General features: G+C 39.5%; 110 protein-coding genes. 58 read left to right on the forward strand and 52 right to left on the reverse strand.

Features of this window, described 5'->3' with window-relative positions; all coding sequences use genetic code 11:
* Nucleotides 1-2851, reverse strand: a 2851-nt coding sequence (locus tag AAFN64_RS04340) for a M60 family metallopeptidase (RefSeq protein ID WP_347759394.1), incomplete at its 3' end; no start/stop codon positions are given.
* A 372-nt stretch (nucleotides 2852-3223) separates the two neighbouring features.
* Between AAFN64_RS04340 and rocD the strand changes: the two genes are divergently transcribed.
* The 3 genes from rocD (at nucleotide 3224) to AAFN64_RS04355 (ending at nucleotide 5343) form a co-directional block, all read left to right on the forward strand.
* Complete coding sequence (gene rocD, locus AAFN64_RS04345; RefSeq protein WP_347759395.1) at nucleotides 3224-4468, forward strand: ornithine--oxo-acid transaminase; 1245 nt, start codon at nucleotides 3224-3226, stop codon at nucleotides 4466-4468.
* 64 nt (nucleotides 4469-4532) lie between these two features.
* Nucleotides 4533-4796 carry a hypothetical protein gene (locus AAFN64_RS04350; protein WP_300487382.1) on the forward strand — a complete coding sequence of 88 codons (264 nt, stop codon included), beginning with the start codon at nucleotides 4533-4535 and terminating at the stop codon, nucleotides 4794-4796.
* Nucleotides 4789-5343, forward strand: a complete 555-nt coding sequence (locus AAFN64_RS04355) for a Smr/MutS family protein (protein ID WP_300487385.1) — start codon at nucleotides 4789-4791, stop codon at nucleotides 5341-5343. The genes AAFN64_RS04350 and AAFN64_RS04355 overlap by 8 nt, the downstream gene beginning before the upstream one ends.
* Nucleotides 5344-5403: 60 nt before the next feature.
* Here the strand turns inward: AAFN64_RS04355 and AAFN64_RS04360 are convergent, their stop codons facing one another.
* On the reverse strand, nucleotides 5404-6366 hold the full coding sequence (locus tag AAFN64_RS04360) for a hypothetical protein (RefSeq protein WP_347759396.1): 963 nt from the start codon (nucleotides 6364-6366) through the stop codon (nucleotides 5404-5406).
* Nucleotides 6367-6488: 122 nt separating this feature from the next.
* Here AAFN64_RS04360 and AAFN64_RS04365 point away from each other — a divergent pair, with 122 nt between their 5' ends.
* From AAFN64_RS04365 to AAFN64_RS04380, 4 genes are all read left to right on the forward strand, one after another.
* Nucleotides 6489-8249, forward strand: coding sequence for an MFS transporter (locus AAFN64_RS04365; RefSeq protein ID WP_347759397.1), 1761 nt, complete (start codon nucleotides 6489-6491; stop codon nucleotides 8247-8249).
* A 73-nt stretch (nucleotides 8250-8322) separates the two neighbouring features.
* Nucleotides 8323-9225 carry an EamA family transporter gene (locus AAFN64_RS04370; RefSeq protein WP_300487394.1) on the forward strand — a complete coding sequence of 301 codons (903 nt, stop codon included), beginning with the start codon at nucleotides 8323-8325 and terminating at the stop codon, nucleotides 9223-9225.
* A 2-nt stretch (nucleotides 9226-9227) separates the two neighbouring features.
* Nucleotides 9228-10352 (forward strand): cysteine desulfurase family protein, encoded by a 1125-nt coding sequence (locus tag AAFN64_RS04375; RefSeq protein WP_347759398.1) that lies wholly within the window; start codon nucleotides 9228-9230, stop codon nucleotides 10350-10352.
* A gap of 140 nt (nucleotides 10353-10492) precedes the next feature.
* Entirely contained in the window at nucleotides 10493-11119 is a 627-nt protein-coding gene (locus AAFN64_RS04380) for a porin family protein (RefSeq protein WP_347759399.1), read from the forward strand.
* Nucleotides 11120-11140: 21 nt separating this feature from the next.
* Here the strand turns inward: AAFN64_RS04380 and AAFN64_RS04385 are convergent, their stop codons facing one another.
* The gene (locus AAFN64_RS04385; protein ID WP_347759400.1) at nucleotides 11141-11590 is read right to left on the reverse strand and encodes a GNAT family N-acetyltransferase; all 450 of its coding nucleotides are present in this window, start codon (nucleotides 11588-11590) and stop codon (nucleotides 11141-11143) included.
* A 251-nt stretch (nucleotides 11591-11841) separates the two neighbouring features.
* On the opposite strand from AAFN64_RS04385, the gene nadC reads away from it, so the two are divergent.
* The 4 genes from nadC (at nucleotide 11842) to priA (ending at nucleotide 16662) form a co-directional block, all read left to right on the forward strand.
* On the forward strand, nucleotides 11842-12699 hold the full coding sequence (nadC, locus tag AAFN64_RS04390) for a carboxylating nicotinate-nucleotide diphosphorylase (protein WP_347759401.1): 858 nt from the start codon (nucleotides 11842-11844) through the stop codon (nucleotides 12697-12699).
* A gap of 47 nt (nucleotides 12700-12746) precedes the next feature.
* Nucleotides 12747-13670 (forward strand): YihY/virulence factor BrkB family protein, encoded by a 924-nt coding sequence (locus AAFN64_RS04395; protein ID WP_300487405.1) that lies wholly within the window; start codon nucleotides 12747-12749, stop codon nucleotides 13668-13670.
* A gap of 21 nt (nucleotides 13671-13691) precedes the next feature.
* Nucleotides 13692-14123, forward strand: coding sequence for a DUF2147 domain-containing protein (locus AAFN64_RS04400; protein WP_300487407.1), 432 nt, complete (start codon nucleotides 13692-13694; stop codon nucleotides 14121-14123).
* Between the two features lie 88 nt (nucleotides 14124-14211).
* Nucleotides 14212-16662: a primosomal protein N' gene (priA, locus tag AAFN64_RS04405; RefSeq protein ID WP_347759402.1), complete on the forward strand. Its 2451-nt coding sequence runs from the start codon at nucleotides 14212-14214 to the stop codon at nucleotides 16660-16662.
* Here priA and AAFN64_RS04410 read toward each other — a convergent pair.
* The gene (locus tag AAFN64_RS04410; protein WP_136402524.1) at nucleotides 16659-17354 is read right to left on the reverse strand and encodes a LytTR family DNA-binding domain-containing protein; all 696 of its coding nucleotides are present in this window, start codon (nucleotides 17352-17354) and stop codon (nucleotides 16659-16661) included. The genes priA and AAFN64_RS04410 overlap by 4 nt on opposite strands.
* 178 nt (nucleotides 17355-17532) lie before the next feature.
* Here AAFN64_RS04410 and rpsF point away from each other — a divergent pair, with 178 nt between their 5' ends.
* The 6 genes from rpsF (at nucleotide 17533) to AAFN64_RS04440 (ending at nucleotide 22154) form a co-directional block, all read left to right on the forward strand.
* Nucleotides 17533-17874, forward strand: coding sequence for a 30S ribosomal protein S6 (rpsF, locus tag AAFN64_RS04415; protein ID WP_300488419.1), 342 nt, complete (start codon nucleotides 17533-17535; stop codon nucleotides 17872-17874).
* A gap of 5 nt (nucleotides 17875-17879) precedes the next feature.
* Nucleotides 17880-18176, forward strand: a complete 297-nt coding sequence (gene rpsR / locus AAFN64_RS04420; protein WP_136402526.1) for a 30S ribosomal protein S18 — start codon at nucleotides 17880-17882, stop codon at nucleotides 18174-18176.
* A 15-nt stretch (nucleotides 18177-18191) separates the two neighbouring features.
* A complete protein-coding gene (gene rplI / locus AAFN64_RS04425; protein WP_347759403.1) occupies nucleotides 18192-18635 on the forward strand; it encodes a 50S ribosomal protein L9 in 444 nt (147 codons plus the stop codon).
* Nucleotides 18636-18742: 107 nt separating this feature from the next.
* Nucleotides 18743-19213: a DUF6495 family protein gene (locus tag AAFN64_RS04430; protein WP_300488427.1), complete on the forward strand. Its 471-nt coding sequence runs from the start codon at nucleotides 18743-18745 to the stop codon at nucleotides 19211-19213.
* Nucleotides 19214-19297: 84 nt separating this feature from the next.
* Nucleotides 19298-21295, forward strand: coding sequence for an NAD-dependent DNA ligase LigA (gene ligA, locus AAFN64_RS04435; protein ID WP_347759404.1), 1998 nt, complete (start codon nucleotides 19298-19300; stop codon nucleotides 21293-21295).
* Between the two features lie 154 nt (nucleotides 21296-21449).
* Entirely contained in the window at nucleotides 21450-22154 is a 705-nt protein-coding gene (locus AAFN64_RS04440) for a lysoplasmalogenase family protein (RefSeq protein ID WP_300488433.1), read from the forward strand.
* Here the strand turns inward: AAFN64_RS04440 and AAFN64_RS04445 are convergent.
* Both AAFN64_RS04445 and AAFN64_RS04450 read right to left on the reverse strand, forming a co-directional pair.
* Nucleotides 22125-23042 carry a metallophosphoesterase gene (locus AAFN64_RS04445; RefSeq protein ID WP_300488435.1) on the reverse strand — a complete coding sequence of 306 codons (918 nt, stop codon included), beginning with the start codon at nucleotides 23040-23042 and terminating at the stop codon, nucleotides 22125-22127. The genes AAFN64_RS04440 and AAFN64_RS04445 overlap by 30 nt on opposite strands.
* A 12-nt stretch (nucleotides 23043-23054) precedes the next feature.
* Complete coding sequence (locus AAFN64_RS04450) at nucleotides 23055-23837, reverse strand: 5'-nucleotidase (RefSeq protein ID WP_300488437.1); 783 nt, start codon at nucleotides 23835-23837, stop codon at nucleotides 23055-23057.
* A 48-nt stretch (nucleotides 23838-23885) separates the two neighbouring features.
* Between AAFN64_RS04450 and AAFN64_RS04455 the strand changes: the two genes are divergently transcribed.
* The 14 genes from AAFN64_RS04455 to AAFN64_RS04520 all read left to right on the forward strand — a co-directional run bounded on the left by AAFN64_RS04455 (nucleotide 23886) and on the right by AAFN64_RS04520 (nucleotide 36358).
* Entirely contained in the window at nucleotides 23886-24404 is a 519-nt protein-coding gene (locus AAFN64_RS04455) for a hypothetical protein (RefSeq protein WP_347759405.1), read from the forward strand.
* 9 nt (nucleotides 24405-24413) lie between these two features.
* On the forward strand, nucleotides 24414-25295 hold the full coding sequence (dapA, locus tag AAFN64_RS04460) for a 4-hydroxy-tetrahydrodipicolinate synthase (protein WP_347759406.1): 882 nt from the start codon (nucleotides 24414-24416) through the stop codon (nucleotides 25293-25295).
* 24 nt (nucleotides 25296-25319) lie between these two features.
* Nucleotides 25320-25832 (forward strand): ferritin, encoded by a 513-nt coding sequence (locus AAFN64_RS04465; RefSeq protein ID WP_300488445.1) that lies wholly within the window; start codon nucleotides 25320-25322, stop codon nucleotides 25830-25832.
* Between the two features lie 163 nt (nucleotides 25833-25995).
* The gene (bamD, locus tag AAFN64_RS04470) at nucleotides 25996-26802 is read left to right on the forward strand and encodes an outer membrane protein assembly factor BamD (RefSeq protein WP_347759407.1); all 807 of its coding nucleotides are present in this window, start codon (nucleotides 25996-25998) and stop codon (nucleotides 26800-26802) included.
* A gap of 11 nt (nucleotides 26803-26813) precedes the next feature.
* Nucleotides 26814-27131, forward strand: a complete 318-nt coding sequence (locus AAFN64_RS04475) for a DNA-directed RNA polymerase subunit omega (RefSeq protein ID WP_136402537.1) — start codon at nucleotides 26814-26816, stop codon at nucleotides 27129-27131.
* A gap of 5 nt (nucleotides 27132-27136) precedes the next feature.
* Nucleotides 27137-28345, forward strand: a complete 1209-nt coding sequence (coaBC, locus tag AAFN64_RS04480; protein ID WP_347759408.1) for a bifunctional phosphopantothenoylcysteine decarboxylase/phosphopantothenate--cysteine ligase CoaBC — start codon at nucleotides 27137-27139, stop codon at nucleotides 28343-28345.
* Entirely contained in the window at nucleotides 28338-29225 is an 888-nt protein-coding gene (locus AAFN64_RS04485; RefSeq protein ID WP_300488456.1) for a DUF4835 family protein, read from the forward strand. The genes coaBC and AAFN64_RS04485 overlap by 8 nt, the downstream gene beginning before the upstream one ends.
* A gap of 31 nt (nucleotides 29226-29256) precedes the next feature.
* Entirely contained in the window at nucleotides 29257-30912 is a 1656-nt protein-coding gene (gene recN, locus AAFN64_RS04490; protein ID WP_347759409.1) for a DNA repair protein RecN, read from the forward strand.
* A gap of 12 nt (nucleotides 30913-30924) precedes the next feature.
* Nucleotides 30925-31449 (forward strand): hypothetical protein, encoded by a 525-nt coding sequence (locus tag AAFN64_RS04495; RefSeq protein WP_300490347.1) that lies wholly within the window; start codon nucleotides 30925-30927, stop codon nucleotides 31447-31449.
* 10 nt (nucleotides 31450-31459) lie between these two features.
* A complete protein-coding gene (locus AAFN64_RS04500) occupies nucleotides 31460-32290 on the forward strand; it encodes an SDR family oxidoreductase (RefSeq protein WP_300490349.1) in 831 nt (276 codons plus the stop codon).
* 102 nt (nucleotides 32291-32392) lie between these two features.
* Nucleotides 32393-33391 (forward strand): glycosyltransferase, encoded by a 999-nt coding sequence (locus AAFN64_RS04505; protein ID WP_347759410.1) that lies wholly within the window; start codon nucleotides 32393-32395, stop codon nucleotides 33389-33391.
* A 3-nt stretch (nucleotides 33392-33394) separates the two neighbouring features.
* A complete protein-coding gene (gene coaE, locus AAFN64_RS04510; RefSeq protein WP_347759411.1) occupies nucleotides 33395-33979 on the forward strand; it encodes a dephospho-CoA kinase in 585 nt (194 codons plus the stop codon).
* Nucleotides 33980-34050: 71 nt separating this feature from the next.
* Entirely contained in the window at nucleotides 34051-35637 is a 1587-nt protein-coding gene (locus AAFN64_RS04515) for a HAMP domain-containing sensor histidine kinase (RefSeq protein WP_300490357.1), read from the forward strand.
* Nucleotides 35638-35641: 4 nt separating this feature from the next.
* Nucleotides 35642-36358 carry a response regulator transcription factor gene (locus AAFN64_RS04520; RefSeq protein ID WP_136402546.1) on the forward strand — a complete coding sequence of 239 codons (717 nt, stop codon included), beginning with the start codon at nucleotides 35642-35644 and terminating at the stop codon, nucleotides 36356-36358.
* Nucleotides 36359-36510: 152 nt separating this feature from the next.
* On the opposite strand, the gene AAFN64_RS04525 is transcribed toward AAFN64_RS04520, so the two are convergent.
* The 9 genes from AAFN64_RS04525 to AAFN64_RS04565 all read right to left on the reverse strand — a co-directional run bounded on the left by AAFN64_RS04525 (nucleotide 36511) and on the right by AAFN64_RS04565 (nucleotide 44763).
* Nucleotides 36511-37254, reverse strand: a complete 744-nt coding sequence (locus AAFN64_RS04525; protein WP_347759412.1) for an acyl-ACP thioesterase domain-containing protein — start codon at nucleotides 37252-37254, stop codon at nucleotides 36511-36513.
* 2 nt (nucleotides 37255-37256) lie between these two features.
* Entirely contained in the window at nucleotides 37257-38186 is a 930-nt protein-coding gene (miaA, locus tag AAFN64_RS04530; RefSeq protein ID WP_347759413.1) for a tRNA (adenosine(37)-N6)-dimethylallyltransferase MiaA, read from the reverse strand.
* Entirely contained in the window at nucleotides 38179-39018 is an 840-nt protein-coding gene (locus AAFN64_RS04535) for an ion transporter (protein ID WP_300490367.1), read from the reverse strand. The genes miaA and AAFN64_RS04535 overlap by 8 nt, the downstream gene beginning before the upstream one ends.
* A 12-nt stretch (nucleotides 39019-39030) precedes the next feature.
* Nucleotides 39031-40392 carry an exonuclease domain-containing protein gene (locus AAFN64_RS04540; RefSeq protein WP_347759414.1) on the reverse strand — a complete coding sequence of 454 codons (1362 nt, stop codon included), beginning with the start codon at nucleotides 40390-40392 and terminating at the stop codon, nucleotides 39031-39033.
* 28 nt (nucleotides 40393-40420) lie between these two features.
* Entirely contained in the window at nucleotides 40421-41080 is a 660-nt protein-coding gene (locus AAFN64_RS04545; protein ID WP_347759415.1) for a YggS family pyridoxal phosphate-dependent enzyme, read from the reverse strand.
* A 25-nt stretch (nucleotides 41081-41105) separates the two neighbouring features.
* A complete protein-coding gene (locus AAFN64_RS04550; protein ID WP_347759416.1) occupies nucleotides 41106-42326 on the reverse strand; it encodes a DUF1015 domain-containing protein in 1221 nt (406 codons plus the stop codon).
* 66 nt (nucleotides 42327-42392) lie between these two features.
* Entirely contained in the window at nucleotides 42393-43280 is an 888-nt protein-coding gene (locus AAFN64_RS04555) for a 3-hydroxybutyryl-CoA dehydrogenase (protein WP_300490378.1), read from the reverse strand.
* A gap of 2 nt (nucleotides 43281-43282) precedes the next feature.
* Nucleotides 43283-43795 carry a mechanosensitive ion channel domain-containing protein gene (locus AAFN64_RS04560; protein WP_300490381.1) on the reverse strand — a complete coding sequence of 171 codons (513 nt, stop codon included), beginning with the start codon at nucleotides 43793-43795 and terminating at the stop codon, nucleotides 43283-43285.
* Nucleotides 43796-43797: 2 nt separating this feature from the next.
* Nucleotides 43798-44763, reverse strand: coding sequence for a Gfo/Idh/MocA family oxidoreductase (locus tag AAFN64_RS04565; protein WP_300490384.1), 966 nt, complete (start codon nucleotides 44761-44763; stop codon nucleotides 43798-43800).
* A 168-nt stretch (nucleotides 44764-44931) separates the two neighbouring features.
* Between AAFN64_RS04565 and AAFN64_RS04570 the strand changes: the two genes are divergently transcribed.
* Entirely contained in the window at nucleotides 44932-45573 is a 642-nt protein-coding gene (locus tag AAFN64_RS04570; protein ID WP_347759417.1) for a protein-L-isoaspartate(D-aspartate) O-methyltransferase, read from the forward strand.
* A 33-nt stretch (nucleotides 45574-45606) separates the two neighbouring features.
* Here AAFN64_RS04570 and AAFN64_RS04575 read toward each other — a convergent pair whose 3' ends face one another.
* Both AAFN64_RS04575 and smpB read right to left on the reverse strand, forming a co-directional pair.
* Complete coding sequence (locus tag AAFN64_RS04575; RefSeq protein ID WP_347759418.1) at nucleotides 45607-46659, reverse strand: Fic family protein; 1053 nt, start codon at nucleotides 46657-46659, stop codon at nucleotides 45607-45609.
* Between the two features lie 66 nt (nucleotides 46660-46725).
* Nucleotides 46726-47178, reverse strand: a complete 453-nt coding sequence (gene smpB / locus AAFN64_RS04580) for an SsrA-binding protein SmpB (protein WP_300490393.1) — start codon at nucleotides 47176-47178, stop codon at nucleotides 46726-46728.
* A 149-nt stretch (nucleotides 47179-47327) separates the two neighbouring features.
* Here smpB and AAFN64_RS04585 point away from each other — a divergent pair, with 149 nt between their 5' ends.
* Nucleotides 47328-48023 carry an OmpW family outer membrane protein gene (locus AAFN64_RS04585; protein WP_347759419.1) on the forward strand — a complete coding sequence of 232 codons (696 nt, stop codon included), beginning with the start codon at nucleotides 47328-47330 and terminating at the stop codon, nucleotides 48021-48023.
* 58 nt (nucleotides 48024-48081) lie between these two features.
* Here AAFN64_RS04585 and AAFN64_RS04590 read toward each other — a convergent pair whose 3' ends face one another.
* Nucleotides 48082-48564 (reverse strand): phosphoglycerate mutase family protein, encoded by a 483-nt coding sequence (locus AAFN64_RS04590; protein WP_347759420.1) that lies wholly within the window; start codon nucleotides 48562-48564, stop codon nucleotides 48082-48084.
* 167 nt (nucleotides 48565-48731) lie between these two features.
* On the opposite strand from AAFN64_RS04590, the gene AAFN64_RS04595 reads away from it, so the two are divergent.
* Nucleotides 48732-50255 carry a S8/S53 family peptidase gene (locus AAFN64_RS04595; RefSeq protein ID WP_347759421.1) on the forward strand — a complete coding sequence of 508 codons (1524 nt, stop codon included), beginning with the start codon at nucleotides 48732-48734 and terminating at the stop codon, nucleotides 50253-50255.
* Nucleotides 50256-50356: 101 nt separating this feature from the next.
* On the opposite strand, the gene AAFN64_RS04600 is transcribed toward AAFN64_RS04595, so the two are convergent.
* From AAFN64_RS04600 to AAFN64_RS04660, 13 genes are all read right to left on the reverse strand, one after another.
* Complete coding sequence (locus tag AAFN64_RS04600; RefSeq protein ID WP_347759422.1) at nucleotides 50357-50908, reverse strand: GNAT family N-acetyltransferase; 552 nt, start codon at nucleotides 50906-50908, stop codon at nucleotides 50357-50359.
* A 59-nt stretch (nucleotides 50909-50967) separates the two neighbouring features.
* Entirely contained in the window at nucleotides 50968-53247 is a 2280-nt protein-coding gene (locus AAFN64_RS04605; protein WP_347759423.1) for a choice-of-anchor L domain-containing protein, read from the reverse strand.
* A 16-nt stretch (nucleotides 53248-53263) separates the two neighbouring features.
* A complete protein-coding gene (locus AAFN64_RS04610; RefSeq protein ID WP_300490409.1) occupies nucleotides 53264-54103 on the reverse strand; it encodes an ABC transporter permease in 840 nt (279 codons plus the stop codon).
* A gap of 25 nt (nucleotides 54104-54128) precedes the next feature.
* On the reverse strand, nucleotides 54129-55025 hold the full coding sequence (locus AAFN64_RS04615) for an ATP-binding cassette domain-containing protein (protein ID WP_347759424.1): 897 nt from the start codon (nucleotides 55023-55025) through the stop codon (nucleotides 54129-54131).
* Nucleotides 55026-55092: 67 nt separating this feature from the next.
* Nucleotides 55093-56949 (reverse strand): hypothetical protein, encoded by a 1857-nt coding sequence (locus AAFN64_RS04620; protein WP_347759425.1) that lies wholly within the window; start codon nucleotides 56947-56949, stop codon nucleotides 55093-55095.
* A 234-nt stretch (nucleotides 56950-57183) separates the two neighbouring features.
* Nucleotides 57184-58242, reverse strand: coding sequence for a nucleoid-associated protein (locus AAFN64_RS04625; protein ID WP_300490418.1), 1059 nt, complete (start codon nucleotides 58240-58242; stop codon nucleotides 57184-57186).
* Nucleotides 58243-58340: 98 nt separating this feature from the next.
* Nucleotides 58341-58886 (reverse strand): hypothetical protein, encoded by a 546-nt coding sequence (locus AAFN64_RS04630; RefSeq protein WP_300490420.1) that lies wholly within the window; start codon nucleotides 58884-58886, stop codon nucleotides 58341-58343.
* Between the two features lie 148 nt (nucleotides 58887-59034).
* Nucleotides 59035-59424, reverse strand: a complete 390-nt coding sequence (locus tag AAFN64_RS04635) for a VOC family protein (protein ID WP_347759426.1) — start codon at nucleotides 59422-59424, stop codon at nucleotides 59035-59037.
* A 46-nt stretch (nucleotides 59425-59470) separates the two neighbouring features.
* Entirely contained in the window at nucleotides 59471-59905 is a 435-nt protein-coding gene (locus tag AAFN64_RS04640; RefSeq protein WP_300490427.1) for a hypothetical protein, read from the reverse strand.
* Between the two features lie 129 nt (nucleotides 59906-60034).
* Nucleotides 60035-60631: an HPP family protein gene (locus tag AAFN64_RS04645; protein ID WP_347759427.1), complete on the reverse strand. Its 597-nt coding sequence runs from the start codon at nucleotides 60629-60631 to the stop codon at nucleotides 60035-60037.
* Nucleotide 60632: 1 nt separating this feature from the next.
* A complete protein-coding gene (locus AAFN64_RS04650) occupies nucleotides 60633-61904 on the reverse strand; it encodes a chloride channel protein (RefSeq protein WP_300490433.1) in 1272 nt (423 codons plus the stop codon).
* 81 nt (nucleotides 61905-61985) lie between these two features.
* On the reverse strand, nucleotides 61986-62357 hold the full coding sequence (locus tag AAFN64_RS04655) for a VOC family protein (protein WP_300490436.1): 372 nt from the start codon (nucleotides 62355-62357) through the stop codon (nucleotides 61986-61988).
* Between the two features lie 19 nt (nucleotides 62358-62376).
* Complete coding sequence (locus AAFN64_RS04660; RefSeq protein WP_300490439.1) at nucleotides 62377-62718, reverse strand: MmcQ/YjbR family DNA-binding protein; 342 nt, start codon at nucleotides 62716-62718, stop codon at nucleotides 62377-62379.
* A 165-nt stretch (nucleotides 62719-62883) separates the two neighbouring features.
* Between AAFN64_RS04660 and AAFN64_RS04665 the strand changes: the two genes are divergently transcribed.
* From AAFN64_RS04665 to AAFN64_RS04690, 6 genes are all read left to right on the forward strand, one after another.
* On the forward strand, nucleotides 62884-65034 hold the full coding sequence (locus AAFN64_RS04665) for a carboxypeptidase-like regulatory domain-containing protein (RefSeq protein ID WP_347759898.1): 2151 nt from the start codon (nucleotides 62884-62886) through the stop codon (nucleotides 65032-65034).
* A 138-nt stretch (nucleotides 65035-65172) separates the two neighbouring features.
* On the forward strand, nucleotides 65173-65799 hold the full coding sequence (locus AAFN64_RS04670; protein ID WP_347759428.1) for a hypothetical protein: 627 nt from the start codon (nucleotides 65173-65175) through the stop codon (nucleotides 65797-65799).
* Between the two features lie 41 nt (nucleotides 65800-65840).
* Complete coding sequence (locus AAFN64_RS04675; RefSeq protein ID WP_300490443.1) at nucleotides 65841-67181, forward strand: histidine kinase; 1341 nt, start codon at nucleotides 65841-65843, stop codon at nucleotides 67179-67181.
* A 15-nt stretch (nucleotides 67182-67196) separates the two neighbouring features.
* Nucleotides 67197-67505: a 2TM domain-containing protein gene (locus tag AAFN64_RS04680; RefSeq protein WP_300490446.1), complete on the forward strand. Its 309-nt coding sequence runs from the start codon at nucleotides 67197-67199 to the stop codon at nucleotides 67503-67505.
* Between the two features lies 1 nt (nucleotide 67506).
* Nucleotides 67507-67842, forward strand: coding sequence for a 2TM domain-containing protein (locus AAFN64_RS04685; protein WP_300490449.1), 336 nt, complete (start codon nucleotides 67507-67509; stop codon nucleotides 67840-67842).
* A gap of 24 nt (nucleotides 67843-67866) precedes the next feature.
* Entirely contained in the window at nucleotides 67867-68622 is a 756-nt protein-coding gene (locus tag AAFN64_RS04690) for a LytTR family DNA-binding domain-containing protein (protein WP_347759429.1), read from the forward strand.
* Between the two features lie 10 nt (nucleotides 68623-68632).
* Here the strand turns inward: AAFN64_RS04690 and AAFN64_RS04695 are convergent, their stop codons facing one another.
* The 9 genes from AAFN64_RS04695 to AAFN64_RS04735 form a co-directional block, all read right to left on the reverse strand.
* On the reverse strand, nucleotides 68633-69652 hold the full coding sequence (locus AAFN64_RS04695) for a COX15/CtaA family protein (protein ID WP_347759430.1): 1020 nt from the start codon (nucleotides 69650-69652) through the stop codon (nucleotides 68633-68635).
* A 31-nt stretch (nucleotides 69653-69683) separates the two neighbouring features.
* Nucleotides 69684-71117, reverse strand: a complete 1434-nt coding sequence (locus tag AAFN64_RS04700; RefSeq protein WP_300490458.1) for an HD domain-containing protein — start codon at nucleotides 71115-71117, stop codon at nucleotides 69684-69686.
* A gap of 33 nt (nucleotides 71118-71150) precedes the next feature.
* Entirely contained in the window at nucleotides 71151-71714 is a 564-nt protein-coding gene (locus tag AAFN64_RS04705) for an L-threonylcarbamoyladenylate synthase (RefSeq protein WP_300490461.1), read from the reverse strand.
* Nucleotides 71715-71779: 65 nt separating this feature from the next.
* The gene (locus AAFN64_RS04710; RefSeq protein WP_347759431.1) at nucleotides 71780-72775 is read right to left on the reverse strand and encodes a hypothetical protein; all 996 of its coding nucleotides are present in this window, start codon (nucleotides 72773-72775) and stop codon (nucleotides 71780-71782) included.
* Nucleotides 72762-73871 (reverse strand): UDP-galactopyranose mutase, encoded by a 1110-nt coding sequence (gene glf, locus AAFN64_RS04715; RefSeq protein ID WP_347759432.1) that lies wholly within the window; start codon nucleotides 73869-73871, stop codon nucleotides 72762-72764. Before glf ends, AAFN64_RS04710 begins: the two co-directional genes overlap by 14 nt.
* A 13-nt stretch (nucleotides 73872-73884) precedes the next feature.
* Nucleotides 73885-75003, reverse strand: a complete 1119-nt coding sequence (locus tag AAFN64_RS04720; RefSeq protein ID WP_347759433.1) for a glycosyltransferase — start codon at nucleotides 75001-75003, stop codon at nucleotides 73885-73887.
* Nucleotides 75000-75974 (reverse strand): lipopolysaccharide core biosynthesis protein rfaS, encoded by a 975-nt coding sequence (locus tag AAFN64_RS04725; RefSeq protein ID WP_347759434.1) that lies wholly within the window; start codon nucleotides 75972-75974, stop codon nucleotides 75000-75002. Before AAFN64_RS04725 ends, AAFN64_RS04720 begins: the two co-directional genes overlap by 4 nt.
* A 202-nt stretch (nucleotides 75975-76176) precedes the next feature.
* Nucleotides 76177-76824 (reverse strand): acetyltransferase, encoded by a 648-nt coding sequence (locus tag AAFN64_RS04730; protein ID WP_300490476.1) that lies wholly within the window; start codon nucleotides 76822-76824, stop codon nucleotides 76177-76179.
* Entirely contained in the window at nucleotides 76818-77900 is a 1083-nt protein-coding gene (locus AAFN64_RS04735; protein WP_347759435.1) for a DegT/DnrJ/EryC1/StrS family aminotransferase, read from the reverse strand. Before AAFN64_RS04735 ends, AAFN64_RS04730 begins: the two co-directional genes overlap by 7 nt.
* A 156-nt stretch (nucleotides 77901-78056) precedes the next feature.
* Here AAFN64_RS04735 and AAFN64_RS04740 point away from each other — a divergent pair, with 156 nt between their 5' ends.
* On the forward strand, nucleotides 78057-79052 hold the full coding sequence (locus tag AAFN64_RS04740; protein WP_300490482.1) for a glycosyltransferase: 996 nt from the start codon (nucleotides 78057-78059) through the stop codon (nucleotides 79050-79052).
* A gap of 98 nt (nucleotides 79053-79150) precedes the next feature.
* On the opposite strand, the gene AAFN64_RS04745 is transcribed toward AAFN64_RS04740, so the two are convergent.
* From AAFN64_RS04745 to AAFN64_RS04775, 7 genes are read right to left on the reverse strand one after another with little or no spacing between them, the layout of a single operon-like run.
* A complete protein-coding gene (locus tag AAFN64_RS04745; protein WP_347759436.1) occupies nucleotides 79151-80161 on the reverse strand; it encodes a glycosyltransferase family 2 protein in 1011 nt (336 codons plus the stop codon).
* Between the two features lie 20 nt (nucleotides 80162-80181).
* Nucleotides 80182-81369 carry a glycosyltransferase family 4 protein gene (locus tag AAFN64_RS04750; RefSeq protein ID WP_347759437.1) on the reverse strand — a complete coding sequence of 396 codons (1188 nt, stop codon included), beginning with the start codon at nucleotides 81367-81369 and terminating at the stop codon, nucleotides 80182-80184.
* Between the two features lie 4 nt (nucleotides 81370-81373).
* Entirely contained in the window at nucleotides 81374-82372 is a 999-nt protein-coding gene (locus AAFN64_RS04755) for a hypothetical protein (RefSeq protein WP_347759438.1), read from the reverse strand.
* A 56-nt stretch (nucleotides 82373-82428) separates the two neighbouring features.
* Nucleotides 82429-83205: a glycosyltransferase family 2 protein gene (locus AAFN64_RS04760; RefSeq protein ID WP_347759439.1), complete on the reverse strand. Its 777-nt coding sequence runs from the start codon at nucleotides 83203-83205 to the stop codon at nucleotides 82429-82431.
* Nucleotides 83206-83211: 6 nt separating this feature from the next.
* Nucleotides 83212-84099, reverse strand: a complete 888-nt coding sequence (locus AAFN64_RS04765; RefSeq protein WP_347759440.1) for a glycosyltransferase family 2 protein — start codon at nucleotides 84097-84099, stop codon at nucleotides 83212-83214.
* 51 nt (nucleotides 84100-84150) lie between these two features.
* Nucleotides 84151-86043 carry a glycosyltransferase gene (locus AAFN64_RS04770; RefSeq protein ID WP_347759441.1) on the reverse strand — a complete coding sequence of 631 codons (1893 nt, stop codon included), beginning with the start codon at nucleotides 86041-86043 and terminating at the stop codon, nucleotides 84151-84153.
* Nucleotides 86044-86052: 9 nt separating this feature from the next.
* The gene (locus tag AAFN64_RS04775; RefSeq protein WP_300490517.1) at nucleotides 86053-86868 is read right to left on the reverse strand and encodes a 2,3,4,5-tetrahydropyridine-2,6-dicarboxylate N-succinyltransferase; all 816 of its coding nucleotides are present in this window, start codon (nucleotides 86866-86868) and stop codon (nucleotides 86053-86055) included.
* 132 nt (nucleotides 86869-87000) lie between these two features.
* Here AAFN64_RS04775 and AAFN64_RS04780 point away from each other — a divergent pair, with 132 nt between their 5' ends.
* The 16 genes from AAFN64_RS04780 to guaB all read left to right on the forward strand — a co-directional run bounded on the left by AAFN64_RS04780 (nucleotide 87001) and on the right by guaB (nucleotide 108624).
* Complete coding sequence (locus AAFN64_RS04780) at nucleotides 87001-88020, forward strand: quinone-dependent dihydroorotate dehydrogenase (protein WP_347759442.1); 1020 nt, start codon at nucleotides 87001-87003, stop codon at nucleotides 88018-88020.
* A gap of 184 nt (nucleotides 88021-88204) precedes the next feature.
* Nucleotides 88205-89068, forward strand: a complete 864-nt coding sequence (locus AAFN64_RS04785; protein ID WP_347759443.1) for a hydroxymethylglutaryl-CoA lyase — start codon at nucleotides 88205-88207, stop codon at nucleotides 89066-89068.
* Nucleotides 89069-89579: 511 nt separating this feature from the next.
* Complete coding sequence (locus tag AAFN64_RS04790; RefSeq protein ID WP_347759444.1) at nucleotides 89580-90530, forward strand: hypothetical protein; 951 nt, start codon at nucleotides 89580-89582, stop codon at nucleotides 90528-90530.
* A gap of 263 nt (nucleotides 90531-90793) precedes the next feature.
* Nucleotides 90794-91750 (forward strand): hypothetical protein, encoded by a 957-nt coding sequence (locus AAFN64_RS04795; protein WP_347759445.1) that lies wholly within the window; start codon nucleotides 90794-90796, stop codon nucleotides 91748-91750.
* A 258-nt stretch (nucleotides 91751-92008) separates the two neighbouring features.
* Nucleotides 92009-92932: a hypothetical protein gene (locus tag AAFN64_RS04800; protein WP_347759446.1), complete on the forward strand. Its 924-nt coding sequence runs from the start codon at nucleotides 92009-92011 to the stop codon at nucleotides 92930-92932.
* 494 nt (nucleotides 92933-93426) lie between these two features.
* Nucleotides 93427-94377, forward strand: coding sequence for a hypothetical protein (locus tag AAFN64_RS04805; RefSeq protein ID WP_347759447.1), 951 nt, complete (start codon nucleotides 93427-93429; stop codon nucleotides 94375-94377).
* 215 nt (nucleotides 94378-94592) lie between these two features.
* Entirely contained in the window at nucleotides 94593-95537 is a 945-nt protein-coding gene (locus tag AAFN64_RS04810; protein WP_347759448.1) for a hypothetical protein, read from the forward strand.
* Between the two features lie 256 nt (nucleotides 95538-95793).
* Nucleotides 95794-96723: a hypothetical protein gene (locus tag AAFN64_RS04815; RefSeq protein WP_347759449.1), complete on the forward strand. Its 930-nt coding sequence runs from the start codon at nucleotides 95794-95796 to the stop codon at nucleotides 96721-96723.
* Between the two features lie 516 nt (nucleotides 96724-97239).
* Nucleotides 97240-98160: a hypothetical protein gene (locus AAFN64_RS04820; RefSeq protein ID WP_347759450.1), complete on the forward strand. Its 921-nt coding sequence runs from the start codon at nucleotides 97240-97242 to the stop codon at nucleotides 98158-98160.
* Nucleotides 98161-98440: 280 nt separating this feature from the next.
* Complete coding sequence (locus tag AAFN64_RS04825) at nucleotides 98441-99379, forward strand: hypothetical protein (protein ID WP_347759451.1); 939 nt, start codon at nucleotides 98441-98443, stop codon at nucleotides 99377-99379.
* A gap of 263 nt (nucleotides 99380-99642) precedes the next feature.
* On the forward strand, nucleotides 99643-100569 hold the full coding sequence (locus AAFN64_RS04830; protein WP_347759452.1) for a hypothetical protein: 927 nt from the start codon (nucleotides 99643-99645) through the stop codon (nucleotides 100567-100569).
* 297 nt (nucleotides 100570-100866) lie between these two features.
* Nucleotides 100867-101940: a DUF4856 domain-containing protein gene (locus tag AAFN64_RS04835; RefSeq protein ID WP_347759453.1), complete on the forward strand. Its 1074-nt coding sequence runs from the start codon at nucleotides 100867-100869 to the stop codon at nucleotides 101938-101940.
* A gap of 68 nt (nucleotides 101941-102008) precedes the next feature.
* Entirely contained in the window at nucleotides 102009-103136 is a 1128-nt protein-coding gene (locus AAFN64_RS04840) for an imelysin family protein (RefSeq protein ID WP_347759454.1), read from the forward strand.
* 12 nt (nucleotides 103137-103148) lie between these two features.
* Nucleotides 103149-104513 carry an HTTM domain-containing protein gene (locus tag AAFN64_RS04845; RefSeq protein ID WP_347759455.1) on the forward strand — a complete coding sequence of 455 codons (1365 nt, stop codon included), beginning with the start codon at nucleotides 103149-103151 and terminating at the stop codon, nucleotides 104511-104513.
* Complete coding sequence (locus tag AAFN64_RS04850) at nucleotides 104494-106944, forward strand: TonB-dependent receptor (RefSeq protein WP_347759456.1); 2451 nt, start codon at nucleotides 104494-104496, stop codon at nucleotides 106942-106944. Before AAFN64_RS04845 ends, AAFN64_RS04850 begins: the two co-directional genes overlap by 20 nt.
* Nucleotides 106945-107151: 207 nt before the next feature.
* The gene (guaB, locus tag AAFN64_RS04855; RefSeq protein ID WP_300485566.1) at nucleotides 107152-108624 is read left to right on the forward strand and encodes an IMP dehydrogenase; all 1473 of its coding nucleotides are present in this window, start codon (nucleotides 107152-107154) and stop codon (nucleotides 108622-108624) included.
* A 123-nt stretch (nucleotides 108625-108747) separates the two neighbouring features.
* Here guaB and AAFN64_RS04860 read toward each other — a convergent pair whose 3' ends face one another.
* The 5 genes from AAFN64_RS04860 to AAFN64_RS04880 all read right to left on the reverse strand — a co-directional run bounded on the left by AAFN64_RS04860 (nucleotide 108748) and on the right by AAFN64_RS04880 (nucleotide 114600).
* Nucleotides 108748-110997, reverse strand: a complete 2250-nt coding sequence (locus AAFN64_RS04860) for a cation:proton antiporter (RefSeq protein ID WP_347759457.1) — start codon at nucleotides 110995-110997, stop codon at nucleotides 108748-108750.
* A 164-nt stretch (nucleotides 110998-111161) separates the two neighbouring features.
* A complete protein-coding gene (purB, locus tag AAFN64_RS04865; RefSeq protein WP_300485571.1) occupies nucleotides 111162-112505 on the reverse strand; it encodes an adenylosuccinate lyase in 1344 nt (447 codons plus the stop codon).
* Between the two features lie 67 nt (nucleotides 112506-112572).
* On the reverse strand, nucleotides 112573-113280 hold the full coding sequence (locus tag AAFN64_RS04870) for an NAD-dependent deacylase (protein ID WP_347759458.1): 708 nt from the start codon (nucleotides 113278-113280) through the stop codon (nucleotides 112573-112575).
* Between the two features lie 4 nt (nucleotides 113281-113284).
* Complete coding sequence (locus AAFN64_RS04875; RefSeq protein ID WP_347759459.1) at nucleotides 113285-114070, reverse strand: anti-sigma factor; 786 nt, start codon at nucleotides 114068-114070, stop codon at nucleotides 113285-113287.
* Nucleotides 114070-114600: a sigma-70 family RNA polymerase sigma factor gene (locus tag AAFN64_RS04880; protein ID WP_300485580.1), complete on the reverse strand. Its 531-nt coding sequence runs from the start codon at nucleotides 114598-114600 to the stop codon at nucleotides 114070-114072. Before AAFN64_RS04880 ends, AAFN64_RS04875 begins: the two co-directional genes overlap by 1 nt.
* 59 nt (nucleotides 114601-114659) lie before the next feature.
* Between AAFN64_RS04880 and AAFN64_RS04885 the strand changes: the two genes are divergently transcribed.
* Nucleotides 114660-115340 (forward strand): RNA methyltransferase, encoded by a 681-nt coding sequence (locus AAFN64_RS04885; RefSeq protein WP_347759460.1) that lies wholly within the window; start codon nucleotides 114660-114662, stop codon nucleotides 115338-115340.
* The last annotated feature ends 3 nt before the right edge of the window (nucleotides 115341-115343 follow it).

Here is a 115343-nt window from a genome sequence, read left to right on the forward strand (position 1 = left end):
CAACAGGTGTTGTAGGATCGGTTATGACTACAGGATCATCAGGATGTGTAGGCCCGGTTGGTTCTTCAGCCTCGATAACGGTATCCGAAAGTATTGCTATTCTTTTTCCATTGGCTCCTACAGCATAGATGTCGACAGCATTTTCGGGGAAAAGAACCATCGTTGTGTTGGCTTTAGTATCGCCTGTAGCATAAGTTGTGATAAAAAGTACTTCATTGCTAGCATCAATGGTCTCGAAAGCTACTGCGTTTTTCCAGATGTTATGGGCTATTTTATAATAGGTTTTTCCGGGAACTGTGGTGTTGTCAATTATAAAACCGGTGTTAGGAATGCCTTCCACAGCCAGGTTATTTTTGTACATATGCAGGTTTCTGGCGGTAATATAGTGTATTACCGGTGATTGTGGTTTGGGGTAATTTTTACTGGCGACATAGGCTTTTGTAGCATCAATGTCGGCTTGTGTAATGGTGATTCTGGCGGAAGTATAATCGCCAACAATTTCGTCAATTGGAACAAGGAATCCGGTTTTTGTAAAAAAGACGGTTAAATCCTGTTGTACGGCATCGCTTACGAATTTAACGAAATTCATTATTTGTTCGCCGTTATTGTAATTGGTAGTGGTATTACGGATTGTTTGTGCTGTAATCCCGAGCCAATTTGCATAGTCGGTATTGCCCGTTATATCGCTATCGGCCATTACCTGTTCCAGAGTTGGCGCATTCACACCAGCACCGGCAATAGCATAATAAAGTTGTAATTGCCAAAAAGGTATTAATCTTGAAAAAACATTGTGAGAATCGGGACTACTCATGATGTTTTGATGTTTTCGGCCGAGTTCGTTATAACAAATATTGTACAGATTGCCGGAAAGTGAAACACCCCTATAGGAATTATTTTGTATTTCCAGTCGGGTTAGTTTCGTATGTCCCAGCATATAAGCAGCGTAAGCCGAGTAAATATTGTTGGTAACCTCGGTAGTTCCAGTCCATCTTAATCCGTTTAGCATTTGATTTTGATGTCCGAATTCATGAGAAATTCCCCATAGTTCCAAATTTTTGATAGATGTCAGGGATTTATCACCCCAGCTAAGATCAAAATGAGCGCCAACACCACCGGCATACCACCCTCCTTTAGATTCTACCCAGCCAAACATTTTATTGCGCGGAACAAGATCGTATTTTACGAGCCCCATTTGATAAAATTGCAGGTTTATAATGGAATTCCATGTATGAAGTAGTTCTTTTATGGTAAAAAGAGCATTGTTTTGCAAGGGGACTTTGCTTATGTTTACAGTAAAATACTCGCCAACCAGGTCTATTTTTGGATATATTGAGTTGGATATTATTTCTATCCAGTCACTAAATGAATCGTTATAAGAATAAAAACCGTTTACAGCCCCGGTGACAATATTAATTTTTACACCAGGTAAACTGGAATCGTTACTATAATATTGGATATAGGAGAGTCCTTTTTTCTTAATTGTAAATTTGTTTATTCCGGGTTTGAGAGGATAGCTATGTTGTTCACCTGTATTTTCATTTGCAAAGTCTCGTACGATTAAAGAAATCTGTCCCTTGTTACTATCATAATCAGCAACGAATATAACAGCAGTACTATTCGTTTCAAATACAATACCTGTAGGGTTTTGAAAGGCACTATATGCAAAAGCATTTTTTATAATAGATCTTGTATTCCAAGGAGCCGGTATTGCTTTGTATTGCTGTACTCTGAATTTTAGCCAGTAGGAACCATTGAATAAACGTTGTGCCAGTGTTTTAAAAAAGGGGTTGGAGATGGAGTCAATATCGCTTTCTGTGACGCCGGGCTGCAAGTTGGAACACAGCGAATCTGTGAAAATATGCGGATAGCTGCTTCCATCTTCTCTTTTATGGTAGAATTCAATTTCTGCAGCACTTGCAAAATTGTTAAATGCATTCAATACGGTTATTCGCACTTGTGCCGGATTGTGGAAGCTATCTGGGAATACGATTTTAGATGCTGTGCTTTTGAAGCCACAGTCATATTCTTCTAACAGCGTCTGGTAATCGCCGGTTGCGGTTCGGGCTTCTACTTTGATACGCCCGAATACGCCATTTTTATTTCCTTTTCTGGGATGATATATCATATAATCTATTTGATCAATATCTGTAAAATTATATTCGAGTGTAATAGGGAAAGTCTTGTTACTATAGTTGGAATGGTATAAAGTAGTATAATCTCCGTCAAAAGATTTCTCGATGTTTTCGCCGGGTTGATAATTTGAGGCACTTCCATGATGAACAGGTAGTTTAATATCGCCAAGGTGGCTTAGCATAGCGGGATCTATAGTAAAGTTGTCCGGAATACTTTCTGTTTGCGGTTGATCGGAATAAAAATTCATTTCGGCCACACTGGAAAAATTATTATAAGCCGATTTTACGACAAATCGTATGACGTTAGGGGTGTTGATGCCATTTCCGGGTAGTTTTAGTGTTTTAATGTCTTTGGTTTGCTGCCAATCTACTGTGGTAAGCAATTGAAAAGTAAAAGGAAAATCATTTGAGCCCCATATTTCGACTTCGCCCCATTGACCATCTTGCGATTCGTCCTGCCTTGGAGTGTATACAATCGTGTCAATATTTGGAGTATGGGTAAAGTAAAAATCCAAGGTGTCAGACATAGTAGTTGTGTATTGTACGGTATGGTATAAAGTGTTGATACGATTGTCGCAACTTCTGTAATGCTCCATTTTTTTTAAGGTTGGTGTCTTGGATCTGGTCGTGTAGGGTTTGATGGGAAATGACTGTGCGTTTGAAGAGTTTATTGTCAGTAAGGCTATGGTAACGAAAAGTGTAAAGTATAACTTTTTCATTGTATAGATAATTTAGATTACTTACAAAGATTAGACATTGAGTAGTGTTATTGTTTGTGGCTTATAGATAATGACTTGACAATGGCTGTCTTTGTCTATTCATTTGGATAAAAAAAGTCAAATCAGCAGATTTTGGGAATGACAAGTCGAATATCCGGGAAGTAGTGAAATGAATATTTACAACACATTGTGATAAAATCAATAATTACTATTAAAACATTGAAATGATTGCTTTTTTGTTAGAAAAAACAGTTAAAGATTTGTTTTACTGTTATAATTTTAAATGGAATTAGTAAATTGCACGGCATATACAGGATGATTTCTCTCCTCACAAGAAGGAATATCAGATCACTAAACCAACACTATTTTACCATGTCAGTTTTAGAAAAAATCAATTCTGCTGAAGCAATTGCTCTGGAAGATAAACACGGAGCACATAATTATCATCCGCTTCCGGTAGTATTAAGCAAAGGAGAAGGTGTTTTTGTCTGGGATGTGGAAGGTAAGAAGTATTATGACTTTTTATCGGCCTACTCAGCCGTAAACCAGGGACATTGCCATCCGAAAATCGTTAACGCGATGATCGAACAGGCGCAAACATTAGCATTGACTTCAAGAGCGTTTTACAACGATAAATTGGGAGCTTATGAAAAATTTGTAACCGGTTATTTCGGATTCGATAAAGTATTACCCATGAATACCGGAGCCGAAGCCGTGGAAACCGCTTTAAAATTATGCCGTAAATGGGCTTATGAAAAAAGAGGAATTCCGGAAAATCAGGCGCAGATTATCGTTTGCGAAAATAATTTCCACGGAAGAACCACAACCATTATCTCTTTTTCCAACGACGAAAATGCCCGCAAGAATTTCGGGCCGTATACGGAAGGATTTATCCGTATACCTTATGATGACATCGCTGCGCTGGAAAACGCGCTTAAATCGAATAAAAACATAGCAGGTTTCCTTGTTGAACCTATTCAGGGGGAAGCGGGAGTATATGTGCCGGCCGAAGGCTATCTTGCCAAAGCAAAAGAATTGTGTGAAGCACACAATGCTCTTTTTATTGCCGATGAGGTACAGACGGGTATTGCACGTACCGGAAAATTACTGGCGGTACAACATGAAAACGTACAACCGGACATCCTGATTCTTGGGAAAGCATTGTCGGGTGGTGCCTATCCGGTTTCGGCTGTATTGGCAAATGATGCGATCATGAATGTGATCAAACCGGGACAACACGGATCTACTTTCGGAGGAAATCCGGTGGCGGCTGCGGTTGCAATTGCAGCGTTGACCGTAGTGGAAGAAGAGCAACTGGCTGCCAATGCCGAAAAATTAGGAACGCTGTTCCGCGCTCAAATGAACGAATATATTGCCGGAAGTTCGATCTGTACATTAGTGCGTGGAAAAGGACTTTTAAATGCTATAGTGATCAACGATACGGAAGAAAGTGATACCGCCTGGAACATCTGTATGGCACTACGCGATAACGGTCTTTTGGCAAAACCAACACATGGAAATATCATTCGTTTTGCACCGCCTTTGGTGATGACTGAAGAGCAGTTGTTGGACTGTGTTCGTATCATAACAACCACATTGAAACAATTCGAAAAGTAAAAAATAACTTAGAATATTGTTTACGTTTTAAAAGCAGCTTTCGGGCTGCTTTTTTATTGGGGTTATGGCAGCGAATAAGTTGGTGGTGTGGAAAAGGAGAGGAATGCGAAAGTTTACTATTTTTGAAGGAAATAAATTAAGTGATATGAAAACGATTTATATACTGTTGTTTTTCGGGATGGGTGCCTGGGCATTGTACGAACAAACACAACCCAATCCGAACATCTGGGTGCAGATAATAGCGGTGGTGATTTTCTTTTACGGGATGATGAAACTGATGGAGAAAGTGCCGGGCAAAAATCAGGAAGAGGAGGAAGGAGATGTTTGAAATAGGAGATCATGTTGCGGCACTGGATGAGGATATCAGTGGCGTGGTAAAAGAAGTGAAAAAGGATCAGGTTTTAGTGGAAACTAGCGATGGATTCTTGATGACATTTTTTGTCAACGAACTTATTAAAATGGATAAATCCAGTAAGTTAGACGTGTTTAGCTCAGGTATGACTTTAGATTCCGTTTTAAAAGAAAAAGAGCTGCCCAAAAAGCGTTCTTTTGTAAAGGAAAAGCGTTCCCGTAAGGATGATTTCGTGTTGGAAATCGACTTGCATATCGAAAAATTAGTGCCGTCAAAACGGGGAATGTCGAACTATGATATTCTGACTTTACAGATGCAAACGGCGCAGCGACAAATCGAATTTGCGATAAAAAACAGGATACCAAGAATCGTTTTTATTCATGGTGTGGGCGAAGGTGTTTTAAAAGCCGAGCTGGATTTTTTACTCGGTCGCTACGACAATATTGTCTTTCAGGATGCCGATTATCAGAAGTACGGATTGGGGGCGACAGCGGTTTATTTTAAACAAAACGCGAGTCGGTAATGACATAAAAAAAGACCGGGTATAGCCCGGTCTTTTTTTTATTTTTAGAATAGTGTTGTATTAGTTTGTGGTGTAATCTCCGAAAGTATATTGCGGATGTGTGAAGGATTGCGTGCCTTTTTGGTAAACAATATTCTGGAATGTCAGGTTGTGTTTGTAGCCGATAACCGTCGTATTCGACGCGTCAAAAATCTCGGTTGTAACGATCGTAACGGTACCCTGAGTGGCGATCCATTCTTCGCTTAAAACGACCGGTGCGGTAGGGGTACTTCCGGCGCAGGCAACAACGGCGGAATAGTCAGGATTCGATCCGGCAACCGAAGTGGAATACATTCTGGAAATCACTTTTGCAGTGTCTCCCAAACTGATGGTTTGTGTTCCGGCTACACTCGGATACGAACCGGCTGGTAAATCTACTAATAAAAATTCGCCCCCGTTTTTAAGGTAAATTTTGTTGTCCGAACAATTTTGTGGAACCGCTCCCGGAAACGAAAAACTTAAGGTGTTATTGGCCGACGTATACGTTCCGAAAAGATATTCCGGAAACGAAATAGTCGAAGTATTGTTTGTAAACTGAACGTTTTTAAATTTAATCAAATGACTATAGCTGATTCGGGTCGATAAGGAGGTGGCATCAACAGTTGGAATCATGGAAGTGGTTACTTCAACGGTTCCTCCGGGTCTTACGTTGTACTCATCCACTACCGATGGGCTGGATGGCGGTATGGTCGCGCAGATAGAAGAAGAGGTTACACTACCCGAATACGAACGATAGATAATATCGGTCGGATAAAGCAGTGTGTAGGCTCTTGGCGTATTGAGAGGAGTCTCTTCATTTTTAAAAAACGTAGGACTGATGTTTAAAAGCATTAACTGATTACCGCTGGTTTTCAATAAAATATCATTGTTGGAGCATTTTTGAACGGCAACACTGCCAAAATCAAAGGTTTCCACGACAATATCACCGTCGTCACAGCTATTCAGAAGGAATAAGCATACAAATGCGCTAAAAACTTTTTTCATTTGATTATAGAATTTGCAACAAAAGTAACTTTTTTTGTATTTACTATGGACGGATCGGATGAAATTCAACTTAATTGCTATATTTGAAACTCATAACTAACCTAAATCAAGTTCTTGTACTTATGGAAGTATCGCCAACAAAGACCAACTACCCGGCGCTGTATACCCTGATTAACGTGTTTTTTTTCTGGGGTTTTATCGCTGCGGGAAACAGTATTTTTATCCCCTTTTGTAAACATTATTTTTCACTCGACCAATTCCAGTCCCAGCTAATCGATTTTGCCTTTTATACGGCCTATTATATGGGAGCCTTGTTGTTGTTTATCTTCGGAACCTTCAAGGGGAGAGATGTCGTTGGAAACTGGGGATATAAAAAGAGTATTGTCTACGGACTTTTGTTTTCGGCCTTAGGAGCCGGGGCGATGATTGTAGCGGTGGAAAGCAATATATACCTCGGAATGTTGGTAGGTCTTTTTATCGTGGCACTTGGTTTTTCATTGCAACAAACAGCGGCAAATCCGTTTGCCATTTCGCTTGGTGATCCTAAAACGGGAGCCAGTAGGGTGAATCTCGGAGGCGGGATCAATTCGTTCGGAACTACTATCGGGCCGATCATTGTAGGGCTTGCTTTATTCGGAACGACCGCATCGGTAACTGACGAACAGATCAAACACCTCGAACTGGACAAAGTGATACTATTGTACATCTGCGTGGGATTGTTGTTTCTGGGTGCGGCTGCCATGTTCTATTTCTCGAAAAAAGTACCGGCCGGAATCTCAAACGAGCCGATGGAGAAAGCAGGTAAAGCGATGCGCTTTCTGATTGTAATGACGGTATTACTGGTGTTTATTTTTGTACCGGTTTTTAATAGCTATAAAAGCGAAGAAGCACGGAAAATAGAAGTACTCAAAAAAGAAATCAAAGCAATAAAAGCTACTATTTCGGTGGATGACGATCATGTTCAGGCCGATCATGTCGTAAAAAAGATAGAAGCGGAGATAGCGGTGCTTAAAGGGCCGCTTGAAAAAAAGAGAATGTTCTGGTTGTCCGGCGGCTTGTTGGTAATTATCGGCGGCTTGTTATTTGTGAAACAAAGTGCCGTGAAAAAAAGCGAAGGCTGGGGTGCGATGCAATATCCGCAATTGGTTTTGGGGATGTTGGCCATCTTTACCTATGTAGGCGTGGAAGTAGCTATTGGAAGTAACCTTGGCGAACTACTCGGACTTAAGGAATTCGGAGGGTATAAATCGTCCGAAATAGCGCCTTATGTTTCCATGTACTGGGGAAGTTTGATGATTGGACGTTGGGCCGGAGCGATCAGCGTGTTTAATTTAAGTCAGACAAAAAAACTAATCGCGTTAATCGCAGTACCATTAATCGCATTTGTGATTGTTATACGACTCAATATTCTGGTAGGTCAGGATGTGGAACCGCTGTATTATTATGTGATTTGCGTAGTGGCGCAGATCGGTGCTTTCTTCCTGAGTAAAGACAAACCGGCAAGAACCCTGATGGTTTTTGGATGTATGGGACTTATTGCTATGGTAACCGGACTTATGACGGAAGGTATTGTTGCAATTTACGCCTTCCTGGCGGGTGGTTTGGCCTGTAGTATCATGTGGCCGGCTATTTTTAGCCTTTCCATTATGGGATTGGGAAAATACACGGCACAAGGATCGGCTTTTTTGGTGATGATGATTTTAGGAGGTGGTATTATTCCGCCTATTCAGGGGAAATTGGCCGATATTATCGGAATTCATAATTCGTATGTGATTCCGGTGATTTGTTTTGCTTACCTGACTTTCTTTGCGATCATCGTAAAATCGATACTGGCCAGACAAAATATAGATGTGGATTCGACAGAAGTGAAAGCCGCACATTAATAGATTAAGAAAAAGCTAAATTCAGATTCGGAGCAGGGGAAATCGTTACCTTTGCTCCGAATTTTATTTTCTGATGAAAGCAACAAAATACTACCTGGCTGCTTTTGTAGCCTTTTTGATCTGGGGATTTTTTAGCCTCGGATTAAAACCAATCCATGATTATCCCTCACTGGATATTTTGTTTTACCGCGTCTTTTTAGGGGTGGTATTAATGTCGTTGATCAATATAGTATTTCGCAGAAGTATCATCAAAAAAGACTGGGCTAATTTTAAAAATATGCTACCCAATCATAAACGACAGATCTTGTTTCTGACGTTGGGAGGTTCCGTTTTGTTAATGGCAAACTGGTTCTTTTTTATCTTTGTGATGAACCATGTGAGTGTCAAGGCGGCTTCATTTGCCTATCTGGTATGTCCTATTCTGACAACCGTTTTCGCCTATTTTATACTTCGCGAAAAGCTGAGTAACGCGCAATGGACAGCCGTAGGAATTAGTGTTTTTAGTTGTGTATTGTTATCGTACAATCACTTTATGGATATTTTTTACAGCCTGATTGTAGCGGCGACCTATGCGTTGTATCTCGTGAGCCAGCGAAAAAATAGTGAAATGGATAAATTCCTGCTGTTAAACATACAGCTGTTGGTAGCCGGAATTTGTATGTTGCCGTTTTATCCGGTTTATAGTGGCGCTTTGCCAACAGAAGGTTTGTTTTATGGTTATTTGTTGATCATTGTTGTAGTGTTCACGATAATACCATTGTTTTTAAATTTGTATGCGTTAAAAGGAGTTAGCTCGGCAACGGTGGGAATCATGATTTATATCAATCCGATTATCAATTTCCTGTTGGCGGTTTTCTATTTTAAAGAACCGGTAAGTGTACAACAATTGTCGGCCTATTCATTGATTTTGGTTTCGATTGTGGTTTTTAATGAAAAGTTACTCTTCAGACGGCATAAAAAACAGTTAGAAGTATAATTATGAAAAAAGTATATCTGGATAATGCATCCACCACGGCGATCCGATCGGAAGTGATTCAGGAAATGGTAAGTGTTTTAACGGAAGACTACGGAAATCCGTCATCGACACATAGTTTTGGTCGAAGTGCCAAAGTATTACTGGAAACGGCTCGAAAGTCGATTGCCAAACAGCTAAATGCGAATGCGCAGGAAATTATCTTTACGTCTTGTGGTACGGAAGCTGATAACTGGGTATTACGTTCGGCGGTTAAAGATTTAGGCGTACGGCGTATCATCACCTCTAAAATAGAGCATCATGCCGTGTTACATACGGTGGAAGTGTTGCAATATGAATATTCCATTTCGGTCGATTATGTAAACGTATTGCCAAATGGCGGAATCGATTTCGCACATCTGAGCGAATTGCTGGGACAGGAACAGAAAACACTGGTGAGTTTGATGCATGTCAATAACGAAACCGGAACAATCCTGGATTTGGAAAGAACCGGGCGTATCTGTAAACAATACGGCGCTTATTTTCATTCGGATACGGTACAGTCGATTGGTAAAATGGAAATGGATCTGCAAGAGTTACCGATTGATTTCTTAGCGGCGAGTGCCCATAAATTTCACGGACCAAAAGGAGTGGGATTTGCATTTGTCCGTAAAAATACCGGAATCCAACCGCTGTTATATGGCGGCGAACAGGAAAAAGGATTGCGCGCCGGAACCGAAGCGGTACATCAGATCGTTGGAATGGCGAAAGCATTAGAATTGTCGTATGCCAATTTGGAAACCGAACGCAATCAGATCACCGAACTCAAACAATATCTGATAGACGCGTTGCATACTGCTTTTCCGGGTACGCAGATCAATGGAGGTGAAAATGGATTTTATAATATCGCAAATGTATTGTTGCCGTTTTCTAACGATAAAACCGCGATGATACTGTTTAATCTCGATATGAAAGGGATTGCTGTTTCGCGTGGAAGCGCTTGTCAGTCGGGAAGTATCAAACCGTCGCATGTATTGGCTGAAATACTTTCGGATGACGATCTGAAAAAACCAAGCTTACGAATTTCATTAAGTCATTTCAATACAAAAGAAGATATCGACTTGTTGGTGGAAGCGTTGAAAACGGTATGATTTTAGTATAATTACTTTCAATAGCAGGTTGAATATTGTTTTGTCTGCTATTGTCCTTATAAAGGCGGTATAGTTCTACTATACTGCCTTATTTATTTTGGAGTAATGCCTTACTTTTAAATTCGTTAAAAAGTTAAAGCATGAAAAAAATAATGATAATCATTTATGTCCTCTTCGGTATTGGGAATAGTGGAAGCGCGCAGCAAAAAGGAGATGTGGAGTTCGGAGCTAATTTAGGGGGTAATTTTGCTACGATTACTCAAGATGATAATAGTCGATCAGACTTCAATTTTAATATAAATGCTGGGGTGTTTGCCGACTGTTATTTTTCAGAGCAATGGAGTGTAAAAGCAAAATTGATTTACGATCGGAAAGGAGGGGATAAAATTAATGTCGTTTTTGAAAACTATCCGGATTTTAAACTTGTAACGGATTTTAAACTTGATTATATAACGCTACCATTAATGATCAATTGGCATTTTGGCGAAACCCGAAAATGGTATGTTGGTTTAGGGCCGTATGTAGGATTTTTAATGAGTGCTGAAGAATCGGAATTAGGTCTCAATATCGAAGACGAATTTTTAAAAACCGATTGGGGAATTGCATTTGGTTTTGGATATAAAATTCCGATATCCGATACCGTAAAATTATTTTTTGAATACGATGGACAAAGTAGTGTTGCAAACATATCAAAATATAATAAAGAACAAAAATATTTAAATTCCAGAAGTGCTTTAAATGTAGGTGTAAGCATACAACTAAAATAAAGAGCAAGCAAAAGCCCTTTATTATGAATTTTTAAAAATATCCGGACGGTGAATCTCCATCCATTTCTCCGGACTGGCAATAGGTTTCCATCCGTATTTTTGGTACAACTCATGCGCATCGGCGGTTAGTAAGATCCAACGTCGCAAATCCTGTAATTCCGGATGTGACATAATGGTTTCCATAAGCCATTTCGATAATCCCTGACCGCGATAGGCTTCCAGTACAAAAACATCACCCAGATAAGCCATAGTCGAAAAATCGGAAATAACTTTGGCATAACCCACTTGTTGATCACCATGAAAAATGCCGAAGCAAAGCGCGTTTTCAATCGATTTCTGAATACGGGCTACCGGAATGTCTTTACTCCAGTACGATTCCTGCGACAGGTAATGGTGAATAACAGCGATGTCCAGTTTGGATTTGTCGGTGGAAATGGTAAAGGCACCTTTGGTTTGCGTGATAATTTTCATTCGTATATGGATTTGGTTGTAAAGAATCCGCCTGAACGATTGGGTCGTTGAAACGAAGCGTGGATTAATGGTTATAAAGTTAGGTATTTGTAGTAAAATCGGAAGAAAATGATCAAATGATTTTAATTGAAAAATTGGAGGTTAAGCCGGTATGATGCCAATGATTTGCCAGCGTTAATAAAGGTTTAAAGTGGGTTTAAATTTTTAAGTTTTCAAAGGAATGCCTATTTTAGCATTTCAATAGAAAACAGATGATTTCAGAAGCGCAATTTCAGCACGAACTAGATTTGATCATTACCAATGCCATCCGCGAAGACGTAGGTGACGGTGATCACAGTTCGTTAGCCTGTATACCGGAATCGGCTACCGGAAAAGCAAAATTATTGGTAAAAGACGATGGTATTTTAGCCGGAGTGGAATTTGCCCGTATGGTGTTTCAATATGTCGACCCGGCTTTACAGATGGAGGTGTTTATTTCGGATGGAACGCCTGTAAAATATGGCGATGTAGCGTTTCATGTTTCCGGAAGTTCACAGTCGATACTAAAAGCAGAACGACTGGTGCTAAATGCGATGCAGCGTATGAGTGCAATCGCAACGAAAACCAAAGTATTTGTTGCTCTTTTGGAAGGTACCGGAACCAAAATTCTCGATACGCGTAAAACCACACCGGGAATCCGTGCGATCGAAAAATGGGCGGTAAAAATAGCCGGTGGCGAAAACCATCGTTTTGCATTATACGATATGATTATGCTAAAAGACAATCATATTGATTTTGCCGGCGGAATTACCAAAGCGATTCAGAAAACAAATGCCTATCTGGTAGAAAAAAATCTCAATCTTAAGATTATTGTCGAAGCGAGAAACCTGGACGAAGTACGTGAAATCTTGGAAAATGAAGGGGTTTACCGTATACTGTTGGATAATTTTAACTACGACGATACGCGTAAGGCTGTTGAAATGATTAACGGAAAATGCCTGACGGAGTCATCCGGTGGAATCAACGAAGAAACCGTGCGTCATTATGCCGAGTGTGGTGTAAATTATGTTTCTTCCGGAGCGCTAACGCATTCTATTTATAATATGGACTTGAGTCTGAAAGCGATTTAATTTGTATATTACATCAGAAAATAACACGAAAACGAAACGATAGCGTAGTGTCAAAAGAAATCGAAGAACAAATTGAGAAAATACCGGTACTGAACAAGTTGATGGCTTTTATCAAAACGATAAAAGTTCCCGGACTTGAAGGACTATCCTTGTACGACTTGTTGGAGTTGTATGGAATCGGTATCGCCAAAGGCGCCTTCTCGTACCGCGCGGGTGCCATTGCTTTTAGTTTCTTTATGGCGCTTTTTCCGTTTGCCCTTTTTATACTAAACTTAATACCTTATATCCCGTTAGAAGGATTTCAGGAGGATTTTTTAAAGTTCGTATCCGATAGTGTACCGCCAAATACGTATGGTGCTGTCGAAGCGATCCTGATGGATATTATGAATAATAGTTATAAAACGCTCCTTTCGTCGGGATTCTTTTTGTCGATATTTTTAATGTCTAACGGCTTAAATGCAGTTTTGGGCGGATTCGAATCGTCGTATCATATTACGATTACACGAGGATATTTCCGACAATATGCGGTGGCTATCGGATTGTCGATTATCTTTTCCTTTTTCCTGATTGTAACGGTTGCGGCTATTGTCGTGTCGGAGGTGGTGATCCAAATGTTGTCCAATCGTTTGCTATTGGACGATGTGTTGTTTATTCAGCTGGCGCGATATGCTTTTATCCTGATCATGTTGTTTGTGTCGGCTTCTTTCCTGTTTAAATTCGGAACAAGAGAAACCAAGCAGATTCCGTTTTTTAATGCCGGAGCCATCTTTACTACGATTTTAGTGGTGGTTTCTTCGTATGTATTTGGAATTTATGTGGTGCGGTTTGCACGGTATAACGAACTGTATGGGTCGATTGGTACACTTCTTGTATTGATGTTTTATATATGGATAAACTGTATGATCTTGTTGCTTGGATTTGAATTAAACGCGACTATTAACAAATTAAAAAGAAAAAATTTATATATTTAACAAAACGAAAAAACTATAATTATGAGAAAACAACTTTTAACGGTATTTTTTGTAGCATTTGTAGGACTGTTTACCGCACAGGCACAAGGCGTGGTGGGCAAATGGAAAACAGTTGACGATGAAACCGGTGAAGCGAAATCAATAGTGGAAATCACAGAATCCGGAGGAAAAATCTACGGTAAGGTGGTGGAGATTTTAAATCCGGCAAAGAAAAATGCAAAATGTAAAGATTGTTCCGGTGAAGATAAAGACAAACCGATCTTGGGATTAACCATTATTAAAGGATTGAAAAAATCCGGCGACGAATATACCGATGGAAAAATCCTGGATCCAAACAAAGGAAAACTGTATAAATGTACCGTAAAATTAGACGGTAACGATAAGTTAAATGTTAGAGGATATGTGGGTATTTCGTTAATCGGAAGAACCCAGACCTGGTCAAGAGTAAAATAAATAGCTTTTAAACAGTATAAAAAAAACACTTCTCCCGGGAAGTGTTTTTTTATGGTCAGCTGTTATCTTTGTAATTTAAAACAAATCGATGTCCTATTTTGTAGAAGTTGTCTTACCGTTAGCTCTGGATAAAACCTTTACCTATCAGGTTTCCGAAGCCGAATATGAATTCCTTCAAAAAGGGATGCGTGTAGCGGTGCCTTTTGGTAAAAACAAAAGCTATACGGCATTGGCAATCGACTTGCATCGGAACGAACCGCTATTGTATAAGGCGAAGGAGATTCATCAGATATTGGATGAGGTGCCTGTGGTAAACGAATTTCAGATTGAACACTGGAAATGGGTAGCCGATTATTATATGTGTGGTATTGGAGAAGTGTTTAAAACTGCTTTGCCTTCGGGTTTTTTGCTGGAAAGTGAAACGATCATTTCCGCGCCTCAGGAAACCTATGCGGATAGTAAGGAGTTGGAGGATGACGAATTTTTAATCTGGCAGGCTTTACAGCAACAGTCGTCTCTAAAAGTGGAAGATATTATGGCGATTCTGGGAAAAAAGAACGTTTTTCCGATATTGAACAGAATGTTGGCCAAAAATGTACTGACACTTCAGGAGGAGGTAATCGAAAAATACAAACCGAAAGTAACCAAATACATCCGCCTGCAACCGGAGTTTTTACAACAGCAGCAATTATCGGAATTGTTGGAACTATTGTCCAGAGCGCCTAAACAACGGGAATTGGTCTTACAGTATTTTCAATTGCAGGCAACGGAAAAGAAACCGATTTCCGTTAAAAAATTAATTGAGATTTCCGGAGCGGGTCAGGCGGCGGTTAAATCGCTGGTCGATAAAGCGGTTTTTGAAGAATACCATTTATCGGAAGATCGGGTTCGCTTTGAGAAATCGGAAGATTCCGGTTTTGAGCTAAGTGATCCGCAGCAAATTGCATTGAACGAAATTAAAGACAGTTTCGAAAAACAAAGTGTTTCTTTATTACACGGTGTTACGGCTTCCGGAAAAACGGAAGTCTATATCAAGCTGATCGAAGAATATATACAATCCGGGAAACAGGTATTGTATCTGTTGCCCGAAATCGCGCTAACGGTTCAGTTGGTAAGTCGCCTTACGGCTTATTTTGGAAACCAGATCGCGGTTTATCATTCCAAATATACCAATAACGAAAGAGTGGAAGTCTGGCAACAGGTATTGCAAAATTCCGAAAAAGCCAAAATTGTAATCGGAGTGCGTTCGGCTTTGTTTTTGCCGTTCTCGAATCTGGGACTTATTGTAATCGACGAAGAGCACGAGCAAACGTTTAAGCAGTTTGATCCGGCACCGCGATACCATGCCCGTGATGCGGCTATAGTACTGGCGGCGGCACACCGGTCAAAAGTGCTTTTGGGATCGGCTACGCCAAGTCTGGAAACCTATTATAATGTACAATCCGGAAAATACGGTTTGATCAATTTAACGGAACGCTACGGAAAAGTGTTGCTGCCGGAGGTTTTTCTGGTCGATTTAAAGGATAAATACAAACGGAAACGTATGAAAGGGCATTTTAGCGATACGCTGATTGAGGCCATTTCGGAATCCTTATCGCTGGGCGAACAGGTGATTTTGTTTCAAAACAGAAGAGGTTATTCTCCTTTTGTGGAATGTATGACCTGCGGACATGTGCCGCAATGTCCCAATTGTGATGTGAGTCTTACCTATTATAAGTATAAAAACCAATTGCGTTGCCATTATTGTGGTTATTCGATTGCAAATCCTACACATTGTCACGCTTGCCAGTCGGTGGATTTGTCAACCAAAGGATTTGGAACGGAACAGATCGAAATGGAATTGCGGGAGCTATTTCCGGAAAAAAACATCGGTCGGATGGATCAGGATACAACCCGTGGTAAATATGGATATGAAAAGATAATCGATGCTTTCCGGGAACAGGAAATCGATATTCTGGTCGGAACGCAAATGTTGGCCAAAGGCTTGCATTTTGATAATGTAACGCTGGTTGGAATTATGAATGCGGATAATATGCTGAATCAGCCGGATTTTCGTTCGCACGAACGGGCGTTTCAAATGATGATGCAGGTAGCGGGTAGAGCGGGAAGAAGTGAAAAGAAAGGGAAAGTGATGATTCAAACCTATAACCCGTACCATAATATTATCCAGCAGGTAACGACCAACGATTATATGGGGATGTATAAAGAACAGGTCTATGAACGGCACAATTTTAAATATCCGCCCTTTTACCGATTGGTAAAACTGACGTTAAAACACCGCGATTTTGATAAATTAAAAGAGGGTTCGATGTGGATGTATAATGTGTTGACGCAATCCCTTCAAATCCCGGTTCTTGGCCCGGAAGAACCCGCCATAAGCAGGATCCGGAATGAATACATCCGGACAATCCTGATTAAGATTCCGCAGAAAAGCCATTTGGGGAACACCAAAAAAATGATACGAAAAATAGGAAGCAGTTTTGAGGCGATCCCGCAATATCGGGCTATAAGAGTGTCGGTTAATGTAGATAATTACTAAGCGTTTTCGATCGCTTTGACCAAATCTTCTTTTTTATTCCGGCTCAATGGGATTTTGTTCGTGCCGATTTCAGCAAATTTACTGTTGAATTTGTCGATTTTGTCAATGTTAACAATAAAGGATTTGTGAACCCGGATAAACTTGTCTTTCGGTAGTTCGTTTTCAAACGCTTTCATGGTCGACAGTACAAGGTGGTTGTCCTCATCGGTAATGACTTTTACATAATCCCCGTAGGCTTCGATCCATTTAATTCTCGAAATGTAAATTTTCAGTTTTTTAAGGTTGCTCTTTATAAAGATAAACGGACTTTCCTCGTCGGAATTTTCTTTTCCGAGCAAAACAAAGTTCATCGCTTTTTTTACAGCAACATTAAATCGTTCGCGGGTAATAGGTTTGTGCAAATAATCGGTAGCGGCATAATCAAATGCTTTAACGGCATATTCCGTTTTTGATGTAATGAAAATCACCTGCGGTTTTGCCTTCAGTCCGTCTAGTAAATCAAAACCGTTTATAACCGGCATCTCGATATCCAGAAAAACCAGGTCTACGTTTTTGTTGGTAATGCAATTCTTTGCTTCAATAGCATTAGAGAATTCACCTACAAGGGACAGATTTGGGTTCTCGGTTACGAGTTTGGTAATGGTTAAACGCTGAATACTACTATCATCAACTACAATACAGTTTATCTTCATAGTCTAATAAAAATCAAATAAGTTTATTTTAGTAATAAAAATAGCAAATCGTATCGGATTGACAAAGGATACTTGAGATAAAAACAGTGTTAGGACTAAAAAAAAGAAAATACCCTTGTGGATTAAATATAAATCGCTATTTTTGCACCCAATTTTATAACAAATAAATTTTATTCTTATGAATCATTATGAAACTGTTTTCATCTTGAATCCCGTTTTATCTGAGCAGCAGGTAAAGGAAACAGTAAGCAAATTTGAAGATTTTCTTACTTCTAAAGGAGCAGAGATGGTAGCGAAAGAGGATTGGGGCTTAAAAAAATTAGCGTACGAAATCCAACACAAGAAAAGTGGTTTTTATCATTTATTCGAATTCAAAGCATCTGGAGATATCTTAGTTGCATTTGAAACGGAATTCCGTCGTGACGAAAGAGTAATGCGCTTTTTAACTGTAAGTTTAGACAAACATGCAGTAGCGTGGGCTGAAAGAAGAAGAGCAAAATTAAAATCTACAAAAGCTTAATTAGTATGTCAAGTATTGAGCAATCTGCAAAAGGAAAAAAAGACGGGGATATCAGATATCTTACGCCTTTAAATATAGAAACTAACAAAACTAAAAAGTATTGTCGTTTCAAAAAAGCCGGTATCAAATATGTTGATTACAAAGATCCGGACTTCTTATTGAAATTCGTGAATGAGCAAGGAAAAATCCTTCCTCGTCGTTTAACAGGAACTTCTTTGAAATACCAAAGAAAAGTATCTGTAGCGGTAAAAAGAGCACGTCATTTAGCATTAATGCCATATGTGGCTGATTTATTAAAATAAAAAAGAGGCGAGATTATGGAACTTATATTAAAACAAGACGTACAGAATTTAGGTTTTAAAGACGATGTAGTATCTGTTAAGCCAGGTTACGGTCGTAACTTTTTAATTCCTCAAGGTTTTGCTATTTTAGCAACTCCGTCAGCTAAAAAAGTATTAGCTGAAAACTTAAAACAAAAAGCTCACAAAGAAGCTAAAATCGTTGCTGATGCGAAAAGCTTGGCTGAAGCGATCAAAGCTTTAGAGATCAAAATCACGGCTAAAGCTGGTGGTGAAAAATTATTCGGATCTGTTACAAATGCAGATATCGCTGAAGTTTTAGAGAAAAACGGACATGCAATCGATAGAAAATTCATCACTTCTGGTATCGTTAAACGTACAGGAAAATACAATGCTTCTATCCGTTTACACCGTGATGTAATCGTAGAATTAGCTTACGAAATTGTTGCTGAAAAAGCATAATTTTAGCAAAATAAAGCAAAAGCCTTCCCAATCGGGAAGGCTTTTTTTATACCTTTATGTTTTGCCGGCTATCGGATGCATCCGGTTGCGGTACTAAAACAATAACAATGAGATATACGCGATTAACAAAAGAACAACTGGAAGAACTGCACCCGGAATTTGTAAATTTTCTGGCCACTCAATCGGTCGATAAAGCCGAATGGGATAAAATTAAAGCGCAAAACCCGGAAGTCGCCGAACAGGAGATCGATGTTTTTTCGGATCTGATCTGGGAAGGTGTGCTAACCAATGCCAAATACCTGGAACACTATTCGAAACACCATATTTTTCTGTTTCATTGCAGCGATATTCACATGCAAACCATTGTGATCCATTCGCTGGTTGAAGAAGTTGATTTTCTGACCAAAGAAGGGTTGAATTGGCTTAGTGATAATCTGTTTACGGATAATGTTGAAATCCAGAAAGGACAAAAGGTTTTTGTAGACGAACGCAACGACGAAATATTCGGACTGGTTCGTCAGGGAGCCATCCTGTGTGACGGCGATTTGTACCGTCAGATGGAAAATATACTTGAGTAATAGAAATTCGGAATTACATCCCGAAATTATCAGAAATTGGTTAAATTAGTTCCTTCAAACTGGTTTTCCCAATTTTTGTATTTTATGGACGTTTTGCAGACTATTCAGGCGCTGAGAGAAGCATTGAATCAACACAATTATAACTATTATGTGTTGGATAACCCAACAATCTCCGACTACGATTTCGATTTGAAATTAAAAGAGTTACAGGCACTTGAAGAGCAGTATCCGGAATATTTTGACGAAGATTCGCCAACCCAACGTGTAGGCGGTTCGGTAACGAAAAATTTCGAAACCATTTTACACGAATACCGAATGTATTCGCTGGACAATTCGTATTCCAAAGAAGACTTATTGGATTGGGAAAAAAGAGCGCAGAAAATCCTTGGGGATGTCGCGCTGGAATATACCTGCGAATTAAAATATGATGGCGCTTCGATCAGTATTACCTATGAAGACGGAAAGTTAAAACGCGCCCTTACCCGTGGCGACGGTTTTCAGGGGGATGATGTGACCAATAATATCAAAACCATAAAAGCCGTTCCGATCCGTTTAAAAGGCGATTATCCTCCGAAATTTGAAATTCGGGGGGAAATTATTCTGCCGTTTGCCGGTTTCGAAAAAATGAATCAGGAATTAATTGAAATAGGAGAAACACCGTATTCGAATCCGCGAAATACAGCATCGGGAAGTCTGAAATTACAGGATAGTTCCGAAGTTGCAAAAAGACCGTTGGATTGTTTGTTGTATGCGCTCGTAGGACAACAATTGCCGTTTCAGTCGCAATTCGAAGGTTTGGAAAAAGCACGTCAATGGGGTTTTAAAGTGCCAAAACAAGCACAGTTGGCCCGAAATATGGAGGAGGTTTTTGCTTTTATTGATCATTGGGATACGCAACGCCATACGTTGCCGTATGAAACCGATGGTGTGGTGATCAAGGTGAATAGTCTGCAATATCAGGACGAATTGGGGTATACGGCAAAATCACCGCGTTGGGCGATTGCTTATAAGTTTAAAGCCGAGCAGGTGTCCACACGATTGTTGTCTATTGCCTATCAGGTAGGACGAACCGGAGCGATTACGCCGGTAGCGAACCTTGAACCGGTTCAGTTGGCCGGAACGATTGTAAAACGTGCCTCGTTGCACAATGCAGATCAGATCGAAAAACTGGATATCCGAATTGGCGATACTGTTTTTGTCGAAAAAGGCGGCGAGATCATTCCTAAAATTATTGCTGTTGATGAAACGCAACGTCCAGCCGATTCGCAGCCTACCGTTTATATAACGCATTGCCCGGAATGCCAGACCGAACTGGTGCGGAAAGAAGGGGAAGCGCAGCATTATTGTCCGAATTTTTATGGATGTCCGCCACAAATCATTGGGCGAATCCAACACTATATCTCTCGAAAAGCAATGGATATTGAAGGTTTGGGAGGGGAAACTGTAGCTTTATTGTACAATAACGGACTGGTACACAATTATGCCGATTTGTATGAATTGACAAAAGAGCAAGTGATTCCATTGGAGCGAATGGCTGAAAAATCAGCGGATAATTTGATCAAAGGAATTGAGAAGTCCAAAGAAGTGCCGTTCGAAAGAGTGTTGTTTGCACTGGGAATCCGTTATGTAGGAGAAACCGTAGCGAAAAAACTGGCTAAACATTATAAAACCATCGATGCATTGGCGCAGGCAAGTCTGATGGATTTGGTTCTGGTTGATGAAATCGGAGAGCGAATCGCACAGAGTGTACTGGAATTTTTTACGAACGATGCCAATAAAATTATCATCGAACGATTGCGAAGTTTTGGCGTGCAACTGGAGATGGGTGCGCATCACGATACGGCCGTTTCGGATCTGTTATCGGGTAAAACGTTTGTAGTGTCCGGTGTTTTTGAAAAATTTTCCAGAGACGACCTTAAAAAAGCGATAGAAGACAATGGTGGAAAGGTGGGGAGTTCTATATCGAAAAAGACCGATTATGTTGTGGCCGGAGCGAATATGGGACCAGCGAAACTGGAAAAAGCAAGTCAGTTGAATATTCCGATTATCACGGAAGATGATTTTCTGCTAATGCTTCAATAAATGCTTTATTGTCAGGAGAATTATAGAAATTAACGTTTTTTTTTGATCCAAATCGATGGAATCTGCTTTTCCCGGAATTTTTACGTTATTGTAGGGTGTCCTATTGTAACTTGCGGCAAAAATCTTTCATTTTTAATCTGTTATGCGGCGTATTATGGAGCAAAAAGTAAAAGACGGAATAAGTGGAATTCTCATTTTGTTTTATTTTTTGATTGGCGGGATTTCGGTTGCGAGCGAATATATGCAGGATCATTTTCTGACGTATATTTCGAAACCCTTCCTGATGCCAATATTGTTTTATCTCTATTACCTAAACTCCGAAAAGCGGAACAATGCTTTTGTGCTTGCACTTTTTTTTAACTGGATAGCCAATATTGCCTTTGTGGCGGCCACAAAAGATACGGTGTATTTCGGATCGCTGTTTTTTCTGTTGTACCGCGTTATGGTGGTATATATGTTGGTGGAGCGGATTGCTTTTCCGAAGATTATTCCTTTTTTGATAGGTTGTATCCCGTTTTTCTTTATTTATATTACCGTTACAAGCCTTGTAAATGCCGAGATCGAAAACGGAATTTACCTGTTTTGGGTGAATGGGATTTTTATGATTTTTCTGGGCGGTTTTACCCTTGCGAATTATATCTTAAATAACAATAAGGTAAATACCCTGTTACTGATAAGTACCTTATTGTTTACGTTTATCCAGTTTCTCGTAACGATCAACCTGTATTATCTTACGTTGCCATTGTTTCAGCCGATTTCGTTGGCGATGTTTGTGGTGGCGCAGTATCTGCTTTATAAATCCGTTTTGATAATGGACTATAAAAGAGTTTTATACGACAATACTTCTTCCGGAGTGTGATTTGGTTTTGTTCGCGTCGAAATAAAAATCGATACGTCCTAAATTGATACCATAACATCCCACTTGATTGATCAAGACTTCTTTGCCGTCAAGATTTTTTTCAATTACCGGCTTGCTTAGGAAAGTGTGCGTATGTCCTCCAATGATCAGGTCGATGTCTTTGGTTCTTCGTGCCAAAAGAATATCACAGATACGTTCCGGCTCGTTGTTGTATTTAAAACCGATATGGGATAAACAAATCACCAGATCGCATTTTTTCTCGTGTTTCAGGATACGGGTCATTTCGGTCGCGGTTTCCACCGGATCGTTATAAACGGTTTCCTTATAAAGCTTTTTGTCCACAAGTCCCTGTAATTCAACTCCCAATCCGAAAACGCCGATTTTGATACCGTCTTTTTCGAATATTTTATACGGTTTAACAATGTCGTTTAAAACCGTGTTTTTAAAATCGTAATTGGCCGAAACGAAATCAAATTTAGCATGAGGTAATTGTGCATAAAAACCGTCAATTCCGTTGTCGAAATCGTGGTTACCCATAGTGGCCAAGTCGTATTGTAACATGCTCATCAGTTTGAATTCCAGTTCGCCGCCATAATAGTTAAAATAAGGCGTTCCCTGGAAAATATCACCGGCATCCAGTAGTAATACGTTTGGTGTTTCTTTGCGGATTTCCTGTATCAGACTGGCACGACGCGCCACGCCACCCATATTTGGGTTTTTTGGATCCGTGGCTGGAAATGGGTCGATATGACTGTGAACGTCATTGGTGTGTAATATCGTAATCTTTTTAATATCCGGGGCAGTTGTAAAGCTGCTTAGTGAAAGGCCTCCAACAGAAACCAGAGCAGAGCTCGCTAATGTGCCTTTTAAAAATTCTCTTCTTTTCATCTTCTTAATCTTTTATTCCAGGATAATTCGTTCGGTTGTGATAACAGGTATAGTGTCGACTTTTTTAAAGTAATCGATCAACAGGTTGCGGAGTTTGTAATCCATATCATACGATTGAATTCCCTTTTTAAAGAAATTCATGCTGTCGCCACCATTGGATAAATAATCGGATGTAGCAACATAGTATACCTGATCCTCCTGAAGGGGTTTTCCGTTAACGCTTAACGATTTGATGCTTAAATTGTCTTTGTTGGCTACGATTTTTAAACCGGATAACGGATGCGGTTTGCGTTCTTTTAAAATGTATTCGGCCATTTCGCGAATCTGAGCGCCTTTTAATGCGATAATGATCAAACTATTTTCAAAAGGCATGATTTCAAAAGCGGTACGAGTGGTAACATCGCCTTTTGGGAGTGGCGCGCGGATTCCGCCATGGTTCAACAGACAGATATCAATGTTTTTTTTCTCGCGTGACTGGAAAATCGGGTTGCCCATTTCGATGGTTACATCGGCCAATAGGTTTCCGATGGTTGTTTGCCAGGTTCCTTTGCTTTTGTCTAAGGTTTCCGGGCAATAGGCCAGTACATGGTCGAGTTCCTGGTTGATGTGATCGCGGTAAGGCGCTACATAATCTTCGATAGATTTAACATCCGGGTAAGCATTTGTGACACCGATTTGTTTTCCTTCAATTTTGGTGTTGTAGTACTTTTGAGTGGTACAGGAAACCGATAAAAAAATGCCCGTAAGGACAATAATTGAAGTTAAAATACGGTTATACTTTCTTAATTTTGTCATTTGTTATAATCCTTATTTAATTAACTTTGTATTCCAAGTAAAAGTACTATGTTTTTAAAAACAATAAAGGATTTTTTCCTAAAAAAAATCATTAAAAAAAGATTACCAAACTATAAACTTACCGTTACAACAGAGAAAATACAAACGATTGGTTTATTGCTGGATGAAAGTTATTTTTCGGCTCAGGACAATCTGATAAAGGAGTTGGTTGCGCAGGGAATCCCCGAAAAAAACATCTCCATTTTGATTTATAAAGATAAGATTAAGAAAAAAGAGGTCTTTGATTATCCTTTTTTTAGCAGAAAAGATATCGCTTTGGGAGGAGAACCGGTTAAAAAGGAAGTATTGGATTTTTGTGAAAATCCATTCGATATGCTGATCGGATATTATGATGTGGAAAAAGCGCCGTTGGTTTGGGTGACGTTACAGTCGAAAGCCAAATTTAAAGCCGGATTTGCTACAATCGATAAGCGATTGCACCACTTTATGATCGCAACGGTAGCCGAAAAGTACCAGGAGTTTGTATCGGAATTGTTTCGATACCTGAAAATTTTAAACAAAATATAAAAAATAATCATGCAATCATTAATAGGAACCGGTGTTGCACTTGTTACACCATTTAAAAAAGATTTTTCGGTAGACACCGAAGCATTAATCCGAATTGTAAACCATGTTGTGGATGGCGGAGTAGAATATTTGGTCGTTTTGGGAACAACGGGCGAATCGGCAACGTTGAGCCAGGACGAAAAAGAACTGGTGATCAAAACGGTTATCGAAGCAAACAACGGTCGTTTACCATTAGTATTGGGTGTTGGCGGAAACAACACGCATAAAGTGGTGGAGGAGTTAAAAACACGCGATCTTTCGGCTTTCCAGGCGATACTTTCGGTTTCACCGTACTATAATAAACCGACTCAGGAAGGAATTTACCAACACTTTAAAGCGGTAGCGGAAGCATCTCCAATACCGGTTATTTTATATAATGTACCGGGAAGAACGGCGAGCAATATGGTACCATCGACGGTAATCCGATTGGCAAATGATTTTAAAAATATTATCGGAATCAAAGAAGCTGCTGGTGACATTGTGCAGGCAATGAAATTGATTCAGCACAAACCGGAAGGCTTTTTGGTGATTTCCGGAGATGATATGGTGACATTACCGATGGTTTTAGCCGGTGGTTCCGGAGTGATCTCTGTAATCGGTGAAGGTTTTCCAAAAGAATTCTCGGAAATGGTACGTTTGGGCTTAGAGCGAAAAGTAGATGAAGCCTATAAATTGCATTATCTGTTAGCCGACAGTATCGATATGATTTTCGAACAAGGTAATCCGGCCGGTATCAAAGCGGTGTTTAAATCACTGGGATTATCGGAAGATACGGTGCGTTTGCCATTGGTAAATGTTAACGAAGATTTAGCAAAACGCATTGACGATTTTGTAAAGAAAATAGTAAATTAGCCTTTAATTAAAAAAAAGAAATATATGTTATCAAAAACTATTGAAGCAGCTGTTAATAACCAGATTAAGGTAGAAGCGGATTCGTCACAGATATACTTAGCAATGGCGTCTTGGGCTGAAGTTCAGGGTTTTGAAGGGATTGCAACATTTATGTATGCGCAGTCCGACGAAGAAAGAATGCACATGCTAAAGCTTGTGAAATATGTAAACCAACGTGGCGGTCAGGCGCAAATTCCGGCCGTTATCGAGCCATCACTGGACTATTCGTCTTTTAAAGCATTGTTTACACAATTGTTCGAACACGAAGTAATGGTGTCGGCAAGTATCAACGAATTGGTTCACGTTTCCTTATCGGAAAGAGACTATGCAACGCATAACTTCCTACAGTGGTATGTTTCGGAACAAATTGAAGAAGAAGCTACAGCAAGAACTATTTTAGACAAAATCAATCTTATTGGAGACGATAAAGGAGGATTGTACCTGTTTGATAATGATATGAAAAATTTCAGCGGGAATCAGCCAACGTCGGCACAATAATAGTATAAAAAACAAGTTTAAAGAAGATGTCATTTTACGGACATCTTTTTTGTTTTTCGGCTGAAAAAAAAGATTTTGTATTCTCTAATTAATAACTAAATTTGCATTTGCTTTCGGAAAAAGACTTTTCCGGGTTTTGAAGGCATAAAAACTGATAAATAAAATGAGTAAATTTCTATACGTTTTTCTTGTTGCGGTTCTGTTAACCTCATGTAGCCAGTATCAAAAGGCTTTAAAATCGGAAGATTTGGCGATGAAATATGAAGTGGCAACCAAAATGTACGACGCCGGAAAATATTCAAAAGCGATACGTTTGTTCGAACAGATAGCGGCACCAAACCGAGGAAAACCTCAGGCTGAAAAACTGTTTTATATGTTTGCGCAGTCGTATTATCAGACCAAACAGTACTATTTGTCAGGATATCAGTTCGAATCGTTTGTAGCGGGTTATCCGAAAAGTGAAAAAAGAGAAGAAGCTGCTTTTTTAGGAGCGAAAAGCTTTTATCAACTGTCACCGGTTTATTCGATAGACCAGACCGATACGCAAAAAGGTATCGATAAATTACAAGAGTATATCAATACGTATCCGGATTCGCCTAACATGGCCGATGCGAATAAAATGATCACCGAATTGCGTCAGAAGCTGGAGAAAAAAGCATTCGAAATCGCAAAACAATACAATACTATCGGGGAATGGTCGCGCGATTACAATGCGGCGATTAAAGCACTGGACAATTTTATTGTCGATTACCCGGGTACAATTTATAAAGAAGATGCTTTGTTTTATAAGTTCGATTCGACCTATAAACTGGCAATAAACAGTATTCATTCCAAAATGGAAGACCGTTTGCACACGGCTAAAACAGCCTATTCGGCGCTAATCCGTTTTAAGGGAGATACCAAATACAAAGCAAAAGCCGATGAAATGTTGGCCAATATTGATAAAGAATTACAACAATTTTCTAAATAATTAAGAACGTCATGGATTTAAAAAAGACTACTGCTCCAGTTAACACGGTTACCTACAATAAGAGTAAGATTGAAGAGCCGACAGGAAACGTGTATGAAGCGATCACCATTATGGCAAAAAGAGCAAATCAGATTAATTCCGAAATCAAAAAAGAATTGATCGATAAGCTTGACGAGTTTGCTACTTACAATGACAGTCTTGAGGAAATTTTTGAAAACAAAGAGCAAATCGAAGTTTCCAAGTTCTACGAAAAACTACCAAAACCACATGCTTTAGCAGTGCAAGAGTGGTTGGATGGTAAAATCTATTACAGAGACTCAAATAAATAATCCTAATGTCTGTTTTAAGCGGTAAAAAAATAATACTGGGTGTTTCTGGTGGAATTGCCGCATATAAAACGGCAACATTAGTTCGACTTCTTATCAAAGCAGGTGCTCAGGTCCAGGTGGTCATGACACCTGCTTCTAAAGATTTTGTAACCCCCTTAACGCTGTCGACCTTATCCAAGCGACCGGTTTTTTCCACTTTTTTTAACGAAGAAGATGAGAATGCCGTTTGGAATAATCATGTCGATTTAGCGCTTTGGGCCGATCTGATCGTAATTGCTCCGGCTACGGCCAATACCCTTTCCAAAATGGTCAATGGCAATTGCGATAATCTACTCATTGCAACCTATCTTTCTGCAAAATGTCCGGTTTATTTCGCTCCGGCGATGGATTTGGATATGTATAAACATCCGTCTACCATTGCGAGTTTTAACGCTTTGCGGGATTTTGGGAATCATATTATTCCGGCCGAAAAAGGCGAATTGGCCAGTGGACTTTCCGGAGAAGGTCGTATGGCTGAACCCGAAAATATAGTCGCTTTTCTCGAAAAAGATCTGGAAGACCAATTGCCATTACGCGGAAAAAAAATACTGGTTACTGCCGGTCCTACATACGAAGCAATCGATCCGGTGCGTTTTATAGGAAATCATTCGTCCGGAAAAATGGGCTATGATATTGCCAAAGCTGCCGCCGATGCCGGAGCCGAGGTGATTTTAGTATCCGGTCCGACACATTTGGATATCAAACACGAACACATTCAGATCCGACGGGTGCAATCGGCACAGGAAATGTATGACGCGTGTCACGACTGTTTTGATCAGGTCGATACGGCTGTTTCGGCTGCTGCGGTTGCTGATTATCGTCCGAAAAATGTTGCTAGTCAGAAAATAAAAAAGAATGATGCTGCGTTTTCCATAGAACTGGAAAAAACAAAAGATATACTCGCTTCGCTGGGCGAGGTCAAAAAAAATCAGTTTTTGATTGGATTTGCACTGGAAACCGAAAATGAAATTGAGCATGCCAAGCAGAAAATTCAGAAAAAAAACTTAGATTTGATAGTTTTAAATTCATTAAACGATACCGGTGCCGGTTTTGGTAAACCTACCAATAAGGTAACGTTTATTGATAGGAATTTTTTAGTCGAGCCGATGGAACTTAAAACCAAAGAAGAAGTCGCTCAGGATATTGTCAACAAAATAATAGCTCATTATGCGTAACTGGATACTACTTATACTTACTTTTTTATCGTTAAACAGCTTTGCGCAGGAACTGAATTGTAGTGTAAGTGTAAATTACAGTCAGATTACAAACGTAAACCCGCAGATTTTCAAAACCCTCGAAAAGCAGGTGACGGAGTTTATGAACAATACCAAATGGACTGAAAAAACTTTTAAGCAAAACGAAAGAATCAACTGTGTGGTATTTATCACGGTAAACGGTTTCGATTCCAACAACTTCGATGCGACCATTCAGGTGCAATCGTCCCGACCAATTTACAACTCGACCTATTCGTCACCGGTGTTTAATATTAACGACAAAGATTTTAAATTCCGTTATGTCGAATTCGAAAATATGTATTTTAACCCGAATAGCTTTGATTCCAATCTGATTTCGGTTTTGGCATTCTATGCGAATATGATTATCGGGATCGATGCGGATACCTATCAGAATATGGGCGGTGGAAAATACCTGGATGCGGCTTTGGCAATTGCCAATGTAGCGCAGTCCAGCGGTTATGAAGGATGGATACAATCGGAAAAACGAAATACGCGTTACTATTTGATCAATGACATGTTATCGAATACTTACGCGCCTTTTAGAGAAGCGATGTACCAGTATCATTTACAGGGATTGGATCGAATGGCTGAAAATCAGAAAACGGCCAAGGAAAAAGTAATTGCTTCGATCGAAACCCTTTCGAAAGTACACGACGTACGTCCGAATTCGTTCCTGATGCGGGTGTTTTTCGATGCTAAAGTCGACGAATTGGTGAGCATGTATTCCGGCGGACCAAATGTCGATATTGTACAACTGACTGAAAAATTAAATAGAATATCTCCATTAAATTCTTCTAAATGGAGTAATATAAAATACTAAATTTGTGTTTTACTAAACCGCTGCACAAATTATGTTGACATCCTTATCGATTAAAAATTTTGCTCTGATTGAACAGTTGGATATTCGTTTTTCGAACGAGTTTTCGATTATAACCGGGGAAACCGGAGCAGGAAAGTCGATCTTATTGGGCGCGTTAGGCTTGGTGTTGGGACGCCGTGCGGATTTAACCTCCCTAAAAGATAAAGAACAGAAATGTGTGATCGAAGCACATTTCGAAATTCAATCCTACGCATTACAGCCTTTTTTCGAGGAAAACGATCTCGATTACGAAACGACAACCATCATTAGAAGGGAAATCCTGCCATCGGGTAAATCGAGGGCTTTCGTCAATGATAGTCCGGTAAACCTACAGGAATTACAGGAGTTGGGCGATTTTTTACTGGATATTCATTCACAGCACCAAACACGGGAATTAACAGACGAAGCTTATCAGTTGCAAATTCTGGATGCCTTAGCCGGTCATCAGGACTTGTTACAGGATTATAAAACCCGTTTGTCGCGTTATAAAGCCATCCGTTCGCAATTAAAACAATTACAGTCGGAAAAAGACGCCTTGTTAAAAGAACAGGATTATAATAGTTTTTTATTGGAAGAGCTATTGGCGGCCAATTTAAAAGATGGCGAGCAGGAAGAACTGGAAGCCGCTTTCGAACGATTAAACAACGTGGAATTTATCCGGGAAGCACTGGATAAATCGATGATGATTGCCAATGAAGAGCAAATCGGACTTATTCAGAACTTAAAAGAAGTCAAAGCGACCTTGCTAAAAATAGCACCGTTGTCTATAGAATACCAGGATTTGTCCGACCGGGTTTCCAGTGTGCTGATTGAGTTTGATGATATCGCCGATGAATTACAACGGCATTCTGAAGCCTTAATGAGTGACCCGGAACAATTGGAACTGACCAATCAGAAATTACAAAATATCTATTCGCTTCAGAAAAAGCATCAGGTAAACACTGTTGCCGAACTGTTGGCAATCCAACTGGCGCTTGACGAAAAAGTCGTTCAGGCTGACGATATGGATAGCCGGATTGAAGCCTTAAACCGGGAAGAAACGGAGCTAAAAGAAAGTTTAAACGGATTGGCGGAAACGATTTCGGCAAACCGTACAAAAGCAGCACCGGTTTTAATCGGACAAATAACCGAAATACTTGCGGAACTGGGCATGCCAAATGCCCGTTTTGAATTCGATATCCGCCCGTCGGAAACGTTTTTACCATTGGGAAAAGACGAAGCGCAATTGTTGTTTTCGGCCAACAAAGGAACCAGTTTCGGATTGCTGAAAAAAGTAGCTTCCGGAGGGGAAATGTCGCGAATTATGCTGGCTGTAAAAGCCATACTGGCCAATTATACCAAATTGCCCACCATTATATTTGATGAAATTGATACCGGAGTTTCCGGGGAAATTGCCCATAAAATGGGGGATATTATGAAAAAGATGAGTCGGAAAATGCAGGTTTTTGCCATTACGCATTTACCGCAAATTGCCGCCAAAGGAAATCAGCATTATAAAGTATTTAAATTCGTACAGGGAGAAACCACGGTTTCCGAATTAAAACTGCTGACCAATGAAGAGCGTATTGTGGAGATTGCGGAAATGCTTTCCGGAAAAGATATCTCCGATTCGGCACGTAACCATGCCCGATCGTTATTAATGGATTAAAAGGATTTTGTTTTGGAAGAAAATATTAGTTACTACGAAAATCAGTTCATCCGGGCTGATGCTTTGATTTCGGATGGAAATGTGTCCGAAGCAAAAGAAATTCTCGAAGAAATTCTGGATCAGTATCCGGATTTTGGAAAAGCACACAATCACCTGGGATGGATCTATTATACGAAACTGAGTAATCACGAAAAAGGAGCCTATCACTACAAACTGGCCATGCGTTTTGACCCGAAATACCCGGCGGCTTACCTGAATTATACCTATTTATTAGTCGATCTGGGACGATTAGAGGAAGCTAAAGAGCATATCGCCGAAACGCTGAATACACTTGAAGGAGCCGATAAAGCATCCTATAATAGCGAATTAGGACGGATTTATGAAATGGAATTTAACCTGATTCCGGCTTATGAAGCCTATAAAAAAGCGGCGTCCTACGGGTTTGGCGCTCAGTTTATTGAGAATATGAAGATGAATATGAACAGGGTGAAAGATAAAATGACTATTTTTGAAAAATTAAAATTGAAATTTACTTAAAAACATAGCTATGTACAATTTATTAAAAGGAAAAAGAGGGATCATTTTTGGAGCGTTAGATGAGAATTCAATCGCCTGGAAAACGGCTGAGCGCGTACATGAAGAGGGAGGAACATTTGTTTTGTCCAATGCTCCGATTGCAATGCGTATGGGTACGATCAACCAGTTGGCAGAAAAAACAGGTTCCCAGATAATTCCTGCTGATGCTACTTCCGTTGAAGATTTGGAAAACCTGGTAGAAAAGGCAATGGAAATCCTTGGTGGTAAGATTGACTTCGTTTTGCACTCCATTGGGATGTCTGTAAATGTAAGAAAAGGAAACCACTATACGAATCAGAATTATGATTTTACAGAAAAAGGATGGGACGTATCTGCGGTATCCTTCCATAAAGTAATGCAGGTTTTATACAAAAAAGACGCCATGAACGAATGGGGAAGTATCGTAGCCTTAACCTATATGGCGGCACAACGTGTATTCCCGGATTATAACGATATGGCCGATAATAAAGCCTATTTAGAGTCGATCGCACGTAGCTTCGGATATTTCTTCGGAAGAGACAAAAAAGTACGTGTAAACACGATTTCACAATCGCCTACGCCAACGACTGCCGGTCAGGGAGTAAAAGGTTTCGGTGGATTTATTTCTTTCGCCGATAAAATGTCGCCGCTAGGAAATGCTTCTGCTTTAGACTGTGCTAACTATACCGTAATGATGTTCTCGGATCTTACTAAAAAAGTAACGTTGCAGAACCTGTTACACGACGGAGGATTCTCGAATATGGGAGTAAGTCAGGAAGTAATGGAAGCTTTCGAAGAAGGATTAGCCAATAAAAACGACTAAAAGTATAGCGTAATTGAAAATAGAATTACTCGTGAAAACCATCTCTTTGAGGTGGTTTTTTTCTTTTTATAAAGTTTATCTTTGTTAAAAAATAAAGAACCCATGTATTTTTCATTGATAATTCCGGTGTATAACCGACCGGATGAAATTGAGGAACTGTTGCAAAGTTTGGTGCGACAGAATTATAACGAAGCTTTCGAAGTCGTGATAGTGGAAGACGGCTCTACTATTCCGTGTGAAACGGTTGTGGAGGCGTTTAAAAGCAAATTGTTTATTTCCTATTACAACAAGCCCAATTCCGGGCCGGGCGATTCCCGTAACTACGGAATGCGAAAAGCTATCGGACACTATTTTATTATTTTGGATTCCGATTGCATCTTACCGGAAAATTACGTAACTTCCATAGCCAATAACCTACAAAAAAACTATGTAGATTGTTTTGGCGGACCTGACAATGCATTGGATTCTTTTTCGGACATTCAGAAGGCGATTAATTTTACGATGACAGCATTTCTAACCACGGGCGGTATTCGTGGCGGTTCCGAAAAAATCGGAAAATTCCAGCCGCGAAGCTTTAATATGGGCTTGTCTAAAAAAGCATTTGAAGCCTCCGGAGGATTTGGAAATATTCATCCGGGAGAAGATCCGGATCTGTCGATACGACTGTGGGAAATGGGATTTGAAACCAGATTGTACAAAGATTCGTATGTATATCATAAACGACGTATTGATTGGAGTAAATTCTATAAACAGGTCAATAAATTTGGAAAAGCAAGACCAATATTGGATTCCTGGTATCCAAAATACCGGAAAATAACCTTCTGGTTTCCAACCTTATTTTGCTTTGGATTTTTGGTTGCGATAGCGCTTTATGCATTTGGAATTCCGTTGCTTTTTCAGTGTTATGCTTTATATTTTGCGATTTTATTCCTATCGGGAATCATTGAAAATGCGAGTTTAAAGATTGGGTTTTTAGCGGTTATAGCCGCCGTAATTCAATTTTACGGCTACGGAATTGGCTTTTTTAAATCGTTTTTTAGGATAACTGTACTAAAAAAACAACCGGAAAAGGCATTTCCGGAATTATTTTTTAAAAAATAAGACATGACAAAAATTGTAGGACTCACCGGCGGGATCGGAAGTGGGAAGTCGACCATCGCGGAATATATTCATTCGAAAGGTGTTCCGGTTTATATAGCTGATGATCAGGCGAAAAGAATAATGGACGATCCTGAAATTGTAAAAAAAGTCCGGGAAATTTTTGACGAGAATGTTGTGGAAAATGAAAAATTAAATCGCAAAAAAATTGCGGAATTAGTGTTTTCTTCACCTAATTTATTAAAAAAATTAAATGAAATTATACATCCGGCTGTTAAAGAAAATTTTGATAAATGGTTAAAAAATAATAAAAAAAGTAATTTTATAGTTAAAGAAGCTGCAATTCTTTTTGAGAGTGGTAGTTATAAAGATTGCGATAAAATAATATTGGTAACGGCCCCGCAAGATATTCGTATTGAACGGGTTATGAATCGGGATAAAGTTAGTCGCGATCAGGTACTCGACCGTATGAAAAACCAGTGGGACGATGCGAGGAAAGCAGAATTTAGCGATTATATAATAGACAACACCGATTTGACCATTTCTTTAAAAGAAGTGGATTTAATTCTTAAAGAATTGAATAAAATGTAAAAACCGCCATAGATGTTAATCTTTGGTTAATGTTTTTAAGGAATAAATGTTAAAATGTTAATTTTGTTTTGATGAATAAAACGAGATTCCTCTTATTGATTATCCTGATGAGCCTGTCGTTGGTGGGTATTATTCTGGTACAATTATTCTGGATTAATACTTCCTACAAGAACAACGAAGAACAATTCAAGTACCACGTACAACAGGTTATCGGTAGTGTAGCGAATAAACTACAACAACAGGAGTACTTTGAGTTCTATGAAAAGTTCAACAAGTTAAAGGACAGTATTGGAAAAGTACCGAGACAAAGCGATTTGTTAGAGTATTTTTATGTAAAACGCGATCCAAAAACCAACGAGCAAATCATTTACTCCAATACCATCGTTTTAGAAGATTACAATTTAAACCGTTCGTTCTTTGATAAAAGATCTGACTCCGTTTCGCTCAAAAGTTTCGTAGCGAAACGAAAAACAGAAATCTATAATGGAAATGTGGTCGATAATGCCGCAACTTTTCAGAAAGCACCAATGCCTGATGTAACGATCGAAAAGGAAGGAAATCTCGATATTCTGGATAAAGCCCAGTTTGAGATCTATTTTAAGGATATCGTAGGTTTAAAACCGATTCAGGAGCGTGTTTCGAAAGAGAAGCTGCACAATATGCTGCAAAACGAACTCAGTCAGTACGGTGTGAAAACGCCTTTTGAGTTTGGAATTTACAGCAATATGCTGGCCACCAAAGTAAAATCGGAAAATTTTAATTACGATAAAAACTCAACCTACAGTATTCCGGTGTTTCCGGATAACGAAGGACAAAGCAAATACCAGCTATTGTTGAGTTTTCCGCAAAAAAATAAATTCCTTTTTTCGTCATTGGTCGGTATAACCACCCTTTCCATCATCTTTACGCTGGTCATTATTGTAGCCTATTTTAGCGCACTAAACCAGCTGATACGACAAAAACAGATTTCGGAGATCAAAACCGACTTTATCAACAATATGACCCATGAGTTTAAAACACCTATTGCCACGATCAATCTGGCTTTGGATGCGATTAAAAACCCAAAGATCATCGATGATAAGGAAAAAGTACAACGCTACCTGCAAATGATACGGGATGAGAACAAACGAATGCACGCACAGGTAGAAAATGTACTACGGATTTCCAAGCTTGAAAAACGGGAATTGGAAATCAGTAAAGAACCAACAGATGTTCATACGATAATAGAAGATGCAATGGAGCATGTTAACCTTATTGTGGAAGACCGCGGCGGGATCATTAAAGAACATCTGAATGCCAAACGAACCACGATATTGTTAAACGACGTACATTTTACGAATGTAATGGTTAACATACTGGATAATGCAATAAAATATTCACCGGAAGCACCGATAATTGACGTGATAACAGAAAATGTCAAAGATTTTATACTGATAAAAGTAAAAGATCACGGAGCGGGAATGAGTAAAGTGGCTCAAAAAAGAATTTTTGAGAAATTTTACCGGGAACATACCGGCGATTTACACAATGTAAAAGGACACGGGCTTGGATTAGCCTATGTAAAGCGAATTGTTGAAGACCATAACGGTCAGATATTCGTTGAAAGTGAGAAGGGAAAAGGAAGTACCTTCATTATAAAAATGCCACTAATAAATTAATGATATGGATACGACTAACAAAAAAATTCTTTTAGTAGAAGATGACCCCAATTTTGGAGCAGTGCTCAAAGATTACCTTTTAATAAATGATTTTGAAGTTACTTTAGCCAAAAACGGAATGGAAGGTTTCGAAAAATTCAAAAAAGACAACTTCGATTTATGTATTTTGGACGTAATGATGCCTTACAAAGATGGTTATACCTTAGCGAGAGAAATCCGCGAAAAAAATAAAGAAGTGCCGATTATCTTTTTAACGGCAAAATCAATGAAAGAAGACGTTTTAAAAGGGTATAAAGTAGGTGCAGATGATTACTTGAACAAACCTTTTGACTCGGAAGTTTTATTGATGAAGATCAAAGCGATCATCCAGCGTAAAGCTTCAGAAGTAAAAACAGACAATACAAAATTTGAATTCCAGATTGGTAAATTCCATCTGAACTCCAAATTGCGTTTCCTTTCGTTCCAGAATGAGGAGCCGATCAAATTGTCACCAAAAGAAAATGAATTGCTAAAAATGTTGGCCTTACATGAAAATGATTTGATGCCAAGAGAATTAGCATTAACCAAAATCTGGAGAGACGACAACTACTTCACCTCAAGAAGTATGGACGTTTATATTGCCAAATTACGTAAATACCTGAAACAGGATGAGGATGTTGAAATCCTGAACATCCACGGAGAAGGTTTCCGTTTGGTAATCAAAAATAAAGTTACAGAATAAAAAGCACCCAAGCTACTTAGAAAAAAAGAAGCGCCCGGATTCAAATCCGGGCGCTTTTTTTATAACTTATTGAATACACCTGACAGGTTTTCGAAACCTGTCAGGTGTTTTAGATGGTTTCAAAAAACTGTCAGGTGTTTTATAGGGTTCGCTTATTTCCAGTCCAATTGTAGTGCGAAACAGGTCTTATCGGCTTTAGCAACCGAAAAATAAGTTGGTTTGACTTCCGGTGTTTTATGAATCGAGATCGTATCATTCAGACTCAATTCCCGTAAAAAATTCATTTCAAAGCTTTTGATTTCCTGTTTCAGGACGGCTTTGGCATCGAGCGTATCCAAACACCATTCCAGGTATTTTACGTTGTTTACGTGATTCACAATGTCCAGATCAGATAATACCACATTTCGGTTGGCTACGGTCTCCGTATCGCGGGAAACATTAATCTTAGAAAAGTGCTGTTCGGTGGCATGCCACTCCGGATATTTTTCAAAATGTTCGTGTGGTAACGCCAAGGCTTCGGCTTTTCGGAGTTTGGTATTAAAAACCGCCCAAAAAGTAGAAGCTCCGGCTACTTTTTTTCCATTCAGATACATTTCGATATTTCGGATGGAACGCGAACCCTGTAGGTCTTCGATCCAGGTTTTAACGGTTACTTTGTCCATCCATTTGGGAAGAACGTCGGTTATTTCTACGCGAATACGACTCAAAACCCAGGCCTGATCGTGTTGTTGCATATCATTAAAACTCAATCCACCGTGAATGGAATGTTCTGCGGCTGTTAATTGCAGGATATTGCACAAATCGACATATTTCAGGTAACCGAAAGGAGTACATTGTGTAAAATTAATTTCCCATTCGTGTTCGAAAACGGAAGTAAAATCAGGGGATATAGGCATTGTTATGTATTTTGGGTTTGTTGATCCGCATACGCGATAAGCTGCTCAACCGGTGTATTATAATCGAACCATTGGGCGTTTTCGGTACGTTTAAACCAGGTAATCTGCCGTTTGGCAAAGCGCCGTGTATTCTTTTTAATTTCTTCGATAGCAAAATCGAGTGTGTAATCACCGTCAAAATAACTAAATAATTCCCGATAACCGACGGTTTGTAAGGCGTTTAACGTTTTATTGGGATAAAGCAATTTGGCTTCTTCGAGCAAACCGGCATCCAACATCAGATCCACACGGCGATTGATACGGTCGTACATTACTTCGCGCTCGGCTTCCAGTCCGATGACTACCGGAATAAAATTGCGTGCATTTTTTTTCTGATTCAGAAAGGAAGAATACGGCTTTCCGCTACCAAGGCTAACTTCCACAAAGCGCATCATACGCTGTGGGTTTTGTAATGTTTGCGGATTTTCGGCACTTATTTTTTGATAGTATTCCGGATCGAGTCGCGCGAGTTCTTCCTGAAGGTAGGTAATTCCTGTGTTTTCGTAGTTTTCCCGAATGTTTTCCCGTACCGACGGATCGATTTCCGGAAAATCATCAAACCCCTTTAAAATGGCATCTACATACAAACCGGAACCGCCCACCATAATCTGGACATTGTTTTTAGCAAACAGTTCGTCGAGCTTGGTTGTAGCGTCTCTTTCGAAATCGCCAACCGTATACGGATCGAAAACCGAAATATGCTGGATAAAATGATGCGGCGCTGCGGCAAGTTCAATAGCAGACGGCACCGCGGTACCGATGGTCATTTCTTTAAAAAACTGACGACTGTCGCAGGAAAGGATATCGCATTTAAAATGTCGGGCGAGTTCTATGCTTAAAGCCGTTTTGCCAATAGCGGTCGGGCCTATAATGGTGATCAGGTAATTAGCCATTTGTTAATTTTTCGCCACAATGATGGCAATATCTGGAATCTTCGTTATAAATGATGGTTGTACAGGACGGACATTTTCGTTTTCCGTCTATATCCGGAGCATTTCGCTTGGCATTCGCAAACTCGGCTGTTACGATACCGGTTGGAACTGCAATGATACCATAACCCATGATCATAATAAAAGCCGCGATAATCTGACCTAAGGTAGTAATCGGAGCAATATCGCCATAGCCTACGGTTGTAAGGGTAACAATACACCAGTAAATGCTTACCGGAATACTGGTAAACCCGCTTTCCGGACCTTCGATAACATACATGATGGCGCCAAGTAAAATGGAAACCACCAAAATAAAGTAAATAAATACGATGATTTTGGTTCGACTGGCTTTAATGGCCAGTTTTAGCTGGGATTCCTGACCGGTAAAATGCACCAGATTCAGAATTCCAAACAAACGAAGTAGTCGTAAGGCTCTGATAACAGACAACATTCGTGATCCGGGGACAAAAAAGGACAAATACATCGGTAAGATGGAAATAAGATCCACGATACCGTAAAAGCTAAAAATATATTGTAGCGGACGTCTGTTACAAATGATCCGGAGTGCGTATTCAATACTGAAAAACACGGTGATAATCCATTCCGAAACCACGATAAATGTATGGTGTTTCAAATCGAGTTTTTCGATCGATTCGAGCATTACCAGTAAAACACTCAATAGAATAACACCCAATAAGGCCAAATCGAAAAGACGTCCGGCAAACGTATTGGAACCATAAATAACAATATACGTTTTTTGCTTAAAAAGATCGTATTTGGTTTTTAAAGCTTTCAAAACGGTTAGGTGTTAAAACGTTACTACTTTGTTGACTTTTTTCTTTCGCAGGTAATTCTGGATAATATTGCGTGTGTCCCGGTTGTTTTCCATCGGGATAATGATCTTTTTTAGAATATCGATATTATTGATCTGATAATTCAGGTCGTAAAAACAATAGCCTTTATAAATGCCGTTTTCTACCAATATGGCCGTTCTTTCGTCGATACTGCGACCGCGATCCACAATAACCATATTTTGGTTCTGAAACTGATAGTTGTCGATAAAATCCTGTACGCGTACATTGTATTCTGCAGGACTTTCCTTACCGATGCAGGCGCCGTTACATTGTTTGATATCGTATTGAAAACAACCTTTTTTGGTGTCGTACAAACCATTGATCTTCTGACATAACTGGTATTCGGCGGTAATCTTATGCAGGAAGTTTTTACCTTCCACAACGGTTACAAAAGAGGTGATCTCTTTTTTACGACCATCGGCTTTAGCCAGACGAAGACTTAAATAGCCCTCACTGTCTTTTTCGGCATATAAAGCCCATGGAAAGATGGTTTTGCGTTGGGCGCGGTTATAAACCGGTTTGTTGATCTTGATTTCTTCGCTTTCTTTTAAAAGCGCAATCAATTCGCTACCGGTTTCTTCAAAAGTGACGGCGTAGACCTCGTTTTGTATTTTTTTAGCCTTACGGGAAGTCCCTGTAAAATGCTGGTTCACGCGTTTTTTTATGTTTTTGCTTTTGCCGATGTAAATAATGGTTCCGTCTTCGCGATGGATGTAGTAAATGCCGGTTTTGGATGGAATACCTTCCACAATATCCAGCAATTTTGGCGACATCCCGGATTTGATTTCCTTTTTGATAAACGTGGTAACGATTTCCTTTTTAAGATCCTTGGACAAAAGCATTTTAAACAGCTTTACGGTAGCCATCGCATCGCCGGTTGCGCGGTGACGGTCGGCGATTGGAATTCCAAGACTACGAACCAGTTTTCCAAGACTGTAGGAAGGTTGGTCGGGAATTAGTTTTTTGGACAACTCCACAGTACACAGCGTATTTCGGTTGAATTCATAACCCAGTCGGCGGAATTCCATACGGAGCACGCGATAATCGAAAGCCGCATTGTGGGCTACGATAATACAATCCTGTGTGATTTCGATGATGCGTTTGGCGACTTCATAAAATTTAGGAGCCGAACGCAGCATGGCATTATTAATACCGGTCAGTTTAACTACAAACGGTTGTATGGGAATTTCAGGATTGACCAGACTAATAAACTGATCAACCACTTCATGGCCGTCGAAACGATAGATAGCAATTTCGGTAATGCCCTCTTCGTTATATTGTCCTCCTGTCGTTTCTATGTCAAGTATAGCGTACAATTCTGTGTCTGAGTTTTAAAATTCGCGGTTAGCGGGAGCCAAAAATACTGCTTCCGATCCGTACCATTGTACTGCCGCAGTCGATAGCAATCGCATAATCGCCCGACATGCCCATAGATAAAATGGAAAGGTCAGTAGTTTGGGTTTTGTTATTTTTATACGTGTCAAAGATAGCTTTTAAACGGCTAAATTCTTTTTTAATTTGTGCTTTACTATCGGTAAAGGTTGCCATTCCCATTAATCCCGTAATTCGCACGTTTTGTAAGTCCTGTAAAGCATCGGAAGTGAGCAATGTTTGTAATTCGTTTTCATCCAATCCGAATTTGCTTTCTTCTTCGGCTATATATATCTGCAGCAGGCAATCGATAACCCGATTGTTTTTTTGAGCCTGCTTGTTAATTTCCTGTAATAGTTTTAAACTGTCCACACCGTGAATAAGGCTCACATAAGGCGCCATATATTTCACTTTATTGGTCTGAACATGTCCAATCATATGCCATTGGATATCCTTAGGCATTTGTTCCCATTTCTCGGTCATTTCCTGGATCTTATTTTCACCGAAAATACGCTGACCGGCTTCATAGGCTTCCATTAAATCGGAAACGGGTTTGGTTTTGGAAACGGCTACCAGCGTAACCTGTTCCGGTAAGCCCGCTTGTATTGCTGTAAGATTTTCACGTATTGTCATAGCGTCATTACTGTTTTTGCCAAAATTAAATTTCATAAACCACAAGACCGCTTCTGAACTTCGGTTCGATAAACGTGCTTTTTGGTGGCATGATCAAATTGGCATCGGCCAGATCCTTAATTTCTTTAATATTAATCGGGAAGAGCATAAAACCGACTTCAAATTCGCCATTATCGACCTGTTCTTTGATGGTTGTAATGGATTTTGTACCGGGAACATATGCAATTCTGTCGTCCGTTCGCAAATCTTCAATACCCAGTATCGGTTGTAAAACCGTTTTGTAAAGAATCTGAGCATCTAACCCGGACAAGGCATCATCAAAGATAAAGTTTTCTTCTTTAAGTTTTAAAGAATAAAAATCGTTATCCAGATACATACCAAATTCAAATTTATGCTTTGGTTTCCACAATTCCTGCTTTTTGCTTTTGATCACAAAATTATCGGCCAGTTTTTTGATAAAATCCTCTTTGGTAAAACCATTCAAATCGCGGATCAATCGGTTGTATTCGTATATTTTTACGTTGGTATCGGCAATCAGATAACTCATAAAATAATCCAGATTCTGATTCCCGGAATTTTTGTCCTGTTCGTATAATAATTCCGCCGATGCAGAACGATGATGGCCGTCGGCAATATACAAATCGCCAATGCTTTTAAATTGTTCCTGCAGCCATTGGATTTCGTTTTCGTCTGCAATCTTCCAGAGCGTATGTTTCTCTTTATTTGTCGTAGAAAAGTCCAATAGCGGACGTTCCTGCGATTTCGCTGTGATCCATTCGCTTAAAGCGGTAGTACTGTTATAGGTGATCAATACAGGTTCGGTATTAAAACCGGTTTGATGCAAATAATCTTTAAATAAATCCACACGATACTGTAGCGTATCCTCGTGTTTTTTGATCACGTTATCCTGATAATCCTTGATGGAGGTTCCGGCCAGAATTCCGATAAACGCATGGTTTTTGGATTCGATCTGATACAGATACAATACCGCCTTTTCTTCCTGAACCAGAATCCTGTCCCGCTTAAAATCGGCATATTTATGCGCCACAGCTTTAAAGCGCTTGTCAAAACCGATTTTTTGCTGGTTCATATACGCCGGATTTAAAATATGCAAAAAGGAAAACGGATTAAACTCCAGGTAAGCAGCCAACTCGGTTGCCCCGTAATCGTCGTACGAACGGGAAGTCACCAGACTTACTTTGTCTGCCGTAGGATGAACCGCTTTAAAAGGTTGTATTATAGCCATTGAATCGAAATTAAAATTGGCAATTGATAACCGAAATTACCAATTGCCAATCGGGTATACGTATCATTATGCGAACATTTTCGCTACTTTCTCTGCTTTTTTGCTTTCGGAATAATCGTAGAAACCTTCACCGGATTTTACACCCAGTTTTCCGGCCATTACCATGTTTACCAATAATGGACATGGGGCGTATTTCGGATTTTTAAATCCGTCGTACATTACGTTAAGGATCGAAAGACATACGTCCAATCCGATAAAATCGGCCAATTGCAATGGTCCCATCGGATGTGCCATTCCCAGTTTCATTACCGTATCGATTTCGGATACACCGGCTACGCCATTGTATAGCGTTTCGATAGATTCGTTGATCATTGGCATTAAAATACGGTTGGCTACAAATCCGGGATAGTCGTTTACTTCTACTGGTGTTTTTCCCAGTTTTACAGACAACTCCATAATCGTTTTGGTTACTTCGTCTGTTGTGTTATAACCGCGGATGATTTCGACCAGTTTCATAATCGGCACCGGGTTCATAAAGTGCATTCCTATAACACGTGCCGGGTTTTTCACCACAGAAGCAATCTGCGTAATGGAAATGGAAGAAGTATTGGAAGCTAAAATGGTGTTTTCATTACAAACCTCGCTTAGTTGTTTAAAAATGTTCAGTTTTAACGTTACATTTTCCGTAGCTGCTTCTACAACCAGGTCGGCATTTACCACACCGTCTGCAATATCGGTATAGGTGATGATGTTTTCGATAGTCGCTTTTTTGTCGGCTTCGGTAATGGTTCCTTTGGCAATCATACGATCCAGGTTGCCTACGATGGTAGCCATCCCTTTTTCCAGTGATTTTTCGGAAATATCAATTAATAATACTTTAAAACCGCTTTGTGCAAAAGTATGCGCAATTCCGTTGCCCATTGTTCCGGCTCCGATTACAGCTATGTTTTTCATTTTTAGGGTTGTTTTTTAATGTTTGTTATGATTCCGTTTGATAGTAACGTATTCGGGATGATAATCCTGTTTTGGGTATCGTCCAGAATAATGGTGTCGTGTAAATTTACTTCCAGTACACGTCCCGATTTGCCCTGGAATTCGATATAATCGTTTACGCGAAACGGTTTAAAAATCAGGATAAAAATACCACCTACGATATTGCTCAGTGCCTGTTGTGAGGCAAATCCGGCGATTAAGGTGGTTACACCGGCACCGGCGAGTAACGAATGACCGTAGGTTTTGGCGATCGGTAAGGTGAGCAATGCCCATCCAAATCCGAAAAGATAGATAATAGCGGTCGCAAAATGTTTAAAAAAAACATAATTCGTCGGATCGCTGTCTATGATGTTGGATTTTTTGAAGATCAGTCGCTTTAGATACAAATTGGCAAAATACGAGAATAGCAGCGTCAGTCCGCAAATAATTGCGAAATGTACCAGCGTTTCCGTATCCTGAAGCAACTTTTGGATCATGGTTATTTTTTAAAACAGTCGATAATCTGATGTGCCACACGAAGTGCCTCTGTTCCGTCTTCCAATGTTACAATTGGTGTTGTATTGTTGTTAATGGCATCGGCAAAAGTCTCCAGTTCGTCCAGAATGGCATTGTTTTGTTCCACGCTTGGATTGTCGTAATAGATTTGTTTTTTGACCCCTTCGGCATTTTGAAGGATCATATCAAAATCGCCGGGTACTTCCGGAGCGTCTTTCATTTTCACCACTTCGCAGATTTTCTCGAGGTAATCCACCGAAATATAGGCATCTTTCTGGAAAAAACGGGCTTTACGCATGTTTTTCATCGAAATCCGACTGGAAGTTACGTTGGCCACACAACCGTTTTCGAACTCGATACGGGCATTGGCAATGTCCGGAGAATCGCTGATCACCGAAACACCACTGGCGCTAATATTTTTTACTTTGGATTGTACCACACTTAGAATCGCGTCGATATCGTGAATCATCAGATCCAGTACTACCGGAACATCGGTACCACGCGGATTAAACTCCGCCAGACGGTGCGTTTCGATAAACATCGGATTTTCGATTTTGTCTTTTACCGCTTTAAAAGCCGGGTTAAAACGTTCCACATGACCTACCTGACCTTTAACCTGATGTTTGGTTGCCAGCGCAATAATTTCACGTGCTTCTTCTACCGTATTCGCGATGGGTTTTTCCAAAAAAACGTGTTTTCCATTTTCGATCGCTTCTTTGGCACAATCGAAATGCGAAAGGGTAGGAGTTACAATATCAACCACGTCAACAGCCTGAATAAGCGCTGTGATCGAGTCGAATTTCCGGTAACCGAATTCCTGAGCCACTTTTTCGGCATTATCGGTATTCGGGTCGTAAAACCCTACTAATTCATATTTTTCAGATTGATTGAGTAATCGCAAATGTATTTTTCCAAGGTGGCCGGCACCTAATACGCCAACTTTTAGCATGAGCATCTATTTTCAACAAAAATAAAAGATTTCGACGTAAAAACTTCTATTTCAAATTTAAAAGTTAGGGGATTTTTTTAAGGAGAAGACCGTGTTAATAATTTCCGGAGATGGATTTCAAATTGTAAATTTGTTTGTTATTTTTACCCTTTAATAATTGCCATAAAAGTGAGAGATACTGCCAAACATCAAGGACTTCGAAATCAGCTGGTAACCGTATTACAACAAAAAGGTATTACGGACAGAAATGTATTGGAAGCCATTAAAAAAATCCCGAGACATCTGTTTTTAAATTCAGGATTTGAAGATTTTGCCTACCAGGATAAGGCCTTTCCGATCGGAGCCGGGCAGACGATTTCGCAACCCTACACGGTAGCGTTTCAATCGGAATTATTACAGGTGAAAAAAGACGACAAAGTACTGGAAATCGGAACGGGCTCGGGTTACCAAACAGCCGTTTTGTGTATGATGGGGGCAAAAGTGTACAGTGTGGAACGCCAGAACGAACTGTTTAAAAGTACGTCCTTATTATTGCCAAAACTGGGAATTCGTCCGAAACAATTGTCATTTGGCGACGGCTATAAAGGATTGCCAAATTTTGCGCCTTTCGATAGTATTATCGTAACGGCTGGTGCGCCGTTTATTCCACAACCGCTTATGGCGCAACTTAAAATTGGCGGCCGACTTGTTATTCCATTGGGAGAAGACGTTCAGGTGATGACCTTGCTGATCCGTAAAAACGAAACACAATTTGAAAAGCACGAATTCGGTGACTTCCGATTCGTTCCTTTACTGGAAGATAAAAATTAATGAAAACGTCCGCTTCTTTGGCGGACGTTTTTTTTATTGATGCACCAACAGGTTGAGGTAGCGTTCCAGACTTTCTTTTTCCGCCTGAGCTACGATTAGCAACAGGTTTTCTTTGTTTTGAGCTGTATTGGCTTCATTCAGCGCATTTTCAAACACTATTTTGGAAGCCGGATCACCTTTGATCAAAGCATAAAGATAACCGTGTTGGATTAAAATGGAATTCATCACCAAACGGGCAACCTTATTGTTTCCGTTTGTAAAAGCCTGTATAAAACAGAACTGCGAAAGGATTTCACCCGCCAGAATCACCGGATGTAATTTATTTTTATTGGTTTCGTACCATAAAAATAGGTCATCCATCAGTTTTGGAATACTGTTGGCACGGGGTAAGGCATCGGAACTATTGTTTGGAACATTGTCCGTACTTCGATATTTTCCGGATTCGTCGGGAGCAATACCGCGGACGATCAGATTGTGAAGCGTGAAAATATCTTTTTCGGCTATAAAACTATTCTTTTCCGGAAGACTTTCGAGGTAACGAATGGCTTCCTGATGGTTGATTGCTTCGAGGTGTTCCCGCATACTTTTCCCGGAAATGGTTTCGCCTTTCTGAATTACGGCACGGGTTTCGTCCAGTGAAAAAGCCGCTCCATCCAACTGATTGCTGCAAAATATATAATCCAGCGCAAGGGTTTGCCGGATGGTTTCGGTTTCGAACGACCGGAAGCGTGTTACTTTTTCCTTTAAATTGTCGATCTCGTGTAATAGGATTTGCAGTGCGGCCGGAATGGAATAGGTCTTGGTAAAAGCGTTGCGTTTGAGTTCTTCCTCGGCCATTTGTATCGCTTTTAAAGCCAATTCGTCCTGACCGACTTCGTAGAGAATCTTTTCTTTAAGCCAGTTGATCAATAAGGTGTCGAAATCGATTTCGAGTAAGGTAGCCAGTTTGACAAGTTGTTCGCGTGTTGGTTTACGCTGACCGTTTTCAAATTTACTAATCAATGCCTGATCGATCTGAAGCATCTGCGCCACTTCGCGGGTTTTAAGTCCTTTTTGTTCGCGGGCGTTTTTGAGTAGGTCTTTCATGCTTCAGGCTTTTCATGACAATTTTAGTCATAAATCAGCAAATGTAAAACACTTTTAAGCGATAATTTAGTGTACTTTTTTGATTCGGTCTAAATCCCGTTTGTTATCCCGGTCTTTTATAGTCTCCCGTTTGTCGAAGTTTTTCTTACCACGGCAAAGCGCGATATCCAGTTTTGCCAGTCCTTTTTCGTTGGTAAACAAACGAAGTGGAATAATGGTAAGTCCTTTGTTTTGCATGCTTTTTAAAAGACTTTTCAGCTCTTTTTTGTTCAGCAGTAACTTACGCTCGCTTTTGGCTTTATGGTTGTAATGCGTGCCGTACAGGTATTCTTCGACATGCGAATTGATCACAAACAGTTCATGACCGTGAAATTCACAGAAACTCTCGGCTATAGAGGCTTTTCCCAAACGGATCGATTTGATTTCCGTTCCGGTTAATACGATTCCGGCGGTATACTTTTCGAGTATTTCATAATCGAATTTCGCTCTCTTGTTAAGTATGTTAACTGTTTTTAGCATAGGACGGCAAATGTAAGAACAAAAAGCGAACCGTAAAAATTTTGTGATTCCAATTACTAATGAAAAAGTTTATGGACTATGATTTTTATCAGTTTTTACCGGTTATTAAGCGGCTACTTTTGCCTTGTAATACTTAACCAAAATTAAACATGAAAAAAATAACTTTATTAGCAGCAATAGTATTGATGTTCGGTACGGGTGTAACGCAGGCTCAGGAAATCAAAACAAAATATAAAACCGAAGATTTTAAAAGATGGCAGGTTCGCGTACGTGGTGTAGGTGTGGTACCAAATGAAAGTGCCGATATCAGTACCATAGGTGGTGACGTTTCCATTTCGAATACGATTATTCCGGAACTGGATTTCTCGTATTTCGTTACTAAAAATTTCGCTGTGGAATTGATTTTAGGAACATCCAAACACGATGTACATACAGTAGGTTCTGATATCTCAGCTGTTGGCGGGCCGTCAAAAGCGAATGTCGATCTGGGTTCCGTACGTTTATTACCACCGACATTGATGGCGCAGTACCATTTTTATCCGATGAACGAAAAAGTATTCAAACCGTATGTAGGTGCCGGATTAAACTATACCATATTTTATGATGTTAAAGCCGGAAATACGGTTAAAGATGTAAAATATGACAATGCATTAGGCTATGCGGTTCAGGCTGGTTTTGACCTTATGGTGACCGATAAGTTCTTTATCAATGCCGATGTAAAACGATTATTCTTAAAAACAGATGTTACAGTGGATGCTTCGAATTTAGCCGATGGCTTAAGTATCCCGGCAGATGTTAAAATAAATCCATGGTTATTAGGGTTAGGGGTTGGAATGAAATTCTAATACATGGTTTAGTGGTTTTTTGATAAGAAAGGTTGCCAGCAGGCAACCTTTTTCTTTTTTAAAACTGTAACAGGTAATCGGTAACACTATCGCCTTTAACGACTACGAGGTATAGATTTCCAAATACACTTTCGTCAATTTCTTGGTATTTCGGTTGACCAATCAGCGCGTTGACAAAACCGGGTATGGAATTACTATGGCCAACGATAAGCACATTTTTTCCCAGCGTTTCCTTTTTAAACTTCAGAATATCGAGGTCTTTATGGTTGTATACGATGATATCTTTATGATTCCGGTTAGCAGTTGGCTGAGCTGTTTGTTGTGTACGTTTGTATACGGTACAATACACTGCATCAAAAGCAATATTTTGTAAAGCCCGATCCCATTTTGCGGCGCGTTCCAGGCCTTTTTCAGACAAATTGGTATCTTTTGATGAATCGGCTTTTTCGGCATGACGAATTAAAAAATAGGAGGTCGTAACTTCTTGTGCGTGGAGTGCCTGTGTCATGATCAGGGTAAAAATAAATAGTAAATTTTTCATTTTTTGATCTTTAGTGCTTAAAGGTAACATTATTTTATAAAACCAGTAGTGGTAAGGGTTTTGTTGTTTTTTATTGTTTGTTTTGAATGTTTTTGTTATAAAAATTTTGTTTTTGTGTTAAAAATATTGTTATTTTTAGAAAATGTAATCCCAAAAACAGATAAATAATGAAAAAAAATTATGTTGTAGTGGCACTGCTGAGTGTAGTGCTTTTTTCGGCCTGTTCTAAAGATGAAGATCGCAATCCGGGTGAAAACCAGTCCGGACAGGAATTGTTTCGAAAGGATACCCTGTCTAAAGCCGCGATCAATTCCCGTATTGATCAAATTAGCAATGAAAAAGGATCGTTTCATTGGAAAGATGGCGGCTACCAAATGTTGTGGAGTGCTATCATCCGCGGGAATAACACCGTTACGATCGGGTATGGTGTGAATGCTGATGATTTCGACAGTCACAAATCCGGAAAAGGAAGTGAGATTAAAGCCCGTTTAAAAAACATCATTCTGGAATCCGAAAAAGGATCCGAAAAAGATGTGATCTTTAAAGAAGACAATGATCTAAACCTTATGGATGTGGTTATTAAAAAGCGCGAAACGTTGGAAGCTTTATTAAAAGAACAACATATTCGTTATATCGAACCGGCCGATTACCGTTATTTCGATACTGTCGAGGCACGTCCGGTTTATGGACCGGAAGTAAGTTCGAGTTCGGGTTGCGGTTTTTCATCGGCTACCATTGCGACAGCCGATTATACAACGGTAACACCGAATGCGCGTGTGCCGTGGAATTTTTACAAGCACAATATCCCGGGTGCCTGGAATTACAGTACCGGAAGCGGGATCACCATTGGAGTTGTCGACACCGGATTATCACCGCAACAAAGCCTGATGGGAACCAGTTTTAACTCCGGCGCTTCGTCCGGCAGAACGGTACAACGTTTTGGTGTTTATGTCGATTCGATCTGGCCATGGTCTTCAGGATTTGACGGCCCGGATGATCAATGCGGACACGGAACGAGTATGGCATCGGTGGCAACGGCGCCAAGAAACAACAGCGGATTACCAGTGGGTGTGGCCTATAATGCCAGTCTGATTACGTATAGAGCGGCTTCGAACGTAGTTTTGGACGGTTATCACGAACAGGAAGGTGTTAAACTGGCCTTTACCGCTTTAGGAAATAACAACAATGTTAAAATCATTTCGATGTCGATGGGGCATATCATTTCAGTTGGAAAAATTGAAGACGGTGTAAAATATGCCTATAGCAAAGGAAAACTGATTTTCTGCGCCGGTGGAACGTCTACCAGTTTTACCAACTTCGCAGGTGTGATCTTCCCGGCTTCGATGAGCGAGGCGGTTGCTGTAACTGGTGTTAAGGAAGGAACGACATTCCAGGAATGTGATGTGTGTCATAAAGGAGGTAAAATCGACTTTACGATCGTAATGGAACGCGCCGGAACGAATAACAACGTACCGGTATTAAGCTACTATAATAACGCGGCTAATTATGTAGGCGGATCGTCGGTAGCAACAGCTACAACAGCGGGTATCGCGGCTTTGGTCTGGGCTAAAAACCCAGGTTGGACACGCGATCAGGTGTTGACTAAAATGAAACAGTCATCGACATTCTATCCAACTAAAAATGCAGATTTCGGACACGGAAACATCAATGCACAATTAGCGGTACAATAATTATGATATGATCAAATAAAAAGGGTTGCCCGATGAAGGCAACCCTTTTTTATTTGTGTTTTTTTTAGACCTGACCCGTTTTTAAAACCTGTCAGGTCTTTTTATTTTTTATTGATCAAAGAATAAACATAACTATCCAGATAATGACCGTTCCAGTAGGTATCTTCTTTAAAATGCCCTTCGCGGATAAAATTGTTTTTTTCGAGTAACTTCCAGGAAGCATAATTTTCCGGAGCGGTAATCGCTTCAATGGAATGTAGTTTCATATCGTTAAAACCATATTCGATGGCTCTTACCAATGCTTCCTGCATAATTCCTTTTCCGTGATAATCGGGTGATAACATATAACCAATTTCGGCACGGTGATTTTCCGGCTTTGGTCGGAAATAACCAATAAGACCCACTATGATGTCTTCGTCTTTAAAGGTAATACCCCAGTTTACACATTCGTTATTCAACCGTAGGTCATTCATATAATTGATATGCGCAATGGCATCATCGATTGTTTTGGGTAACTCACGCGGGATATATTGCATGGTTTCGGGATTGGAACGAAGTTGGAACATCTGTTCGGCATCCGTTTCAACAATTTGACGCAATCGCAGGCGATCGGTTTCCAGAATCGGAAATGGGGAAAAATTCAAATGGAGCATAGTATCAGAATTTAAAATCGAAATAAAAGTATAAAAACTTTCGATTCAAAAAAACGATTTTAGCGCAACATTGAAAAATGTCCTTTAATAACTCGTCCGCTGTCAAACGTTACAGTAAACCAATAATCGGTCGAAGGCAGGTCGCGGCCGTTGTATTTTCCATTCCAGCCACTGCCGTTTCCTTTAAAAAAGTAAAGCAGTTTTCCGTAGCGGTCAAAAATAGCCACCTGTGCGGTTGGATAACGGTTGAGGTACGGAATACGCCATACGTCATTATAGCCATCACCGTTAGGGGTAAAAAAGCGCGGATAATCCAAAACGAAAAAGGTCTTAGTCGTGATGCCGCATTCTTTTTTGTCTTTTACCGTTACGGTATATTCACCGGAATCCAGATTGGTAAAAGTAGGGGATGATTGGAAATGAACCCCGTCGAGAGAAAATTCGTAATCGCCGATTCCCTGGTAATTAACTGTAGCACTGTTTTGTCCGGATTGAAAATCATCTACCGCAACCGATAAGATGGTAGCCGGTGCCGAAGCAACTACGGTAAAGGTTTTGGTCACAAAACAACCGTCGGAATTGGTGATTTTTACGCTATACGTACCGGCCTGATTCACGGTGATATGCTGAGCGGTTTGTGTAGAATCGTTATTCCATTCGTAAATAAATCCAGCCGGTGCATAAAGTGACAGTATGGTGTTCGGACAAATTGTTTTGGTTTCGTCCTGAATATTCGAACCGTTAAAATTATTCACAACCAGCGAAACGGGAGCAATACCGTAACAATCGGAACCGTTTACCACGCGGGCATAAATGGTGGTACTGGTTGTGTTATAAGGAGAATTGAGCGGGTTAACTAATAAAAGGGCGTCATTCGCCGATGCAAAATACTGTACCGTAGCACCTGCCGGTAGGCCGGTAAACATCGCAGTCATTGCATTCAGATCAAAATTGGCTTTACCGTCGCCATCGTTATCACATTCGCTTTGCGGACCAATAGGGGTAATCGTATTGTTTACAACCTGTAGCGTTACCGTAGCATAATCCACACAACCGTATTGGTTTTCAACACGGGCTGTAACGGTAGTAGCACTGTTATATTGATAATCGTCGGGATTGGTAATCAGATTGGTTTGTGCCTGTGCGTTGGCTAAAGTCGGATAGAAAGCCACACTAAGATTGGTACCGCCAGCGGTAATGGTAGGATTGGCAAGTGTCAGGTTAAACTTTGTTGGTCCGCTTGGAGCCGCACATTGTATTAAAGTAGCGTCATTTGCCGTTACCGGAGCATGTTCGATAGTCACTTCGCTACTCGATGTACAACTTCCGCCAGCCGAAGTAATCGTGGTTTCCACGCGATAGGTTCCCGGAGCGGTTACGTTATAAATCGGATTGGTAGCACCGGTAATAGCACCAGTAGCATCAAACCACTGATAGGTAACATTAGTACCCGTTACTGTCGCATCCAGCGGATAGCTACTTCCGGGACATAATGGATTTCCGGTAGCAATAAGTCGGTCCGGACCTAAATCGGTTGCAATATTAAAACTACCGCCTTTTAAGAAAATAGCCGAATCGTAATATTGGTTCCCCTGATCGGCAATAACCATTTTAATATGATAGGTCACACCCGGTGTTACGGTTGCTTCTGCTCGTAAGGTTTGTGTCTGACCGTTGTAATTGGTCGGGCTGTTAACATCGTTAAATCCACCAAAATACTGCGGATTTGCCTGCGGACAAATAGTTCCCGGTCCGCGAACGGTGGTTACTTTAACCGGGATATTGGTACCCGGAACTACGGCCAGATTTTGGTATTGTGGCGTAGTCGCTTCCCGTAATAAAAAAGCAAAACCATCCGAGTAATTACATTGATTGGCACTCGGATTGGTTAAGTATTGTTCGGATGCAAAGACATAGTCAAAGCTCATTTTATTGGAAATCGGTACAAAGTCGAACTCTAAAACGGTGGCATTAATCGTGTTGTGTTCGTTAATGGCTTGTTCCAGATCCGGATCGCCGAGCCAGCTGGCCGGGCCTTCACTCAAAATTGAGGAATTCGGGCCTACTGCCGATATCGCTTTTCCGGTGGTGATGATCACACCGTCGTTAAAAGGAAAACCGTTGTAACCCTGGAAGTAACCGTAACTTTTGGCGCCATCCGAAAAAGTGTATCCATTGATCGCAATATTGGAAACCTGTGCACAAGAACTGTTAAATAGTTTATCAAGAACGAGTTGATCATCTGTATAATTCTCGGTTACCTGTATGTATTGTGCCCATATTGTTGTGGAAAACAACAATACTATTGCTGTAAAAAAACGGGAGATCTGTACCTGCATAATGCCTGCAAAGATACTACAAATCTCGTTTTTTCAGAATTTTATACGATATTAACATAAAAATAACGGTCCAGACAAGCACGATTGTTAGGTCACCAAAATGAACACTGTAGTCTTTTGCCATGTCCTGTCCGCTGATTGTGCTGCTTAGGTTTTTAATAACCGAAAGACGGGTAAAAGGCTCTTTAATCAGATTACTCATCGATTCCAGAGGAAAAAACTGACTAACTTGTTGGTAAACATCGGTGTCTTTAAAAAACTTCCAGCGCATTAACCCGATGGCAATCGCTTCTAAAATACTCCATAATAAAAGGAAACCAAGTGCAAAAGCCGAACGTTTTACGAGTATACCCAATAACAAACAGAACGAGAAGAAAGCGGTTAGTTTTATAAAATAGGCGAATAGATATTCCAGATCGGAAAAAACAATGCCGAGTTCATTATAGGACGAATAACTATAGCCTAAAATAAGTGACATTATAAATACAAAAACAGTCGATCCAAAAGCAAACAGTAATACCGTCAGGAATTTGGACTGAATAAATTCTTTTTTACTTAAACCATCGATAAGGTTTTGTTTTAATGTGCCGTAGCTGTATTCGTTCGCCATCATGGAAACGATTACAATGGCTAGGAAAAGTTTAAAAATGGACGCAATCCAGGTGTTAAAATGCCAGATAAATGGAAAATTAAAAATTCCCTGTTCGGCAATATGGAGTCTGAAATTTCCAAACTCGAATTTGATGGCTGCGATTAAGGCAATAAATGATAATAAAATAAAATAGGAAAGAATCAGGACTTTACTGGCTCTGTTTTTCCATAGTTTTTGAAGTTCGATTTCTAAAAGACGTTTCATAATATGCGATTGTGATTGATGAGAATTAGTGCTTGCTGGTTAATTGTAAAAACTGTTCTTCGAGACTGTGTTTGCGTTTTACCAGGTGATTCAGGACAATATTGTGCTGAAACAGGAAACGATTGAGCTCCGAAGCTTCCAATGGTGCATTGAGATAGACCAGCAATTTGCCTTCTTCCTCTTCAATTTTATCAATAGCGCTAAGGTTTGTAAGCGTCGATTTTAGGATTTCGTGATTGTCCGATTGCAGTTCAAAGAATCCTTCGTTCGAAATAATACCGTCAACGGTACCGGTATACAGGATTTCGCCTTTGCGAAGTACGACCACGTGCGAACATACTTTTTCCACTTCGTCCAATAAGTGTGAAGCTAGTAGAATTGTGGTGCCTAATGTGGCAATATGTCGGATGATATCACGAATCTGACGGATTCCCTGTGGATCCAATCCATTAGTGGGTTCGTCCAGAATCAGGATTTCAGGATCGTTTAAAAGCGCCGATGCAATAGCCAGACGTTGTTTCATTCCTAATGAAAAGGTTCTGAATTTGCTGTCTTTTCGTTCGTAAAGACCTACAACTTCCAGTTTTTCCTTTACTTTATCATACGAAACGCCTTTGATTTTGCAAACCAGTTTTAGGTTTTGTTCAGCGGTTAAATACGGATAAAAATTAGGCCGTTCGATAATGGCACCGACTTTTTTAAGCGCATGATGCGTGTCCAGTTTGCCGTCGAACCAGGTGTAATTTCCAGCGGTTTTGTTAACCACATTCAGGATAATACCCAATGTAGTGGATTTTCCACTACCGTTCGGACCTAAAATGCCATATACATTTCCTTTTTTGATCTCGAAAGACACATTTTTTACGGCATGTACATTTCCGAACTTTTTATCTAAGTTTTGAATAGTAAGGATTGTTTCCAAAGTATATTTTTTTGATTGATAAAATATATGACGAACCACCAACCGATTTGTTACGACAAAAATAAAATTATTGATACGGCACCACACTTGGATTCCCCATCTGGAAATTTTGCAAACCGAAATCGGTGTTTTTAAAGGAGTTTGTCTTAAAAATATTATCTCCGTTTCCGGGAATCGTAGGGTAGAAGGCAAACGACAATTGGAAGCTGTTAAAAACGAGGTAATCGTTACTGATCAGTACCCCTAAACCGAATTTGGAATAGAGTCGGGTGGAAAACAGATGGTTTTCATCGCCTAACATACCAAATGAAAAGTTGGCAAACGGACTAAAACGGAAACCGTACCAACTTCCCGGCATATACGATTGTGTTTGAACCGTAAACTGCCATCTCCGACTACCATAGAGATCGACGCTATCAAAGCCCTGAATACCATTAGTGCCGGATAAGGTTAATAAATCCCGTTCCGTAGGCAAACGATGACTACCGATGATTAGTTCGGGTTTTATAAACTGACGGAATTTCCAACTACCGAGTTCAATAAGTTTGGTGAAATAATTAAGTTCAAAACGAAATACCGTTTGTTCGGTAGACGCACCGTTAAAATAAGCACCCCATTCGACGGTAGTTCCTAGAAATCCGAAATTATAATAATCGCCGGATGACAGTCGGCCACCCAAATACAGGCGTTTTAATTGGTTTTTATGATGAATTCCCGCGGTAATGGAATACACACGCCCCACCGGAACGTCTTCGATAATACCGTAGTTAAATAAAAATCGTTCCTGAACGAAACTACGGGTGGTAATTCCGACACTGGCCAGATACAATTGAGTGTTGGAATAGTAATTGATCGAATCGTATTGTACGGAAGGTTTTTCGATAAACTTCAGGTTGTAATAACGGGCGGTGGTGACCAGATTGGTTACCCGGTTGTCTTCCGAACGTCCTTTAAAAATACGGAATGCATGACCTGCCCAGATATTTTGTCCTTCAGCTTTAAAGTTTTGGGAAACCGTATTCGGATTGCCTTCATCATCTAAAGTACCGTCTTTAAATTCTTCTTTATGGAAGTTTTGTTCAAAACCATAGCCGCCGGCCCATCGGGTTAAGGGCGAAAAGAACCCGCGTTCTACGGCAAAACCTTTAATATAATCGTCTTCCAGTCCGTATTCGTAGCGAAGTGTCGTATTAATATAGGTATTCCGGATGTTTGGAATCGTATATTTCGCACTATAGGCACTTTTATTATCGGAAAAACGTTGCTTGAAATTATTTTCGAACTCATGTCCCAACCCCAGAAAATTTCGTTCGGTTAACTCCAGATTGCTTTGCGAACTGGAAATGGCTCCGGTTGGTACAAAACTCCAGGAATCGAGTACGCGGATTACCACGTCGACCGAATCGGGGCTTGTGGTGGGAACGGGTTTTACGACCACGCTTCGCACATAACGCTGGCGACGGATCAGACGTTCCGATTCCCGCATTTTTAGCGAGTCGACCGTTTCGTTTGGCTTAAAAAGTAAGAGGTTGCGCACCGTCCAGTTTTTGGTGCGTATATGAATCCGGTTTCCAAAACGTTCGATCCATTTTCGCGGCGCCTCATTTTCATCGGTAACGGAATAACCAAACGGATCCAGTGTTTCGATTTTGATGTTACGGATTACTTTTCCTTCAAATGGTAAATAGGAAGCTGCTTTGGGTGGCGGAGCGTTTTTAATTTCCTTTTTCGGAGTGGTTACACTACGGGTTGGCCTGAAAATAAGCCGGTGAATAAAACTGGTAAATTTCTTCTTTTTGGAAAACTTTTCGATATCCTGATAAATGACTTTTGTCGAATCGGCTTTGGTTTTGTTGTCCTGCGCATATCCATGTGATGCGAGAACGAGAAATACAACCAGAAAAGCAGCAATTTTTTGTAACATTTATCGGTAATAATCGGTACTTGATGTTATAAAGATACGTTAATGAACGGAAAAAAACGAATGTTGTTATCTTGTGGAATAAAAAAAACAGGGAAGTTTCTTTTTGTCTTTAGCGGAGGATATTCGAAAGTTATTCCGATTAGTAACACCTGACCGGTTTTTAAAACCGGTCAGGTGTGGTATTACATAAAAAAAAGCGGCTGTTTCAAAAGTGAACAGCCGCTTTGTCGTGTATTAGCTTTTTTGCTCTTTGTTGAAGTATACTAAGTAGTAATACATCTGTTTTTCTTCGTCCCAGCCTTTTTCTACGAATTTTTCGGCACTTTCCGGGTTAATAAAGTCCAGTTTGATCTGAATGTTGGTATCCAGTTCGATGATGTTCTTCATTTTTTTACGGGCATCCGAAACGGCCGCATTGGCAATCGGGAAGTTGGTCAGGTCTTCAATACTGTATTTTTCGCCTTTGTCAACTTTATAGTTTTTAAATTCGGAAATCAAATCCGGATTGTCGATTACCTCGTTTAGGAAGTTGGTTTCTTCGAACTCGTCGTTTTTAGCAAAATAATTTACCGAACGGTTCATAAACATTACCTCTTCTTTTTTGTCTTCGGCCGGTAAAACAACTTCTTTTGCAAAATCCTGGCAGAATTTCAGGTATTTTTTAGTCATAAAGTTTTCGTCCTGAAACGCATCCACCGATAGGAAATGCTCCAACCAGTAACGTGCATCATAACGGTTACTGTCGATCGTTAAAATTTTATAACCTTCTTCTTTTTTATAGTTAAAGATCAAACAACCTTTGTCCAGTTTGTTCAGGTTGATTCCCTGTTGCAAAATCATTTCCAATGTCGAACCTTTTTCTTCAAACTGAAGGAAATCGGCTTTTAATTCACTTTTAAAAATTCCGATCGCATCCACCACATTATTATCGATTGAAACATTGGTCAGATAGGTTACATATACCTCTCCGTTTTTGATATGCGGATGGTTGGATTGCTCAAAAAGGTGTTTGGTTATCTTTTTAGAAACATCATGAATGCTTCCCGGGTTAGCAAAAATCTCATTTGAGAAATTGTACATTTCGTTATAATCCAAATCCACATCGTGTGCAAACTGAAAGTAATTTTCCTCTTTTTCGCGGAAAGGTTTGAAAAAATACTCTTTTAATAAAGGCATAATCTCATCATTCAGACCGTAAGGTGTGTCCGAAAGAAAGATAGCCTCGCTGCGGCTTTTATTTCCTACTCTGTGGATAGAAAGGTTGTCGATGTGGGTATTAAATAAGTTTATCATGGTGTTATAATTGCTGTGGCAAAAAAATCCGACTGTTTTTTAGTCGGATTTTTTATGCCGGATATATTAATGATGTGGTTGTATTTTTAAAGCGATTTTTAGTTCCAGTTTTCTTCAAAACCGTAATCGTTAAAACTGTCGTCTCCGTCGAACATGTCAAGATCTTCCTCGTCAAAATCGTCTTCAAACTCCCCGTACATATCGTCGCTCGATACAATAGGACTGTTGAAATCTTTGGTTGGCGCGTCAACAGGTAATTCACCATGCGCAAACATCAGATCCGGATAGGTTACCCCGTTTTCAGGTTCTTCTACAGCAGCCAATTCTACGAAAAAGGTCCACATGTTTAGGAAATCGTATACATAGATGATTTTAGTACTGTCTTCATCCAGAATGGAAGAAAGCGGGTAATCAGCCATGGTTCTTTGTTCGCCCGGAACGTCACCGGTATCAAACAACGGGATTTCGTCTTCTTGTGTCCATTCGTCATCACAAGTGTAAAATGAAGCGATCTCCATTCCGTCAAAGCCAAAAGCGTTTACGATAGCATTGTGTAAATCCTCCAGAGAATCGTCTTCAAGAATGGCAATGTCCCTGAAAATGTCTTCTTCGGCGTCGAGTATAACTCTAAATTTATAAACCATAACCTTATTTATTTTAAAAAGCCAAAGTTACGGTTAATACTTTTGATTCCAATTAGTGTTGATAATTTTTTGACGAAGTTTTGTAAGGCGTTTGATTATAGTGTGTTAAGTGCTTTTTTGAGTGGCTACTGTTTTGGGTAAGAAACGTTTATTTTTCGTAGAATTCGATCGGAAGATCGTCCGGATCGGCGATAAAGAAAAAGCGTTTTCCGGTATATTCATCCACGCGAATGGTTTCGGTTTCGATTTTACGCTCGGAAAGATACTGTTGTGTGGCGACAATATCGTCGACTTCAAAAGCCAGGTGGCGCAATCCGGCAGCTTCCGGTCGGGAAGGGCGTTGCGGCGGATCGGGAAAAGAAAAAAGTTCAAGGCAATAATTTTCGTTAATCGCCAGATCCAATTTATACGATTGGCGTTCGCTTCGGTATACTTCCTGAAGGACGGTTAATCCTAAAATTTCGGTATAAAAATGTTTGGAAACAGTATAGTCCGAACAGATAACGGCAATATGGTGGATTTTGTTAAGCGATAACATGGAATAGAGAAAAGAAAAAGCCTGGTGTGAACCAGGCTTCTGTAAATTATTTTTTAGCTTTTGGAGCTGGAGCGGCACTTTTAGCCTTTGCAGTTCCGTTTACTGTATTTAATACCGTTTCGAACGAATTGTTTACTTTGGTAAGTGCTTTTAAAATCGCATCATTAGAACCGTTACTGTTAATGATGTCATTTAAGTCTTTGGTTTCGTTGTGTAGTGTTTCTACCTTTTCTGTTAAACCTGAAGTTCGGGTTACATGCTCCGGAAATTTATTGGCATCAATTGCTACTGCATATTTTACCAGATATTCTCCATTTCCTTTAAGCGGAGCGAAATTCCCTTTCTGAGTCTCACGGGATACTTTGGTTAATAAATCCTGAAAATTTTTCATTTCCGGCCATTTATCGGTAACGGACTGTGCTGAAATCGTGTTTAATGCGAATAATGCAACGATCACTAATAAAGATTTAAAGTATTTCATAGTTTAAGGTAGTTAATATTGTTTTGCAATACTAAGAAAATTAATTTTATAATTATAATATTTTAAGAGTAATTAAAATATTGATATCATTTTGTTATTAATTCGCACTTTTAGCAGCACTTTGTTAGTTTAAGGTTTTAACCGACTGATGATACTTTTCTTAAAATGAGTAAACTTCGGATGGGTAGGATACTGTCGGTTGGAAGTCATATTGTTAAAGATGAGGGCCACTGCCAGTAGTATCAGTGCCCCGGTTAATACCGGAGAAACCACATACCCGTAACCCAGTTCTTTGATCTGTGGCGAACCGGTTACCGCGATCAGTGCTGTGGCACCACCCGGTGGATGTAAGGTTTTGGTGATCTGCATCAGCACAATCGACAGCGAAACCGCCAAAGGAGCCGAAATCCATAGAATATCCGGAATTAGTTTTTGTATGGTAACACCGATCAGTGCCGAAATAAGATGGCCGCCTACGAGATTGCGCGGTTGTGCCAACGGACTCTGAATTACGCCGTAAACCAGTACGCACGACGCACCAAAAGAACCGATCAGGAAGGTATAATCCTGAGGTGTAAACAAACCGTATTGCAGGTAGGAGATAATTCCCAATCCAACCAACGATCCGAGGAAAGCCCAGAAATGTTCTTTATAATCGATTAGTGTTTCTTTGTAAAGCACATAACGGGCTTTACGATAATTGCGTTTTATTTTAGGGGTAGGCATATTAAACTCGGGAATAGCTGTAAACAGTATACGGATAAATGAATTTAGCAGTAGTTTTCGATACCAGACAAACCATCAGGATCGGGAAAAACAAGGTATAATCGCCAATGGCTTCACATACCAGAAATAAGGCTGTAAAAGGCGCATGAATACTGGCACTTAACATAGCCGCCATTCCGATAACCATAAAGTTAACCGGCAGGACATTGGCATGAAAAAACGTATTTAAAACCGAGGCCGTTAGTAAACCCAGAAAAGCACCGATAAACAAACTCGGTGCAAATACACCGCCATCGCCACCGGAAACCAGCGTTAATGAGGTTACGATAGGTTTTAGTAAAATCACAAAAACCAACGTAGCGGCCAAAGATACGGTGAGTGTAAGATGACCCGATTGTTGTGTGAGTTCTTTTACGGCGTGATAACCTTCGCCATAAAGCTGCGGGAAAACAAGCAGCGCAAGGCTAACCAATCCGGCGCCAATAATAATACGAAAATGATGCTGGTCGATTTCAGCGAATTTCTTTTTAAAAAGCAAGACACATCGATTCAGATATACCGCATTCACCCCGGCAATCATTCCTAAGAGGATCATATACGGAAGGGCGTGTAAATGCCAAGGCAATACATTGAGATTAAAAAGCGGCTGATTGTCTACAAAATACGTAAACAGAAACGCAACTGCAACGGCAATGCCATTGGTTAGCAAAAACGATCGCGACCATTTTCGGGAGATCACCTCATAGGCAAAAATCAGTCCGGCAAGTGGACTACCAAAAAGCGCGGTGATTCCGGAAGCAATTCCGGCGCAAATGAGTTGTGTTTTATAACGTTTAAACAGATTTTCCTTTTGCTGAACCACCGAACCGATAGCCGCCGACGCCACTACGGTAGAAACCTCAATCCCGGTTGAGCCACCAAAAATAACCGTGATCAAACCATTAATAAAATGAGAACTCACTTTATAGGCCGGCAGGTTTTTGTTTTTGGATTCGGTACTTTCATAAATCTCCTTGATACCTTTGTTTTCCTTTTTACGAAATAGTGTCTGCCTTAAAAAATAAATGATCGAAAAGCCTAATACCGGGAATAATAAATACAACAGCCAGTGTTGCTGGGCCAGTGTAAAGAAAATAGCTTCGTAATGTTCCGTTATTTTTTTGAGTGTATTGCCGAGTAAGGCACTTAAAAAACCAATAACGGCAGATGTGATGATCAACTTTTGAAGAACAATCAGACGATGGTTCTTTTTGATCCGGGTTATTTTTTTCATTTCGGGGGGAGCTATGAATGCAAAATTTGATACGCAAAAATAACCATTGAAATGCTAAAAAACGGTATAAAAACGTTAAAGTTACGGTGTGACAATCCACCATTGGTTTCCAAAAGGATCTTCAAAACCAGCGGTATAGCCGTAATCCTGGCGAACAGGCTGCATTAACGAGACAGCTTTTTGCTGTAATGCTTTTTGATAGACCGTATCCACATCGGCTACATAAATAAACATCCCACAGGAGCGAGTCTCATAATTGTCCGGTTTTTGGGCGAACATGATTACCGCGTCTCCAATCCGAATTTCGCCATGCATAATGGTTCGATTGCCTTCACCGGGAACGATAAGCTGCTCCTGGGCGTCCAGTACTTTTTTGGTAAAATCGAGAAAAGCCTCGGCATGGTCGGTAATGATATACGGCATGACCGGCAGGTATTGTTCTGGAATTTTCATACTACTATTTTTAGCGTTATTATAGGGATGCCTGAATTTTAGCGGGCAGTTTTCCCTTGATCAGTTGATAGGACTGTGCGATATAGTGTTCCCATTCTTTTGGAGTTAGTACGGAACTGTCTTCTACCAGTACCCATTTGTACCGAGCCATATACGGAGCCGGTTTTATATGCGGTCGGGCGATTAATTGATCAAAATCTTCTTCGGTTGTTTTAAACGAAACGGTTAGTGGCGTACTGTCGAGCCCGATCACACAAAACATCTTATTAGCGATCAAAAAACACAGGTCGTTTCCCCATTTAATGTCCTCGGTAACAGCAGGAAAAGAAGTGCAAAGGATTTGTAAGGCTTCTATATTCATAAGGTAAAGGCTTGGTTTAAAGCTAAGTTACGTCATTTTTGGGCAAATCGAAACAGGAGTAGTCACTAATTCACAATTCATCCTAAAAAAATAACAGTTCGGTATCCTTTTTTATTAAATGAAAACCAACTGTTGCAACTTTGAATCACTAAAAAACAAGAAATGATGAAAACGATACTTACAATTTGTAGTCTTTTATGTTGTCTGGTATTTCAGGCGCAAACAAAAATTTCCGGAAAACTGGTCGATCAGAAAGGGAAACCGCAGGAAGGGGTGAATGTGTTTATAGAAGGAACCTATGACGGAGCGCCATCTGCAGCCGACGGTACCTTCTCATTTGAAACCGATGCGAAAGGGAGCCAGGTTTTGGTGATCAGTTCGTTGCTGTTGGAAACCATCCGGGAAGCTATCGTAATAGAGACTTACAAATCCCGTTCGTTTACCGTGAAATCCAGTGCAAATGCTTTAAATGACGTAGTGATTTCTGTGGGTTCGTTTCAGGCTGGTGGCAATTCAAAAGCATCGGTTTTAAAACCACTGGATATTGTAACTACGGCCGGTTCGCCCGGTAATATAATCGGAGCCTTGCAAACCCTTCCGGGAGCGCAGATTGTAGGAGAGAGCGGTCGTCTGTTTGTTCGCGGTGGGGAATCGGATGAAACCCAAACCTATATTGACGGTATCCGGGTAGCACAGCCTTATGGTGCTTCGGCCAATAATCTGCCAACCCGAGGACGTTTTTCACCTTTCTTGTTTAGTGGAATGTCTTTTACAACCGGAGGTTATTCGGCGGAATTTGGCGATGCTCTATCCAGTGTGTTGTTATTGAATACGATTAATGAACCGGATCAGGAAAAAACAGATGTATCCCTGATGACCGTTGGTTTGGGAGTGGGGAATACGCAGAAATGGGAAAAAGGATCGTTTAGTTTTAATACAAGCTATATCAATCTGGAGCCGTACCAAAAGACGATCCAACAAAATGTAGACTGGATCAAACCGTATCAGTCCATGTCGGGAGAAATGGTTTTCCGTCATCAGTTTAAAAACGGATTGTTTAAATTTTATACGGCTTATGATTATGCCAATTTTGAACTAAATCAAAAAGATATCAATTATGAAGATCCGATTCGGGTAGCCACTCAAAATAATAATCTTTATCTGAATGCATCTTATAAAGGAAATTTTGGAGCCAACTGGACGATACAAACCGGAATAGGTTATGGCTATAGTCTGACCAAGACGGATTTGAATAGTAATGCGGTAAAAGATCAGGAAAATGCCGCACACCTAAAACTAAAACTGGGTAAAAAGCTTTCGAATAAAGTAAGAATGATTTTCGGAGGGGATTATTTTACAACGGATTTCGACGGAAGCTATCGCCAGCCGTCCAATGAATTCAAAACCGGTTATATCAGTGGGATTGGAGCTTTATATGCTGAAACGGATATCGTAGTAACATCGGACTTTGCCGTAAAAGCCGGACTTCGCGGAATGCACAGCGATTTATTGGGAACATCGGTATTGGAACCGAGAGCTTCACTGGCTTACAGAACCAATAAAAACGGGCAATTGTCACTGGCCTATGGCGATTTTAATCAGTTGCCAAAACAGGATTACCTGAAATACACTTCAGCGTTCGAACCGGAAAAAACAGCACATTATATACTGAATTACACCTACAACCCGGAAGGAAGAACGCTACGTGCCGAATTGTATTATAAAGATTATAGCAATCTGGTAAAATACAACACTGATTTGCCGCAATACAACAGTATTTATACCAATAACGGAAGCGGATATGCCAAGGGATTTGATCTTTTCTGGAGAGATAATAAAACGGTTAGAAATCTGGAATACTGGTTGTCCTATTCGTATATCGACAGTAAAAGGGATTATAAAAACTATCCGGATAAAGTAACGCCCAATTTTGTAGCGAACCATACACTTTCGGTAGTGGGAAAATACTGGATCAACGATTTGCGTTCGCAGTTGAGTGTGACGAACAGTTTTGCAACCGGACGTCCGTATAACAATCCGAATGAAATGACCTTTATGAATGGAAAAACGACGAGCTATAACAGTTTGAGTCTGAGTTGGGCTTACCTGATGTCGCCACAAAAAATACTATACTTCTCGGTTTCAAATGTAATGGGAAAAGACAACGTTTTTGGTTACCAATATGCCAATTCGCCTGATGTAAGCGGACAGTTTCAACGCCAGGCAATAGGACAGGCTGCCGACCGATTTTTCTTTGTCGGGTTCTTCTGGACCATCAGTCAGGATAAGAAATCCAACCAATTGGAAAACCTGTAACAATTCATCCCTGAAAAATGACAGTTGGGTCAGGATTAATTTTAAAGCAGAATGACCCATACTACCTTTGACCTATAAATAATAAAGTTTCAATCATCACAATACAAAATCATTAATCCATTTAAAAAAATAGAAATCATGAAAAAAATTATCATCGCACTAACACTTTTGATCAGCACTATTACATTTTCACAAACGCAATACGAACAAGGAATGAAAAAAGCCCTTGGTTTGTGGAGTGAAGGAAAACCAACCGAAGCAAAAGCCCTTTTTGAACGCATCGCTTTGGTGGAAAAAGAAAACTGGCTACCGAACTACTACGTAGCTTTGATCAACACAACTGAAGCTTTTGTTCCAGCCAACCGCGACAAGATTTCGGTTTTATTGGAAAAAGCACAACAGGCCGAAAACGAAGCCAATGCCATCAGTCCGAATAACCCGGAATTATTAGTTGTACAAGCACTGATTTACACTGCCTGGATTGTATACGATCCGCAATCGAACGGAATGAAATATACCGGTAAAACGATGGAACAATATTATAAAGCATTGGCTTTGGCTCCGAACAATCCGAGAGTTGTATTTTCGAAAGCCGAATTTGAAATAGGTGGCGCCAAATTTTTCGGAAAAGATACCAAACCAATGTGTGCGCAAGTAGCGAAATCAATTGAACTTTTTGCTACTTTTAAACCAGAATCGCCTTTTCATCCGAACTGGGGATTGGACAGAGCGCAGGAAGTGCTACAAAACTGCAACACAAAATAAAATACAAACCGGCGGAATAGCCACGAATAAACAGAAATAAAATGAACTTTTACCTGAGACATTTTTTACGAGCCATAGGTATCGGAACAGCCATCATTGTTGTATTGCTTTTGCTTCGATGGATTAATGGAAACCCGGTACCAATTAACGGCGCTTTCTGGCTAAATGTTGAATTTACAATGCTCTATACAGTAGCATTATATATGGCAAATATGGCTGTTTTCGTGATGCTTGACCGGATATTTAAGAAAGATCGTTTTGCTTTGAAAAGAGTAATAATAGGGTTTTTAAGTTCCTTTGTGGTCTCTATAGCGGTAATTTTTTTATTACGGGCTTTTGAAGAAATACAAATCAACGGATTGACCTTTCAAGCGTTTTTAGAAAAAGAAAATCCAGGGAATTATCTTACAGCGATCATCATTACATTTATCATTACGCTGATTCTCCATATGATCTATTTTTATAGAGCGTATCAGGAAAACCGATTAAAACAGCAAAAAATCATCGCCGGAACGGCTTCTGCCAAATTCGAAAGTTTAAAAAACCAGATTGACCCGCATTTTTTGTTTAACAGTCTGAATGTACTGAGTTCGCTGATCGAAGAAAACCCGGATAATGCCCAACGGTTTACATCTTCTTTGTCTAAAATATACCGCTATGTGCTGGAACAAAAAGATAAGGAACTGGTTAGTGTGGAAGAAGAACTGGCTTTTGCCAAAACGTATATGAACTTATTAAAAATGCGTTTTGAAAACAGTATTTTCTACGAACACCCGGAAAAATCAGCAAATCCGGAGGCGAAAGTGGTTCCGTTATCGTTGCAGTTATTATTGGAAAACACGATAAAACACAATATCGTTAGCGAACAAAAACCGTTACACATTCGCATATTCGAACAAAACGGCTACCTCGTAGTACAAAACGATCTGCAAAAAAAGGAAGTTTTAAAAGACCGACAGGGTGTAGGTTTACAAAACATCATCGACCGTTATGCGATTCTCACGGAACGTAAGGTAAAAATAGAACAAACTGAAAATAAATTTACGGTACAACTACCGATGTTAACCAAACAAATTGGTATTATGGAAACGTATGAACAACATGACGATACGGCTTATTACCGGGCCAAAAAGAAAGTTGAAGCCTTAAAAGGATTTTACGGAAATCTAACATCCTATTGTGTGGTAATTCCATCCCTCATATTTATCAATCTTTATTTTTCACCGGGATTCCAGTGGTTTTGGTTTCCGATGTTGGGATGGGGAATGGGCCTTTTTATCCACGGATTTAGCGTGCTGGGATATGGCGCAAGCTGGGAAGAACGCAAGATTCGGGAATTGATGGAAAAACAGGATAACGACAGTAAAAAGAACTGGAAGTAAGTAAAAAGAACAATCATGGAACGCAATTATAACGAACAGGAGCGCTATGAGCAAGCTCGTAAAAGAGTAGAAGAAATCAAAGGTTTTTACGGAAACCTTACCGGTTATATCGCTGTAAATCTCACATTGTTAGCAATCAACCTGCTAACATCCCCGGAGCATTTATGGTTTTTTTATCCGATGATCGGATGGGGAATCGGAGTCGTTTTCCACGGGATGAAGGTTTTCAATTATATGCCCTTTTTGGGACGTGATTGGGAAGCCCGAAAAATGAAAGAATTTTTAGAAGAAGAAAAGCAAAAACACAAACAAAACTGGAACTAAGATGCGCCGTAAATACAAATCATGGGAAGAGCAATACAGTAGCGATAGTCGTTATGAAGAAGCTGCCAAAAGGGTAAAACGAATCAAAGGATTCTATACGCACCTGATGATATACCTATTGGTAAATCTGTTTATCGTATTTTTAAACTTTCGGGATTTAAAAGTAGGAGAAAGCTATTTTCAGTTTAAAAACTTCTTTACCGCGATATGTTGGGGTATCGGATTGCTAGCACACGGATTGCGGGTTTTTGGATACGATTTTTTCTTTGGACGTGACTGGGAAGCGCGCAAAATCAAAGAATTTATGGATAAAGAGAAAAATGAAAAATGGGAATAATCACAAAATAGGAATACGAATACGATGAATATTATAATTATAGAAGACGAAAAACCGGCTGCGCGATTATTACAGCGAAAAGTTGAAAAACTAGGATTAAACGTCCACACCATGTTGCATTCGGTAGAAGAATCGGTACAATGGTTTCAAGCCAATCCGCATCCGGATCTTATTTTTCTCGATATCCAGCTTTCCGACGGACTTTCTTTTGAAATCTTTGAACAAATCAATATCAAAAGCGCGGTTATTTTTACAACGGCCTACGACGAATATGCGTTAAAAGCCTTTAAATTAAACAGTATTGACTACCTGCTAAAACCGATAGACGAAGACGATCTGGAAGTGGCATTAAACAAATACCGACAACGAAATCCGGAACCGCAACAATTATCCCTGGATTTTGAAACGATCAAACGAATGCTGGTGAATCCGGTGGATAAATCGTATAAAAAACGATTTACGGTAAAAATCGGTCAGCAGTTAAAAGTGATCCCGATCGAGGAAGTCGAATGTTTTTATAGCGAAAACAAAGGAACCTACGTGCATACGACCGATAACCGCGATTATTTACTGGATCAGACACTGGAGCTATTGGAAACCGAGTTGGATCCAAAAGATTTCTATCGCGTAAGCCGTAAATTTATCATTCCGATGCGCGCCATAAAAGAAATCGTACTCTATAGCAATTCCAGACTAAAAGTCGTTTTGCCAACCTATAAAGGCGATGAGGTTATTGTGAGCCGCGAAAGGGTTAGTGATTTTAAAGAATGGATCGGTTAGGATCCATTTTTTATGCTGTTTTATTTTTTCGGGCTTCCAGAATCATATAAAACTGTACTCCGAATAAAATCGACGCAAGTACCAAATGAATCGTCTGACTTCCAAATGGGAAATGCAGGTAATACATTGCAATTCCGGAGGCGATTTCCAACGCTAATAGCAGCATCACCCAGTTGATTTTTGAAAAGCCCAAACCAAGTCGTTTGTTACGTAAATACAGGAGCAGACTCGATAAAAACACCACTACGGAAAACGTACGGTGAAAGTAAAAGCTCACTTCGGGTTTGCTTAACCAAAGGGTTTCATTTCCGATTCCGGATTTTACCTGTTCGTCTACAAACTGACGTACCTGAGTTCCTAAAACCACCTGAATTAACGTTAATCCAAGTGAAACCCAAAGGATAGTCAAAAACATCGGATTCGCAATTTTATCCGACGAAACCGGTTTGGCCAGTCGGATGATATATAAGATAACGGCAACGATTACCAGTGCCATTACCATATGAACGGTGATTTTTACCGGGTTTAATACCGAATACACCACCGTTGCACCCAACCATGCCTGGAATCCCATCATAAAGACAACCAACCAGGACAATAGGGTAATTTTTTTACTTTGTTTCCACATTGAAAAAGAAGCAATAGCCATAATAAAACAAGCCAGACCGGCCAAAGCACCAACCAGTCGGTTGCCATATTCGGTCCAGGTGTGCGAAGCATTAAAGATCGCATAATCGTGCTTGGTGTATTTTTTCCAATGGGAAGCGTCAAATTCCGTTCCGGTGGTAAAATTGTCTTTGGCGACCAATAGACTTTCATCTTTAATGATCACCTGACCTTTTTTAAACTCATGGTTTTCACTCCAGGTCAATTCCTTGATATCGGTTGGAGGAATATAATATCCAAAACATTTCGGCCAATCGGGACAACCCATTCCGGAACCGGTCATACGAACCAGTGCTCCGGCTACAATTACTAAATAGACTAATACTAAAGCAGTTTTTGCGATGGAGGTGAAATGTTTTTTCATTTTAGTATGCTTTTATGTTTGAACCCGAAGGTTATTCGGTTGCCTTTTTTAATCCTAATTTTGCCGCTTTTTCCATCATAAAATCGTAAGCCGGCTGGTATTCGTTCGGGATTTCTCCTTCGAGTATGGCTTCTTTGATGGCTTCTTTTAAAAGACCGATTTCACGGGAAGGTTTCAGGTTAAAAATGGCCATGATTTCTTCTCCGGTAATGGGCGGTTGGAAATTGCGAACGTGGTCGCGTTCTTCCACTTCGACAATTTTCTGACGGACGATTTTAAAATTATTATGATATTTTCGGAATTTCGACGGGTTTTTAGTCGTGATATCGGCTTCGCACAAGGTCATCAGATTTTCCACATCCTCACCGGCATCAAAAACCAAACGACGTACGGCCGAATCGGTCACAATATCCTGAGCGAGTACGATGGGACGGGAACTCATCATGACCATTTTTTGGACAAATTTCATTTTGTGATTTAACGGCATATGCAAACGCTCAAAGATGCGTTTTACCATTTTACCGCCTAAAAACTCATGCCCGTGGAAGGTCCATCCTTGTTTTTTATTATAACGTTTTGTCGGCGCTTTACCGATATCGTGTAGCAAAGCCGACCAACGTAACCATACATCGTCTGTATTCGGGCAGATATTGTCCACCACTTCCAAGGTATGATAAAAGTTGTTTTTATGCGTATGTCCTTCGATCTCTTCCACCTGATTTAAAGCGGTTAGCTCGGGTAAAATAATATCCAGTAATCCGGTTTGGTATAGTAACAGGAAGCCAACGGAAGGTTTATCCGATAAAAGGATTTTGTTTAATTCCTCGACAATGCGTTCTCCGGAAATAATATTGATCCGGTCTTTATTACGGGAAATAGATTCCAGCGATTCCGATTCGATGGTAAAATTAAGCTGCGAAGCAAAACGGATGGCGCGCATCATACGCAACGGATCGTCCGAATAGGTAACATCCGGATCCAAAGGCGTTTTGATACTTTTGTGCTCCATATCGGCCAATCCGTTAAAAGGATCAACCAGTTCGCCGTAATTGGCTTCGTTTAAAGAGAGTGCCAATGCATTGATCGTAAAATCGCGACGGTTTTGATCATCTTCCAGAGTTCCGTTTTCCACAACCGGATTTCGGCTGTCGAAATGATAGGATTCTTTACGGGCACCCACAAATTCAATATCCATATCATCATAGCGAAGCATGGCGGTACCGTAGTTTTTAAAAACCTGTACTTTTGGTTTATGTGGGATCAGTTCCGACACTTTTAAAGCCAATTCGATACCACTGCCAACGGCCACGATATCGATGTCTTTTTTATGATTGCGTTCCAGGATCAAATCCCTTACAAAGCCGCCAATAACATAGGAATCGACTTGCAGTTCTTTGGCTGCATTGGATATAATTTCAAAAATTTTTGACTGTAATGCCTCTTTATATGAAGTTTGTTTTTTCATTAATGGTCGCTCCGGTTTGCAGGGCTAAGTTGTTTATTTTCGTATAATTTTTACCTCACTGTTTCCAGACAGTTTTATGATAGTCGACGGTTTACCGCCAATTTTATCGTGGTGCAAATTTACAACATAGTCTACGCCTTGCAAAATTGCCGGGCTTATTTCTTTAAACGATTTTGGTGTTGGTTCGCCACTAATGTTTGCCGAAGTAGAAACCAACGGAACTTTCATCCGTTCCATTAGCTTAAAACAAAAAGGTTCTTTAACGATTCGCATTCCTAAAGTATTATCCTGACCGATGATATTTGGCGCGACATTTCTCGGATTATCCAAGATCAGTGTGGTTGGTTTTTCGGATAAATCGAGGATTTGCCAGGCTACTTCCGGAATATCTTTAAAAACATTGTATACCATACGGTCCCCGTTCATCAGGACGATCATGCTTTTACTTTCTTCCCGTTGTTTGAGCGCGTATATTTTTTTTACGGCTTCCGGATTGGTCGCATCACAACCGATTCCCCAAACCGTATCGGTTGGATATAGGATGATTCCTCCGTTTTTGATCACTTCGTAGGCTTTATGAATTTCTTCTGCAATCATTTTTTATTTATTTAGACTGTTTTTATAAATAGTTACAGGAAGCGATTCTAAACAATACCAGCGACTTAATCAAAAAAAGTGGTTATTATTTTAGCTAAGTCGTCGTTGAAAACAGCTTCTTCCTGTTCAATTTTTTTGCGATACGTATCAAAATGTTGGACTTCGTTTTCATATGCTGTAAAACAATGTTCTAACAAATCAATAATATCGCGTTCTTTCCCCGGGATATAATCTATTTTAAATTTATCCGGTATCGGAATATCTTCTGCAAAGTTAGCACTTCCTTTTTTGTTTGTAACTATAATACAGCCACACATTGCAGCTTCTCTCGGAATACGGTCTTTACCGGGATGATTTCCAAAGTCGATATAAATTTTGGCGCTGAGCAACAATTGCCGAACCTGAGACGGAGTCATGTTTGCTATCGGAACCCAATCGAGTAGTGGTGCTTTTCGGATCAATTCCAGCGTTTCATTATATCCTTTTTTGGGATTGTATACAATCCTGTTACTTTTATTTTGGTTGGTAAATGATTTCCTTTTTAATTTATCGATAAAAATAGCGTCAAGATAGTCGGATAAATTATAAATATCGGTGACGTTTTTCGATTCCAGAAAATGCCGGGCATAATGCGATTGTACCCAATGAGAGAGCAAGGGCTCCTTTTTAAAATCATAATGGCATACCGTTGGTTTTAACCCCAAAAAGCGCCGTAAGGAAAAGGGTTTTGGCCTAATGGCAGCCAAAAAGAAATCGACACTTAGCCACCAGATTACCTTATGAATTTTTTTATAGTGATAGATCATCCCGGTATAGATTTCGGGAAAGATGACAATATTTTCCGAAGCATCTGTTATTGTATTAGTATAAGGGATTTTAAAACGCTTGTAAAAGTCATGCACCGGATCAGTGGATGCCTGTTGTCCGATATATACCATTTTGGCCTTAAATCCCATATTGAGGAGTTTGGATGCCAGCTGATGCATTAAAAAAGGCCCACCCGATGCAAAGTTAGCCGGAGCGATCACATAGAGTGTTGCCGTATTTTTATTTAATTTCATAGTATTCGGTTTTAAATTTTCGAATGGCTGAAGAAATGATCTGATGCATGTCGTAGTATTTATATTCGGCAAGTCTCCCTCCGAAAATGACATTGGTTCCCTTGGCTTTCAGGCAATACTTTTTATAAATTGCCTGATTTTTTTTATCATTAACGGGATAAAACGCTTCTTTTTTTGAAGACCAGGATTCCGGATATTCTTTGGTTATAACCGTTTGTGGTTGCTTGCCAAATTCGAAATGTTTGTGTTCGATGATACGGGTATAAGGAACAGTCGCATCATTATAATTGACAATGGCATTACCCTGAAAATTGGAGCTATTGATAATTTCGTTTTCAAATCGGAGCGAGCGATATTCGAGTTCGCCAAATTCATAATCAAAATACTCATCGATTTTTCCGGTAAAAACAATAGTCTTGGCCAGCGATTCAAAATAAGAGCGATCGTCAAAAAAATCAGTATTTAAGCGAACTTCCGTTCCTTCCAGTAATCCGTCAATAATTGTATTATAACCACCAACCGGTATGCCCTGATAAGCATCATTAAAATAATTATTATCGAACGTATAACGCACCGGAAGCCTTTTAATGATAAATGGCGGCAACTCAGTCGCTTTGCGTCCCCATTGCTTTTCGGTGTATTCTTTGATCAAAGTTTCATAAATATCTTTACCAACCATTGAGAGTGCCTGTTCTTCCAGATTTGACGGATCTGAAACGCCAAACCGATCTACCTGGATATTAATTTTCGCCCGGGCTTCTTCGGGAGTTATAGCGCCCCATAACTGATAGAACGTATTCATATTAAAAGGCAGGTTGTAAAGCTTCCCTTTTGCAATAGTTACGGGACTATTAATGTAATGGTTAAAAGTGGTAAATTGATTGACGTAATCCCAGATGAATTTATCATTGGTGTGAAAAATATGAGCCCCATATTTATGGGTTGTAATATCTTCTATTTTTTCACAGTATACATTACCTCCCCGATGTGACCTTTTGTCAATAACGAGGCATTTTTTACCGATTTTAGTTGCTTCGTGGGCAAAAACAGCTCCAAAAAGCCCAGATCCTACAATTAGAATGTCATAGTTTTTCATCTTGTTTATGGTGTTAAATTGAGGGTGAATCAGTTGTGGCAACAGCGTGTTGCCCGGATTGTATGGTGTTGGATTTACGGAGGTTTAAAATCCGGTTCCAGACGGTAATAATGTCCTGTTTCTCATTTTCCAGACTGTATTCCTTCAGAATAGATTGTGAAGCTTTTATTTGCTTTTCAAAAAAAGTAGCAGGGGTCATTTCATAAAGGGCCAGAACCTCTTCAATCTTGTGAACAAAACCAATTATATCTCCATCCGGAATGGGGTACGAAAAGTCGGGATTAAAATATTCTTTACCAGCCCTGCCTGTAAAGCCGATCACAATACAACCGCAAGCCATAGCTTCTACAGGAGGGAGACCAAAACCTTCGAAATAATTAAAGCTTAAAAAAATGTGGCTTTCCCTCATAATCTGAGCGACTTCCTGTTCGGTTTTATTATCAATGCTCACTAATGACCAATCGTGTAAACTATTCCTATAATTCAGAATGTTTAAAATCTGAACGATTTCGGTTTTCATTTTGCGAGGCATAAAGGCAATTTGCTTCTTTTTCTGCGGATGGTAATGGAACTTACTTTGATCAATACCAATTCGTATTCGGTAAACGGTAGTATTGGGAACGGCAAAGGACAAATAGTTTTTTGAATCTTCGGATACGGTTATCGTTGCAAGGATATTTTGATCCGTATATTGTTTTTCATGGGGTAATTTTTCGATAGAATTATATAAAAACGAATAATAGCAATTTTGATTAAAAATCACTTTTCGGATATCTTTTTTAATTTTTAAGAAACCCAGACTAAAGATTTCCGGAAAAACAAATATTGCATTTTCATCAAGCTTAGGTGCTATAAACCGTTGTATGCCTAAAGTGATTTTAGTGAAAATGCTTTTTAGAAATGAGGTTTTACCGGTTCTAAGACCTTGTCTGATCAATAAAAACAACGGAAGGTTGTATTCTAACCGGGTAGTGTTTTCAAACCATTTATGACGAAAATGCCTTTTTTTATGAAGGATAACAGCATTAAAATTGTTCCGGTTTAAGATGTCTACCTGCCTGTATAATTGTTTGATACCTCCGATTGGTGTTTTGGTATCCGGGCAAATAAAATAAATTTTTTGCTTCATCATAATGGGCTGTTTTTTATAGTTACTATTGAATGAACCCAGCTTTCGAGTGTATATTTTTGCCGTATTGCAATAGGAATTTCAGTATAGGGCGTAGCGAAAAAGGAATCCGGAATAGAAAAGGTGGTGTCGGTCCAGATAAAAATGTTATTTGGATCGTAAAAATCATACGTTTTGATGTCTGGATTGGTCGTGATTAATTTTTTCTTTAAGCCGATTGCTTCAAAGGGGCGAAAAGATAAGCCGGATTGATCGGGATGATGTATATCCAGAATAATTTGTGTATTGCCACTATAGGTGACAATTTCGGGAAATGGAATAATTTTATCCAGAAAGAGAATATCTGCTGTAGCGTGTTTTTCACGTATGCTTTTGTTTTTAGAAAACAGCAATGCTTTTGCATTTTTTCCGCTAGAGCTTAAGAGTTGGATGATGTGCTTTATTTGGGTAAAACGATGGTCGTAGGTGCCTAGAAAAAGGACATCATATTTAGGACCAGATGGTAGGGTTTCAGTAAAATAGAAATTTGTAGTAAAGTGTAATCCATATTGATCACAGTCGTTTTTGTCAAAACTATAATGAACATCGAAAAAAGGCATTGTCTCTTTCTGACCTTTTATTTTCGCAAAACTATCCCAATAATGAACAATTGAATGTTTTGCTTTTTTGGTAACAAGAGATAATACTTTAGAGGAGAGCATATCGGGTCGGTTAACATACACGATATCGTAAGTGGGATATTCGTTTATTTTTTGGAGGATCACTTTTTGAGAATGTATTTTTTTGATATTCGTATTAAAGCACCATTTCAAAAAGAAATTCAAACATCGTTCGCCACTATTTTTATAGTGATACGGATATCCGTTGGATAGGACCATAACGACGGTATAATCGGTAAAGTCCTCAAATCCTTTCAAGATGACTTTATAGAAGTCATAATGATCCGGAGCAATATATAAGATCCTTTTCTTCATTAGACTTGATTTTATACAGCTGTTAATAAATGTGTTGAATGCAGACAATAACCGACCTGCCAGACAAGAGATTATCCTGTTCCGGAATTGTTTTTTGAAGTCTGTTAGATTGTTTTAATTTGAACAATAAAAACCCTGACCGAATTACAAACAGCGTTTATAATCGATGTAACAGTCGATGATCAAATTTTTAGAGGGGAATTTAAAATGTTATCTCAGGTAATTCTTTTTTGATAACAGCAGGAACACCTGCAGCCATACAATTGTCTGGTAAATCTTTGGTGACTACAGCTCCTGCGGCAATTATAACATTTCTTCCTATTGTAATTTTAGGGAGGATTGTGGCATTTGTCCCGATGTTACTATAGGCGCCAATTTTACAATTACCGGAGATGTTTACACCAGGTGAAATTTCCGAAAATTCTCCAATATGGCAATCATGGCCGATGGTACAATTTAGGTTAATTAGTGTCCCTTTTTGGACAATTATGTCATTTGTAAGGACGGTTCCAGTCATAATATTACATCCGGAGTCAATTTGATTCCCAAAACTGCCAATAACGGCTTTTGGGCTTATTGTAGCAGTAAAGACACCACCAATAGCTTTGAATTTTTCATACAGGCGTTTTCGTAAAGCCGGATTTCCGATACCGATGGTAAAACGATTATCGGTATGCATAAAGTAGGCCGTAGCGTCGTCAAGGTTTGTAAGAACCGGAAAACGATCGTATAATACGGCTGGAATATCGGTGTTCACATCGTCATAGAAAACCAGATTTTCGGTTTGTCCACTCTGATGTAATACTTCTAAAACTTCTTTAGCAAATCCTTTGGCTCCAACTATTAGCATGCGTTTTGATTAATTAAGGTGGTTATTTTTTCTAAGTCTTCCACGGTTAAACCAACATAAAGCGGTAACGAAAGTACACGTTGGGCTATCGATTCTGAAACCGGCATTGCCTGATCCGGTTGGTTCACATATCCGATCGTATTTAACGATGGATAAAAATATCGTCTCGGAATAATATTGTTGTCGTTTAATGCTTTTTGTACTTTTAAAAGTATAGCCTCAGAAGGTAGTATTATCGGGTAATAGCTATAATTCCAGATGGTTTCCGGTCGGATAGCCATGGTTTGCAATTGATTAAAATCGAGATGTTGGTTGTAAAAATCAACTACTTTTTTTCGTTCGGACAAAATGGTTCCCATATGAGGCAAAACAGCCAGTCCCATAGCGGCCTGAAGTTCCGAAATTTTAGCATTAATCCCTAATCCGTGAAATTCCAACGGTCCGTTATGACCGAAATTATGACTGTAGAATAGTTTATGAAAAAGCGTTGCATCTTTACAAAACAGCGCGCCACCTTCTCCGGTATGGAAAAGTTTGGTGGCATGGAAACTACAGGTACTCACATCGCCATAATTAAACAGTGATTCCCCTTTATAGGTTACGCCAAAAGCATGTGCGGCGTCATAGATTACCTTTAAGCCGTATTTTTTAGCAATCGCTTCAATCGCGTCTACTTCACAAGGGTTACCAAAGACATGCGTGGCTAAAATAGCGGTCGTTTTTGGACTTATGACAGCCTCGATCTGGGTTTCATCAATAGTGAGGTATTCCGGATGAATATCGACAAAAACAGGCGTGCAATTTTCCCATATAATAGAAGACGTCGTCGCTACATACGAAAACGGAGTGGTAATGATTTCCCCTTGTTTTCCCAGAATTTTAAGTGCGATTTGTAGCGGTACGGTTCCGTTGTTGGTGATGATCATAGAATTGCTTTTCAGATAATCGGTTAATTTCTGTTCCAATTCCAATACCAGTTCACCCCGGTTAGTAAGCCATTTGTTTTCCCATATCCGTTCAAGTTGCTTTTCGTATTCTTTTAAATCCGGGAAAAAGGTTTTGGTTACTGTTATCATTAATATGGGATTTGTAAATTTTATTTCTGTTGATAAACGAACTTAATGGTTACATTTGTGCAGTAAAAATATAAAAAGTTAAGCAATCTAACCGTACCCAAACGGAATAAGATATCAATCAGATCGGGAGTGGCCGGATCGTAACCTAAATTATATATGAAGCATTGCAGAAGTCAGGAAGAAATACTGGCCGATTGGAGCGGACAGGATATCCACAAGCCTTTAGTAAGTATTTTATGTGACACGTTTAAGCATGAAGCGTATTTAAGCGATGCGTTGGAAGGATTTTTAAGTCAGAAAACAAATTTTCCGTTTGAAATTATTGTCCATGAAGATGCCTCTCCAGACGGAACACCAGCAATATTAAAAGACTTTGAAAGCCGTTATCCGTTACTGATCAAGCCAATTTACCAGACCGAAAACCAATATTCCAATGCGGATGTCGATATTTGGGGCGATCATACTTTTCCGAAAGCGAAAGGAAAATACATTGCGCTTTGTGAAGGTGACGATTATTGGATTGATCCGTATAAATTGCAAAAACAGGTCGATTTTTTGGAAGCCCACCCGGATTATGTTATAACATGGACCGACTTTTTAAACAAAAAAGGGGACGAATTGGTTCCAAACGATTTTAAAGAAACCTTACCCGAAGTGTATACCATCGATTTTGATACGATTTTCCGACCGTATTGCACCTATACGCTGACGTGTGTGTTTTTAAAATCGGCTGTAAAACCACAGGAGTACAAGAGTTTCCGCTATTCCAAAGACAATACCTTATATGGTTTGGCACTTTGCAATGGAAAAGGAGCTTTCCTAAATTTTCAGGGCGGTGTGTACCGTTGGCATGCCGGCGGAATTTATTCGTTAAAATCAGCTTTTTTCCAGCGTTATTCCTCCTATCTGAATGTAAAAGAAGTTTATGACAGGTTGCCACAGGCTCAAACAGCAAACATACGGGAAGTAATCCAGTCGTTGCTAAAAGATTCCGCTTTTGAAGCTTTAAAGCTGTATAAAGATAAGGAAGCCTATGCTAAAGAACCTCATCAGGCGGTACAGCTATTTTTAAAACAGGCATCGTTTGGAATGCGAATCAAATTCTGGCGACGTCATATTAAGATGAACTATTTCGGTATCAAATACAATTAAAAAAGAGGAACGTAGGTTCCTCTTTTTTATAATCTTGATGTGGTATAAAATGCCTAGTTTCGAATAAGAAACACATTGATTATCAGTTTGTAAGGGGGTTAAAATAGCGATTTCAGCATAATCAAAATACGATCAAACCAACGCACCTTTTGAAATACAGGCTTACCTTCGTTTTGGAGGTATTTTAATAACGGTTTGTTAAACTCTTTCGATTTACGGATCGTACGTACCACAATCTGATAGAGCTGTTTTTCGAGTACCTTCTGGTCGAAAATACGGGATTCCCGGTTTTTTGCGATTAATTTCTGCGCGGCATTAACAGTAGCGATGACTTCCTGAGCCGATAATCCCCGTTTAAAGTCAAATGCATTCAGATAGCCTTCAATATCGGTGCTTTCAGGATTTATACCGAAGTCCTGTTGTAATTGTGCCAAACGAATATTGCGAAGCGAACGGTTGACATTATCGATTTTGGTCTGACTGATATTCGTATCATGCCAACGGTAATCGAGTAACGATTCGGACACATTGGCAAATAGGGTAGTAGCACTCATTCGGTTCCATAATTCATAGTCTTCAATTGGAACAAAATCGTTGTCAAAACGGAAATCTTTTAAACAAGCCTTACGAAGCATTATCGTAGGATTTCCAATCGGATTATAAAAAAGAAAAGCCGTTCGAATAGCAAGATGTTCTGTGGGAAGGGCCATTAGTTTTCGTTTGCCATCCGGTTTAAAAAGGGTATAAAAGGTTCCGCAAACACCGATTTCCGGATTTTTTTTCAGAAATTCGATCTGTTTGGAAAAACGATCGGGCATGGCGATATCATCAGCATCCATCAAGGCGATAAATTCCCCTTTAGCCGTTGTAAAACCTTCATTTCGCAAACGAGCCGGGCCCACATTTTCTATTTTATCGACAAAAATAATACGGGAATCGGCCGCTGCATTTTTTTCGATTATGCTTTTACTGGTATCGGTCGATTTATCATTGAGCACGATCAGTTCAAAATCGGTAAAACTTTGCTTCAGAATACTGTCAATCGTTTCCTGAAGGTATTTTTCGGCATTATATACCGGTATGATTACTGATAAAACGGGTTGGCTCATAACTAATTGATCAATAAAGGTTAGGTGTGATTTTTAATAACAGTAGTATAATAATCCAATGTTTCGGTCATCATTTTTTCGATGCTAAAATGATCTACGATAGTTTGTCGGGCATTTTGGGAAAGTGTTTCAGCCAAAACGCCATCCGTTAGTATAGCGGATATACGATCGACAAAATCTGTATCCGTATCACATACAAAACCATTTTCGCCCGATGTGATCAGTTCTTTAAAAGAATCCAGATTTGAAGTCACTATAGGTTTGGCCAACGCCATAGCTTCTAAAAGCGCCAGACTAAAATTCTCTCCTTTGGAAGGGAAAATAAGAACATGAGCACTATTGAGTAGACGGATAATATTTTCTTTAGGCTGATAACCGTGAAAAACAACCTTATCGGTTAAAGTCTGTGTCTGAATTTCCTTGTCCAAAGTTGCCTTATAAGGTGTTTCCCGACCGATAAACTGTAAGGTGGCTTGCGGGAATTTCTCCGCTAGACGAGCGAATACGCGAAATGCCGTATCGGCTCCTTTTTCGAGGGCAACATTTCCGATATAGAAAACAGAAAACGGAATTACCGCCGGATTCGGATTCGGTTGGAATTCCTGTATATTGATACCGTTATAAATAAGTTTGAATTTCGAAACGCCAAACAGTTCGCGATTAACCTGTTCGGAAAAACGGGAAACGGCAATTACATTTTCGGCTTTTTTAAACGCTTCGCGCTCGCAATGTTTACGTCCGGCTTCTACTTTGTAGCCAAAATATTTTTCCAAAACGGAAAAAGAACCGTGACAGCGTACCACATATGGGATTTTTTTACCTAAAAATAAACTTAAGCCTTCAAAATCATGACATTCGATAATATCGATATTCAGATTGTTCTTTTCAATATAGGCAAAAAGCCGCCGACTGATATCGCGTTTTTCTTTTTCGTGAATTTTAAAATGATACGGCATTAAAAACGAAAATTTCTGTGTAACGGATCGAAACAGATCGTACACAAAATTTCGCTTAAAAAGGTTTTTGGTATAATGAACATGAACCCCTTCGTCGTCAAAATCGATATTGGTTTTGTTTACGCCAAAAATGTATACCCGATGACCTCTTTTTACAAGTTCTTTGGCCAGTAAAGTATTAAAATTCCCAGTTCCACCACAAGGAGGAAGCTTTTCATTTTTGTATTCCCGGGTTAAAATGAGGATATTCATACGGTTATTTTTTCAGATCGAAAATCGTAGTAACCCAATTGTCCAAGGTATATTGATTGTAAATTTCTTCCGGAACGGGTTCGTAATCCGTAGCCAGAAATTCGGGGGCAATTACGGGGTTTTCGCGATCAATGATCAATATGTTATTGGGGTTATAAAACGGGTAATTTACGACCGTTTTATTATCCGTTATTAGTTTTTTCTGCATTCCCATAGCCTCAAATACCCGGAAACTCAGACCGGTTTGGTTATTTTGAACGATGTCCAGAATAATTTCGGCTTGCGAATACAATTTCAGCAATTGTTTTAATCGGATTTTTTTGGACTGAAATAACAGCTGGCTATTGGTTTTGGCTGCGGTTTCGGCTTTGAAATTGTATTTGAATTTTTTGTATTCGATATTCCGACTCACAAAAATAAAATGAAACGGCGCTTTCAATTGCTCCAACTGATAGGCAATTTTATTGTATATCGGAAAACGTTTGTCGAACGATGAAATCGTGGTAACCTTATATTTTGGTTTTACGGCTGGGATTTCCTGTTTGTCAAAGTAGATATAATTGTTCATTTTGACAAAATTGTGTGCCTTGGCATCCTGTTCGTCAAAAGAAAAAATTTCGTCAAAAAGACCTGCATTTAAGAGATGATCGACCGGACAACGATGTAAACTGTCGTACAGATAGGCAAAATACTTTTTGGTATATTGCTTAATTAGCTGGTGGTATTTCAGTTCGATAACATCGGGATTGATCACCAAAATAATATCGTGTTGTCCGTGTTTTTGTAATTCGGATATAATATGTTCCTGCTTCTTTTTGGTTTTAAGATTAATACCCAGGAAAATTTTAGAAAGTAAGTTTACGATTCTCGATGCTAAATTGGCATGTTTATAACCTCCCAAATTGATATGATACGCATCAATATTCTTTTGCTGTAACAATTTGATGATATATTTGTCGTAGTGCCAGTTATCGAAACTGATCAAACAAATCTTCTGCTTCATTTTTCAAATAATATAATTAGTGGGAGTGTGTTATTACTAATAACTGTTACAACGGGTTAAATATTTTGTTTCTGGTTTGCTTTTAGTGATTTATACGTATGGTATACGCTCAATGCCTGTAAATACGATATGATTAATCCATCTTTTCCATCCAATATTCCCAGACGGATAAAGAAGGCTTTTATAAACTTAAAAATGGTTTTTAGGTATTGGGTAAAAACGCTGTATTTTTTTCCTTTAAGGAAAAGTTCTTTTCCTTTTAAAACACCATAGCTAATCATTTTCTGTTTATAAATAGCGTAATTGTCATAGGAATAATGGAGTAACTTATTTTGAAATATGCCAATCGTTCCGTCGACTTTAAGGGTTTCGTGAACCAGTTTTTCCGGTATATAATGTGCTTTGTCTTTTTTAAACAATCGGAAATTTTTATCCGTTTGCGTACCGGAGAAATGGATCGCTCTTCCGGCAAAATAGAACTTTCTTAAAAAGTAATACGCATCTTTGGTTTCCGGTTTGCGGACTTCTGCGATAATTTCGGCACGCAATGGCGGTGTAATCCGTTCATCGGCATCCAGAAATAAAACCCAGTTATAGCTGGCCAGTTCCAGTGCCAGATTCCGTTGTGTTGTAAAATCAACAAATTTATGCTGTACCACTTTAACATTTGGGTACGTATTGGCAATGGCCACGGTAGAATCGGTACTATACGAATCCACTACGATAATCTCATCCACAAAATCAAGACATTCGATTACTTCCCGGATGTTTTTTTCTTCGTTATAGGTGATTATCAGTCCGCTGATTTTAATAGAACTGGATTGCGATGTCATATACGATTAACTTCTTTTTACAATTACATAATTGCGGTATTCAAATAGCCGTTTACCGGTTAAGTCTTCGATAAAGGCCAGTAATTTTCTTCTGAAATTCATTTTGCGCCCCATTTTGGTCGGATCAAACGAGAATTTCCAGTTGCTGCGATTTACCCTGTCCTGGAAAACCTGAGGATGGGTACCTTTAAACTTTAGTAAGCGTTCGGCATTACCATAGTCAAATTCATAATCTTCATTATAGGTTCGGTCGATCCATTCGTCGTCGCTATTGTAAAAACGACCGGTGTTTTTCACCTTTGTTTTTAATCCGCCTGGCGCTTTAACCCATCCGTAATGATAAATATAAGCCGGAATGTGTTTTACTTTTAACTTGCGACCGTTATAACGGAAACCTTGTGCATCTTTATAGGATTCCATTCCGGGCAGGTTGCGGACAATACGGATTTCTCTGCGGTACCATCTGCGGGAATGTGCATAAAAATCATACGATCCGTAAAAATGCATATAGTTAAAAAGTAAGCCTTCAACATTTGGATCATTTAACGATGCTTCCATTTCTTTACGAATGGTTTCCAGGTATTTTTCATGAACACATTCATCACCCTGAATATAAAAAGCCCAGTCTACATCGGGACTAATGGCCTTAAATGCCTTGTCGGTTTCGAGGGCAAAAGTACGACCGCCTTCGCGTACGCTATCGTCCCAAACAGTCTCAATAATTTTGATTTTTGGGGAGCCAATACTTTTAATAAGATCTAATGTGGTGTCGGTAGAATTTCCATGAGCTACTATAAATTCATCACATATAGGTAATATTGAAGTAATTGCTTCTACGATAGAGTAATCGTTTTGTACCGCATTGCGGATAAAGGTAAAACCGGCGACTTTCATGTAGGTTGGATTTATTTGGATTTTAATATCTTAAAAAAATAAAAATGCTTGCTATAATGATTGATACAGTGTCATAATCCTGTTCGCAATAACATCGTCATTAAATTTCTGTACAAACATATAACCTTTTTCTGTTATCTCGTCTCTTAAATTAGGATCACGAAGTAATAATTCAATTTTTGATTGTATGTCGGCACTGTCGGTTGGATCGACATAAAGGCTATCGGGTCCGCCCGCTTCCGGGAAAACACCGGAGTTGGTTGTAATAACCGGAGTTTTGGAATATAACGCTTCAATAATCGGAATTCCGAAACCTTCAAACAACGACGGATAAATAAAAACAGTAGCCAACTGGTATACTATTGCCAGTTCGCGGCTGTTAAGTCCTTTTAAAAACAGGACTTTTTCGTCCATTTGATGTTCCCGGATGTAGTTTTTTACCGTTTGTGTATAAGCCGTTTCGCCTCCGATAATGACAAGTTTCGTATCGATATTCCGAATGGCTTTTACAGCTGCCAGTACGTTTTTACGGATTTCGACCGTACCCACGTTTAAAACAAACTGTTCCGGAAGCTTGTATTTTTCGATAACGGCTTTCTTTTCTTGGTCGGAATAAAGCTCTTTAAAAACCTGCTGACATCCCTGATAAATCACTTCGATTTTTGATTCCGGGATTTTCAGGTACTGTACAATATCGTTTTTGGTTTGTTCGCTAATGGCGATAACGGTATCGGCATTTTGAGCGGCCTTTTTAAATTTATAAAAATGAATTTTCCGGTCGAAGAACGAATAAAACGCCGGATAACGCATAAAGATCAGATCGTGAATCGTCACAGTACTTTTAATTCCGGCTTTTTTCAATCCCGAAGGAAGTTCGCCCGAAAGACCGTGGAATAATTGAACGCCGTCTTTTTTCAGATCGGAAATAATAGTGCGCTGGCGCCATATATTATAAAACTTCCGATTGAACCAGCCGGTTGGACGTTTTTCAATAATCGTATCCGAATCCGAGGTAAAAAGTTGCTTTTTTGCCGGTTTCGGATTGTATAATAAATAGTGGTTTTCCGGAAAAAAACGATTCATAATCCGAACCAGATCACGGCTGTAATTACCCAGTCCGGTCTGATTATGAAAAACGCGTTTCGCCTCATAACCAATCGTTAGGCTTTTGTTATCCCGGTTTTTATTTCGGTGTAGTTGTTGGAGATACACATAACGCATATAAACGTGTTGTGACATGATTTTAGCCAAAGATACACCTTGTGATCCATTTAGGAATCCGAATTCGATTATATAATGCTTAAAAAAACGAAAAGCCGGTTTTACATAAAAATGAAAAGCGGTAGGTTTTGTATTTTTCTGATACAATTCCTGAGCCCGTAATTTGGAATACTGCAGGCGTTTTCCTAGAAAATCAGCTTTGTTTTTAAACGAATAATGCTGGATGATTTCTTTTAGATTTCCGGATTTACCGTCAACGATAAGTTGTTCGTGTACGAGTTTGTGGGAATAGCGGCATTTGGATTTTCGGAACAGGCGTATAGCCCTGTCCTGATTTTGTCCGCCATAAAACATTGGCTTTTCTGCATAATAAAAAGCGCGTTTTACCCAAAAAGCGACTTCCTCCGGATGTGAAGCCACCTGTTCTTTTAATTCGAGGATTCCATTTTCGGTCACCCTTTCGTCGGCATCAAAAAAGGTAACCCAGTCATTTGTGGCCAAATCGATGGCAAAATTCCGCTGACGGGAAAAATCGTCAAACGGGCGTTGTACGATTCGCACCTGCGGAAATTCACTCCGGATGATATCCAGTGTGGTATCGCTACTGTACGAATCGACTACAATAATTTCGTCCGCGAAAGCCATATTCCGGAGATAGGTCCGGATATTGTCTTCCTCGTTCCTAATGATGGCTAAAGCCGATATTTTTGGACTGCTGCTCATTTAATACTATTAGATGGCAACGTCATACTCTCTTAAAGCGTCGTTTAATGAGGTTTTTAAATCGGTTGAAGGCTTGCGTTTTCCGATGATCAGCGCACATGGCACCTGATATTCACCGGCAGCAAATTTTTTAGTATAACTTCCCGGAATCACCACCGAACGCGCCGGAACAATACCTTTCATTTCAACTGGTGTATCGCCGGTAACGTCGATAATTTTAGTAGATGCGGTAAGGCAAACATTCGCTCCTAATACGGCTTCTTTTTCAACGCGAACACCTTCTACCACGATACATCTTGAACCGATAAAAGCACCGTCTTCAATGATTACCGGGGCGGCTTGTAACGGTTCCAATACCCCACCAATTCCAACACCACCGCTTAAGTGTACGTGTTTTCCGATTTGCGCACAGCTACCAACCGTCGCCCAGGTATCGACCATGGTTCCTTCGTCTACATAAGCCCCAATATTTACATAGCTTGGCATTAAGATTACCCCACTGGAAATATAGGCTCCGTGACGCGCTACAGCATTTGGAACAACGCGGATACCTTTTTCGGCATACCCTCTTTTTAAAGGCATTTTATCGTGATATTCGAATATTCCAGCCTCAAGCGTTTCCATTTTCTGGATTGGGAAATACATAACTACGGCCTTTTTTACCCATTCGTTTACCTGCCATCCATCGGTTGTTGGTTCTGCAACACGCAATTTTCCGGCATCCAGTAATTCGATCACTTCTCTAATGGCATTCGTCGTTTTTTCTTCTTGTAATAAGGCACGGTTTTCCCATGCTTGCTCTATTATTGGCTGTAAGGCATTCATATAAAAATCGATTTTTAGCAAATATAACCCCATTTTTTTAAAACGAAATAGAAAATAGCAGAATTTGGGCAGGCCGATACATTTCGAAACACCATATATTTTTCTATTTTTGCAGCACAACACAACACACTTATGTACAAATCTATAATCAGACCAATACTGTTCCGTTTTGATCCGGAAAAAATCCATCATTTTACCTTTGGAAGCATCCGTTTTCTACACAAAATACCGGGTATTCCGGCATTGTTAAACGCTATTTATGAAGTGAATGACCCGCGACTGGAACGGGAAGTTTTTGGATTGCGTTTTAAAAATCCGGTTGGACTTGCTGCCGGATTGGATAAGGATGCCAAATTATACAAAGAACTGTCCAATTTAGGCTTTGGTTTTATCGAAATTGGCACCCTTACACCCAAAGGTCAGGAAGGAAATCCGAAAAAACGATTGTTCCGTTTAAAAGCCGATAGCGCGTTGATCAACCGTATGGGATTTAATAACGGCGGCGTTATCGAAGCGGTGGAACGTCTGAAAAAAAATAAAGGCGTACTGATTGGTGGTAATATTGGAAAAAACAAGCTTACGCCCAATGAAGCCGCAACTCAGGATTATGAAATCTGTTTTGAAGCGTTATACGATTATGTCGATTATTTTGTCGTAAATGTAAGCTCACCCAATACACCCAATTTACGAGCCTTACAGGATAAAGAGCCATTAACGGAACTGTTACAAACGCTACAGAATAGAAACCAGACCAAACCGAAGCAAAAACCGATACTGTTAAAAATTGCCCCGGATCTGACCGATGAGCAATTGCTGGACATTATCGATATTGTAAGAGATACCAAAATTGCCGGTGTGATTGCAACCAATACGACCATTTCGAGAGACGGACTGGTTTCCGAAAATAAAAAAGAAACCGGCGGACTTTCCGGAAAACCCTTAACCAAACGATCGACTGAGGTAATCCGATTCCTATCGGAAAAAAGCAATAAAGCTTTCCCGATTATCGGCGTTGGTGGAATTCATTCGGCGGAAGATGCGATCGAAAAACTGGAAGCCGGCGCGAGTCTGATACAATTGTATACCGGATTTATTTATGAAGGACCGGGTTTGATCAAAGCCATCAATAAAAAAATACTGGCCGGAAAATAACAGGAGGTATTCGCACACTAAAACAGAAATCTGTTAAACTTTTCTCTTTTGGGAATGGTGTTGCTTTCTAATTGTTTGAAAGCGATACGATTGTGTTTTTTAATGGATCAATCTTTTTAAAATAGTAGGTTGCCATTGCCAGTATATTTGAAAATTATGAACTTTAGCGTATCTTTGAAACGTTATGGAGCAAGTTAAAATCATCGAATGTCCCCGAGATGCCATGCAAGGTATCAAGGCGTTTATTCCTACAGAAAAGAAAGTGCAATACATTCAATCTTTATTGCGTGTAGGATTTGACACTATTGATTTTGGCAGTTTTGTTTCCGCAAAAGCGATTCCGCAAATGCAGGATACGCCGGAAGTACTGGCGCAACTGGATTTGTCGCAAACCAAAAGCAAACTACTGGCAATTATCGCCAATACGATAGGTGCTGAAAATGCATCCCGTTATCCGGAAATCAAATACCTGGGCTTCCCGTTTTCGATATCGGAGAATTTTCAGATGCGAAATACCCACAAAACCATAGCCGAATCGCTGGTAACCTTACAGGAAATTCTGGACATCGCCAACGCTACCGATAAAGAAGTGGTAGCCTATTTGTCGATGGGATTCGGAAATCCTTATGGCGATCCGTGGAGTGTGGAAATCGTAGGGGAGTGGACAGAAAAGTTGTCCAATATGGGCGTAAAGATATTGTCGCTTTCCGATACGGTAGGCTCTTCGACACCGGAAGTGATTTCTTATTTGTTTTCGAATTTGATTCCGAAATACCCGCATATTGAATTCGGAGCGCATCTACATACCACACCGGACAAATGGTTTGAAAAAGTAGATGCCGCCTATAAAGCCGGATGCCGCCGTTTTGACGGAGCTATTCAAGGATTTGGAGGCTGTCCGATGGCCAAAGACGACCTGACCGGGAATATGCCAACCGAAAAAATGCTATCCTATTTTACTTCACAAAAAGCCGATACCGGATTAAGTCCGATGAGCTTTGAAAGTGCTTATAATGAAGCGCTTAAAATTTTTACCGTTTACCATTAGTCGTACTAAAAAGAAAGTACAAAAGACTTTATAAAAATTAGAACAGTAGTTTTATTACTATTTGTTTTGACTGTTTCGTATCCGGATGACTCCATGTCAAGCCAACGGGTTTTGTTAAGGTTAATAAAATCCTGAAAAAGTACTATTTACTACTTAAATCAAAAAGAACTCATGTTTTGTCTTAAACATGTTTTTTTTTGTCCGTATATCTCAAAAAGATTGTTCGAAAATGCTAATTAATTTAGCGCTATAAATAACTATAAACAAAAATTGATCATATTGTATTGATACAATGATAAACATTTCAAAATTTTGAATAGAAGTTTGTAGTTGATTTTATTTTTATTCATACAACTTTAATAAGGTTCTGTTGTTATTACGGGATCTATAGTAACGATGCTGGTTTCCTCCTTTAGCATTATAAAAACGGATAAAACTTTTTAGTTAGTAAAAAATTGATGCTTCTGTTTTAGAACTAACAAACTTTAATTAATCTAATATGATAAGTAATATGAATAAGTATTATGTAATTGTATCCCTCCTGCTTCTTTTTACAGAGGCGATTTATGCCCAGATTGGAATTAATATAGAAGATCCCAAGGCTACTTTGGATATAACCGGAAAAAAAGGAGTAGCAGATATTGATGGTGTTCTTTTCCCTAGACTTACTCTGGCAGAATTAACTGCAAAAGGAGATGGGCTGTATGGAGCGGATCAAAATGGAGTACTCATCTTTATTACGGATGCAACCGGAGGAGACGTTTTGTCGCAACGAACGAATATTGATGAGAGTGGGTATTATTATTTTGATAGTCCATCGAATGTTTGGATAAAAATGGATAATACAACCTCTTGGAAAGCCGCTCTTACTACTTGGCCGGCGTACCCAACTGCTCGGTATATTTATCAAAATGGTAGCCTCGGTATAGGCGATTATAGTACAAAAGCTGCTACGGAAAAACTGGATGTTGATGGAAACGTAAGACTTCGCAATATTAGAGATGGTAGAGGACGTAACAATTATCCTAATACTATTGTAGCAAATTCAGAGGGTACTCTGGCTGCTTTTAGAGGCAGTTATGCCATTTGGCGGGCAGCTAGAACGAATGCTGAAGCGGTAATGAGAGATGACGATGAAATCGTAAATATATTATCCTCTAGTGTAACGACTATTACGTTACCAGCCAACCCTGTGCTCGGCAGGGTTATTACGATCCGTATTGATAGTGCTTCCGATGGCGTGTATAATGTAGTGACCCCTAATGTAACATGGACCGGTTATTTGCCAATAAAATATATTCCAAATCATCTTCAGATAGTTGCAGCGGATTATATAACCAGGATTAAAGCTGGAACGACTGTAAAGTTACAATGGACAGGTCCACCAGGACTATATGGCCCCGCTGGAGGAGGTGGACTGGATTGGATTCAAATTGAAGGCGACCTTCAGGTAACACCTTAAGACTGGGTTGCTATGAAACGGTTGCTCTATTTCCTATGTTGAAAGAAAGGTATCACCAAACTAAGGAATGAAAGGTAAAGTTTACTAATCGGGCATAGTTTTTTTGTCATAAAATCGTAAAAGTTTTACCGTTTTATAGTAATTCAAAAAACACCCTGTCTTTTGTGAAAATTAGGGTTTTGTCTTGTTTTAAACGTAAGTTATTTAGGTAAAACGATTAATTCAGTTTTCTTTAAATGAGGTTCACATAATAAAAAAATAACATGAAAAGATATGGTACAATTGTAAGTTTCCTCTTTTTTACCGGGCTTCTTTACGCTCAGGTTGGAATTAATACAGAAAGTCCTAAAGCTACTTTAGACATAGCAGGAGGAAAGGGAGTTACGGATATCGATGGTGTTCTTCCGCCACGACTTACCCTGGCAGAATTAACTGCAAAAGGAGATGGGCTGTATGGAGCGGATCAAAATGGATTACTCATCTTTATTACGGATGTAACCGGAGGAAATATTTTATCGCAACGAATAAATGTCGACACGAATGGGTATTATTATTTTGATGGCCCATCGAATATCTGGAAAAAAGTATGTGCAACCTCCTGGAAAATAATAGGAACGATCCAACAGGCGTCCTTAAATACTCAGAGTATTTATCAAAATGCCGATGTCGGTATAGGCAATTTTAGTGCAACAGCTCCTACGGAAAAACTGGATGTTAATGGAAACATGAGATTACGCAACATGCCGGATGGTAAATTACGTGCCGATTATCCGTATACTATTGTAGCAAAAGAAGATGGTACTTTAGGAACTTCAAGAGGGCACTATAGAGGGTGGCGAGTAGCTACATCGAATGTTCAGGCTGTAATGTCTGATGACGATGATGTATTAACGATATATACCGCTAGATTTTCCACTAGTGCTTTGGAGATCAGTTTACCATCCAACCCTAAGCCCGGTAGGGTTGTTACGATTCGTAATGATGGTTCTTATAGTGGTACGTATAGTATAGCGACTCCTGGTGTAATACCGCCTGGTTATTTGCCAACAAACTTTAGAAATGATGTCGCCGAAGCATCTGATGGATTTGGTTTAATATACGTATCAGATTATAAAACTACCATTAAGGCTCAAACGGTTCTCAAGTTAGTATGGACAGGTCGATCTGGAGACCATGCATTAGGTTGGGTTCAAATTGGAGGCGACAACCAGATGCCATAAAAATCATAAGGGATTAATGATGTCGCTATAAAACGGTTACGCTGTTTCCGTATGTTGAAAGGTATTTTCAAACAAGGGGTAAAAGCCAAAGCCAACTAACCGGAAATAGTTTTTCGTACTAAAATGATAAACGCTTTACCGTTTTTTGGTAATTCAAAAAAAGGAGCCTGGTTTTTGTCTTGTTTTAGCATACGTTATTTAGGCAAAACTATAAATTCAGTTCCCTTTAAATGATGATTTTCTAATAAAAAGAATGACATGAAAAAATATGGTACAATTGTAAGTTTCCTCTTTTTTACCGGGCTTCTTTACGCTCAGGTTGGAATTTATACAGCAAGTCCCAAGGCTACTTTGGACATAAAAGAAAAAAATGACGTTTCGATGATTACTGGTGTTTTACCGCCACGACTTACCCGAGCGGAACTAACGGCAAAAGGTGACGGGCTGTATGGAGCAGATCAAAATGGATTGATTGTTTATATTACCGATGTAACCGGAGGAAATACTTCGTCACAGCGAATGAATATTGACGCGAGTGGGTATTATTATTTTGATGGTTCATCGAATGTCTGGGAAAAAGTGCATAGACCCCCTTGGAAGATAATAGGAGGGACCGAACATGCTACCTTAAATACTCAGAATATTTACCAAAATGCAAAAATCGGTATAGGAGATTATGGTACAATGCTTGTTATGCAGGAAATAGATGTTATTGGAAATGCGAGAATACGCAATTTGGCGGATGGTAAACCACGTGCCATTTATCCTAATGATATTGTGGCACAAGCAGATGGTACTTGGGGAGCTTCAAAGGGGAACTACACGGTTTGGCGATTAGCTTGGACGAATACCCAGGCAGTAATGTCTGATGACGATGAGATATTAAATATAATTTCCTCCTATGCCTCGACTATTACGTTACCAGCCAACCCTAAGCCCGGAAGGGTTGTTACGATCCGTATTGATGGCGCTTCCAGTCACACGTATACTGTAGCGACTCCAGGTGTAACACCGGTTGGTTATTTGCCGACAAACTATTTTCTTATTAGTGATAGTGTACAAGCAGCAGATTATAAAACGACAATTAAGCCTCAAACGGCTGTCGAGTTAGTATGGACGGGATTGCTTAGTGATGGAGGAATAGGTTGGGTTCAAATTGGAGGCGACAAGCAGACGGATTAAAATGCTATCAAACGATTACTATTTCCGTATGTTAAAAGTGTATCTACACTACAGAGGAATAGCCTAACAACCGGGATACTCCATGTCAAGCCAACGGGCTTAGTTAAGGTTAATAAAACCCTGAAAAAGTACTATTTACTACTTAAATCAAAAAGAACTCGTGTTTTGTCTTAAACATGGGTTTTTTTGTCCATATATCTCAAAAAGATTGTTCGAAAATGCTAATTAATTTAGCCGTATTATTATTTATTGATCAAAATTTATTGTGATCATATAAAATAAAAAAGGTTTCATAAGAAGTTATATGAGCAGTTTTGTAGTTGATTTTGTTTTGTATTCCGACGGCTTCAATGAGGTTCTGTAGCTATTACCAGATGATCGGATCGATGCTGGTTCCCCTTTAGCATTGTACAAACAGAGATAGCATTTTGACTTGTAAAAATTGGATGCTACTGTTAGTTAACAAGTTTTAATTAATCTAAACAATAAGTGATATGAATAAGTATTATGTAACTGTATTCCTCCTGCTTCTTTTTACAGGGGCGATTTCCGCTCAGATTGGAATTAATACAGAAAATCCCATGGCTACGTTGGACATAACCGGGAAAAATGGCGTTACCGATATTGATGGCCTTCTTATTCCACGACTTACCCGAGCAGAATTAACCGCAAAAGGTGACGGGCTGTACGGAGCAGACCAAAATGGAGTACTCATCTTTATTACGGATGTAACCGGAGGAGACATTTTGTCGCAACGAACGAATATGGAAGAGATTGGATATTATTTTTTTGATGGTCCATCGAATACCTGGAAAAAAGTGAATGCAACCCCTTGGAAGGTAGTAGGAGCAACTGCACAGGCTACCTTAAATACTCAGGATATTTATCAAAATGCCAATGTTGCGATAGGGGATTATAGAGTAACAGCGGCTACAGAAAAATTAGATGTTAATGGAAACATGCGGATACGCAATATGACAGATGGTAAAGTACGTATCGATTATCCTTATACTGTTGTAGCAAACGCAGAGGGTACTTTAGCTTCTTCAAGAGGTAGTTATACCGTTTGGCGGGGAGCATCAACAAATGCTGAGGCAGTAATGACGGATGATGATGCTATATTAAATATATTTTCCCGTAATGCCACGATTATTACGTTACCAGCCAATCCTAAGCCCGGCAGGATTATTACGATCCGTATTGATGGCTCTCATGTTACTTCTAGCGGTACTGCTGCTAGTTACAATGTAGTGACTCCTGGTGTAATACCGGTTGGTTATTTGCCAACAAACTACGATGTTGCTAATGGAAATGAAGTAACGGCACCGGATTATATAACGACTATTAAAGTTAAAACAGCTGTCAAGTTACTATGGTCAGGACCGTTTGGCGGTGGTGGACTAGGTTGGGTTCAAATTGGCGGCGACAACCAAATTACGCCATAAGGAACTAATGAAATCGTTATAAAACGGTTATTCTTTTTCCAAAGCAAGGAATAAAGGCTAAAATCTGCTAACCGGAAATAGTTTTTCTAAATAATAAAAAAACAGCCTGTGTTTTTCTGGAAATTAGCGTTTTGTCTTGTTTTAACGTAAGTTTTTCAGGCAAAAATATTAATTCAGATTTTTCAAATTAATGATCATTTAATAAAAATAATAACATGAAAAAATATGGTACAATTGTATGTTCCCTTTTTTTTACCGGGCTAATTTACGCTCAGGTTGGAATTAATACAGAAAATCCTATGGCTACTTTGGACATAACAGGAAAAAAGGGAGTTACCGATATTGATGGTGTTCTTGCTCCACGACTTACCCGAGCAGAATTAACCGCAAAAGGTAATGGGCTGTATGGGGCGGATCAAAATGGATTAGTCATCTTTATTACCGATGTAACCGGAGGGGACATTTTATCGCAACGAACGAATATTGACGAGAGTGGGTATTATTATTTCGATGGCCTATCGAATACCTGGAAAAAAGTGAATGCAACCCCCTGGAAGGCAATAGGAACGACCATACAGGCGGACTTAAATACCCAGGATGTTTATCAAAATGGCAATGTTGCTATAGGAGATTATAGTGCAACAGTCTCTACCGAAAAACTGGATGTTAATGGAAACGTGAGATTACGCAATATGGCTGATGGTAAATTACGGACCAATTATCCGTATACTATTGTGGCAAAAGGAGATGGTACCTGGGCTTCTTCAAGAGGGAACTATGGAGTATGGCGAGGAGTTTCAACGAATGCGCAGGCAGTAATGTCTGATGACGATGAAATATTAAATGTATTTTCCCGAGATGTCACGACTATTACGCTACCATCCAATCCTAAACTCGGTAGGGTTGTTACGATCCGTATTGACGGTGACCCGAATCCTGTTTATACGTATAGTGTAGCGACTCCAGGTGTAACACCGGTTGGTTATTTGCCAACAAACTACGATGTTGCTAATGGAAGTGGAGTAAGTGCACCGGATTATAAAACGGCTATTAAAGTTAAAACGGCTGTCAAGTTAGTATGGACGGGACCGCTTGGTGGTGGCGGACTAGGTTGGGTTCAAATTGGAGGAGACAACCAGATGCCAACACCATCACCATAAGAAACTAATTAAGGTGCTTTGAAACGGTTACGCTATTTCTGTATGTTGAAAGAAAGGTGTTTCCAAAGCAAGGGACAAAAGCCAAAGCCTGCTAACCGGAAATCGTTTTTTATAATAAAATCGTAAAAGCTTTACCGTTTTCTAATCGTTTTAAAAAAAGTATGTGCTATGTCTAAAAATTAGGACTTTCTCTTATTTCTGCAAAATTATTAATGCAGCTTCCTTTAAATGATAATCACGTAATAAAAATAATAACATGAAAAAATATGGTACAATTGTATGTTTCCTTTTTTTTACCGGGCTTCATTACGCTCAGGTTGGAAATACAATAAGTCCTAAGGCTACTTTGGACATAACAGGGAAAAACGGAACTTCAGAGATTGAGGGTGTTCTTCCGCCACGACTTACCCGAGCAGAACTAACCGCAAAAGGTGAAGGACTGTATGGAGCGGATCAAAATGGAGTACTCATCTTTATTACGGATGTAACCGGAGGAAATGCTTTCTCGCAACGAACGAATATTGATACGAATGGGTATTATTTTTTTGATGGTCCATCGAATGTCTGGAAAAAAGTAAATACAAGCCCCTGGAAGGTAATAGGAGGGACCGCGCAGGCTAGCTTAAATACTCAGAATATTTATCAAAATGCCAATATGGCTATAGGAGATTATAGTACAACAGCGGCTACGGAAAAATTAGATGTTAATGGAAACGGAAGAATACGCAATATGGCAGATGGTAATTTGCGTACCAATTATCCTTATGCTATTGTAGCAAAAGCAGATGGTACTATTGCTTCTTCAAGGGGTAGTTATACTGTTTGGCGAGGGGCTTCAACGAATGCTCAGGCAGTAATGACAGATGACGATGAGATATTAAATATATTTTCCTTTACTGCCTCGACTATTTCGTTACCGCCCAACCCTAAGCTCGGTAGAGTAATTACGATCCGTATTGATGGTTCTTCCAATGGCACGTATAATGTAGTAACTCCTACTGTAACACCGGTTGGTTATTTGCCAACAAACTATACCTATGCTAATGTTGATATTGGTTCAGTAACAGCAGCGGATTATAAAACCACTATTAGACCTAAAACGGCTGTCGAGTTAGTTTGGACAGGACCATATGGCGGCGGCGGACTAGGTTGGGTTCAAATTGGAGGCGACAATCAGACGGATTAAAATGTTATGAAATGGGAACTCTATTTTTCCATATGTTGAAAGTACTTCCATCTACATACGAATGAAAGTCGAATAACCGGGATGACTTCATGTTAAGCCAATTGACTTTGTTTAGGTTTGTTGGTGGCTGGGGTGTAAGGTATTGAAAAAACAACTATTTAATTGTTGAATCAAAAAAGCCCTGTGTTTTGACTGAAACATAGGGCTTTTTGTCTATGTATCTCTAAGAGATTGTTCGAAAATGCTAATTAATTTAGCAATATTATAATTTATTGATCAAAATTTATTGTGATCATATAAAGTAAAAAAGGTTTTAAAAAAAGTTGTACGAGCAGTTTTGTAGTTGATTTTATACTGTATTCGGACGGTTTCAATGAGGTTCTGTTGTTATTACCAAATGATCGTATCGATGCTGGTTCCCCTTTAGCATTGTAAAAACGGAGATAGCATTTTAGTTTGTAAAAATTTGATTCTACTGTTAATTAACAAATTTTAATTAATTAAACAATAAGTGATATGAATAAGTATTATGTAACTGTATTCCTTCTGCTCCTTTTTACAGGAGCGATTTACGCCCAGATTGGAATTAATACAAGAAATCCAACAGCTACGTTAGACGTAACCGGGAAAAAGGGTGTTACCGATATTGATGGCCTTCTTATTCCACGACTAACCCGAGCAGAATTAACCGCAAAAGGTGAAGGGCTGTATGGAGTGGATCAAAATGGATTACTCATCTTTATTACGGATGTAACCGGAGGAAATGCTTTGTCGCAACGAACGAATATTGATGCGAGTGGGTATTATTTTTTTGATGGTCCATCGAATACCTGGAAAAAAGTGAATACAACTCCTTGGAAGCGAATAAAAACGACCACACAGGCGGCCTTAAATACTCAGAGTATTTATCAAAATGGCAATGTAGCGATAGGCGATTATAGAGCAGCAGCTGTTACGGAAAAACTAGATGTTAATGGAAACATACGAATACGCAATTTACAGGATGGTAGAGTACGTACCGATTATCCTTATACTATTGTGGCAAAAGCAGATGGTACTTTGGCTTCTTCAAGAGGTTATTATGCTATTTGGCGAGGAGCATCAACGAATGCTCAGGCAGTAATGACAGATGACGATGAGATATTAAATATATTTTCCCGTGATGTCACGACTATTACGTTACCAGCCAACCCTAAGCCCGGTAGGACTATTACGATCCGTATTGATGGTCACTCTAATGGAACATATAATGTCGCGACTCCTGGTGTAATACCGGTTGGTTATTTGCCAGCAAACTATGTTGTTAAAAATGATATCGTAAGAGCAGGGGATTATAAAACGACTATTAAACCTAAAACAGTTGTCCAGTTAGTATGGACAGGTTCATATGGCAGCGGCGGATTAGGTTGGGTTCAAATTGGAGGCAACAACCAGTGACACGATAAAGGACAATTACGTTGCTATAAAACGGTTACGGTTACGCTGTTTCCGTATGTTGAAAGGTATTTCCAAAGAAGGGGTAAAAGCCAAAATCTGCTAATAGAGAATCGTTTTTTATAATAAAATCGTAAAAGTTTTATCGTTTTCTGGGAATTAAAAAACAGCCTGTGTTTTTCAGAAAATTAGCGTTTTGTCTTGTTTTGGCGTAAGTTATTTTGGCAAAATTAGTAATTCAGCTTCTTCTAAATTATGATTACTTAATAAAAACAAAAACAATATGAAAAAATATAGTACAATTGTATGTTTCCTTTTTTTTACCGGGCTTCTTTACGCTCAGGTTGGAATTAATACAGAAAGTCCTAAGGCTACTTTGGATATAACAGGAAAAAACGGAGTTACCGATATTGATGGGGTTCTTCCGCCACGACTTACCCGAGAAGAACTAACCGCAAAAGGTAATGGGCTATATGGAGCGGACCAAAATGGAGTACTCATCTTTATCACGGATGTAACCGGAGGAGACATTTTGTCGCAACGAATGAATATTGACACGAGTGGGTATTATTATTTTGATGCTCCATCGAATGTCTGGAAAAAAGTGAATACAACCCCTTGGAAAATAATAGGAGGGACTACACAGGCTAGTTTAAATACTCAGAATATTTATCAAAATGGCAACGTCGCCATAGGAGATTATAGGACATCAACTGCTACAGAAAAACTGGATGTTAGTGGAAACGTGAGATTACGCAATATGCAGAATGGTAGAGTACGGACCAATTATCCGTATACTATTGTAGCAAAAGCAGATGGTACCTGGGGATCTTCAAGAGGTAGTTATACTGTTTGGCGGGGCGCTTCAACGAATGCTGAGGCGGTAATGACAGATGACGATGAGATATTAAATATATTTTCCAAGAATGTCACGCTTATTACGTTACCGCCCAACCCTAAGCCCGGTAGGGTTATTACGATCCGTATTGATGGTGCTACCAGTACTCGTGGTTATTATCATAGGTATAGTATAACAACTCCTACTGTAACACCGGTTGGTTATTTGCCAACAAACTATACTGTTGCTAATGGAAGTGAAGTAACAGCAGCGGATTATAGAAAGGGTATTAAAGCTAAAACGGCTCTCAAGTTAGTATGGACAGGGCCATATGGCAGCGGTGGACTAGGTTGGGTTCAAATTGGAGGTAACCAACAGAAGTAACACCTAAAGGACTAATTACGCAGCTATAAAACGGTTACGCTATTTCCATATGTTAAAAGGTCTTTTTAAACAAAGGATAAAAGCCAAAGTCGGCTAACCGGAAATAGTTTTTTATAATAAGATGGTGAACGCTTTACCGTTTTCTGGTAATTCAAAATTGTTTGAAAATTGAAGTTTTGTCTTGTTTTAGCGTAAATTATTTAGGCAAAATTAATAATTCAGCTTCTTCTAAATTATGAGTACTTAATAAAAATAATAACAATATGAAAAAATATGGTACAATTATATGTTTCCTTTTTTTTACCGGGCTTATTTACGCTCAGGTTGGAAATACAGTAAATCCTAAGGCTACTTTGGACATAACAAAAAAAAACGACGTTTCGGCGATTGATGGTGTTCTTCCGCCACGACTTACCCGAGCAGAACTAACCGCAAAAGGTGAGGGGCTGTATGGGGCAGACCAAAATGGATTGATCGTTTATATTACCGATGTAACCAGAGGAAATGCTTCGTCTCAGCGCAGGAATATTGACGAGATTGGGTATTATTATTTTGATGCTCCATCAAATGTCTGGAAAAAAGTGAATACAATCCCTTGGAAGATAATAGGAGCGACCACCACCACACAGGCAACCTTAAATACTCAGAATATTTATCAAAATGCCAACGTCGCTATAGGAGATTATAGTACAACAGCGGCTACGGAAAAACTAGATGTTAATGGAAACGCGAGGATACGTAATATACAGGATGGTAAATTACGTACCGATTATCCTAATAATATTGTGGCAAAAGCAGATGGTACTTTGGCTTCTTCAAGAGGTCGTTATACTGTTTGGCGGGGAGCTTCAACGAATGCTCAGGCGGTAATGACAGATGACGATGAGGTATTAAATATATTTTCCAAGAAAGTCACGCTGATTACGTTACCACCCAACCCTAAGCCCGGTAGGGTTATTACGATCCGTGTTGATGGTGCTTCAAATGTCAAGTATAATATAACGACTCCTACTGTAATACCGGTAGGTTATTTGCCAACAAACTATACTGCTGCTGGTGCAGTAACAGCAGAGAATTATAAAACGACTATTAAAGCTAAAACGGCTGTCGAGTTAGTATGGACGGGACCGTTTGGTAGTAGCGGTGGTGGATTAGGTTGGGTTCAAATTGGAGGCGACTACAACCAGTGACATCATAAAGGACAATTACGTTGCCATAAAACGGTTACCATATAAAAGTATTTCCTAAGCCAAAGCCTGCTAACCGGAAAAGTTTTTATACTAAAATCGTAAAAGCGTTACCATTTACTGATAATTCCAAAAAAGCCTGTGTTTTGTCCAAAACATGGGCTTTTTTGGATCTATATCAGAGACATGTTTTGAAAATGAGATGATTACATTTGATTTAGTAAAATATAATTAATCTTAATAAAGCAAAATAATATGCACTTTATAAAAATTAGAATAGCAGCTTTAACATTATTGGTTTTGACAGTATCGTGTTCAAATGATTCTAATGAGGCTCCTGTAGCTACGGATAAGAAAACTACTGCCGACCCGACTCGTGCATTGATGGCTGTAAAAATGTTGGCAGAATTTGATGCCTATACAAAAAAAACACAGCTTTATCCACTGGATGCAGCCAGATTGAAAGGAATGTACACGAATACGGGAAATCCCTTTTCGGATCCGGTATTAAATACTTCCGGTGTTTCGCTTAAGGAAAAAACAGCTGAGAATGCAAAATTGCAATTTGATTTTCTTTTTGAAAAAATGGGCGACGTAGCCTTAGCGCATCAATCGCCGGCTTCAAAAGGACATATAGGATCCTACACAGGTTCGAGTGGTATATCGGTTCGGTTATTTAACGAAAAAGGACTGGAAATTAATCAGGCCATTATTAAAGGTCTAATGGGGGCTGTTTTATTGAATCAGACCTTAAATTCCAGTTTGAATACTGCCAGCCTGGATGCCATGGCAAACAATGCGGAACGGGTAAAATTATGGGAGGAAGGCTATACTTATATTTTCGGATACAAAGGTCCTGATAATACTAAAAAATACTTTTGGGAAAGTTACCTGAATACCGTTAATGGAAATTCAAATTTTGCAGGCATTACTCAGGAGGTAATCCAGGCTTTCGAAAAAGGCAAGGAGGCAATTTTAGCCGGAAATAATGTAGAACGCGATAAACAAATACAAATAATTAAAGAAAAACTATCCAAAGTCGGAGCGATCAGAGCAGTTTATTATATGCAGAAATCGAAAGGAAAGCTATCCGGAAGCAATGTAATTACCGGAGATATGGCTGCTGCATTCCATGGATTATCAGAAGCGTATGGTTTTATCAGTGCATTGGCGTATACCAATAATCCGGAAACGAATGAACCTTATTTATTGAAAAGCAAAACAGAAGAAATGACAAAGAAGTTACTAGGAGGCGATGACGGATTTTGGGATGCCAACTACACCGCAACTCAAATTGACATACTTTCCGAAACTATTGCAAACGCTTTTGGTTTTACCGTAGCGCAAGCCACAGCTCAAAGTGGAAGCCATTAAACAAGTTATAAGAGCTCCTGTTTTGGAGCTCTTTTTTATAGCGTTTACTCAATTTTAAAGGGATTTTTATGAGAATGATAAAATTGTTATTGACCATGGTGTGTGTAGTACTATACTCCTGTGGATTGGATCACAATGGAGATAATACTCCGGTTGATGAGTATGATAGAAAAGCAATACTGGTTAATTGGGCCGATAACCTAATCCTTCCGTCTTTATCAAACTATAAATCAAAATTAGAAGTACTTAAAATCACAACCAACGATTTTGTAACGACACCAAATACGGTTTCACTAACGGTCGTAAGAGCGAAATGGTTCGAAGCCTACAAATCATACCAATATGTTGCCATGTTTAACATCGGAAAAGCCGATGAAATACAACTGAGTAAGTATTCGAATACCTATCCGACCGGAGTAGCACAGATTAATGCCAAAATAGCTTCCGGAGATTATAACCTTGAGGGCGCTTCATTTGACGTGGTGCAAGGATTTCCGGCTTTAGATTATATGTTATTCGGCTTGAGTAGTGATACTAATGAAATTATTGAATTTTATAGTACCCATGCTGATGCAGTCAAATATAGAAATTATCTGACAGCCTTGGTAAACCGTTTGGAATTTTTACTGAATCAGGTTTATGACGATTGGCAATCCGGATATAAAACGACATTTATTTCCAAAAGTGACAATACTTCTTCGGGAAGTGTTAACCGGATGGTGAATGCCTATATCCACTTTTACGAAAAAGATATCCGGACAGCGAAAATAGGTTATCCGGCCGGTAAATTTTCAGACAGAACCTATCCGGATAAAGTAGAAGCCTATTATAGTAAGAACTATTCAAAAGAACTGGTACAGGAAGCTCTCAACGCTGCTCATAACTTTTTTGAAGGCAAATATTTCGACGGGAATCAATATGGACCGTCATTAAAAAGCTACCTGAATTATCTGGATAAAAAGGGGAATAATGAAGAGGGAACACAGCTATTAAGTAATTTAATCATAAACCAATTTAATATCGCACACCATGCTGTGGACGAAATGTTGCCGGATTTAAGTCAACAGGTTATCATCGATAACACCAAAATGACTGCCACATTCAATGCGTTACAACGCAATGTTGCCTATATGAAATCGGATATGACGTCGGCAATGAGCATTTCTATCGATTATGCAGATACCGATGGCGATTAATAAAAATACAAGATGAAACGATTTTATAAATATCTTAATAAAACTACGGAGGCAGCACCACTGGCAACCTTTCGTATTCTTTTTGGCGTATTGATGTTTTTTAGTCTGATCCGTTTTATGGCTAATGGTTGGGTTAAAACATTATACATTGAACCGAAATTCTTTTTTTCCTACTACGGATTCGAATGGATAAAACCTCTGGGAATTTATACGTACCTTATTTTTCTGATCTGTATGCTGTCGTGTATTATGATAACGCTGGGATATCGATACCGATTGGCGATTCTGCTGTTTTTTGTGAGCTTTACCTATATCGAATTGATGGATAAAACGACCTATCTGAATCACTATTATTTTATCACTGCAGTAGCTTTTATCATGTTCTTTTTACCGGCAAATGGCTATTACTCGGTCGATGCCTGGAAAAAGCCGAAACTTGCTTTTCAGAAAATTCCGGCATGGTGTATCGATAGCCTGAAACTCATGTTGGGGATTGTCTATTTTTATGCCGGATTGGCAAAGGTTAATTCCGATTGGCTTTTCAGAGCAATGCCTTTAAAATTATGGCTTGCACCCAAATATGATTTACCGGTATTAGGCTTCTTACTCAAACAGGAATGGGTTGCGTTTGCTTTCAGTTGGGGTGGAATGCTATATGATCTGCTTATTCCGTTTTTGTTACTGTATCGGCGTACAAGAGTCCTGGCTTTTATGATGGTCGTCTTTTTCCATTTGATAACGCGAATACTATTTCCAATAGGAATGTTTCCGTTTATTATGATTTTCGCAACACTCATTTTCTTCGATCCGAAATACCACCATAAAGTATTAGCCTATGGGAGTCGCATTTTCAAAATTAATATGTTGTTTTTCGACAATGCAAGAGAGCGGAGTACAAAAACACTAAGCGCCGCTGCATTACGCGTTAAAATATTGATCGTTTTTTTTGTTGTACAATTGGTATTCCCCTTTCGTTACCTTTTATATCCGGGAGAATTATTCTGGACGGAAGAAGGTTTCCGTTTTTCCTGGCGTGTCATGTTGATGGAAAAAGCCGGTTATATCCAGTTTGCGATAAAAGATAAGATAACGGGACGTTCTTTTTATATCGAGAATGATGCATTTCTGACCCCTTTTCAGGAAAAACAAATGGCTTTTCAGCCGGATTTCATTGTACAGTATGCGCACTTTCTACACGATTATTATCAGAAAAAAGGCATCAACGATCCGATAGTCACGGTAGAAAGTTATGTGACACTTAACGGAAGACCCGGAAAAAGATATATAAACCCAACCGTGAATCTCGCAAAAGAAAAAGATTGCTTTTTACACAAAACCTGGATAGTACCGTTTGACGATGAAATTAAAGGACTTTAGTACGCTGATAGTAACGTTGGTAACCACAATCTGTTTTTCACAATACGATATTAAAGGAAGAATTATAGCTATTGAAAAACAGATACCGCTCACTTCGGTAGAAATCGTTAATGTAAGTAATAATAGTGTGACGCGATCGGATGAAAAAGGAGCGTTTCTTTTTTCAAAAGTAAAACCCGGTCAATATCGATTGGTCTTTTTATCGGATGAATACCGTTTACAGGAAGAAATAGTTACGGTAGTCAATCAGGATGTAAACCTCTTAATCGCCTTACATCCCATGGAGATCAAGCTTAGTGAGATTTTGATCAAAAAAAGGAAAAAAGAAATCTTTGCGATGGCCCGGTTACGGGATGTTGAAGAAACTGCGATTTATGCCGGAAAAAAAACGGAAGTGGTCATTATGGATAATATGATGGGTAATCGGGCTGTAAATGTACCCCGTCAGGTATTTTCACAAGTAGTCGGATTAAATATCTACGAAAGTGACAACAGTGGTTTGCAATTGAATATTGGCGGAAGAGGATTGGATCCGAATCGTTCAGCCCATTTTAATATACGTCAGAACGATTATGACATTAGTGCTGATATTTTAGGCTATCCGGAAAGTTATTATACACCGGCAACAGAAGGATTGGATCGGATAGAAGTGATAAGAGGAGCAGCATCGTTACAATATGGAACGCAATTTGGAGGATTGATCAATTTTAAAATGAAAAGTCCCGATACGAATAAAAAATGTAGCGTATTAAACAGGCAAACGATAGGATCCAACAATCTGTTTACCAGTTTTACCAGTTTAAGCGGAACAATAGGGGAATTTAGTTATTATACCTTTTTTAATTATAAATTGGGGGATGGCTTTCAACCCAATTCCGAATTTGAATCCAAAAACTATTTCGGAAATTTCAGATACCGGTTTACGACTAAAACCAGTTTGTGTTTCGAGTATACCCATTTTCAATATTTAGCACAGCAACCCGGAGGACTAACCGATAAAATGTTTTACGAGAATGCGTTTCAGAGTAATCGGAAACGGAATTGGTTTGCTGTCGATTGGAATCTTTTTTCACTAAAACTAAAGCATACGGTTACATCAAAAACCGATCTGAGCGTAAACCTGTTTGGATTATATGCCGGACGCAAAGCGCTTGGATTTCGTTCCAATCGTGTCTTTCAGGAAGATCATGAAGGAACTGTCCGCGATCTGATCACTGGAAAGTTTGCCAATTGGGGAGCCGAAACACGAATCTTAAAACGGTATGGTTTTTTTAAAAACGAAAATGCCTTTGTCGCAGGTTTCAAATACTACCAGTCGGATAATACAGCCCGACAAGGCCCCGGTAGTTCCGGAAGGGATGCCAATTTTGATTTTGCAACAGCCGAATTTCCGTATTATCAAAACCAGTCCGATTATAACTATCCGAATCGTAATCTGGCCCTATTCGGAGAAAATATTTTTCGGATAACCGATAAGTTCGCGATTACTCCGGGAATTCGCTTTGAGCATATTACGACGCAGGCAAAAGGTTTTTACCGGAAAATCAATCGCGATAATGCCGGGAATGTCATTTTTGATGAAACTTTAGAAGAACATAACAAATTAAACCGTTCGTTTGTACTTTTAGGAATCGGATTCAGTTACAAACCGATAAAAGCAGTCGAGTCATATATGAACTTTTCTCAGAATTACCGTTCGGTTACTTTTAATGATATTCGAATTTCAGAACCGTCCTATAAAATTGATGAAAACCTGAAAGATGAAAAAGGCTATACGTTTGATTTCGGAATCCGCGGACAACTGAAAAACAAACTGACCTATGATATCAGTGCTTTCGGATTGGCTTACAAAGGACGTTTGGGACAGATTATTAAAGAAACGGAAGATTTTCGGATTATTCGATTCCGTACGAATGTAGGCGATGCGTTTATCTATGGGATGGAAATTTTTGCCGATTTAAGTTTACAAAAAACACTTTTTAGCCCGATGAATCCCCATTTTAAATGGAATGCTTTTATTAATCTGGCTTTGACAAAATCGGAATACATCCGCTCGAAACAACCCGGAATACAAGGAAATAAAGTGGAATTTGTTCCTATGCAAAACCTTAAATCCGGTATGCTATTCGGTTATAAAAACCTGATGACCAGTATGCAATTTACTTATATGAGTGATCAATACACCGATGCCACCAACAGTAAACAGGACAAAAACGAAAATATTAAGGGAATTGAAGGACAGGTTCCAACCTACTATGTTGTCGATTGGGCGTTGTCGCTTACGGTTGCCAAAAATTTTACGATAGAAACCGGTATCAATAATCTTACGAATACTATTTATTTTACAAGACGAGCAACCGGTTATCCGGGACCAGGAATTATCCCTTCGGCACCAAGGTCTTACTATGCGACCCTTCAATTGCGGTTCTAAAACCACTATATACTACGGATAAATAGTATGCTAACAGCCAACATCTTTTGACTATAAATAAGTTAACCGCAAAAAATAGGTTTTCGGATAAACTATAAATTATGGATTTGTTTTTGTCGCATAAACGATTTATAATAATGTTAAAGTTTTTCCCGCGGATGGAATAAATGTGTTATATTTGCATGCAATTCAACTACAAATTGCAACATGAAAGCACACACAGCTAAAATCATCGGGGAAGGTCTAACCTATGATGATGTTCTACTCGTTCCGAATTATTCAGAAATCCTGCCAAGGGAAGTAAGTATCAAAACGAAATTTTCAAAAAATATTACATTAAACGTACCGGTTGTTTCGGCTGCTATGGATACGGTTACCGAAAGTGCGATGGCTATTGCGATGGCGCAGGAAGGCGGTATCGGTGTTTTACATAAAAACATGACAATCGAGCAGCAGGCTGCCGAAGTACGAAAAGTAAAAAGAGCCGAATCGGGAATGATTATCGATCCGGTTACATTGCCACTTACGGCAACTGTGGGCGATGCCAAACTGGCCATGCGCGAGTTTAGTATCGGAGGAATCCCGGTGGTGGATGAAAATCAAATCCTAAAAGGTATTGTGACCAACCGTGATTTGCGTTTCGAAAAAGACAACGCTCGTTTAATCACCGAGGTGATGACGTCCGAAAAACTGGTTACAGCCGGAGAAGGAACTACATTAGCCACAGCTGAAGAAATTCTGCAACAAAACAAAATTGAAAAACTACCGGTAGTCAACAAAGAACATAAACTTGTTGGGTTGATTACGTTTAGAGATATTACCAAGTTAACACAAAAGCCAAATGCCAACAAAGACAAATTTGGACGTTTGCGTGTAGCGGCTGCATTAGGTGTTACCAACGATGCGGTAGAACGGGCAACGGCTTTGGTAAACGCAGGTGTAGATGCGGTGATCATCGATACGGCACACGGACATACCAAAGGCGTGGTAGGTGTTTTAAAACAAGTAAAAGAAAAATTCCCGCAACTGGATGTGGTGGTAGGTAATATCGCGACACCGGAAGCGGCCTTATATTTAGCTGAAAACGGTGCCGATGCCGTTAAAGTAGGAATCGGACCTGGATCAATCTGTACAACCCGAGTGGTTGCCGGAGTAGGATTTCCGCAGTTTTCGGCCGTATTGGAAGTCGCTGCCGCTTTACGCGGAACCGGAGTTCCGGTTATTGCGGATGGAGGAATCCGTTATACCGGTGATATTCCGAAAGCGATTGCAGCCGGAGCCGACTGTGTGATGTTGGGATCGCTATTAGCTGGAACCAAAGAATCGCCGGGCGAAACGATTATTTTCGAAGGAAGAAAATTCAAATCCTACCGCGGAATGGGATCGGTAGAAGCGATGAAAGAAGGATCCAAAGACCGTTATTTCCAGGACGTGGAAGACGATGTGAAAAAACTGGTTCCGGAAGGAATCGTAGGACGTGTACCTTACAAAGGAGAGCTAAACGAAAGTATGCTTCAGTTTGTTGGCGGACTACGTGCCGGAATGGGATACTGTGGTGCAAAAGACATCCAGACCTTACAGGAAACAGGACGATTTGTTCGTATCACGGCCAGCGGAATCGGAGAAAGCCATCCGCACAACGTAACCATTACAAAAGAAGCACCAAATTATTCGCGATAAAAAATAAAAACCTGATATGAAAATATCAGGTTTTTTTATGTTTAAAACAGACCTCAAAGATTTTTAAAGTCAGTAGCAGACCTGACAGGTTTTCGAAACCTGTCAGGTCTTGTGTTTAAAGTATTATTGATTCTTAAAAGCGGCCGCCAATAGTTTTTTATCACCAACCAGCCATAAGATATCGTTTCGTTCTAAAATCAGGTGGGATTCCGGATTCAGGATGCGTTCGCCATTACGTTCGATACCTACAACAAGGCCACCGGTACGCTCGCGTAATTGTGATTCGCGAATCGTTTTTCCGATAAATTCCTGATTGGTCAATTCGTATTGTTGTAGTACGATTTGCGCTTCGGTTACCGATTCCGGTACTTCAATCTCATTCTGATCCAGATAACCTTTAAAATTCTGAACCTGATCGTCTGTCCCGATTACACAAATTTCATCACCCGGAAACAACCGTTCGTTACGTGTAGGGATGTTAATCATGATTTCACCACGCTTGATAAAAGCGATATTTACCCCCATTTTTTCACGTACTTTCAGATCCTGGAGTTTTTTTCCGGCAAGGTTGGATTCTTTGGCAATTTCAAAATTGGCCATGTGTCCGTCCCAAGGGGTTAAATCATCCCGGGTTTTCTGAGCGCGTGCAATTTCACGATCGTTGAAATTTTTAAGGAAGTGCTTTTCGATTTTATCGTACTGGGCATGTAATTTTTTAGGAAAGATGATATACGAAATGATCACGAGGATCAACGCAATAAAAGCAACAATCGGTGAAAAGAAATTATTCAGAAGGAATCCTACAAAGAACAGTGCAAGGCCAATTCGAACCAGAATCAACATGGTTAAAGGACCACGGTATTTGCGTTCTTTTCGGAGCTCGTCCATTGCACTTTCGGCGACTCTTCGCAGCGATAACGCCCATAAAAACGGAGCGATGATCACTAAAGTAATCAATGCGGCTACGGCATTTCCGAATTTAGAATCGATCACCAAAGGCGAAATATAAAGATCGGACAACAGGATAATCGCAATAATAATAACCGAACTGATCACAACCTGCGTCATGGTAGAGCGTAATACCACTTGCCAGTTACTGGTTGCTTTAATCGACTGTGAATTCGTACTGTAATTATCGATAGCCGTAAGCCATTTTTTAGGTAATACTTTTTCAAGTTTCTCATAAAACGGCATTGACATTTTGATCATAAATGGAGTGGTAAACGTGGTTACGGCCGAAACCGCCACAACAATCGGATACAGGAAATCACTGGTTACTTTTAGCGACATCCCTAAAGTGGCAATAATAAAGGAAAATTCCCCGATTTGCGCCAGACTCATACCGGCCTGAACGGATTGTTTTAAGGGCTGACCGGATACCAATGCTCCGGCGGCGGTACTCACCGTTTTTCCTATGATGGTAATCAAAGTGATCAATAACACAGGAACGGCGTATTCCACCAAAGTATCCGGATTGATCAACATCCCGACAGATACGAAGAATACCGCTCCGAAAAGGTCTTTTACCGGTTTGATAAGGTGTTCGATTTTTTCGGCCTGAGTGGTTTCCGCTATAATAGAGCCCATGATAAAAGCACCTAAAGCAGGTGAGAAACCGGCATTAGTGGCTAGGATTACCATCATCAGACAAAGTGCTAATGAAATGATCAATAAAGTTTCTTCATTCAATAAGGTTTTGGCTTTTTTAAGTAAGGTCGGAATAAAGAAAATACCACCCACAAACCAAAGAATCAGGAAGAATAATAGTTTTAAAACGGATTCGAATAATTCGGCTCCGGAAAATTGCTGACTAACGGATATGGTCGAAAGCAACACCATCAGTAAGATGGCAACAATATCTTCGACAATTAAAGCACCGAAAACGATTCCGGCATATTTCTTTCCTTTGACATTTAATTCGTCAAAAGCACGGAGAATAATCGTGGTAGAGGACATGGAGAGTATGGCACCGAGGAAAATACTGTCCATTTGTGACCAACCCATCCACCGTCCGGACATATATCCGATAAAAATCATCGAGATAATCTGGATAATAGCGGTAATGGAGGCGGTTCCGCCGACTTTCATCAGTTTTTTAAAACTGAATTCCAATCCGAGACTAAACAAAAGGAAAATAACCCCGATTTCGGCCCAGACTTCAACACTTTTGATATCGGTGACCGAGGGGAAAAAATCAAAATTATTTCCGGCAAGAAAACCGGCAACCAGATAGCCTAAAACCAGCGGTTGTTTGATTTTTTTAAACAACAGTACGGCTACTCCGGCTGTCATTAGGATCAATCCTAAATCACTGATTAACGGATATAAATGGTGAGAGGTTTCGGCTACGGTTTCAGCTGTTGATAATGGCATATATTTTTTGTTTTTTAGGATTTGTGTAAGTTATAAAATAATGCGTATTTATAAAAGCAACAGGGCTTATTATGCCGTTATTTTAAGATAAATTTATCATAAATAGCAATAAAAAATCCCGATGGTTAAAGCCATCGGGATCTAAGAATATTTTTTAAAAAGAGTTATATTCCGAGGTAATTACTCGGTGTAATTTGTAAAAGTTCTGCTTTTATCGTATCCGATACGTTTAAAGTCGCGATAAAATTATGGATTGCCTCTTTGTTGATCACCGTATTGGTGCGGGTAAGATCTTTTAATGCTTCATATGGATTCGGGTAAGCTTCACGTCTTAAAATCGTTTGAATGGCTTCGGCTACTACCGCCCAGTTTTTTTCCAGGTCTTCTTCGAATTTTTCAGCGTTTAAAAGTAGTTTGTTTAGGCCTTTTAAAGTCGCTTCAAAACCGATAATCGTATGTCCGATTGGTACACCAACATTACGCAACACGGTACTGTCGGTTAAATCGCGTTGCAAACGGGATACCGGTAATTTGGCTGCCAAATGTTCGAAAATGGCATTGGCAATTCCCAGATTTCCTTCTGAATTTTCAAAATCAATTGGGTTTACTTTATGTGGCATCGCCGAGGAACCAATTTCTCCGGCTTTGATTTTTTGTTTGAAATACTCCATCGAAACATACGTCCAGATATCGCGATCCAAATCGATCAAAATGGTATTGATACGCTTTAAAGCGTCGAAAAAAGCGGCAAAATGATCGTAATGCTCAATTTGTGTAGTCGGAAAAGAATGGTGTAGTCCTAATGTAGCTTCTACGAAATCGTTTCCGAATTTTCGCCAGTCAACTTTTGGGTAAGCTACAAAATGGGCATTGTAATTACCGGTGGCACCACCAAATTTGGCGGCAAACGGTACGTTAAATAACAAACGCATTTGTTCTTCCAGACGTTCTACAAACACGGCGATTTCTTTGCCCAAGCGGGTAGGGGAAGCCGGTTGTCCGTGTGTTCGGGCCAACATCGGAACGTCTTTCCATTCCTGGCTTAATTCTTTAAGTTTGGCAACTACGCTTATTAACGACGGCAGGTATACTTTTTCAAAAGCGTGCTTGGTCGAAAGCGGAATCGCAGTGTTATTGATATCCTGAGAAGTCAATCCGAAGTGGATAAACTCTTTGTATTGTTGTAATCCCAATTTGTCGAAAGCAGCTTTAATAAAGTATTCTACCGCTTTTACATCGTGATTGGTGGTCTTTTCAGTCTCTTTGATCCAAAGTGCATCTTCTGTCGTAAAATTCTCGTATATCTTTCGCAAATCGGCAAACAGGTTTTTATCCACTCCGGCCAACTGCGGTAAAGGCAATTCGCAAAGCGCAATAAAATATTCGACTTCTACCAGTACGCGGTATTTGATCAAAGCTTCTTCGGAAAAATATTCGGAAAGGGAAACGGTTTTGTTTCTATACCGGCCGTCGATAGGCGATATAGCACTAAGTTCAGTTAAATGCATTTGTTGTTGTGTTATTTTCTAATAATCGCAAAGATAAGGTTTTACCCAAACTTCTGGAAATACAATTTTAAATCTTTTCTGGTTGGGCACTAAGCTCCCGTCGTAGTTGTTCCATTCCTTCGGAAGCGGATAAGGCTATGGCTTTAAACGGATTGTTCACATTGTAAATTTGGGCCGGTTTGGGGTCGATATAATACACCGGGGTTGTATGTCGGGTATAATCGATTAATCCGGCGGCCGGATAAACCTGTAGCGACGTTCCGATAATCAGAAAAATATCGGCTGTCTGAACAAGCGCGATCGCTTCATCCATTGCAGGTACGGCTTCTCCAAACCAAACAATATGCGGTCGTAACTGGTGTCCGTTGCTGTCGTTGTCGCCCAAGTGAAGATCGGTTTTCCAGTCCAGAATAGTATCGGTGTCAACAGTGCTGCGTACTTTGAGTAGTTCGCCGTGTAGGTGTAAAACGTTGCGGCTACCGGCTCTTTCGTGTAAGTCGTCTACATTTTGAGTGATTATGTGTAGGTCGAATTCGGCTTCCATTTCGGCCAGAATCCGGTGGGCATTGTTGGGCTGTACTTCAAAAAGTTGTGCTCTTCTTTTGTTGTAAAAATCCAATACCAATGCTTTATTTTTGGCCCATCCTTCCGGACTGGCAACATCTTCAATATTGTAACCTTCCCATAATCCGTCGGCATCGCGGAAGGTTTTAATACCGCTTTCCGCGCTGATTCCGGCTCCGGAAAGAACGACTAATTTTTTCTTTAAGGTCATTAATTTATACTTTTCCTAAGGTATATAATTGCTCTAAAGTAGGTGCGGCACTACCTCCGGCTGGTTCCAGTGTGATACCAAATCCTTCGGCATCGGTAGCGTTGTCGACTTTAAATATTCTGGATTTCCCGATTTCCGTTTTTTCCAGTAATCCAATACTTGTTGGAGTGAGCGGATCCATTTTTAATGACCATACCTGATACACATGTCCTTTAGGTGGTTCCGGTAATCCGGATGCATCTACATATACTGAATGATCATTCTGATTCCAGTATATTTTGGCTTTGGCTTCCGGAGCAACCGCCTGACCGGCAAGTGCTACTACTTTATTGTTTTCGTCTTTAAAGAGGTTAAGTAGGGTTTCATTGTTTTTATTTTGCTCTTCTAAGGTGACAACCGATTTTTGTAAATCCTGATTTTTTTCTCTGCTATCTTTAAGCAGAATATCGTTTTGGTTCATCTGGAAATACAGGAAGCCGGCTCCTAATAATAATAGGAACGATGCTGCCCAACCCAAATAGGCCGATTTGTTGGATTTCGGTTGCATCGTTACTACGCTCGTTTCTCTCTCGAGTAATGCTTTTCGGATGGTATTGAATGTCTCCAGGGACAAATTCGGTGCGACGCTATACGAAAGGTTAATGATAGCCTTTTCGATGCTTTCGATCTCTTGTTTTATTTCCGGATATTCATTGGCGTAAACCTGTACTTCTTGGTTTTCCGATTCGGACAGTTTTCCAAAAATGTACAGTTCCAGAACTCCGGATTCTATGTATTCTCTAGTGTTCATTATACTCGCAGTAAGTTTCTTAATTCGTTTATACAGTTTCTGTTTTGTGTTTTAACCGTTCCCAAAGGAATTTCCAGTGTTTCGGAAACTTCCTGTTGTGTATAGCCTTTAAAAAATAAGAGGTCAATCAGCTGTATACATTTGGGTTTTAGTTTTTTTACAAATTCCTGAATTCCAATCGTATCGATCTTGTTCATGGTTCTTGCATTGTCATCGAGTATATGTACGAAATTGTCAGAAGATAAGTTTTTCTGATTATTGTTAAAGTTTTTAGAACGTAACCGATCGATAGCGCTGTTGCGGGCAATATTGAGAAGCCAGGTAAAAAAACGACCTTTACTTTCGTCGTAAGTATCCAGATTTTTCCAGATTTTAACAAATGTTTCCTGAAGGATGTCCTCGGATTCTTCCCGGTCTTTTAACAGGTTATAAATAATACCGTACAGACTTTTGGCATAGCTGTCGTATAAAAGCGTAAAAGCTTTGTCGTCTTTTTTGTAGATTTGCGCTAGTAATTCTTCTTGTGTCATAAGAGTAATTTAACTTCACTAAAGTTAGTAAAGAAATTTAACAAATTCATATTTTTTTAATGGAACCGCTTTTTTCCGATATCTCCTATTTAGATTATTTAGAAAATTTTATTACCGAAAACCGTAGCGAAGGCTTTAAACGGGTGTTAGAAAACCGTACCAAGCACTTTACAGTGGCGGTCGAAGATTTGTACCAATTGCACAATACGAGTGCTGTAATGCGTAGTTGTGAAGTCTTCGGAATACAGGAATTACATGTAGTTGAAGAACGTTTTGGTAAAAAAATCGATAAAGAGATCGCGATGGGCGCTCAGAAATGGGTGGATATCAATCGTTTTGATTCCAATCAGGATTGTATTACCAATTTAAAACAAAGAGGTTATCGGATTATTGCAACCACACCGCATGATAATGATTGTTTGCTGGAGGATTTTGATATTACGCAACCGGCGGCAATTTTTTTCGGAACGGAACGACTCGGGTTGTCGGATGAAGTCATGCAACAGGCTGATGGTTTTTTAAAAATTCCGATGGTTGGTTTTACTGAAAGTTTGAATATTTCGGTATCGGCGGCGATTATTCTGCAAAATATTTCGACGCGATTGCGTAATTCCGACCTGGATTGGAAGCTGTCGGATGCCGAAATGATCGAAAAACGAATTGACTGGGCTCGAAAATCGATTAAGGATATTGATTATATCACGCGCTTATATCTGGAGAAAAATAAAAAAGAGGACTAAATC

Source organism: Flavobacterium sp. CAU 1735, from assembly GCF_039888695.1.
In the GTDB taxonomy this organism is placed as follows: Bacteria; Bacteroidota; Bacteroidia; order Flavobacteriales; family Flavobacteriaceae; genus Flavobacterium.

Coding starts and splice junctions, on each gene's coding strand:
- AAFN64_RS04880 (WP_300485580.1), bottom strand. CDS start 114,600: ATGACACAAGAAGAATTACTAGCGCAAATCTACAAAAAAGACGACAAA.
- AAFN64_RS04640 (WP_300490427.1), bottom strand. CDS start 59,905: ATGAAATACTTTAAATCTTTATTAGTGATCGTTGCATTATTCGCATTA.
- AAFN64_RS04575 (WP_347759418.1), bottom strand. CDS start 46,659: ATGAAAGACCTACTCAAAAACGCCCGCGAACAAAAAGGACTTAAAACC.
- AAFN64_RS04375 (WP_347759398.1), top strand. CDS start 9,228: ATGAAAAAAGTATATCTGGATAATGCATCCACCACGGCGATCCGATCG.
- AAFN64_RS04465 (WP_300488445.1), top strand. CDS start 25,320: ATGTTATCAAAAACTATTGAAGCAGCTGTTAATAACCAGATTAAGGTA.
- AAFN64_RS04440 (WP_300488433.1), top strand. CDS start 21,450: ATGGAGCAAAAAGTAAAAGACGGAATAAGTGGAATTCTCATTTTGTTT.
- AAFN64_RS04560 (WP_300490381.1), bottom strand. CDS start 43,795: ATGATCCAAAAGTTGCTTCAGGATACGGAAACGCTGGTACATTTCGCA.
- AAFN64_RS04725 (WP_347759434.1), bottom strand. CDS start 75,974: ATGAAGAAAAGGATCTTATATATTGCTCCGGATCATTATGACTTCTAT.
- AAFN64_RS04705 (WP_300490461.1), bottom strand. CDS start 71,714: ATGATTGCAGAAGAAATTCATAAAGCCTACGAAGTGATCAAAAACGGA.
- AAFN64_RS04445 (WP_300488435.1), bottom strand. CDS start 23,042: ATGAAAAGAAGAGAATTTTTAAAAGGCACATTAGCGAGCTCTGCTCTG.
- priA (WP_347759402.1), top strand. CDS start 14,212: ATGTCCTATTTTGTAGAAGTTGTCTTACCGTTAGCTCTGGATAAAACC.
- miaA (WP_347759413.1), bottom strand. CDS start 38,186: ATGGCTAATTACCTGATCACCATTATAGGCCCGACCGCTATTGGCAAA.
- AAFN64_RS04355 (WP_300487385.1), top strand. CDS start 4,789: ATGTTTGAAATAGGAGATCATGTTGCGGCACTGGATGAGGATATCAGT.
- smpB (WP_300490393.1), bottom strand. CDS start 47,178: ATGCTAAAAACAGTTAACATACTTAACAAGAGAGCGAAATTCGATTAT.
- AAFN64_RS04860 (WP_347759457.1), bottom strand. CDS start 110,997: ATGCCATTATCAACAGCTGAAACCGTAGCCGAAACCTCTCACCATTTA.
- AAFN64_RS04515 (WP_300490357.1), top strand. CDS start 34,051: ATGAATAAAACGAGATTCCTCTTATTGATTATCCTGATGAGCCTGTCG.
- AAFN64_RS04410 (WP_136402524.1), bottom strand. CDS start 17,354: ATGAAGATAAACTGTATTGTAGTTGATGATAGTAGTATTCAGCGTTTA.
- AAFN64_RS04735 (WP_347759435.1), bottom strand. CDS start 77,900: ATGATAACAGTAACCAAAACCTTTTTCCCGGATTTAAAAGAATACGAA.
- rpsF (WP_300488419.1), top strand. CDS start 17,533: ATGAATCATTATGAAACTGTTTTCATCTTGAATCCCGTTTTATCTGAG.
- ligA (WP_347759404.1), top strand. CDS start 19,298: ATGGACGTTTTGCAGACTATTCAGGCGCTGAGAGAAGCATTGAATCAA.
- AAFN64_RS04815 (WP_347759449.1), top strand. CDS start 95,794: ATGAAAAAATATGGTACAATTGTATGTTTCCTTTTTTTTACCGGGCTT.
- AAFN64_RS04385 (WP_347759400.1), bottom strand. CDS start 11,590: ATGAAAATTATCACGCAAACCAAAGGTGCCTTTACCATTTCCACCGAC.
- AAFN64_RS04380 (WP_347759399.1), top strand. CDS start 10,493: ATGAAAAAAATAATGATAATCATTTATGTCCTCTTCGGTATTGGGAAT.
- AAFN64_RS04595 (WP_347759421.1), top strand. CDS start 48,732: ATGAAAAAAAATTATGTTGTAGTGGCACTGCTGAGTGTAGTGCTTTTT.
- coaE (WP_347759411.1), top strand. CDS start 33,395: ATGACAAAAATTGTAGGACTCACCGGCGGGATCGGAAGTGGGAAGTCG.
- AAFN64_RS04690 (WP_347759429.1), top strand. CDS start 67,867: ATGAATATTATAATTATAGAAGACGAAAAACCGGCTGCGCGATTATTA.
- AAFN64_RS04760 (WP_347759439.1), bottom strand. CDS start 83,205: ATGACATCGCAATCCAGTTCTATTAAAATCAGCGGACTGATAATCACC.
- AAFN64_RS04670 (WP_347759428.1), top strand. CDS start 65,173: ATGAAAAAAATTATCATCGCACTAACACTTTTGATCAGCACTATTACA.
- AAFN64_RS04645 (WP_347759427.1), bottom strand. CDS start 60,631: ATGCCTACCCCTAAAATAAAACGCAATTATCGTAAAGCCCGTTATGTG.
- coaBC (WP_347759408.1), top strand. CDS start 27,137: ATGTCTGTTTTAAGCGGTAAAAAAATAATACTGGGTGTTTCTGGTGGA.
- AAFN64_RS04750 (WP_347759437.1), bottom strand. CDS start 81,369: ATGAATATCCTCATTTTAACCCGGGAATACAAAAATGAAAAGCTTCCT.
- AAFN64_RS04610 (WP_300490409.1), bottom strand. CDS start 54,103: ATGAAACGTCTTTTAGAAATCGAACTTCAAAAACTATGGAAAAACAGA.
- AAFN64_RS04625 (WP_300490418.1), bottom strand. CDS start 58,242: ATGATAAACTTATTTAATACCCACATCGACAACCTTTCTATCCACAGA.
- AAFN64_RS04805 (WP_347759447.1), top strand. CDS start 93,427: ATGAATAAGTATTATGTAACTGTATTCCTCCTGCTTCTTTTTACAGGG.
- AAFN64_RS04555 (WP_300490378.1), bottom strand. CDS start 43,280: ATGAAAAACATAGCTGTAATCGGAGCCGGAACAATGGGCAACGGAATT.
- AAFN64_RS04795 (WP_347759445.1), top strand. CDS start 90,794: ATGAAAAGATATGGTACAATTGTAAGTTTCCTCTTTTTTACCGGGCTT.
- AAFN64_RS04545 (WP_347759415.1), bottom strand. CDS start 41,080: ATGACAATACGTGAAAATCTTACAGCAATACAAGCGGGCTTACCGGAA.
- AAFN64_RS04660 (WP_300490439.1), bottom strand. CDS start 62,718: ATGAATATAGAAGCCTTACAAATCCTTTGCACTTCTTTTCCTGCTGTT.
- AAFN64_RS04830 (WP_347759452.1), top strand. CDS start 99,643: ATGAAAAAATATGGTACAATTATATGTTTCCTTTTTTTTACCGGGCTT.
- guaB (WP_300485566.1), top strand. CDS start 107,152: ATGAAAGCACACACAGCTAAAATCATCGGGGAAGGTCTAACCTATGAT.
- AAFN64_RS04365 (WP_347759397.1), top strand. CDS start 6,489: ATGGAAGTATCGCCAACAAAGACCAACTACCCGGCGCTGTATACCCTG.
- AAFN64_RS04700 (WP_300490458.1), bottom strand. CDS start 71,117: ATGAAAAAACAAACTTCATATAAAGAGGCATTACAGTCAAAAATTTTT.
- AAFN64_RS04710 (WP_347759431.1), bottom strand. CDS start 72,775: ATGAAATTAAATAAAAATACGGCAACACTCTATGTGATCGCTCCGGCT.
- AAFN64_RS04475 (WP_136402537.1), top strand. CDS start 26,814: ATGGATTTAAAAAAGACTACTGCTCCAGTTAACACGGTTACCTACAAT.
- AAFN64_RS04675 (WP_300490443.1), top strand. CDS start 65,841: ATGAACTTTTACCTGAGACATTTTTTACGAGCCATAGGTATCGGAACA.
- AAFN64_RS04520 (WP_136402546.1), top strand. CDS start 35,642: ATGGATACGACTAACAAAAAAATTCTTTTAGTAGAAGATGACCCCAAT.
- AAFN64_RS04450 (WP_300488437.1), bottom strand. CDS start 23,837: ATGACAAAATTAAGAAAGTATAACCGTATTTTAACTTCAATTATTGTC.
- AAFN64_RS04400 (WP_300487407.1), top strand. CDS start 13,692: ATGAGAAAACAACTTTTAACGGTATTTTTTGTAGCATTTGTAGGACTG.
- AAFN64_RS04770 (WP_347759441.1), bottom strand. CDS start 86,043: ATGAGCAGCAGTCCAAAAATATCGGCTTTAGCCATCATTAGGAACGAG.
- AAFN64_RS04525 (WP_347759412.1), bottom strand. CDS start 37,254: ATGCCTATATCCCCTGATTTTACTTCCGTTTTCGAACACGAATGGGAA.
- AAFN64_RS04605 (WP_347759423.1), bottom strand. CDS start 53,247: ATGCAGGTACAGATCTCCCGTTTTTTTACAGCAATAGTATTGTTGTTT.
- AAFN64_RS04720 (WP_347759433.1), bottom strand. CDS start 75,003: ATGATGAAGCAAAAAATTTATTTTATTTGCCCGGATACCAAAACACCA.
- AAFN64_RS04620 (WP_347759425.1), bottom strand. CDS start 56,949: ATGTTACAAAAAATTGCTGCTTTTCTGGTTGTATTTCTCGTTCTCGCA.
- AAFN64_RS04780 (WP_347759442.1), top strand. CDS start 87,001: ATGTACAAATCTATAATCAGACCAATACTGTTCCGTTTTGATCCGGAA.
- AAFN64_RS04775 (WP_300490517.1), bottom strand. CDS start 86,868: ATGAATGCCTTACAGCCAATAATAGAGCAAGCATGGGAAAACCGTGCC.
- recN (WP_347759409.1), top strand. CDS start 29,257: ATGTTGACATCCTTATCGATTAAAAATTTTGCTCTGATTGAACAGTTG.
- AAFN64_RS04565 (WP_300490384.1), bottom strand. CDS start 44,763: ATGCTAAAAGTTGGCGTATTAGGTGCCGGCCACCTTGGAAAAATACAT.
- AAFN64_RS04635 (WP_347759426.1), bottom strand. CDS start 59,424: ATGTTATCGCTTAACAAAATCCACCATATTGCCGTTATCTGTTCGGAC.
- AAFN64_RS04790 (WP_347759444.1), top strand. CDS start 89,580: ATGAATAAGTATTATGTAATTGTATCCCTCCTGCTTCTTTTTACAGAG.
- AAFN64_RS04765 (WP_347759440.1), bottom strand. CDS start 84,099: ATGAAAGTCGCCGGTTTTACCTTTATCCGCAATGCGGTACAAAACGAT.
- AAFN64_RS04785 (WP_347759443.1), top strand. CDS start 88,205: ATGGAGCAAGTTAAAATCATCGAATGTCCCCGAGATGCCATGCAAGGT.
- AAFN64_RS04820 (WP_347759450.1), top strand. CDS start 97,240: ATGAATAAGTATTATGTAACTGTATTCCTTCTGCTCCTTTTTACAGGA.
- AAFN64_RS04870 (WP_347759458.1), bottom strand. CDS start 113,280: ATGACCTTAAAGAAAAAATTAGTCGTTCTTTCCGGAGCCGGAATCAGC.
- AAFN64_RS04840 (WP_347759454.1), top strand. CDS start 102,009: ATGAGAATGATAAAATTGTTATTGACCATGGTGTGTGTAGTACTATAC.
- AAFN64_RS04800 (WP_347759446.1), top strand. CDS start 92,009: ATGAAAAAATATGGTACAATTGTAAGTTTCCTCTTTTTTACCGGGCTT.
- dapA (WP_347759406.1), top strand. CDS start 24,414: ATGCAATCATTAATAGGAACCGGTGTTGCACTTGTTACACCATTTAAA.
- AAFN64_RS04850 (WP_347759456.1), top strand. CDS start 104,494: ATGAAATTAAAGGACTTTAGTACGCTGATAGTAACGTTGGTAACCACA.
- AAFN64_RS04630 (WP_300490420.1), bottom strand. CDS start 58,886: ATGGTTTATAAATTTAGAGTTATACTCGACGCCGAAGAAGACATTTTC.
- AAFN64_RS04550 (WP_347759416.1), bottom strand. CDS start 42,326: ATGGCTATAATACAACCTTTTAAAGCGGTTCATCCTACGGCAGACAAA.
- AAFN64_RS04600 (WP_347759422.1), bottom strand. CDS start 50,908: ATGCTCCATTTGAATTTTTCCCCATTTCCGATTCTGGAAACCGATCGC.
- AAFN64_RS04590 (WP_347759420.1), bottom strand. CDS start 48,564: ATGAAAAATTTACTATTTATTTTTACCCTGATCATGACACAGGCACTC.
- AAFN64_RS04455 (WP_347759405.1), top strand. CDS start 23,886: ATGTTTTTAAAAACAATAAAGGATTTTTTCCTAAAAAAAATCATTAAA.
- AAFN64_RS04680 (WP_300490446.1), top strand. CDS start 67,197: ATGGAACGCAATTATAACGAACAGGAGCGCTATGAGCAAGCTCGTAAA.
- purB (WP_300485571.1), bottom strand. CDS start 112,505: ATGCATTTAACTGAACTTAGTGCTATATCGCCTATCGACGGCCGGTAT.
- AAFN64_RS04755 (WP_347759438.1), bottom strand. CDS start 82,372: ATGAAGCAGAAGATTTGTTTGATCAGTTTCGATAACTGGCACTACGAC.
- glf (WP_347759432.1), bottom strand. CDS start 73,871: ATGAAAAACTATGACATTCTAATTGTAGGATCTGGGCTTTTTGGAGCT.
- AAFN64_RS04685 (WP_300490449.1), top strand. CDS start 67,507: ATGCGCCGTAAATACAAATCATGGGAAGAGCAATACAGTAGCGATAGT.
- AAFN64_RS04885 (WP_347759460.1), top strand. CDS start 114,660: ATGGAACCGCTTTTTTCCGATATCTCCTATTTAGATTATTTAGAAAAT.
- AAFN64_RS04485 (WP_300488456.1), top strand. CDS start 28,338: ATGCGTAACTGGATACTACTTATACTTACTTTTTTATCGTTAAACAGC.
- AAFN64_RS04650 (WP_300490433.1), bottom strand. CDS start 61,904: ATGAAAAAAATAACCCGGATCAAAAAGAACCATCGTCTGATTGTTCTT.
- AAFN64_RS04730 (WP_300490476.1), bottom strand. CDS start 76,824: ATGCTAATAGTTGGAGCCAAAGGATTTGCTAAAGAAGTTTTAGAAGTA.
- AAFN64_RS04655 (WP_300490436.1), bottom strand. CDS start 62,357: ATGAAAATTCCAGAACAATACCTGCCGGTCATGCCGTATATCATTACC.
- AAFN64_RS04370 (WP_300487394.1), top strand. CDS start 8,323: ATGAAAGCAACAAAATACTACCTGGCTGCTTTTGTAGCCTTTTTGATC.
- rocD (WP_347759395.1), top strand. CDS start 3,224: ATGTCAGTTTTAGAAAAAATCAATTCTGCTGAAGCAATTGCTCTGGAA.
- bamD (WP_347759407.1), top strand. CDS start 25,996: ATGAGTAAATTTCTATACGTTTTTCTTGTTGCGGTTCTGTTAACCTCA.
- AAFN64_RS04745 (WP_347759436.1), bottom strand. CDS start 80,161: ATGAGCCAACCCGTTTTATCAGTAATCATACCGGTATATAATGCCGAA.
- AAFN64_RS04505 (WP_347759410.1), top strand. CDS start 32,393: ATGTATTTTTCATTGATAATTCCGGTGTATAACCGACCGGATGAAATT.
- AAFN64_RS04695 (WP_347759430.1), bottom strand. CDS start 69,652: ATGAAAAAACATTTCACCTCCATCGCAAAAACTGCTTTAGTATTAGTC.
- AAFN64_RS04430 (WP_300488427.1), top strand. CDS start 18,743: ATGAGATATACGCGATTAACAAAAGAACAACTGGAAGAACTGCACCCG.
- rplI (WP_347759403.1), top strand. CDS start 18,192: ATGGAACTTATATTAAAACAAGACGTACAGAATTTAGGTTTTAAAGAC.
- nadC (WP_347759401.1), top strand. CDS start 11,842: ATGATTTCAGAAGCGCAATTTCAGCACGAACTAGATTTGATCATTACC.
- AAFN64_RS04825 (WP_347759451.1), top strand. CDS start 98,441: ATGAAAAAATATAGTACAATTGTATGTTTCCTTTTTTTTACCGGGCTT.
- AAFN64_RS04740 (WP_300490482.1), top strand. CDS start 78,057: ATGAAGCATTGCAGAAGTCAGGAAGAAATACTGGCCGATTGGAGCGGA.
- AAFN64_RS04500 (WP_300490349.1), top strand. CDS start 31,460: ATGTACAATTTATTAAAAGGAAAAAGAGGGATCATTTTTGGAGCGTTA.
- rpsR (WP_136402526.1), top strand. CDS start 17,880: ATGTCAAGTATTGAGCAATCTGCAAAAGGAAAAAAAGACGGGGATATC.
- AAFN64_RS04810 (WP_347759448.1), top strand. CDS start 94,593: ATGAAAAAATATGGTACAATTGTATGTTCCCTTTTTTTTACCGGGCTA.
- AAFN64_RS04845 (WP_347759455.1), top strand. CDS start 103,149: ATGAAACGATTTTATAAATATCTTAATAAAACTACGGAGGCAGCACCA.
- AAFN64_RS04360 (WP_347759396.1), bottom strand. CDS start 6,366: ATGAAAAAAGTTTTTAGCGCATTTGTATGCTTATTCCTTCTGAATAGC.
- AAFN64_RS04585 (WP_347759419.1), top strand. CDS start 47,328: ATGAAAAAAATAACTTTATTAGCAGCAATAGTATTGATGTTCGGTACG.
- AAFN64_RS04875 (WP_347759459.1), bottom strand. CDS start 114,070: ATGAACACTAGAGAATACATAGAATCCGGAGTTCTGGAACTGTACATT.
- AAFN64_RS04350 (WP_300487382.1), top strand. CDS start 4,533: ATGGCAGCGAATAAGTTGGTGGTGTGGAAAAGGAGAGGAATGCGAAAG.
- AAFN64_RS04665 (WP_347759898.1), top strand. CDS start 62,884: ATGAAAACGATACTTACAATTTGTAGTCTTTTATGTTGTCTGGTATTT.